Here is a 112039-nt window from a genome sequence, read left to right as displayed (position 1 = left end):
GGGCCTTGAGCGTGAAGGGCCGGGACTGCCCGGAGGTGTCGAAGAACCCGGCGAAGGCGGGCCGGTCGAGCAGCGCGACGCGATCGCCCAGCACCCCGCCGACGTCACCGGGCTGCCCCATCTGGCGCTCCCGGGCGTCGAGCTCCCGCAGCAGCGAGTCCTGCCCGGCCTCCTGGAGTCCCTGCCGCAGCGCGGCGAACGGCCCCGGCGCCCCGTCCAGCAGCTGCCGCAGCTCCGGTACGGAGGGGAAACGCCCGTGCACGGCCCGGAACGGCCCGAGCAGCTGGGCGAGGACGGTGGTGGACCGGCGGCTGTCGCTGCCGGGGTGCGGGTCGGCGAGGTCCCCGACGAGTGCCTCGGCCAGCACGGCGGCGGCCTCGTCCGGGTCGCTGGTGCCGCCGTACAGATCGAGGTCGTACTCGGAGTCCTGGTTCCCGATCCGTACGACCACGTCGTACGCGTCGGCCGGCCCGAGCCCCGCACCGGCCGCCCCGACGACGACCACGGCGGCCCGCCCGGCGAGCGCGTGCAGGCACAGCGACTCGGCGAGGGGCCGCACGACGGTCCCGGTCTTGCCGGATCCGGCGGGGCCGACGGCGACGAGCGAGGTGCCGAGCAGGTCCGGCCCGAGGGCGAGCCCCGTGCCGCGGTAGGTGTAGGGGTTGCGGGCGTCGTCGACGGTGGTGCCGAGCCGGACCTGCCCGGTGACGAGGTCGTGCCGCGCGAGCCGGGCGGGCAGGTCGCGCTCGCCGGAGGGGTGCAGACACGCGGCGGCGCCGTCCTTGAGCACGGCGCCGGTGAAGCCGGCCAGGCTGTGCCGCCCGGTGCGCACGCCCTGCCAGGCGCGCAGGATCCGGGCGTGGTCGACGTCGCGCATGAGTCCGGCCCGCGCATCGGCGGCGAGCCGCTCGGCGGCGTCGACGGCACCGGCGGCGCGCAGCTCGTTCCACTGCGCCGGGTCGTCCTCGGGGGTGGTGCGGGTCTCCTGGGCCTGCGGCCGGCGGAAGCGGGGGGTGACGAAGCGGCGCCACACCTCGCCCCAGCGGCCGAGCCGCGCAGCCCCGACCATGATCACCAGGGCGACGAGCAGCTCGTACCCCTGGTAGACGACGAAGGTCCCGGTCTCCCCGAGGTCGCTGTCGCCGCCGCGCCAGGCGTCGGGGACGATCAGGTCGAACGGCACCCACCACCAGGTGCCGATGTAGCCGTTCTGCAGCAGCGACCAGATCAGCCATCCCACCAGGAAGGCGATCAGCGCCCCGCTGAGCAGCTGCCGGGTGGGGATCTCCTCGGGCTCCTCCGCGGGCCGCGGCCGGTGCCCGAACCGCCACACGCCCGGGGCGGCCTCGGGGCGCGGCGCCCGCAGCCAGCCGAGGAACGCCGACCCGTCCGGCGGGGGCGGCATCCCCGGTGCCCGGGGTGGCAGGGCAGGCATCGCCGGCACCTCCGGCGGCCCCGCCGGGCGCGGCACGGGGCTCGCATGCGTACCCCGCGCCTCCTGCGTCCCGTCGCTGTCCATCGCCCTTGCCCCCTGACCAGCCGCTCCGTCCACCATCAGCGAGCCAATCTAACGCCCTGCCCTGGGGGAGTTCACCGCTTACACGGCCGGGTTGTGGGCACCGGTCCACGAGACTGCCATGTCCACCCCGGACAAGGCGCCGCGCCGACAACGCCCACATGGAGCATGCCCACCCCTCCTCCCCCGCCCTAGCCTGCGAGAAAAGAACCCGAGCGTCCGCAAAGACCATCCGCACCACCCCAGGAGCCCCGCATGACCGCACTTCCGCAGGAGCGCCGCGTCGTCACCGCCATTCCCGGCCCGAAGTCGCAGGAGCTGCAGGCCCGCCGTACCGCCGCGGTCGCGCAGGGCGTGGGGTCCGTGCTGCCCGTGTTCACGGCGCGTGCCGGTGGCGGGATCATCGAGGACGTCGACGGCAACCGGCTGATCGACTTCGGGTCGGGCATCGCCGTGACGTCCGTGGGCGCCTCCGCCGAGGCCGTCGTACGGCGGGCGTCGGCGCAGCTCGCCGACTTCACCCACACCTGTTTCATGGTCACGCCCTACGAGGGGTACGTCGAGGTCGCCGAGGCCCTCGCCGAGCTCACCCCGGGTGACCACGCCAAGAAGAGCGCCCTGTTCAACTCCGGCGCCGAGGCCGTCGAGAACGCGGTCAAGATCGCCCGCGCCTACACCAAGCGCCAGGCCGTCGTGGTGTTCGACCACGGCTACCACGGCCGCACCAACCTGACGATGGCGCTGACGTCGAAGAACATGCCGTACAAGCACGGCTTCGGCCCGTTCGCGCCCGAGGTCTACCGGGTGCCGGTGGCGTACGGCTACCGCTGGCCGACCGGCCCCGAGAACGCGGGCCCGGAGGCCGCCGCGCAGGCCATCGACCAGATCAGCAAGCAGGTCGGCGCCGACAACGTCGCCGCGATCATCATCGAGCCGGTGCTCGGTGAGGGCGGCTTCATCGAGCCGGCCAAGGGCTTCCTGCCGGCGATCAGCAAGTTCGCCCAGGACAACGGCATCGTCTTCGTCGCCGACGAGATCCAGTCCGGCTTCTGCCGCACGGGCCAGTGGTTCGCCTGTGAGGACGAGGGCATCGTCCCGGACCTCATCACCACGGCGAAGGGCATCGCCGGCGGTCTGCCGCTCGCGGCCGTCACCGGTCGCGCCGAGATCATGGACGCCGCGCACGCCGGCGGCCTGGGCGGCACCTACGGCGGCAACCCGGTCGCCTGCGCCGGCGCGCTCGGCTCGATCGAGACGATGAAGGAGCTCGACCTCAACGCCAAGGCGAAGAACATCGAGGCGATCATGAAGGCCCGCCTCGGCGCCATGGCCGAGAAGTTCGAGATCATCGGCGACGTCCGCGGCCGGGGCGCCATGATCGCCATCGAGCTGGTCAAGGACCGCGCCACCAAGGAGCCGAACCCGGAGGCGACCGCCGCGCTCGCCAAGGCGTGCCACGCCGAGGGCCTGCTGGTCCTGACCTGTGGCACCTACGGCAACGTGCTCCGCTTCCTGCCCCCGCTGGTCATCGGGGACGACCTGCTGAACGAGGGCCTCGACATCATCGAGCAGGCGTTCTCCCGCATCTGAGCCCCCGGCAGGCGGGTCCGAGCCGTCGTCCGGGCAGGTCCGCCGCCCCGGTTCCGCTGCCGGGGCGGCCGGCGGCAGAGCGTGTGAAGAAGGTGTGCGAGGTGCATGGCAGGGGGGCCAACGGTCTGTCCTGCGCCCCGCCCCTGCCGTAGGTTCTACCCGGATGAGAGATACACCCCGCCCGCAGGGGACTGTGGGTGACATCAGGCCGGGGCCTCCCCAGCTTCGACCTGGTCGTGCCCTCGCGCACACAACCGGAGCCTGACGCTCTGGATCTCCTCACCGATCGGACGGTCGCCGCCCCAAACCCCCCGGGGCGCGCGACGTTCCGATCCTGACGGCCGCCCCGGAACTCCCCCCCTGTTCCGGGGCGGCCGTCTTCCCCTTGAGCGACACCCCGCGTCCGATCCACGTGATCCCCCCGAGGAGCCGCGAGCGGGTGTTCGCGCTCGTGCCAAGCTGTGCCCCATGCCGATCTCCGCGACCCGGGGCCGTGCCGTTCTCCGGGGCTCCGTCGCACTCCTGCTCGCCCTTCCGGCCCTCCTGTTCGTTCTGATCACCTGGCAGGTCGCCGCCGACGGTCCGCTGGTGGGGCTCGACGAACGCCTCAGCCGCGTCCTGGTGAACCCGGACCGCTGCTCCGAACTCCTCGCCGACCTGGGCAACGTGCAGGTCGCGGTCCCGGTCCTCGCCCTCGCACTCGGGTACGTCGCCGTCCGCCGCCGGCGCGCCGGCACGGACCGCTGGTGGCTGCCCGTCGCCGCGGCCGTCCTGCTCATGGTGCTGGTCCCGGCGCTGGTCGTCCCCCTGAAGGCGGTCATCGCCCGCCCGGGCACCCCGGCCGAACCGCCCGGCACCGGCTACTACCCCTCGGGCCACACCGCCACCGCCGCCGTCGCCTACGGCTCCGCGGCCCTGCTCCTGCTCCCCGTGCTCCGCACGCCCCTGGCCCGCCGCACCGCGATCACCCTCTGCGCCGCCCTGATCCTCGGCGCGAGCTACGGCCTGATCCGCCGCGGCTACCACTGGCCGCTGGACGTGGCGGGCAGCTGGTGCCTGTGCGCGGTGCTGCTCACATCGCTGTGGCTGCTCCTGCGGCGGACGACGGCCGCAGAACGGCCCCGAAGCTAGACGCCCGCCAGTTCCCGCAGTGCACTCATCGCCGGGTTTCGGGACAGTGCCCGATGGTGCAGTTCGAGGTACTCCACGCCGTCGGTGACGAACGAGCGAACCTCACAAGCGCCTGCGCCGGGCCGAACCTGACCCTCAGCCGGCCGCATCATCGCCGTCCCGGGCCGCCTCCCTCGACCCCGTCTCCCGTCGCCAGCCCCGCAGCCGCCTCGTGCATCGCCAGTTCCAGCAGGGCCGGGTCCGCGAGCAGGCCCGAGCCGTCCGGGGGGACCAGCCAGCGGACGCCTCCGGGTGAGGAGCGGCCCGGGTAGGGGACGACGATCCAGGTTCCCGCGCCCGCCGTGCGGATACCCGTGCCGAGCCAGCGGGCCGCGGTGCCCGGCGGCACGAAGAACCCCATGCGGGCGTCGCCGAAGTCGACGAGCACGGGGCCCGGCCGGTCGAGGACACGGGTGAGCACGTCGAGCGTGGCGTAGCCGAGTTCGCCGGGCAGGATGAGCACGTCCCAGGCACGGCCGGCCGGCAGCAGCGCGACGCCGAGCGGATTGCGCTCCCACTCCCAGCGGCAGGCCTCGGGATCGGGTGCGACGGATGCGAGCCACTCGACCGCCGTCTTCGCACCGGTCATCGTCAAAGACCCCCTTCTCTCTCGCGGACCTCACGGGGCGCGCGGCGCGTCCGTGAGGACATCACGAGGGAGAAGGGGGTGTCCCCCCGCCATTACGCGGGTTCCGGCACCTCGTTGGAGTGAACCGGATCACACCCGGTCGGTCAGCTGTCGAATCCCAGCCCCAACCGGTCCATCGTGCGCAGCCACAGGTTGCGGCGGCCGCCCTGGGCGTCCGCGCGGGCCAGGGACCACTTGGTGAGGGCGATGCCCGTCCAGGCGAAGGGCTCCGGCGGGAAGGGCAGGGGTTTCTTGCGGACCATCTCCAGCTCCGTGCGTTCCGTGCGCTCGCCGGACAGCAGGTCCAGCATCACGTCGGCGCCGAACCGGGTGGCCCCGACCCCGAGCCCGGTGTACCCGGCCGCGTACGCCACCTTGCCCTGGTGGGCGGTGCCGAAGAACGCCGAGAAGCGGGAGCAGGTGTCGATCGCGCCGCCCCAGGCGTGGCTGAAGCGGACGCCCTCCAGCTGCGGGAAGCAGGTGAAGAAGTGACCGGCGAGCTTGGCGTAGGTCTCGGGCCGGTCGTCGTACTCGGCGCGGACGCGGCCGCCGTAGGGGTAGATCGCGTCGTAGCCGCCCCAGAGGATCCGGTTGTCGGCGGACAGCCGGAAGTAGTGGAACTGGTTGGCGCTGTCGCCGAGGCCCTGGCGGTTCTTCCAGCCGATCGAGTCGAGCTGCTCGGCGGTGAGCGGCTCGGTCATGAGGGCGTAGTCGTAGACCGGGACGGTGTACGAGCGCACGCGCCGGACCAGGTTCGGGAAGATGTTGGTGCCGAGGGCGACCTGGCGGGCGCGGATCCGGCCGTAGGGGGTGCGGACGGCCATGCCCGCGCCGAAGGGCTTCAGGGTCAGGGCGGGGGTGTTCTCGTAGACGCGCACGCCCAGGTCCCGGCAGGCCCGCTTCAGGCCCCAGGCGAGCTTGGCGGGGTGCAGCATGGCGACGCCCCTGCGGTCCCACAGGCCCGCCTGGAAGGTGGGTGAGTCCACCTGCTCCCGTACGGCGTCGGCGTCCAGGAACTCGACGCCGTCGGCCAGGCCCCGGCGGGTGATCTCCTCGTGCCACTCGCGCAGTTCGCGCGCCTGGTACGGCTCGGTGGCGACGTCGATCTCGCCGGTGCGCTCGAAGTCGCAGTCGAGGGAGTGCCGGGCGACAGCGGCCTCGATGGCGTCGAGGTTGCGGTCGCCCAGCTGCTGCAGGGTGTGGATCTCGTCGGGCCAGCGGGCGAGGCCGTTGGGCAGGCCGTGGGTGAGGGAGGCGGCGCAGAATCCGCCGTTGCGGCCGGAGGCGGCCCAGCCCACCTCGCGGCCCTCCACCAGAACCACGTCCCGCTGCGGGTCGCGCTCCTTGGCGATCAGCGCCGTCCACAGTCCGCTGTAACCGCCGCCGACAACCAGCAGGTCGCAGGTCTCGGAGGTGGTGAGGGCGGGTTCGGGACGGGGCCGGCCGGGGTCGTCCAACCAATACGGGACCGGCTGGACGTCGGAAAGCGAACGGGTCCACTGATTCATGGCGCTCGGGGCCATGATTTCAACTCCCTACGGGGTTATGCCTTCTGCCTGTTGCGGCGGTTTCCGGCAACCATGGAAACCAGGACGAACAGTACGGCGACGACGAACATGGTCGTGCCGATGACATTGATCTGAACGGGCGTTCCGCGCTGCGCCGAACCCCAGACGAACATGGGGAAGGTGACGGTCGAGCCGGCGTTGAAATTGGTGATGATGAAATCGTCGAAGGACAGCGCGAAGGCGAGAAGCGCGCCCGCCGCGATTCCCGGTGCGGCGATCGGCAGGGTCACCCGGACGAAGGTCTGGAACGGGCCCGCATACAGATCCCGGGCCGCCTCCTCCAATTTCGGGTCCATCGACATCACGCGCGCCTTGACGGCCGTGACGACGAAACTCAGGCAGAACATGATGTGGGCGATGAGGATCGTCCAGAAGCCCAGCTGGGCGCCCATGTTGAGGAACAGGGTGAGCAGCGAGGCGGCCATGACGACCTCGGGCATCGCCATCGGCAGGAAGATCAGCGAGTTCACGGCGCCGCGGGCGCGGAACCGGTAGCGGACCAGGGCGAAGGCGATCAGGGTGCCGAGCAGGGTGGCGCCGAGGGTCGCCCAGACCGCGATCTGGAGGCTGAGGGACAGTGACCCGCATAGCCCGGAGACGCCGCACGGGTCCTTCCAGGCGTCCAGGGAGAACTGCTGCCATTCGTAGTTGAAGCGCCCCTTCGGTTTGTTGAAGGAGAACACCGTGACGACGACGTTCGGCAGGAGCAGATAGCCGAGGGTCAGCAGTCCCGCCAGGACGACGAGATTTCTCTTGAGCCAGTTGACGAAGGGCATTTAGACCAGATCCTCCGTCCCGGACCTGCGGATGTAGAGGGTGACCATGAGCAGAATGGCCGCCATGAGGATGAAGGAGAGCGCCGCGGCCGTCGGATAGTCGAGGACTCTCAGGAACTGTGTCTGGATGACGTTGCCGACCATGCGGGTGTCGGTGGAGCCGAGCAGATCGGCGTTCACGTAGTCACCGGCCGCCGGAATGAAGGTCAGCAGCGTGCCGGAGACGACACCCGGCATCGACAGCGGGAAGGTGACCTTGCGGAACGTCGTCCAGGGCCTGGCGTACAGGTCGCCCGCGGCCTCGTGGAGACGTCCGTCGATGCGCTCCAGCGAGGTGTAGAGCGGCAGGATCATGAACGGCAGGAAGTTGTAGGTCAGACCGCAGACCACGGCGAGCGGGGTGGCGAGGACGCGGTCGCCGGCGGTCATGCCGAGCCAGTTGGTGACGTCGAGGACGTGCAGCGTGTTGAGCGCGCCGACGACCGGTCCGCCGTCCGCGAGGATCGTCTTCCAGGCGAGGGTGCGGATCAGGAAGCTGGTGAAGAACGGCGCGATCACCAGGATCATGATCAGGTTCTTCCAGCGGCCCGCCCGGAAGGCGATCAGATACGCCAGCGGGTAGCCGAGCAGCAGGCACAGGATCGTCGCCGTGCCCGCGTAGAGCACCGAGCGGACGAACTGCGGCCAGTACGCGGACAGCGCGTCCCAGTAGGTGGCGAAGTGCCAGGTGACCTTGTAGCCCTGCTCCAGTGAGCCCGTCTGCACGGACGTGGAGGCCTGGTAGATCATCGGCAGCGCGAAGAAGACGACCAGCCACAGGATGCCGGGCAGCAGCAGCCAGTACGGCGTGAAACGGCCCCGGCGCCTGGGGGGCTTGGATGCGGGCGCTTGCGGTGCGAGGGGCGGTGGCGCCTCGGTGAGTGTCGACATCAGGCCGCCTCTTCCACTCCCGCGTCGGCGTCCTGGGCGGCGTCCAGGCCGAAGGTGTGGGCCGGGTTCCAGTGCAGGACGACCTCGGCGCCGGGGACCAGGCGGGGGTCGCGGTCGATGTTCTGGGCGTAGACCTCGAAGTCCGAGCAGACCGGGCTGTCGACGACGTACTGCGTGGAGACGCCGATGAAGCTGGAGTCGGCGATCCGGCCCGTGATGCGGTTGCGGCCGTCGGGGATCTCGCCCGCGTCGTCGGCGTGGGTGAGGGAGATCTTCTCCGGGCGCACTCCGACCAGCACCTTGCCACCGGTGGTCGCGGGGGCCGAACATCGCGCCCCGGGCAGGACGAGTTTGCCGCCGCCCGCCTTCAGCACGATCTCCTCGCCGTTCTTCGAGTCGACCTCGGCCTCGATGAAGTTGGAGGTGCCGAGGAAGTTCGCGACGAAGGTGGTGCGCGGGTTCTCGTAGAGCTCGGTCGGGGCGCCCAGTTGCTCGACGCGGCCCGCGTTCATCACGGCGACCGTGTCGGCCATGGTCATGGCCTCCTCCTGGTCGTGGGTGACGTGGATGAAGGTGATGCCGACCTCGGTCTGGATGCGCTTGAGCTCCAGCTGCATCTGACGGCGCAGCTTGAGGTCGAGGGCGCCGAGCGGCTCGTCGAGCAGGAGCACCTTGGGGTGGTTGATCAGGGCGCGGGCGACGGCGACGCGCTGCTGCTGGCCGCCGGAGAGCTGGTGCGGCTTCTTGCGGGCCTGCTCGCCGAGCTGGACGAGCTCCAGCATCTCGTCGACCTGCTTCTTCACCGATTTCAGGCCGCGCCGGCGCAGGCCGAAGGCGACGTTCTCGAAGATGTCGAGGTGCGGGAAGAGGGCGTAGGACTGGAAGACGGTGTTCACCGGCCGCTTGTACGGCGGCAGGGCGGTCACGTCCTGGTCGCCGAGGAAGACGGTGCCGGCGGAGGGTTCCTCCAGGCCGGCGATCATGCGCAGGGTGGTGGTCTTGCCGCAGCCGGAGGCGCCGAGCAGGGCGAAGAAGGAGCCCTGCGGCACGGTCAGGTCGAGCGGGTGGACGGCGGTGAAGGAGCCGTAGGTCTTGGCTATGCCCGTGAGGCGGACGTCGCCGCCGGGGCCGGTCTGGTTCGTCATGGTGGTCACGCCCCCGTCAGCTTCGCGAACTTCGCTTCGAACTCGGTCTCTTCCTTCGAGCTCAGCGAGCGGAAGGCGTGCGACTTGGCGGCCATGGCCTTGTCGGGAATGATCAGCGGGTTGTTCGCCGCGTCCTCGTCGATCTTCGCGAGTTCGGTCTTCACGCCGTCGACGGGACACACGTAGTTGATGTACGCGGCGAGTTCGGCGGCGGCCTTCGGCTCGTAGTAGAAGTCGATGAGCCGCTCGGCGTTGGTCTTGTGCCGGGCCTTGTTGGGGATCAGCAGGTTGTCGGTCGACGTCACGTAGCCGCTGTCCGGGATGAGGAAGTCGATGTCGGGGCTGTCCGCCTTGAGCTGGACGACGTCACCGGCCCAGGCGACACAGGCCGCGAAGTCGCCGCTGGTCAGGTCCGAGGTGTAGTCGTTGCCGGTGAAGCGGCGGATCTGGCCCTTGTCGACGGCCTTCTGCAGGCGCGCGATGGCCGCGTCGTAGTCGTCGGCGGTGAAGTCCGCCGGGTCCTTGCCCATGTCGAGCAGCGTCATGCCGACGCTGTCGCGCATCTCCGAGAGGAAGCCCACCCGGCCCTTGAGCTTGGGGTTGTCGAGCAGATCGGAGACCGACTTCACCTCGACGCCGTCGAGGGCCTTCTTGTTGTACGCGATGACGGTCGAGATGCCCTGCCAGACGTACGAGTAGGCGCGGCCCGGGTCCCAGTCGGGGCTGCGGAACTGGGCCGACAGGTTGGCGTAGGCGTGCGGCAGGTTGCTCGGGTCGAGCTTCTGCGCCCAGCCGAGGCGGATGAGGCGGGCGGCCAGCCAGTCGGTGAGGACGATCAGGTCGCGGCCGGTGTCCTGGCCCGCGGCGAGCTGCGGCTTGATCTTGCCGAAGAACTCGTTGTTGTCGTTGATGTCCTCGCTGTACCTGACCTTGATGCCGGTCCGCTGTGCGAACCGGTCCAGGGTCGGGTGGTGCTTGCCGCTGTCGTCGACGTCCATGTACTCGGTCCAGTTGGAGAAGTTCACCGTCTTCTCCTTGGCCGAGTGGTCCTCTGCCGAGACGCCGCCCTGCGTCTGGCCGGCGGCGGGGATGCCGCAGGCGCTCAGCGTGCCGAGTCCGCCGGCCGCGAGCGCACCGCCCGCCGAGGCGCGCAGCAGGGACCGCCGGGTGAGGGAGGCCCTGCCGTTCTTGAAACTGCGCCTCATGGCGGCCCGTTGGACCGCGGACAGGCGGTCGGGCTCGTACTGCTCCATGCGCGTGGTGCCCTTTCGGAGGGTGGACGGCCGTTGGTCAGGCGGCCTGCATACGGCTATCGGTCCCCGAAAACGGTGCGGTGCCAGTCCTTGGCCGCCACCGCGGTGTTGTCGAACATGACGTGCTTGATCTGGGTGTACTCCTCGAACGAGTACGCGGACATGTCCTTGCCGTAGCCGGAGGACTTGTAGCCGCCGTGCGGCATCTCGCTGATGATCGGGATGTGGTCGTTGATCCAGACGCAGCCGGCCTTGATCTCGCGCGTGGCGCGGTTGGCCCGGTACACGTCGCGGCTCCAGGCGGAGGCTGCCAGGCCGTAGGGGGTGTCGTTGGCGAGCGCGAGGCCCTCGTCGTCGGTGTCGAACGGCAGCACGACCAGGACCGGACCGAAGATCTCCGACTGGACGACCTCGCTGTCCTGGGCCGCGTCGGCGATCAGGGTGGGCCGGTAGTAGGCGCCCTTGGCGAGCTCTCCCTCGGGTGCCTCGCCGCCGGTGACCACGCGCGCGTAGGCCCGCGCCCGGTCGACGAATCCGGCGACCCGGTCCCGCTGCACGTGCGAGATGAGCGGGCCGAGGTCGGTGCCCGCGGCGAAGGGGTCGCCGAGCCGGACGCTCTCCATGAGCGCCGCGGTCCGCTCCACGAAGGCCTCGTACAGCGGCCGCTGCACGTACGCGCGCGTGGCGGCGGTGCAGTCCTGCCCGGTGTTGATGAGGGACCCGGCGACCGCGCCGTGGGCGGCGGCCTCCAGGTCGGCGTCGTCGAAGACCACGAAGGGCGCCTTGCCGCCGAGCTCCAGGTGGAGGCGCTTGACGGTGGCGGTGGCGACCTCGGCGACGCGCTTGCCGACGGCGGTGGAGCCGGTGAAGGAGGTCATGGCCACGTCGGGGTGGCCGACGAGGTGCTCCCCGGCCTCCTTGCCGGTGCCGGTGACGATGTTGATCACGCCGTCGGGGATCCCGGCGTCGGTGGCCGCCTGGGCGAAGAGCAGCGAGGTCAGCGGGGTGAGCTCGGCGGGCTTCAGGACGACGGTGTTGCCCGCGGCGATCGCCGGGAGGATCTTCCAGGCGGCCATCTGGAGGGGATAGTTCCAGGGCGCGATCGAGCCGACGACGCCGATGGGCTCACGCCGGACGTAGGAGGTGTGGTCACCGGAGTACTCACCGGCCGACTGGCCCTGCAGGTGCCGTGCGGCACCGGCGAAGAAGGCGGCGTTGTCGATGGTCCCGGGGACGTCGAACTCGCGGGTCAGCTTCAGCGGCTTGCCGCACTGGAGCGACTCGGCCCGGGCGAAGTCCTCGGCCCGGTCGGCGAGGACCGCGGCGAACCGGTGCAGGGCGTCGGACCGCTCGCCGGGGGTGGCTCCCGCCCAGCCGGGGAAGGCCGCGCGGGCGGCGGCGACGGCCCGGTCGACGTCGGCCGTGCCCGCCAGTTCGTAGGTGAGGACCTCCTCGCCCGACGCCGGGTCGACGACCGCGTGCGTGCGGCCGGAGGTGCCCCTGGTCAGGTGCCCCGCGATGAACTGCGCGCCCTGCGCGAAGCGCTCCTCGGCCGGGAATCGGTCCGGGGTGGCAGTGCCCGGGATGTGCATGTCGCTCTCCTCCGTGTCCCCTGGCGGGGCCGGCGTGGCTCAGGCTCGATTTGAGTGCCGATCCTGACAGAGGTATGGGACTCCAACAAGTGATTCCGTTGTTGATTTTTGGTTACGCGACGGAATCTGTCGACCAGGTGTCGAGTTCGCCGCGAAAAGGCAGGACGCTGTGTCAGTGGTGCGTGCCAGACTCGCGTGCATGGAGGAGATCACGGGGGCGATCGGCTCGCAGGAGGCCCTGATCAGGGCGGTCCGGGCGGGAGCGAGGATCAGGTATCTGCATTTCTGGGGGCACCGGCCGCGGCCGGACGGCCGGATCGGGGCGAGCTGTCTGAGCCAGTGGTGGCCGGCGCCGTTCACGGTCGACGGCGTCACCTACGCGACGGCCGAGCACTGGATGATGGCGGGCAAGGCGCGGCTCTTCGATGACGCGCAGGCCGAGCGGGCCGTGCTGGCCGCGAGGCATCCCGCCGAGGCGAAGAAGGCGGGGCGGCTGGTCCGCGGCTTCGACGAGGCGGTGTGGGCGCGGGAGCGGTTCCGGATCGTGGTGGAGGGCAGTGTCCACAAGTTCGCCGCGCATCCCGAGCTCCAGGCGTATCTGCTGGGCACCGGCGAGCTGGTGCTGGTGGAGGCGAGCCCCGTGGACCGGGTGTGGGGCATCGGGCTGGCCGCGGGCGACGAGGCGGCGGGCGATCCGCAGCGGTGGCGGGGACCCAATCTGCTCGGGTTCGCGCTGATGGAGGCGCGGGAGCGGCTGCGGACGGCGGGAGCATGACGAAGGGGCCGGTCCCTCAGGGCCGGCCCCGTCGCGTCGCTTCGTTCAGGAGGCCGCGCCCAGTCCGCCCATGATGCCGGCGAACAACAGGAAGCCCAGCAGAGGGAGGATCACGGTGGCGATGATGCCGCAGACCAGTCCCGCGGTCGCCGCGCCCTTGTTCGTGGCCTCACCGCGGGTGGCCCTGCCGCGGCCGATGGCGCCGAAGATGATCGCGAGAATGCCGAGGATCACGCCGAAGAACCACATGATGAACGTCACGCTGCACACCACGCCGATGATGCCCAGCACCAGTCCCGTGGTGCCCATGCCGTTGCTCGGCTGCGCGGGCATCCCGTAGCCGGGTGCCTGCGGGTAGCCCACGGGCGGCGCCGCCGGGTAGCCGGGGCCGCCCTGGGGGTAGCCGTAGCCGGGGGCGGCGGGGGGCTGCTGCGGATAGCCGTAGCCGGGTGTGCCCGGAGGCTGCTGCGGGGGCTGGCCCGGCGGGCCGAAGCCACCGGGAGGCGGGTTGCTGTAGGACATGGACGTTCTCCCCTCCGTTGTCAGACCAGGGCATCGTAGTGGCCAAGTCGGCCTCACACAGCCTGTGTTTCAGCGGAGGGACGGGGCGGTGGCCACCGGGCCGAGGGTGCCGTACGGATCGTCGTCGGAGCTGTCGCTGTTGATCGCGGCGGTGATGCCGACGGCGATCAGGACGATCACCACGATGCCGAGGATGATCCCGATGATGCCCATGATCAGACCGGCCTGGGCCTGGCCGTGGTTGGTGGCCACTCCGGCCTCGGCCCGCTTGCGGCCCTTGATGCCGAAGACGACGGCGAGGATGCCGGTGACCAGGGAGACCACGCCGTAGAGGCAGAACAGGGTGCAGGAGATGATGCCGAGCACCATCGCGGCGACACCCATGCCGTTCTGCGGGGCCGCGGGCATGCCGGGCCAGCCGTAACCGGTCTGCGGGTAGCCGGGGTAGCCGTAGCCGCCGGTCGCTCCCGGGCCGGTGGGGGCCACGGGCGGGGGCGGGACGGCACCGGGGCCGGGTCCGGACGGGTCGTACTGCGGCGTCCCCGTCGGCGGCGTGAAGCCCGGCATGGAGGTGACCGTGGCCTGGTCGTGGACGGACGGCGGCTGCGGCGTCTGGTTCTTGTCGAGCGAGGGCTTGCTCTCCGGCGGCGCCCACGGGTCGTGGCTGCCTCCGTCGGGCTGCGTCGCGTCCGTCATCCTGCGGTCCCCCCTGGGTCGATCGTCCCGTCATGCTACGGGGCCGGTCGGTGCGTGCCACAGTGCGGGGTGCGCGGGTACCGGCCGCGACCGCGGGGTGGAGCCGCGCATCGCGGGGTGGAGCCGCGCACCACGCGGTGAAGCCGCCCAGCACGCGGTGAAGCCGCGCACCACGCGGTGAAGCCGCCCAGCACGCGGTGAAGCCGCGCATCGCGGGGCCCGCGTCCTCGGGGGGTACCGAACCGCGCGGCATACGATGAAGGCGCGTCAATCGATCAGCCGATCACCCGCGCCCCGCCCGCCGCATGCCGGCGGTGGCGCCGTTCCGGGGAGGAACCCTTGACCGAGCATCTTGTCGACCCCCACGCCCCACGCGACCTGAAGGCCTTCATCGCCGAGCTGCCCAAGGCCGAACTGCACGTCCACCACGTGGGCTCCGCCTCTCCCCGGATCGTCTCCGAACTGGCCGCGCGGCACCCGGACTCGAAGGTGCCGACCGATCCCGAAGCCCTGGCCGACTACTTCACCTTCACCGACTTCGCGCACTTCATCGACGTGTACCTGTCGGTCGTGGACCTCATCCGCACCCCGGAGGACGTCCGGCTGCTGACGTACGAGGTCGCCCGCGACCTGGCCCGGCAGCAGGTGCGCTACGCCGAGCTGACCATCACCCCCTTCTCGTCCACCCGGCGCGGCATCGACGAGCAGGCCTTCATGGACGCGATCGAGGACGCCCGCAAGGCCGCCGAGTCCGAGTTCGGGACCGTGCTGCGCTGGTGCTTCGACATCCCCGGCGAGGCGGGCCTGGCGGCCGCCGAGGAGACGACCCGGCTCGCCACCGACGACCGGCTGCGCCCGGAGGGCCTGGTCTCCTTCGGCCTCGGCGGGCCCGAGATCGGCGTCGAGCGGCCGCAGTTCAAGCCGTACTTCGACCGGGCGATCGCCGCCGGGCTGCACTCCGTACCGCACGCCGGCGAGACGACCGGACCGCAGACGGTGTGGGACGCGCTGACCCACCTGCGGGCCGAGCGCATCGGGCACGGCACCAGTTCCGCGCAGGATCCCCAGCTGCTCGCGCACCTCGCCGAGCACCGGATCCCGCTGGAGGTGTGCCCGACCTCGAACATCGCCACGCGGGCGGTGCGCACCCTCGACGAGCACCCGATCAAGGAGTTCGTACGGGCCGGGGTCCTGGTGACCGTCAACTCCGACGACCCGCCGATGTTCGGCACCGACCTCGACAACGAGTACGCGGTCGCCGCCCGGCTCCTGGACCTCGACGAGCGGGGGCTGGCCGACCTGGCGAAGAACGCCGTCGAGGCCTCCTTCCTCGACTCGGCGGGCAAGGCGCGCATCGCCGGCGAGATCGACGCGTACACCGCGCGGTGGCTCGCCCGGTGACGCCCTCCCCGATCGCCGTCGCCCACCGCGGCGACCCCTACCGCGTCCGCGAGAACACCGTCGCCTCGCTGCGTTCCGCCCTGCGCCGGGGCGCGGACGCGGTGGAGATCGACGTACGGCTCACCCGGGACGGCGTGCCGGTGCTGTTGCACGACGGGACGCTGAAGCGGCTGTGGGAGCACGAACGGCCTGTGTCGGCCCTGTCCTGCGAGGAGGTGCGCGGGCTGACCGGCGGCGGGGTGCCGACCCTGGCCGAGGCACTGGAGGCGACCGCGGGCCACCGGGTGATGATCGACCTGCCCGGATCGCCCGACGTGCGGGCGGTGCGCCGGATCACGGACGTCGTGGCGGACGCCGGGGCGGCCGAGCGCGTCTACTACTGCGCGGGCGCCGACGCCATGCTCGCCGTGCGCGCGGCGGACCCGGCCGCCGAGATCGCCCTGACGTGGACGACGCTGGCCCCGCCCCGGCCGGTGCTGCTGGAGGCGATCCGCCCGCGCTGGCTCAACTACCGCTTCTCCCTGGTGGACCGGCCCCTCGCCGACCGCGTGCACCGCGAAGGCCACCTGCTGTCCGTCTGGACTCCCGACACCCGGCGCTCCATGCGGCGGCTGCTGGAGGCGGGCGTGGACTCGATCACGACGAACCGCGTCGACGTGCTGTGCGCTGCCCGCGCGAGCGCTGCGGCACCGTCGCCGGACCGGCCGGGGTCGCGCGCGTGAGGTGAGGTGGCCCCGGGGAGCCGCCCGTGCCCGTGCCGCGGACCGGCGTGCGGGTCACCCGGCCCTCAGACGCCCGGCACGGGCACGGCCACCGGCGCGGTCAGCTCCTCCAGCCGCTTGATCCGCCGCCGTACGACGTACAGCGGGATCACCCCGAACACCCCGAAGGCCATGTCGATCACCGACCACCAGAAGGGGATGCCGCGGATCAGTCCGCAGATCAGGGCGAGCGGGACGATGCCCGCGCAGGCGATCATCCCGAACTCGACGACCCAGATGTTGCGGACCGGGTCACGGTAGGGCCCGTAGAAGGCGACCGCGATCACCAGGTGCGCGAAGGCCAGCCAGTCCGTGCCGTAGAGGAGGAAGGGGTATGCGGCGTCGGCCTCGTCGAGACCGGCCCGGACCCGCGCGATCCAGTCCGTCAGCCCCGGCAGGTGGTCGCCGACGGACAGCGCCCGCAACAGGTCCTCGGTCCAGCGCAGTTCGTGGACCAGGGGGAAGGCGGTGGCGCCGCTGAGCACCAGACACACCACGAAGAAGACCAGCCACGCACGGATGCCCTTCAGCAGGGCGGCTCTGTCGCTCATGAGCGCACTCTACGCCTGCAATTGAACACGTTCAAAAACGGGGTTCACCCGGCACTGGACCTCCCCGGCACGCGAACGGCCCCGGACGGAGAGGAACCGTCCGGGGCCGCTCAGCGGTACGGGAAGGGGCTATGCGTCCAGCGACGTCATCACGTGCTTGATCCGCGTGTAGTCCTCGAAGCCGTAGCCCGAGAGGTCCTTGCCGTAGCCGGACTTCTTGAAGCCGCCGTGCGGCATCTCGGCGACCAGCGGGATGTGCGTGTTGATCCACACGCAGCCGAAGTCGAGCTTCTTGGACATCCGCATGGCGCGGCCGTGGTCCTTGGTCCACACCGAGGAGGCCAGCGCGTACTCGACGCCGTTGGCCCACTCCACGGCCTGCTCCTCGTCGGAGAAGGACTGCACGGTGATGACCGGGCCGAAGACCTCCTTCTGGATGATCTCGTCGGTCTGCTTCAGGCCCGAGACGACGGTCGGCGCGTAGAAGTAGCCCTTGTCGCCGACCCGCTTGCCGCCGGCCTCCACGCGCGCGTGCGCGGGCAGCCGGTCGATGAAGCCCTCGACCTGCTTGAGCTGGTTGGGGTTGTTGAGCGGGCCGAACAGCACGTCCTCGTCGTCCGGCTGGCCGGTCTTCGTCTCGGACGCGGCCTTCGCCAGCGCGGAGACGAACTCGTCGTGGATGGACTCGTGGACGAGCACGCGCGTGGCGGCGGTGCAGTCCTGGCCGGCGTTGAAGTAGCCCGCGACCGAGATGTCCTCGACGGCCTTGGCGATGTCGGTGTCCTCGAAGACGAGGACCGGGGCCTTTCCGCCCAGTTCCAGGTGGACGCGCTTGACGTCCTTGGAGGCGGACTCGGCGACCTGGATGCCGGCCCGGACGGAACCGGTGATGGACGCCATCGCCGGCGTCTCGTGCTCGACCATCATGCGGCCGGTCTCGCGGTCGCCGCAGATGACGTTGAAGACACCCTTGGGGACGATCGAGCCGATGATCTCGGCGATGAGGACCGTCGAGGCGGGGGTGGTGTCGGACGGCTTCAGCACGACGGTGTTGCCCGCCGCGATCGCCGGGGCGAACTTCCACACGGCCATCATCATCGGGTAGTTCCACGGCGCGACCTGCGCGCAGACGCCGACCGGCTCCCGGCGCACGATGGAGGTCAGGCCCTCCATGTACTCACCGGCCGAGCGGCCCTCCAGCATCCGCGCCGCACCCGCGAAGAAGCGGATCTGGTCGACCATCGGCGGGATCTCCTCGGAGCGGGTCAGGCCGATGGGCTTGCCCGTGTTCTCCACCTCGGCCGCGATCAGCTCCTCGGCGCGCTCCTCGAAGGCGTCCGCGATCTTCAGCAGGGCCTTCTGGCGCTCGGCGGGCGTGGTGTCGCGCCAGCCGGGGAAGGCCTCGGCGGCCGCCGCCATCGCGGCGTCCACGTCCGCCTGCCCGGACAGCGGAGCGGTCGCGTAGGCCTCGCCCGTCGCGGGATTGACCACCTCAGTGGTCCGTCCGTCGGCGGCGTCCCGGAACTCACCGCCGATGTAGTTGCGCAGACGACGCAGCTCGGTGCTCACTGCCGGCCCTCCAGTTTCGGATGTCCATTACTTGAGACACCACCCTAGTCGGCGCACCCACGTTTTCAACACCCCCGCTCCCTTCGATCGTGCGGAATCCGCAGGCTCGGGGCATCCAAACAACGAATTTCATCGATCGAGGCTTGCGGAAGTGTCGAGACCTCGTGCACAGTGACCCCGTGGCCAGTCGAAGCGCAGACCAGAAGGGCTCGCGAGAGCACCGCGAGCCCTCCCGCGAGTCCAGGAACGGCAGCTCGCCGCAGCTGGACGCCGTGTCCCTCGCCATCATCGAGCAGCTCCAGGAGGACGGCCGCCGACCGTACGCCGCCATCGGCAAGGCCGTCGGCCTGTCGGAGGCGGCCGTGCGCCAGCGCGTCCAGAAGCTGCTCGACCAGGGCGTGATGCAGATCGTCGCCGTCACGGACCCGCTCACCGTGGGCTTCCGCAGGCAGGCGATGGTCGGGGTCAACGTCGAGGGCGACGTGGAGTCGGTCGCGGACGCGCTGTCGGCCATGTCCGAGTGCGAGTACGTGGTGATGACCGCGGGCTCGTTCGACCTGATGGTGGAGATCGTCTGCGAGGACGACGACCACCTTCTGGACGTCATCAACAAACGCATACGGGCCGTGCCCGGAGTGCGCTCCACCGAGAGCTTCGTCTACCTCAAGCTCAAGAAGCAGACCTACATGTGGGGAACCCGATAATCGTGAGGACCCGATAGCCGTGAGCAAGGACCTCTCCCAGTCCGCGTACGACCACCTGTGGATGCACTTCACGCGCATGTCGTCGTACGAGAAGGCCCCCGTCCCCACCATCGTCCGGGGCGAGGGCACGTACATCTACGACGACCAGGGCAAGCGCTACCTGGACGGCCTGGCCGGTCTCTTCGTGGTGCAGGCCGGGCACGGCCGGGTGGAGCTCGCCGAGACCGCCTTCAAGCAGGCGCAGGAGCTCGCGTTCTTCCCGGTGTGGTCCTACGCCCACCCCAAGGCCGTCGAGCTGGCCGAGCGCCTCGCCCACCACGCCCCGGGCGACCTGAACAAGGTCTTCTTCACCACCGGCGGCGGCGAGGCCGTCGAGACCGCCTGGAAGCTCGCCAAGCAGTACTTCAAGCTGGTCGGCAAGCCCACCAAGCACAAGGTCATCTCCCGCGCGGTCGCCTACCACGGCACCCCGCAGGGCGCCCTGTCCATCACCGGTCTGCCGGCCCTGAAGGCTCCCTTCGAGCCGCTGGTGCCGGGCGCGCACAAGGTGCCCAACACCAACATCTACCGCGCCCCGATCTTCGGCGACGACCCGGAGGCCTTCGGCCGCTGGGCCGCCGACCAGATCGAGCAGCAGATCCTCTTCGAGGGCCCGGACACCGTCGCCGCGGTCTTCCTGGAGCCCGTGCAGAACGCCGGCGGCTGCTTCCCGCCCCCGCCCGGCTACTTCCAGCGCGTGCGCGAGATCTGCGACCAGTACGACGTGCTGCTCGTCTCGGACGAGGTCATCTGCGCCTTCGGCCGTCTGGGCACGTACTTCGCCTGCGACAAGTTCGACTACGTGCCGGACATGATCACCTGCGCCAAGGGCATGACCTCGGGCTACTCCCCGATCGGCGCCTGCATCATCTCCGACCGCCTGGCCGAGCCGTTCTACAAGGGCGACAACACCTTCCTGCACGGCTACACCTTCGGCGGCCACCCGGTCTCGGCGGCCGTGGGCCTGGCCAACCTCGACCTGTTCGAGCGCGAGAACCTCAACCAGCACGTCCTGGACAACGAGGGCAAGTTCCGCGCCACCCTGGAGAAGCTCCACGACCTGCCGATCGTCGGCGACGTCCGCGGCAACGGCTTCTTCTACGGCATCGAACTCGTCAAGGACAAGGCCACCAAGGAGTCCTTCAACGAGGCCGAGACCGAGCGCGTCCTGTACGGCTTCCTCTCCAAGAAGCTCTACGAGAACGGCCTGTACTGCCGGGCCGACGACCGCGGTGACCCGGTCGTCCAGCTCGCGCCGCCGCTGATCTCCGACCAGTCGACGTTCGACGAGATCGAGCAGATCCTGCGCGCCACCCTCACGGAGGCGTGGACGAAGCTCTGACGCCCGTCGCTCAGATCGTCTGCCTGGATGATCAACACCGGCCCCGGTGCCGCCCGTTCGAGTGAGAAACGGCGGCCCGGGGCCGCGTGCTGTCCAGTGCCGTGCCGCCTTCTGCCTAGCGTGCCCAGTGACCGATCGGCCCTGCCTTCGTTCCCCCGCACGGGGGATGGCACGGGAACTACGGATCTGAACCGAGGTGTACGCGCATGGAGGCCCCGCCGGACAACGACGTGCTCTGGGCACGCGCCCTGCACTTCCAGCACGACGACGGCTCACCCGCGCTCTGCGGCGTCTCGCTGGGCGTCCGCGAGGGCGAGATCCTCGCCCTGAGCGGCCCACGCGGCAGCGGCAAGACGACCCTGCTGCGGTGCCTGTCCGGTCTGGTGCCCGTACGGCGCGGCGAGGTCTGGTTCAACAGTGTGCCCGTGCACACCATGGGGCCTCTCACCCGCGAGCGGCTGCGCCGCGACCGGTTCGGCTGGATCGACCCGGTCCCCTCCCTGGTCCCGGAGCTGAACGCCTGGGAGAACACCGCCCTGCCGCTGATGCTGCGCGGTACCAGCCGGCGCCGTGCCAAGACCGCGGCCCTGGAGTGGCTGGAGCGTCTCGACATCGGGGACAGCGCCCGCAAACGGCCCCACCAGCTGGTCCAGGCCGAGCGCCAGCGGGTCTGCATCGCCCGCGCGCTGGCCCCCGCGCCCTCGGTGCTGTTCGCCGACGAGCCCACGGCGCCCCTGCACCGCGCCGACCGCGCCCATGTGCTGCGCACCCTCACCACCGCCGCCCGCTCCCACCGCATCACCGTCGTCCTGGCCACCCACGACGCGGAGACCGCGGCCCTCGCCGACCGCACGGTGTCCCTGCTCGACGGGCGACGCGTGCAGACGGTGCACCTGCCGCCGGTCGCCGAGACCAGCCAGCAGGAAGGCCGGGCCGCGTGCTCGCTCTCCGTCTGACCCGCGGCGCCCACCCGACCGTCCAGCTGCGCCGCCTCCTGGTCGCGGCCGCCTCGGCGGGCACGGGCTTCCTGCTGCTCTGCGCCCTCGGCTACGCGCTGGGCCACCCCGGCTCCCCCGGATCCGCCGCACTGCGACTGGCCTGGTGCGCGGCCCCGCTGGCCGCCACGGTGTACTTCGCGGTCGCCGTCGCCCGTACCGACCCCGGCACCAAGCCCCGCGCGGCGCTCTCGGCCATCGGTCTCGGCCCGGTGCGCATGATGGCCGTGTCGGCGACCACGACGGCCCTGTCCTGCACGCTCGGTTCGATGCTGGCCCTGCTCGCCTTCCTGCACCTGCGGGGCGACCTGACCGGCATGCCCTTCGACGGCGCCGCCGCCGAGTCCCTCGCCGCGGGGCGATCCCTGCCGCTGCCGGGCGCGCTGACCCTGCTGGCGCTCGTGCCCGTCGGCGCGTCGGTGGCCGTGGCCCTGGCCCTGCGGCCGCGTGAGACGGCGCCGGGCGGGGCCCGGTCGGCCCGGACGTACGGCCGGTTCGGCGCGTACCGGCGCACCAGCACCCGCGAGACGTTCGGGGCGTACGGCAGGTTCGGCCGGCAGATCGTGCGGCCCACGGGCGGCTCCGCCGCCGAGCCCGCCGCGAAGAGCGGCCCCCCTGCGGCCCGGACGAGCGAGTCGGCCCCGGCCGCGGTCGCGGCCCCCGGTGGGACGGTGAGCGCGGTCGCGGACCCCGCCCGGCCACGGACGGCGCAGCCGGACGCCACGGACCCGGCCGCAGCGCAGGCCGCTGCCGCGAGTGCCGGCCCCGCGCACGCGGCCGCACGGGAAGCGGGCGCCCCGGCCGGCGGTCCGGCCCAGTGGCTCAGCCCGCGCGCGGCGGACCCGGACGCGGCCGGCGCCATCAGCCCGGCCGGCGCCCTGGCGCAGCACCCGGACCCGCACGGCGCCCCCGCCGAGGGCCCCGAGGGTTCCGCCGCTCCCGACGCGGTCCTGCCGGACACCATCGCCGCCCCCTCCGGTCTGCCCTGGGGCATCACCGTGCTGGCCGCGGGACTGGCCGTGGAGAGCTACACGAGCCGTACCGCCCCCACGCCCCCCGATCTCTCCTTCTCCGGGGCCTCCCCCGGTGTGATGGCGGGCTGGACGCTGGCCGTCGTCGGCCTGGCCCTGGCCGGTCCGGGCCTGACCCACCTGTGCGGACGGCTGCTCCAGTCGGCCCGCCCCGGCGCCCTGCGGCTCCTGGCCGGCCGCATCCTGATGGCGGAGTCCGTGCGCATCGGGCGTCCCCTCGGCGTCGTCTGCGCGGTGCTGTCCGCCGCGTGGGCGATGGCGCTGCTGCACGCCCCGGACGGGCTCGCGCTCGGGCCGCTCACCACCCTCGGCGTGGTCCTCGTGACCGGCTGCACCACGGCGACGCTCCTCACGGCCGCCGTCGAGGCCCGGCAGGCCCGCGCCGGCACCACCGCGGCGCTGCTGCGCCTCGGCGCCCCCGCCTCCGTGCTGCGCGGCGCCGCCGCCCTGCGCGCGGGCGCGCTGCTCGCCCTGTTCGGCCCGCTGACCCTGACGGTCGCGGAACTGGCGGCGCTGCCCCTGGCGCGCTGAGCCCCGGGTCCGCCGGAAACCCGTACGAGAAAAATCTCCGTACGGCGATGAGTTCCGGACCGGCCCCCGGTCCATCCCCGCGTAACGACACGGACTGGATGGGAGCGACCTCACATGTACCAGCAGATGATCTTCGTGAACCTGCACACCAACGACCTCGGCGCCTCGAAGCAGTTCTTCACGCGGCTGGGCTTCGCGATCAACGAGCAGTTCAGCGACGACTCCACCGCCTCGGTCGTGATCAGCGACACCATCGTGGTCATGGTGCACACCAGCGAGAAGTACCTCCAGTTCACCAAGAAGGAGATCGCTGACTCGACGAAGACCAGCGAGGTGCTGCTCGCGCTGAGCGCCGAGAGCCGGGAGAAGGTCGACGAGCTGGTCGACAAGGCGGTCGCGGCGGGCGGTTCCGTCTCGGGCGAGACCCAGGACCACGGTTTCATGTACGGCCGCGCCTTCGACGACCCGGACGGCCACACCTTCGAGGTCGTGTGGATGGACCCCGCGGCCGTCCAGGGCTGAGGTGCGCTGTGCCAGCATGGGCGGGTGCAGACGATGCCCGCCCATGCGGCCCACCATGACGACCGTGAGATAGAGACCCTCGAGGAGTTCGACGCGACCGTCTCGGCGCGCGGCACCCTCGCCGGGTACCGCGTCCAGGCCGTCGACCTGACGGACCGTACGCGCGAGCTGCTCACCACGGACACCGCGGGCGCGGTCTTCCTCGGCTGCGCGATGCGCGAGGACGCGGACGCGAAGGTCCGGGCCGAAGGCGCCCTGGTCTTCCCGCCGGTCCCGGGTCTGCCGTTCGACCCCTACCGCGGTCTGGTCTACTCCCCGGACGAACTCTTCGCGTCGCTGGCCGACGGCTACGAGGCCACGCCCGACGCCCTCGCCTACGCCTGGTTCCAGCGCACCAAGGCGGACCGCGACATCTACGCGTCCATGCTGCGCGCGGTCCACGACGACTCCGTCTCGGACGCGCTCGACGAACTGCTGTCCGGGGCCCGGGTGGTGGGCGTCATGGGCGGCCACGCGATGGCCCGGGGCACCGAGGAGTACGCCGGTGCCGCACGGCTCGGCAGGGAACTGACCCGCGCCGGTTTCACGGTCGCCACCGGCGGCGGCCCGGGTGCCATGGAGGCGGCGAACCTCGGCGCCCACGCCGCCCCCTTCGACGACGAGATGCTCACCGAGTCCCTCGAACTGCTCGGCAAGGCACCGCACTTCACACCGTCGATCACCCAGTGGGCGTCGGCCGCCTTCGAGATACGCGCCCGTTGGCCCCAGGGCGGCCGCTCGGTGGGCATCCCGACCTGGTTCTACGGCCACGAGCCGCCCAACGCCTTCGCGTCCCACATCGCCAAGTACTTCGCCAACGCCACCCGCGAGGACGGCCTGCTGGCCCGGTCCACCGCGGGTGTGGTGTTCCTGCCGGGCGCCGCCGGGACCCTGCAGGAGATCTTCGACAACGCGACGCCCAACTACTACGAGTCGCGCGGCGAACCGACGCCGATGGTGCTGGTGAACCGTACGCACTGGACGGAGCGGCTGCCCGCGTGGCCGCTGCTCCGGTCGCTGGCCGCGGGGCGCTCGATGGAGCAGCGGATCGCGCTCGTGGAGCGGATCGAGGAGGCGCCCGAGGCGTTGAAACGTCTCGGCGGTTAATAAGAAGGCAAAGCAACTGCTTGCAGCCTGCATATGCGTTGACACTACTTATGCAGCGCTTATAGACCTGTGAGCCTCACGGTAGTGCTGATGTCCGGTCAGCACGGCCGCAGCCCCCCGCTTCAGCAATCCTGCAAAGGACAAACGTGACAGTTCTGTCCGTATCCCGCCGCGCGCGTACCGTGCGCATCCTCGGTGTCGTCGCCGCCTCGGCCGCGCTCGCGCTCGGCACCGCCGGCAACGCACTCGCCTGCGACATCAGCGAGTTCTCCGCCGAGGCGAAGTGTGACGGCGACAAGGGCGTCATCACCGTCACCGACGTCGACCCCGCCGGCATCCCGGCGACGGTCACCGTGTACCTGGAGAACAACGGCGCCGACGTGAAGAAGGTCGGCGAGCAGGTGGTCAAGGGCTCGCGCGAGGGCACCACCATCACCTTCGCCGACGACTGGAAGCCGAACGCCGAGTACCGCATCCACGTCAAGGCCGCCAAGTACGTCGACGAGGACATCAAGCCGAACCTCGTCACCCCGGCCACGGCCTGCAAGAAGGAGGAGGAGCCCCCGGCTTCGACTCCCCCGGCGACCCCGACCCCGTCGGCGTCCCCGTCGAAGCCGGCCGAGGAGAGCGAGAGCCCCGCTCCGGAGCCGTCGGAGAGCCAGAGCTCCTCGCCCGCGGGCAACGCGCCCGCCCCGGCCGGTGACTCCAACCTCGCCGAGACCGGTGCCGACTCCAACACCGGCCTCATCGCCGGGATCGCGGCGGCCCTGGTCGTCGTCGGCGGCGGTGCGGTGTTCTTCGGCATGCGCCGCCGCGGAGCGAACAGCGACAGCTGACGTCCGCACACCTCGTGACGTGGCCCGTCCCCCCACCGGGGGGCGGGTCACGTCCCGTGTGCACCGCAGGCCGCGGACGATCAGCCGAGCACCACGACGTCCGCCGCGTCGAACTCCACGCCGACCTCGTCCCCGACCTCGGGTGCCGCCCGCAGCGCACACGCCGCCTCCAGCCGCGGGGCGTCCTGCGACTGCAGACGGACGGCGACGTGGGTGCCCTTGAAGGTGCGTGCGGTCACCGTGCAGCGCAGGCCCGACTCGGCGGGCACCAGCCGCACCCCGGCAGGCCGCACCAGCAGCGTGCGGGTGCCCTGCGAAGCGCCCTCCGGCACCGGCACCTTGCCCCAGGGCGTGTCCGCCGCCTCCGCTCCGACGGTCGCCTCGACCACGTTCTCGAAGCCCAGGAAACGCGCGACGAAGGCGTCGGCGGGCCGCTGCCACACCTCGAGAGGCGTGCCGGACTGGGCGATCCGCCCGTCCCGCATCACCACGACCCGGTCGGCCAGCGCGAAGGCCTCCCCCTGGTCGTGCGTCACGGCGAGCACGGTCGTACCCAACCGGCCGAACAGTTCCTTCAGTTCGACGACCAGCCGCTCCCTCAGTGACCGGTCGAGCTGGCCCAGCGGCTCGTCCAGCATCAGCAGCCGCGGGCTCGGCGCGAGGGCCCGGGCCAGCGCCACCCGCTGCTGCTCCCCGCCGGACAGTGAGGCGACGGCCCGGCGGCCCGCATCCGGCAGCCCCACGAGGTCCAGCAACTCCTGGACTCGTTCGGGCCGTTGCGGTCTCGGCTCGCCGCGCATCCGCAGCCCGAACGCCACGTTGCCCGCCACGTCCCGCTGCGGGAACAGCTGATGATCCTGGAACATCAGCCCGACGCCCCGCCGGTGCGCGGGCACGCCCGCCTGGTCACGCCCGTCGAGCACCACCCGGCCGGCGTCGAGCGGCTGCAACCCGGCCACCGCCCGCAGCAGCGTCGACTTGCCGCTGCCGCTCGGCCCGAGCACACACACGATCTCGTGCTCGGCGACCTCCAGATCGACGGCGTCCAGCACGGCACGCCCGCCGAAACGGACCGTCGCACCCTCCAGGCTCAGCAGCATCTAGAACTCCCCGGTCTGGTCCGTCCGCAGCCTCTCCAGCACCAGCAGGGCCACCGCGCACACCACCATCAGCATCGTCGAAAGGGCCATCGCCTGCCCGTAGTTCAGGTCACCGGGCCGGCCCAGCAGCCGGGCCACCGCCACCGGCAGCGTCGGCCGGTCGGGCCGCGCGATGAACACCGTCGCGCCGAACTCCCCGAGGGACACCGCGAAGGCGAACCCGGCCGCGATCAGCAGCGCCCGCCGCACCATCGGCAGGTCCACCTCCCGCCACACCCGCCAGGGCGAGGCCCCGAGCACCGAGGCCGCCTCCCGCAGCCGCACGTCCACCGCCCGCAGTACGGGCAGCATGGTCCGCACCACGAACGGCACCCCGACCAGCGCCTGCGCGAGCGGCACCAGGATCCAGGAGGACCTCAGATCCAGCGGCGGCTCGTCGAGGGAGATCAGGAAGCCGAAACCGACGGTCACCGCGGACACCCCGAGCGGCAGCATCAGCAGCGCGTCGAAGCCGCGCACGAACCGCCCGGCGTCCCGCCGGGTGAGCGCGACCGCGGCGAGCCCGCCGATCACCACGGCGATGAGCGTGGCGGCGACGGCGTACGACAGGGAGTTGCCGATCGCCTCGATCGGCGGGACCAGGAACACTCCCCCGTCCTGCCGGGTCAGGGCCCGGTAGTAGCCGAAGGCCGGGGCGTCCAGCGACCGCTGCACCAGCACGGCCAGGGGCAGCACCAGCAGCAGGGCGACGGTGACGAGCACCCCGCCGAGCAGCGCCCACTGCCCCGCGCCGCGCGGCCGGCGCACGGTCATGGACGCGTCCACCAGCCGCAGCGCGGTCTCCCGCCGCCGTACGGTCCAGGCGTGCACGACGAGGATCGCGCCCACCGCGACGAACTGGACGAGGGTCAGCACGGCCGCCGTCGACAGGTCGAAGATCTCCGACGTCTGCCGGTAGATCTCCACCTCCAGGGTGGAGAAGGTGGGCCCGCCGAGGATCTGCACGACACCGAACGAGGTGAAGGTGAACAGGAAGACCATCAGCGCGGCGGCGGCCACGGCCGGGGCGAGCGCGGGCAGGGTGACCCGACGCCAGGCCCGCAGCGGGGACGCCCCGAGCATCCGGGCGGCCTCCTCCTGCCGCGGGTCGAGCTGCGCCCAGAGCCCGCCGACGGTCCGGACGACGACCGCGTAGTTGAAGAAGACGTGCGCGAGCAGGATCGCCCACACGGTGGTGTCCAGCCGTACGCCCCACAGCTCGTCGAGCAGCCCGCCCCGCCCGACGAGCGCCAGGAACGCCGTGCCGACGACGACCGTCGGCAGCACGAACGGGACGGTCACGACCGCACGCAGGACCTGTTTGCCGGGGAAGTCGAAGCGCGCGAAGACGTACGCGCCGGGCAGCGCGACGAGCAGGGTCAACACCGTGGAGACCAGCGCCTGCCAGGTGGTGAACCACAGCACGTGCCGGACGTCGGACTGGGCGAGCACCTCCCCGATCCGCCCGAGGTGCCAGACCCCGTCGGCTTTCAGACCGCGCGCGACGATCGCGGCGACGGGGTAGGCGAAGAAGACGGCGAAGAACGCGACGGGCACGGCCAGCAGACCGAGCCGCGCCGCGCTCCCGCGCCGGGTGCGGGCTACTTCAGTACGAGTGACGTCCACGACTTGACCCACTGGTCGCGATGGTCGGCGATCTTCGCCGGGTCCATGGTCTCCGGGTCCTTCGCCTGCGGCCCGTACTTCACGAACTCCGGCGGCACCTGGGCGCCCTCGGTCACCGGGTAGACGAACATGTTGAGCGGCATGTCCTCCTGGAACGTCCTGCTGACCAGGAAGTCGAGGAAGGCCTTGCCGCCCTCGCTGTTCCTGGCGCCGGCCAGCAGCCCCGCGTACTCGACCTGCCGGAAGCAGGTGCCCTCGGCGACACCGGTCGGGGCGGTGCTCGGCTTCGGGTCGGCGTAGACGACCTCGGCGGGCGGCGAGGAGGCGTACGACACGACGAGCGGCCGGTCGCCCTTGGCCTTCCTGCCACTGGCCGAGCCGGAGAACTCCTGGTTGTAGGCCTGCTCCCAGCCGTCGACGACCTTCACGCCGTTGGCCTTGAGCTTCTTCCAGTAGCCCGCCCAGCTGTCGTCTCCGTACGCGGCGGCCGTGCCGAGCAGGAAGCCGAGCCCGGGCGAGGAGGCGGAGGCGTTCTCGGTGACGAGCAGGTTCTTGTACTGCGGCTTCACCAGATCGTCGAAGGTGCGCGGCGGCTGCAGCTTGTGGTCGGCGAAGTACTTCTTGTCGTAGTTGACGCAGATGTCGCCGGTGTCGACGGGCGTGACGCGGTGCTTGTCCTGGTCGACGCGGTACTCGGGCTCGACCCGCTCGGATCCCTTCGCCTCGTACGACTGGAACAGGCCGTTGTCGAGGGCGCGGGACAGCAGGGTGTTGTCGACGCCGAAGAGGACATCGCCCTGCGGGTTGTCCTTGGTCAGGATGGCCTTGTTCACGGCCTGGCCGGCGTCACCGTCCTTCAGGACGTTCACCTTGTAGCCGGACTGCTTCTCGAAGGCGGCGATGACGTCCTCGGACGCGGCCCACGAGTCGTGGCTGACGAGGGTCACGGTCTTGGGGTCGCCGGACCCCTGACCGCCGTCGGACGACCCGCAGGCGGCGAGCGTGCCGACCAGGCCGAGCCCGACGACCGCCGCCGTCATCCGCTTCTTGTTGTTGCTCACTGGATTCCTCCTGGAGGACCAGGAGAAGACGCGGCCCTGCCCGGGACTCCGGGTCCCGGGCAGGGCGCAACAGCTCGAGTGGTGACCGATCTCCCTACCCAGAATGACCTGGGCCAGGTTCGGAGGGTCTGCGGCCGTGTGCCGCACTCTCAGCGCTGTGGCGCTCCCCTGTCGGAATATGCAGGTGTGATGGTGAAGGTGCCTCTGTGAAGCTGTACTGACGACGGTCAGACTACCGTTCGGTGGCGGCGAGCTGACCACACGCCCCGTCGATCTCCTGACCTCGGGTGTCCCGGATCGTCACCGGCACACCATGGGCGGCGATGGCCTCCACGAACGCCTTCTCGTCCTCGGGCCGCGAGGCGGTCCACTTCGAGCCGGGCGTCGGGTTGAGCGGGATGAGGTTGACGTGCACGGGCTTGCCCTTGAGCAGCCGCCCGAGCCGGTCACCGCGCCAAGCCTGGTCGTTGATGTCCCGGATCAGCGCGTACTCGATGGACAGCCGGCGCCCGGACTTGGCGCTGTACTCGAACCCGGCGTCGAGCACCTCGCGCACCTTCCACCGGGTGTTCACCGGCACGAGGGTGTCGCGCAGCTCGTCGTCGGGGGCGTGCAGGGAGATCGCGAGCCGGCACTTGAAGCCCTCGTCGGCGAACCGGTGGATGGCCGGGACGAGTCCGACAGTGGAGACGGTGATGCCCCGCTGGGACAGGCCGAGGCCGTCGGGCTCGGGGTCGGTGAGGCGCCGGATGGACCCGATGACCCGGTTGTAGTTCGCGAGGGGCTCGCCCATGCCCATGAAGACGATGTTGCTGAGCCGGGCCGGTCCGCCGGGGACCTCCCCGTCCCGCAGGGCCCGCATGCCGTCGACGATCTGGTGCACGATCTCGGCGGTGGACAGATTGCGGTCCAGTCCCGCCTGCCCCGTCGCACAGAACGGGCAGTTCATGCCGCAGCCGGCCTGCGAGCTGATGCACATGGTCACCCGGTCCGGGTAGCGCATCAGCACGGACTCGACGAGCGTCCCGTCGAACAGCCGCCACAGGGTCTTGCGCGTCGTGCCCTGGTCGGTCGACAGATGCCGTACGACGGTCATCAGCTCGGGCAGCAGCGCTTCCTGCAGCTTGCTGCGGGCACCGGCGGGGATGTCCGTCCACTGCTCCGGATCGTGCGCGTACCGCGCGAAGTAGTGCTGCGAGAGCTGCTTGGCACGAAACGGCTTCTCCCCGACGGCCGCGACGGCCTCCTTGCGCTCGGCAGGAGTGAGATCGGCAAGATGCCGCGGCGGCTTCTTGGCTCCGCGGGGGGCGACGAAAGTGAGTTCTCCGGGCTTAGGCATGGCCGTACCAGTGTCGCAGATCGATTCACGTGGCCTGCGGCCGAAGGGTCGCAGGGGGGTCGTTGACCGTCGTCATCTGTCGTCGTTGGCCACCCTCGGACGGCCCACAGACGGCCCGGCTCGGGGGTCACCCTGCGGCTATCGATAGCAGCAGGGGCCGCTAACGATAGCGGCAGTGATAGCGGCCAGAACCGCTAGTGACCAGCCTGTTAGCGAATAGCGGCCCGTCTGGGCAGGTCCTAGAATCGCGCCGTACAGCGACTCTGAGAGGGGCCCGGCCGGACCGCGTCGGGCCGCGTCGGGCCGCGTCGGGCCGATGCGGGTACGGGCGAGTGGGAGCTCCCTCACGCTCTGGTGGTGGGGTGTGCCCTCATGGCTGAGCGGCTGGTCGACGACATCTTCACCGCGCTCGACGAGCAGACGGTCGTCGTCCCGGGCACCGGCACCCTCGATGTGATCGTCCCGTCGCTGGCGAAGTCGCTGGCCGCCGTCCATGAACTCCCACCTGGCCTCCTACGCGGGCCTCGAAGCAGTCCGGCACGTCGATCCACGGCGAACACGCCCCCAAAGGCGGAAACCGGCAACTGAAACGGGCGATGTTCCTCTCCGCGTTCGCAGCCGTGCACGATCCCGCATCCCGCACCTACTACGACCGCTGCCGAGCCTTCGGCAAAACCCACACCCAGGCCCTCCTCCGCCTCGCCCGCCACCGCATCAGCGTCCTGTTCGCCATGCTCCGCGACGGAACCTTCTACGAGCCAAAGCGCCCTCGCTTGACGAAGAACTATTAGGGATAGACCGTAATCGACTACTCCACTTGCGGAAACCTCACAGCAGCAAGTGACGTAGTCGAGAATCACCAGACGAGAAAATATACGACTCCCCACGGGTTGCGATCAGCACGCCCGAAGGAGCATTTTTCCAATGGTCGGCAACTGGGGGGTGTATGACCGACTACCGCATCGTCGTCCATACGGCTGACATCGATGGGGCCGGAACAGATGCCAACGTGTACCTCACCCTGTTCGGGAGTGCTGGCAGCAGCGGCGAAGTCCAGATCGACTCACCCGCAGACGATTTCGAGCGAGGAAGCGTGTGCATCCGCTCATTTACCTTCCCGGAACTTGGATCGCTGGAGTCACTCCACGTTCGACACGACAACAGCGGCAGTCTTCCGGGATGGTTCCTGGACCGCATCGAAGTGACCAACGAGTCGGATGGTTCGGAGTGGTCATTCGAGTGCAACAGGTGGCTTTCCGAGACAGATGACGACGGCCGAATTGATCGGCGACTGAAGGCAACTCAAATAGATAGGTGGGGGAGAATGCCTGTCATTGTAGACAAGTACATCACCGTCGCAGAATGGAACACCGACGTCGACACCAACGTGAACCTCAAGAATGGCGACTGGGTCGACATCAGCGCAAGCGGCAGCATCTGGGCTGGCGTGTGGTTCACGGGCGAAAACGGCCCCAACGGCTGGACCGGATGGAGCGCCAGCAACGACAGTCCCCTTCCCGGTGCGGCGCCATTCAGTCTGCTCGGAAAGACGGCCGAGGACGGCTACTTCTTCATCGGCTCCTCCCTGCGGCGCCCCTATCGCAATGAGAGCCTTGGCCCGGGTGAAACGCGCCTGGCTCTACGCATCAACGACAACAAGCCCGGAAACGGGTCTGGCGCCTTCTCGGTGAGGATCCAGATCTGGCGCTGACGGGAACCTGCGTCAGCAAAGAAGCCTCACCATCACTCTGCTGAACGCCGTGACTGTGCCGCGGCCCAGTCCACCTGAGTTAGACCGATCTCGCGTGCCGACACGGCCCAGGGACGGCCCAGGGACGGCCCAGCAACAAGGGACAGGCCCTTCACCGTCGACAAACGTGCAGGTGGGGGGCCCGTCCAGGTCTTGCGCCTACGAGTTCTCCGGGCTTCGGCATAACCCTCCCTGTCGCAGATCAACTGCGGGTTCCCGGGCGGGAGTGGGGTGGGGGCGATCACCTGTGGGTGCCTGCTGTCAGTGCGGGCCGGCCCCGGACGGCTCAGAGGCGGCCCCGCTCCCATCACCTGATGGTTCCCCGCCACCCGTCCAGCCGGACCCTGACCTGGTGGTTGCGGTCGTTGTGCCGGGAGACCTCACCGCTGACCGGCTCTCCGAGCGCCGGTAGTGCCATGCCCGACGGCATGCGCGTGATCTCTGCCCAGCACTACGGCGTCCGGCGCACGGCCCACCCGTGCAAACCCCGAAAGGCCGGTGCCCGACAACTTCTCCGCTGACCTTGCTCCCCACCGGCGGAGCCCCAACAGCCACCACCCAGCCCGCCCGCTCACGCGGCCGTCTTGAGCTGGCAGGATGGGGCGGTCCATCACAGGAAGCGGGGGCGGGCATGGTCGTGCTCATACTGTCGGTTGTCGTACTGCTCCTCATCGGCGGCTGTGTGTGCGTGTACTGGTCAGCCCGGGGCGACGCCCCGCGCTGGGCGCGGGGGGTGGCCAAGGTGACGTTGCTCGGCAGTGAGATCGCCCGCAGTGCGAGCCGGAGTTCCCGCTCGCGGCAGAGCGACGGGGACGACGACTAGCGGTCCCTGCGCAGCCCAGGGCCGCCGGGCCCGGCCGCGCGGAACCGGGTGTTCCCCCGGAGGGAAGGGGCACGCGCGAGCCATGACCTCCTTCTTCGTGGCGCACGCGGCCCATGCGGCCCACTCGGCCCCTGTCCAGCTCGCAGAGAGATGGCAAGGCCCCCCGTGGTTCAAGTGGGCCTTCCTCGGGGTGTGGGCCCTCTGCGGTGTGTTCGTCCTGTTCAAGCTGCGCCAGAACGGCTGGAAGTTCCCCCGGCGGCGTTGAGCCGAGCCACCCGGGGGTCCGGACCCGCTACTCGGCCGTGTGCTCCAGGTGGTCCTTGAGGAGCTGCTCGTTGCGTGGGAGCTCCTTGCGGACCTGGGGGCGCACGACCAGCGGGACCAGGACCTTGCCCATGCCGTGGCCCTCGAAGTCGATGTCGATCGTGACGTGCGAGCGGCGGCCCTCGTCGTAGGGCTCGACCTCGCCGTGGACCTGTGCCCGGACCGGGCCGTCGACGCCGCGCATGCCCCAGCTGTGCGGCGGGTCGTACTCGGTGACCTCCATGGTCATCGGCATGACACGGCGGCCGACGTGCCGGGTCACCCGGACCTTGCTGCCGATGCCGACGGGCCCCTCGTCCAGGCGCTCCGCGGACACCGCGCTCAACTGCCACTCCGGCATGTGGCCGGCGTCCATGACGTACTGGTAGACCTCCTCGGGACGGCGATCCACGTCGATGCTCTCTCGAATGATGGCCATGATGGCCTCCTTTGGGAGGTACACCTGAATCGTCCCACTGCAGGCCCTCGAGCGTCTCCCCGAGACAGCGGTGAGCCCCTGCCCGGCCGGGCAGGGGCTCACCGACAAGCCGGTCGGCGCGGGCTCAGCCGGATCCCACGAACAGCACGAGCAGCAGCCACACCACCGGAGCCGTGGGCAGCAGCGAGTCGAGCCGGTCCATGATGCCGCCGTGGCCGGGCAGCAGCGTGCCCATGTCCTTGATGCCGAGGTCCCGCTTGATCATGGACTCGCCGAGGTCGCCCAGCGTGGCGGTGACGGCGACCGCGAGGCCCAGCACCAGGCCCTGCCACCAGGCGCCGTCGTCGATGAGGAACTGCATGCACAGCGCCCCCGCGACCATGGCGAAGGACACCGCGCCGAGCAGGCCCTCGCGGGTCTTGCCGGGGCTGATGCGCGGGGCGAGCTTGTGCCGGCCGAACCGCCAGCCGACGGCGTACGCGCCGGTGTCGCTGACGACCGTCAGCAGCAGGAAGGTGAGCACCCGCTGCGGCCCGTCGTCCGCGGTCAGCATCATCGCGACGAAGGTCGCCAGGAACGGCACGTAGAACGCCGCGAAGACGCCGGCCGTGACGTCCCTGAGGTAGCCCTCGGGCGGTTCGGTCATGCGCCAGACGAGCACCGCCAGTGCCGTGAGCGCCATCGCGACCCACGCGCCCTCGGCACCCCGGACGTACCCGGTGACGACCATCGCGGCACCACCGAGCGCGAGCGGTACGAGCGGCGCCCGGATGCCCTTGCGTTCCTCAAGGCGCTTGGTCAGCTCCCACAGGCCCACCACCACGGCCACCGCGACGACACCGACGAACACGGCCTTGACGACGAACAGCGACGCGACGATCACCACACCGAGCCCGACACCGACCCCTATCGCGGCACTCAGGTCGCGACCCGCGCTCTTCTTCGGCGGCTTGGGGGCCGGCTGCGAGGCGTCGGGCATGGGCTCCGGATTCGTGTCGTTTCGGACCGGGGTGCCGCTCATCCGAGCAACCCCCCGGTCGTCATCCTGGTTTCCGCCGAATTCGGTCACGTCGGGCACGATGGGCATGGGGCGAGTCTGAGGCGCTTCATACGCATCGTATGCGGGACCCGCCGGAGCGGCCCCCTGGACGTGCCCCTGGCCGGTGCCCTGGATGTGCCCGTGACCATGCCCTTGGTCGGTGGGCCCCCAGTACCCGGCCTGTGGCGGCGCCCCCCAGGAAGAGTCGTTCATCAGACCTCGAGCAGCTCCGCTTCCTTGTGCTTCAGGAGCTCGTCCACCTGCGCGACGTACTTCGCGGTGGTGTCGTCGAGCTCCTTCTCCGCACGGCGGCCCTCGTCCTCGCCGACCTCGCCGTCCTTGATCAGCTTGTCGATGGCTTCCTTGGCCTTGCGGCGCACGGAGCGGATCGAGATCTTCGCGTCCTCGCCCTTGCCCTTGGCGACCTTGATGTACTCGCGGCGGCGCTCCTCGGTCAGCTCGGGGAACACCACCCGGATGATGTTGCCGTCGTTGCTCGGGTTGACGCCCAGGTCGGAGTCACGGATCGCCTGCTCGATGTTCCGCAGCGCGGTCTTGTCGAACGGGGTCACCACGGCCATGCGCGGCTCGGGCACGGAGAACGAGGCCAGCTGGTTGATCGGCGTCGGCGCGCCGTAGTACTCGGCCACGATCTTGTTGAACATCGCCGGGTGCGCACGGCCGGTGCGGATCGCGGCGAAGTCCTCCTTGGCGACCACGACGGCCTTCTCCATCTTCTCCTCGGCCTCGAGGAGGGTCTCTTCGATCACCACTTGCTCCTGCGTGTGAGTAGGCCCGGCTGCGGTTCCATGAGGGGCGGCGGCCGGCTGCGTCGCGTCTTCTTCCTGCACGGTTCCCGACCGGCGGGACATTGTCCATCCCCCGGCCCGGCTCCGTCCCGTCCGTCCCCCGGACGGGGTCGTTCTCGGGTCTCAGTCCCGGCTGCCGGGGTCCCCCACCAGCGTGCCGATCTTCTCACCCTTGACGGCGCGCCCGATGTTGCCCTCCGCCAGCAGCTCGAAGACCACGATCGGGAGCTTGTTGTCGCGGCACAGGGTCACGGCCGTGGCGTCGGCGACCTTCAGGTCGCGCGTGATCACCTCGCCGTAGCCGAGGTGGTCGAACTTCACCGCGTCGGGGTTGGTCTTGGGGTCGGAGTCGTAGACCCCGTCCACGCCGTTCTTGCCCATCAGCAGCGCCTCGGCGTCGATCTCCAGGGCGCGCTGCGCGGCGGTGGTGTCGGTGGAGAAGTACGGCATGCCCATACCGGCACCGAAGATGACCACGCGGCCCTTCTCCAGGTGCCGTACGGCGCGCAGCGGGATGTACGGCTCGGCGACCTGGCCCATGGTGATCGCGGTCTGCACGCGGCAGTCCACGCCCACCTTCTCCAGGAAGTCCTGGAGGGCGAGGCAGTTCATGACCGTGCCGAGCATGCCCATGTAGTCGGAGCGGGCCCGGTCCATGCCGCGCTGCTGGAGTTCGGCACCGCGGAAGAAGTTGCCGCCGCCGATGACGACCGCGATCTGGGCGCCGTCGCGCACGACGGCCGCGATCTCGCGGGCGATCTTGTGCACCACGTCGGGGTCGACGCCCAGGCCGCCGCCACCGGAGAAGGCCTCTCCGGACAGCTTCAGCAGAAACCGGCCGCTCACTTTGCCGTCGTCGCTCTTCTGGGCCTTGGTGGTCATGGGGGATCCCGCCTCTTTCACGTGTTGCACATACCAAGAAGGCCATTGCCGGTGGGGCGTGTTTCGCATCCCATACGGCAATGGCCTCCTCGTCAGATCTGCTGTCGTCCGCCACTGATGTGACGGCGTACGCGGACGACTGCTGTCGACCCTATCGGGGTCGGGCGTCGAGCGCGGTACGGACTCAGATGCCGACCTTGATGCGCGTGAAGCGCTTCAGGGTGACACCGGCCTCGTCCAGGATCTTCTGGACGGACTTCTTGTTGTCGAGCGCGTACGGCTGGCCGAGCAGCGTGGCGTCCTTGAAGAAGCCGTTGAGGCGACCCTCGACGATCTTCGGCAGGGCGGCCTCGGGCTTGCCCTCGGCGCGGGTGGTCTCCTCGGCGACGCGGCGCTCGGACTCGACGACCTCGGCCGGCACGTCCTCCTTGGAGAGGTACTTCGGCGCGAAGGCGGCGATGTGCTGGGCGACACCCTTGGCGATCTCCGCGTTCGGCTTGTCCAGCTCGACGAGGACACCGATCTGCGGGGGCAGGTCGGGCATCGTGCGGTGCATGTACGCCGTCACGTAGCCGTCGGCGAACTGCGCGAAGCGGTCCAGGACGATCTTCTCGCCCAGGTTGGCGTTGGCCTCGTCGACGAACGCCTGGACGGTCTTGCCGGGCTCGATCTCGGAGGCGAGCAGGGCCTCGAGGTCGGCCGGGGAGGTCTTGGCGACGTGCTCGGCGATCTGGTTGGCGACGGCCTGGAACTTCTCGCCCTTGGCGACGAAGTCCGTCTCGCACTTCAGCTCGACGATGACGCCGGAGGAGTTGTCGTCGGCGATGATCGAGACCACGGCGCCGTTCTCGGCGGAGCGGCCCTCGCGCTTGGCGACGCCCTTCTGGCCCTTGATGCGGAGCGCCTCGACGGCCTTCTCGACGTTGCCCTCGGCCTCGTCCAGCGCCTTCTTGCAGTCCATCATGCCGGCGCCCGTGAGCTCACGGAGCTTCTTGACGTCGGCGGCGGTGTAGTTCGCCATGAGTCTGTGAATCTCTCTCGAAGTCTGGAAGATCGAAGATCTGCGGATGCGCTCCATGGAGCAGGAGCGCGCTGTCCTTCCGCTGACCTACGGGTGAACGGCGGGAGCGGACTTCACCGCGCCGAGGGCGCAGGTGCAAGCAGTACCGCTCCCGCCGTCACCACGGGACTGACGGGTCAGGCCTGCTCGGCCTCGGCCGGCTTGTCGCCCTCGGCCGGCTTCTCGGCCTCGGCGGCGGGGGCCTCGGCGGCGGGAGCCTCGGCCGGAGCGGCCTCGGTGGCCGGAGCCTCGGCAGCGGGGGCGGCCTCGTCGGCCTTCTTCTCGCCCTCGAGCAGGTCGCGCTCCCACTCGGCCAGCGGCTCGCCCGCGGCCTTCTCGCCCTTGCCCTCGGTGGCGACACCGCTGCGGGCGATGAGGCCCTCGGCGACGGCGTCGGCGATGACGCGGGTGAGCAGGGTGACGGAGCGGATCGCGTCGTCGTTGCCCGGGATCTTGTAGTCGACCTCGTCGGGGTCGCAGTTGGTGTCGAGGATCGCGACGACCGGGATGTTCAGCTTCCGGGCCTCACCAACGGCGATGTGCTCCTTCTTGGTGTCCACGATCCAGACGGCGCTGGGCACCTTCTGCATCTCGCGGATACCGCCGAGGGTCTTCTCCAGCTTGGCCTTCTCGCGCGAGAGCACGAGAAGCTCCTTCTTGGTGAGACCGGACGCGGCGACGTCCTCGAAGTCGATCTGCTCGAGCTCCTTGAGGCGCTGCAGACGCTTGTAGACGGTCGAGAAGTTGGTGAGCATGCCGCCCAGCCAGCGCTGGTTGACGTAGGGCATGCCGACGCGGGTGGCCTGCTCGGCGATGGCCTCCTGCGCCTGCTTCTTCGTGCCGACGAACATGACCGTGCCGCCGTGGGCGACGGTCTCCTTGACGAACTCGTAGGCGCGGTCGATGTACGACAGCGACTGGAGCAGGTCGATGATGTAGATGCCGTTGCGCTCCGTGAAGATGAAGCGCTTCATCTTCGGGTTCCAACGACGGGTCTGGTGACCGAAGTGGACGCCGCTCTCCAGCAGCTCCCGCATCGTGACGACGGCCATGGCCGTATCTCCTTGAATTTCTCGGTTGTGCCGCGGATGCCGGACGGCTTCCGCGCCTGACGCCCACTGCGCGCCGTTCCACGAGGGACCGAGGGGCGCTGACACGGGCCCGTTACCGGGGTTCGTGTCGGGGCGTGCGAAGTCGACCCGACGGCTCGGGTCGCCACCAGAAGTGTACGGGACCCGCGGGGTGCCGGGTGACGCCGTTGTCCACAACCGGCGGATGATCCACAACCGGGGACTGCGCGGGGTCACACTCCGGGACGCTTTCCCCATGCGAGTGAACCGATGTGTCCGCGTCTGCACGCGTCTGATCCTGCTGCTGCTCCTGACCGCGTGGGTCCTCCTGGCGCCACCCCCGCGGCTGCTCGCCGCGGGCGCCCCGCTCGCCGACGACGCCGTGCCCGCGCTCGGCCGCGCGTGGCCCGTCGGCCTGCGCCCCCCGGTCCTGCGCGGCTGGGAGCCCCCGGCGACGGTCTACGGCCGCGGCCACCGGGGCGTGGACCTGGCCGCGGCTCCCGGAGCGCCGGTGCGGGCGGTGGCGGCCGGCACGGTCTCGTTCGCGGGACGAGTGGCCGGAAAGGGCGTGGTCACGGTGGAACTCACCGGCACCGGCGACCCGCCCCTGCGCACGACCTACGAACCGGTGACGGCGTCGGTGAAGAAGGGCGACGAGGTGGCACCGGGCGAGGTGATCGGCACGGTGGACGCCACCGGCTCGCACTGCACGGCTCCGTGCGTGCACTGGGGTCTGCGCCGCGGGGAGACCTACCTGAACCCGCTGTCGCTCCTGCCCCCGTGGCTGCTCGGCCGAGGCCCGTCCAGGCTGCTGCCGGTGTACTGACCGGACTGCGGGGCCCACCTCCGGCCCACGCCGCCGCCGGGCTGCGGACTACGCATGCGGGGCACGGGCGCCGGGCCGCAGACCACCCGTGCGGGGCAGGTGCGCCGGACCGCAGACCGCCCGTGCAGGGCCCCGCGCCGCAGACCACCCATGCGGGACATCCGCCCCGGGCCACAGACCGCCCACGCAGGACACCCGCACCGGACCACCGACCACCCACGCAGGACAGCCGCCCCAGACCGCAGATCACCCACGCAGGACACCCGCGCCCGTCCGTGCCCTCAGCCCCGCACACCCCGCAGCGCCATCCGCACGGCCGCGTCCGCGATGACCGCCGGTTCCTCCGCCGCCCCCAGCTCGATCCTCCGCACGGCCGCGTCCACGACGCCCTGCAGCAGCATCGCCGCCAGCCGGGGCTGCTCGTGCCCCAGCTCGCCCAGCGCATCGACGATCATCGCGACCAGCCCGCCGTGCGCCGCCCGGATCTTCTCCCGGGCCCCCGCGTCGAGTTCGCTCGCGGAGATCGCGACCACGGCCCGGTGCCGCCGGTCCCCGACCAGCTCCAGCTGCTGCCGCACATACGCCTCGACCCTGGCCTCGGCCGTCTCCGCCCGCTCCATCGCCGCCGACACGTCCGCCGCCCAGACCGGGAAGTCGACCTCGCACAACTCCTCGACCACGGCCGCCCGTGACCGGAAGTACTCGTAGACGGACGAACGCGCGAGGCCCGTGCGCTCGGCGAGGGCCGGGAAGGTCAGCGCCTCCGTACCGCCCTCGGACAACAAGGAACGAGCCGCGTCCAGCAGGGCGGCTCGCTGCATCGACCGGTGCTCGGCCACGGAGGCCGCTCGAATCCTTGGCACGTCAACACTGTACGGACGCGTCCCGCCGGACGGGAGTGGTTGCCACCGATCCGGACCGCCGATCCGGGTGCGTCCGGCCAGGTCAGCGGCCGAAGCCGGCCAGTTTCGCTCTGAGCTGCAGCACGGACTTGGTGTGGATCTGGCTGACCCGGCTCTCGGTCACCCCCAGCACGTTCCCGATCTCGGCCAGGGTGAGGCCCTCGTAGTAGTACAGCGTGACCACGGTCTTCTCCCGGTCGGGCAGCGTGTTGATCGCCCGTGCCAGGAACCTCCGCAGCTCCCGGTCCTCGGCGACCTCGACCGGATTGTCGGCGGCGGTGTCCTCCAGCGTGTCCATGACGCTGAGGCCGTCACCGCCGTCCCCGCTCCCGTGCAGCAGCTCTTCCAGGGCCACCACGTTGGCCAGCGACAACTGGCTGAACACCCCGTGCAGTTCCTCGACGGCGATGCCCATCTCGGAGGCGACCTCCCCCTCCGTCGGGGTCCGCCGCAGCCGCGCCTCCAGCGTGGCGTACGCACGCTCCACGTTGCGCGCCTTCTGCCGCACCGAGCGGGGGATCCAGTCCAGCGCCCGCAGCTCGTCGATCATCGCGCCGCGGATCCGGGTGATCGCGTAGGTCTCGAACTTGATCTCCCGGTCGAGGTCGAACTTCTCGATCGCGTCGATCAGCCCGAACACCCCGGACGAGACGAAGTCCGCCTGCTCCACGTTGGACGGCAGGCCCACGCTGACCCGTCCCGCCACGTACTTCACGAGCGGCGAGTAGTGCAGGATCAGTTGCTCCCGCAGCCGCTCGTCCCCCGTCGCCTTGTACGACCGCCACAGCTCGTCGAGCGTGGAGGGAGCGGGCGGTCGCACGCTGCCACCGTCACGGGCGGCTGGGGGGATCGCCGCCCGGTCGGACCCGGAGGTGTGCTGGGGCATTCGTCGCCTTGTGCCGTTCTGCTGCGGAGTGGTGCTGCCAGGGTGAGCTGTCTGTCTGATGTCGAGTTGCCTGTCCTTGTCGGGATCCTCGTGAGCGTAGCGTGACTGCGGTGTCGCGGTGCGCGAAGGACGGAGGCCGGGGCGGACGCAGATACGTTCCTCAGGACGTCCCGCCAGGGCGGACCGGTCGCTCACAGTGATCACCGGAGGCCTCAACTGGGCGCATTTCCAAGGGGTGTCGGGGTTCCCCCGGACGGCCGAACACACACCGTCAACACGGCCCGCGGGCATCGCGGACCGACATCACCGCCTGGCGTGTCAACTTCCAGCCGTCGCCGTGTCGTTCGACGTAACCGAGTGCTCGGAGTTCGTACAGTCTCGCGATCGCGTCGTCCTGTGCGGTCTGCGCGGCACGCGCGATCTCGTCCGGCCCGGCGGTGCCGCGTCCCGGCAGGGCGTCGAGGACCTGGCGGGCGGCCGGTTCCAGCAGGTCCCGGGGCAGGACGGGGCCTCTCCGGTCGGGGGCCAGCTCTCCGATGTCACCGACCAGTTCCACCACGTCCGCCACGTCCGTGACCAGGACGGCCTCCCCGCGCAGCAGATCGTGCACTCCGGCGGAGAGGGCGCTGGTGGCCGGGCCCGGCACGCCCATGGTGTGCCGACGGAGGCGCTGTGCGGCCCGCGCGGTGGCCAGGGAGCCGCTGCGGTGGGCCGCTTCCACGACCACAGTGCCGCGGGTGAGGGCGGCGATCACTCTGTTCCGCAGGATGAACCGGCTCGGTGTGGGGTGCTCGCCGGGCGGCAACTCCCCGATCACCAGGCCTTGTTCGGCGATCCTGCCGATCAGCTGGGTGTGGCCGCGGGGGTAGGGCCGGTCGACACCGCAGGCGAGGACGGCGACGGTGGCGCCGCCGGCTCCGAGGGCCCCGCGGTGGGCGGCGCCGTCGACTCCGTAGGCGCCGCCCGAGACCACGACCCAGCCCTGCTCGGCCAGGCCGGCGGCGAGGGTCGCGGCCATGTGGGCTCCGTACTCGGTGCAGGCCCGGGCGCCGACCACGGCGACCGACCTCAGCGCCCACATCCGCAGGCCGGGCCGCCCGCGCACCCACAGCCCCAGGGGCCGGGCGTCCCCGAGGTCGTCGAGCTGCGCCGGCCACTCCGCGTCCCCCGGTGCCACGAACCGCACACCGGCGTCCCGGGCTGCCGCCAGGTCCTGCCGGGGCCGGGCGGCTTCGGCCCTGGCCACCAGACCGGCCCACCGCTTCCCGCTCACCCCCGGCGGAGCGGCCCCGCCTTCCCGCAACCGCCGCACCACTCCCCCGACCCCGAACTCCCGCACCCACCGCCCACCGACCTCGTCCCCGGGCTCGATGACGCGGGTGAGCAGGATGCGGGCGAGCAGCGTCTCGTCGGGTTCGTCGAGGAGGCTCATGCCAGCGCCCCGATGGCCATCGGTACGCCGCGCGGGACACCGGTGCGCAGTTGCAGTGCGAGGGCGACGTCCGTGGCATCGGGCCGGTCGTGGCCGAGCAGGTCGGCGACAGTCCAGGCCACTCGCAGGACTCGGTCCAGGCCGCGGGCGGTGAGGACGCCCCGCTCCAGGTTGCGCTCGGCCTCGTCCATCGCACCGGGCAGGGCGTACCAGCGGCTGCGCAGCTCCCGGCCGGGCACTTCGCTGTTCGTGCACCACGGGGTTCCGTCCAGGCGCTCCGCGGCCCTTTCCCGGGCTGCTCGCACCCGGTCGGCGACCGTCGCGGTCGACTCGCCTCGGGCGCCGGAGGCGGTCAGCTCGGAGCGGGTGACCCGGTCCACCTCGACACGCAGATCGACCCGATCGAGCAGCGGGCCGGACAGCCTGGCCTGATAGCGGCGGATGGCCGAGGGTGGGCATTCGCACAGATCGTCCCGCAACGAGAACCGGCCACACGGGCAGGGGTTGGCTGCGAGCACCATGAGGAACTTCGCCGGAAAGCGCACGACCCCCGCACTGCGCGCGATCACCACATGCCCCGCCTCCAGTGGCTGGCGCAGCGCGTCCAGGGCCCGGCTGTTGAATTCCGGCGTCTCATCTAGGAAGAGCACTCCACGATGGGACAGCGAGACGGCCCCGGGCCGTGCGATGCCCGGGCCACCGCCGACGAGTGCCTGCATCGTGGCCGAGTGGTGGGGCGCGCAATAAGGCGCCACGTCGATCAGCGGCTTACCCGGGGGCAGCAAGCCCGCGACCGAATGGACCGCGGTGACCTCCAGGGACTCCTGGCGGCCGAGCCGGGGCAGGATGGCCGGAAGCCGCTCGGCGAGCATGGTCTTGCCGGCGCCGGGCGGCCCTTCGAGAAAGAGGTGGTGCCCACCCGCTGCGGCCACCTCCACGGCCGTACGCGCCGAGGTCTGCCCGACGACGTCCGCCAGGTCGTGACCGTGGTCGTGCTGGGTCGCCCCGGCGCTGTGCATGCCCGTGGCCGCGCCCGTGCCCGGCACCCGGAGACCGGCGAGGAGCGGGTCCGGGCGGCCCAGTTCGTCCTGTTCCTCGTCGGGCACGGGTTCGTCGGCCAGGACGGCGATCAGCTGCCGCAGGCTGCGCACGCCCAGCACCGAGACCCCGGGAACGAGGGACGCCTCGGCGGCGGCACACTCCGGCACCACCACCTGCTCATATCCCGCATCCGCCGCCGCCAGCACCGCAGGCAACACCCCCCGCACCGGCCGCACGCGTCCGTCCAGCCCCAGTTCGCCGATCATCACGATGTCGGCCAGCACCCTCGGGTCGATGCGTTCGGCCGCGCCGAGGACCGCCGCCGCGACGGCCAGGTCGAAGCCGCTGCCCGACTTCGGCACCGAGGCCGGGCTCAGGCCGACCGTGAGCTTCTTCTGGGGCCAGGCCGCGCCGGAGTTGACGACCGCGGCGCGCACCCGGTCCCGGCTCTCCGTGAGGCTCTTGTCGGGGAGCCCCACCAGCGTGAACGCGGCGACGCCCGGTTCGAGGTCGGCCTGGACCTCGACGACCACGCCTTCGACGCCCACCAGCGCCACCGAACACGTACGGGCGAATGCCATTCAGGCCACCCCCCGCACATGCTCGACCACAGCGGCTCCGCGCGCGGGCAGCAGGACGCCGATCAGGTCGATGCGGACGCCGCCGGGCGGGGCGCCCCCGTGGGTCTGGATCCACCGCTCGGCCAGGCCCCGCAGCCGCTCCGCCTTCCGCGGGGTCACGGCTGCCATCGGATGCTGGAAGGGGCCTTCCCGGCGGGTCTTCACCTCGCAGACCACCAGGACGTCCCCGTCCCTGGCCACGATGTCGATCTCGCCGGTCCGGCCGGAGCGCCAGTTGCGCTGCAGGACCGTCAGGCCGGCCTCCACCAGCCGCCGTGCGGCCAGACTCTCCCCGTACGTGCCCATGGCACTGCGTGCCCGATGTGCGGTCATGTCGGCACCACCTCCGGCGCCAACGATCACGCAGCCGCGACCATGAAGTGGATCTTGGTGGACGGCTCAGCGGCTGTGGACAACTCCGTCACCCACACGAGGAACCTCAGCCGCTCGGCAGCTCCAGGTCGCTCTTGTTCAGCTCCTCGATGTTCACGTCCTTGAACGTGAGGACCCGCACCTGCTTCACGAACCGCGCCGGCCGGTACATGTCCCAGACCCAGGCGTCGGCCATGGACACCTCGAAGAACACCTCACCCTGGACCGAGTGCACCTGCATCTCGTAGTCATTGGTGAGGTAGAAACGCCGCTCGGTCTCGATCACGTATTTGAACAGACCGACGACATCGCGGTACTCCCGGTAGAGCTTCAGCTCCATCTCGGTCTCGTACTTCTCGAGGTCCTCGGCGCTCATGGCATGTTCCCCTTCAGCCGTGCGATCCCCCCATTGTGCGCCAGTCCCGTGAGCCCCTAGACGATTTCCGGGTCAAGGATCACGGGCCTGGCCGGGGGACCTTCGTCGAGCAGCGTGCGCAGCAGCCCGGCGAGTCTGGTCGGATACACCGTCTCATGTGCCCGGCTCAGTTCCGGACACGTCCACCAGCGCGCTCCGGCGACACTGCGCCGTTCCAGTTCGGTCAGTGCGGTGGCGGCCACCGCCGTGCGGTCGGTACGGGCCAGGAAGTACCACTCGTCCTGGTCCCAGCGGCGGCCCGCGAACGGGAAGGAGCACCGGCGCCGCCAGAGCACCGGGCCGAGCTCGACCTCGGTGATGCCCGTCTCCTCGGCGAGTTCCCGCAGGGCGGCCTGTTCACGGGTCTCCTCGCCCTCCACGCCGCCCCCGGGGGTGAACCACCAGTCGTCGGCCGGGTCGTCCGGCTCGTGCCCGTGCAGCAGCAGGATGCGGTCCCGGGGGTCCAGCAGCACGACCCGGGCGACCCTGCGCAAGCCCCCCGTGTAGGTGTCCTGGCCCGCTCCCACGGCCTCAGCGGGCACCTGCGGGCTCCGCGTTCCCCCGTCGGGCCCGGGAGGCCCCCGCACGCTTGGCGACGGGCCCGTAGGCGCCTCCGCCCAGCACGAGCACGGCGCCGGCGATCACGAGGACGACGATCGTCCGCAGCGGTCCGGGGGAGGAGAGGGTGTTGAGCGGCTCGAAGCCGGTGGGGCGCTCCAGCATGCCCTTCATGGGCCACACGACGGAGTCGACGCGGGCGTCCACGGCGGAGCGCGCCACCGTGCCGCTGGCGGCGTCGGTGAGGTGGGCCGTGGAGTCCACCGAGTTGCCCCGCTCGTCGCCGAGCAGGAAGAGACGGCCCTTGGGGACGGTCACGGTCGGGAAATTGCTCATCTCGGCCGGTGTTCCCTTGGGCAGGTACGTTTCGTCGATCTCCTTGCCGTTGACCTTGAGCTTGCCGTCCTGGCAGCAGGAGACCGTGTCACCGCCGACGGCGACCACGCGCTTGACCATCGGGGCGTTGGCCCAGGTCGCGTCCTTGAAGACGACGACGTCACCGCGGCGCACCTCGTCGCCGTCGACCCGCTGCGCCAGGATCCGGTCGCCCGCGTCGATCGTCGGTGTCATCGAGCTGGTGGGCACGGTGTACGGCCGGTAGACCACCGCTCCCCAGGCGAAACCGCCGAGAAACAGCACGAGGCCCAGTGCGACGGCCAGCCCGGACAGTCGCTGTCCGGTCCGGCTGCCCACCGGGCCCGTGCCCCGGCCACCGCTGCGCGGGGCCGTGTGCGTCATGCTCTCGCCACCCATGGGTCCGCACCCTACCCGGGGGTACCGGCCGGGGTCAGCCCATGGCCGGGATCACGGCTTCCGGCGACGCCAGAGCACCACCGGCACCACCCCGAGGAGCGCGAGCCCCTGCGGCGCGACCGTCAGACCGGCTGCGGCCGGCTGGGCGTTCAGCCCGGGCTGGTCGAAGGTGTCCGGGACCGGCAGGGTCGCCCAGCGGTTGACCGGCCACGCGACGACGACGGCGCGTCCGACGACGTCCTTCACCGGGACCATGCCGTGATGCTTGTCGGCCTGCTGGTAGCGGGAGTCCCGCGAGTTCTGCCGGTGGTCGCCCATGACCCAGACGTAGCCCTCGGGCACCTTCACCTTGAACTGGCCGCCCTGGTCGTCGACGCTGCACGGCGTGTTGCCGGCGTAGACGTGGTCCTGCTCGTTCAGCGCCTTGCCGTTGACCGTGAGCGGGCCGGTGTTCTTGCACTCGATCGTGTCGCCGCCGACGCCGATGACGCGCTTGATGAGGTCCTTCTCCTCCGCGGACGGCATGAGGCCGATCCAGCTGAGGAAGGTCTGCAGCGCGTTCGGGTCCGTGGTCGGCTCGCCCGCCAGCCAGTTGTCCGGGTCGTGGAAGACGATGACCTCGCCGCGCTCGGGCTCGGAGCCGAACCAGGGCGTCAGTTTGTCGACCAGGACGCGGTCACCCTGCTGCAGGGTGTTCTGCATCGAGTCGGAGGGGATCGAGAACGCCTGCACCAGGAAGGTCTTGATCAGCAGCGCCAGCACCAGCGCGATACCGATCAGGATGGGCAGCTCCTTCCAGAAGGAGCGCGGCTTCTTCGGTGTCCTCGCCGTACCGCCCGGTCCCCGGCCCTCGGCCGTCGTCTGCTCGCCCGTCACCCTGCCGTCCTCGGCTGTCCCGGAGTCACTCCCGGAGGTCACGGCGCTGTCCGCGGCCGGGACGGCGGATTCCGCGGGGCGTCCGCGGTGCTCCTCGCCGTCGTGTCCGGACCGTGCGCCAACCGCCACATCCCCCACGCCAACTCCTCACTCTGTGCCGCTGCCTGCCCCATACGCGGCGCAGGCCCACCACTCCCATAACGAGCGGGAGTTCCGCAGGAGTCGGGAGCTGGATCGTTCCGTTCGAATCGTAGGAGGCAACCCTATGCGACAGTTCGGGAGCCGCGGTCGACCCGGTGGCCGAGTCGGACACGGAGGCGTAGGTATTCGGCTCCTCCAGCATGTTCCAGTGGCCGAAGGGCCAGGCGATGACCATGGCGCGGCCCACCACCTCGTCCTCGGAGACCGTGCCCCCGTAGTCGGTGTCCTGGTGGGCGCGGGAGTCCGCGGAGTTGTTGCGGTGGTCGCCCATCACCCACAGCCGCCCCTGGGGGACCGTGATGTCGAAGGGCGTGTCGGAGGGGGCGGCACCGGGGTAGAGGTAGTCCTCCTGCAGCGGGACGTCGTTGACGGTCACCCGCCCCTGTGGGTCGCAGCACTTGACGTGGTCGCCGCCGACGCCGACGACCCGCTTGATCAGGTCCTTCTCGTTCTCGGACGGCAGCAGGCCGATGAAGGTGAGCCCTTCCTTGACCTGCTTGACGACGACGGGGTCGGACTTCTGCGTGGTGGGCTGCTCGTCCTGGAGCCAGCCGCCGGGGTCCTTGAAGACGACGACGTCACCGCGCTGCGGCTTCGAGCCGAACCAGGGGGTGAGCTTGTCGACCAGGACGCGGTCGCCGATCTGGATCGTCTGTTCCATGGAGCCGGACGGGATGACGAACGCCTGGACGAGGAACGTCTTGAGCACGAGCGCTATCAGGACGGCCACGCCCACGAGGAGCGGTATCTCCTTGACGGCGCCGCGCCTGCGCCGCCGTTTGACCTTGCGCTGGAGCTTGCGGCGCTCGGCGCGCGTACGGCCGCCGCCGGACGGGCCGGCGGCGCGCCGGGCTCCGGTGGGCAGCAGATTCTCCGCGGGGCCCGCAGGGACGCCGCGCGGTTTGCCGCGGTTACCCATGGGCGCCCGCCTTGCCGGCGTCGGGCACGCGCGCGTAGGCGCCGGGCCGCGGGAGCCGGGTGGCGTGGGCGAAGGGCCAGACGATCCCGTCGGCGCGGCCGATCACGTCGCCGACGGGGATCATGCCGCCGCCCGGCGAGCCCAGGTGGTCGCGGGAGTCGCTGGAGTCGCTGCGGTGGTCTCCGAGGACGAACAGGGTTCCGTCGGGCACGACGACGTCGAAGGGCACCTCGGACGGACTGTCGCCGGGATGCAGGAAGCCCGATTCGTCGACCGGCCGGCCGTTCACCTGGATGCTCCCCTCCCTGTCGCAGCAGACCACGCGGTCTCCCCCCACACCGACAACGCGCTTGATGTAGTCCGCGTGCCCGAAGTACCCGGTTCCGTCGAACACGACGATGTCTCCCCGCTGCGGCACGGCACCGAAACGGTACGCCAACTTATTTACGAGAACCCGGTCCCCGATCCTCAATCCGGGTTCCATGGATCCGCTGGGGATCTGGAAGGGCCGCAGTACGAAGGTGCTGAGCGACAGCAGGAACAGCAGGCAGAGCAGCAGGGTGAGGGTGATCCGGCCGCCCGGGACCCAGGAGCCGGCCCGCGCCGCCAACGCGAAACGCGACCGGTCCTCCGGTCCCGCGGGATCCGAGGTCGTCTCGGAGCCGGTGGGCCGGGAGGAGCGGTCGCGTTGCGTCGGCTGTGCTTCGGTGTCCATCGGAGCCAGATGCTATCCGGCCCCGGGATGAACTCCTCAGAGCGCTCAGCTCTCGCGCTTCTCCTTGATCTTCGCGGCCTTGCCGCGCAGCTCGCGCAGGTAGTACAGCTTGGCGCGGCGGACGTCACCCTTGGTGACGAGCTCGATCTTCTCCACGATCGGGGTGTGCACCGGGAAGGTGCGCTCGACGCCGACGGAGAAGGAGACCTTGCGGACCGTGAAGGTCTCGCGCACGCCGGCACCCTGGCGGCGGATCACGACGCCCTTGAACTGCTGCACACGGGAGCGGTTGCCCTCGATGACGCGGACGTGCACGTTGACGGTGTCGCCCGGGCGGAAGGCGGGGACGTCGCTGCGCAGCGACGCGGAGTCGACGGTGTCGAGCAGGTGAGACATTTCGTCTGCTTTCCTCGCTGATGCCACAGGTCATCAACGGAAACTAGGTGTTTCGGGATCAGGTGTGTGCGGGTCGGGGCGGACGTCGTCTCCCCCTGTGGCAGGGGCGCACGCCGGACGGACGCACAACAGCTGGCTATTCTTCCACGCCGTCGGTCCTGCGCCAAAATCGGCCGTACGGCTCCCCCGCCGGGTCAGGTGCCCAGCCCAGGATGGAGAGCATCTCGCGGTCCTTCTTGTCGAAGGCCTTGGGGTCGCACCGCTCGATGAGGTCGGGCCGGTGGGCGGTGGTGCGCTTGAGGGCCTCGTCGCGGCGCCAACGGGCGATCCTGCCGTGGTGGCCGCTGAGGAGCACGTCGGGGATGTCCCGGCCGCGCCACTCGGGAGGCTTGGTGTAGACGGGCCCTTCGAGCAGGTTCGCCATGGCGCCGGGCGCGAAGGAGTCGTCCCGGTGGGACTCGGCGTTGCCCAGGACGCCGGGCAGCAGCCGGGCCACGGCCTCCGTGACGACGAGGACGGCCGCCTCGCCGCCGGCCAGGACGTAGTCGCCGATGGAGACCTCGTACACCGGCATCCGCGTGGCGTACTCGTCGACGACGCGGCGGTCGATGCCCTCGTAGCGGGCCGGGGTGAAGATCAGCCAGGGGCGCTCGGAGAGCTGGACGGCGAGTTCCTGGGTGAAGGGCCGGCCGCTGGGCGTGGGCACGATGAGGGCGGGCGCCCGGGAGCCCGTCTCGTAGCCGTCGGCCAGGACGGAGTCCAGTGCGTCCCCCCACGGCTCGGTCTTCATGACCATGCCGGGGCCGCCGCCGTAGGGGGTGTCGTCGACCGTGTTGTGACGGTCGTAGGTCCAGGAACGCAGGTCGTGGACGTGCACGTTCAGCTGCCCGCGCGCGCGGGCCTTGCCGACGAGGGAGACGTTCAGCGGTTCCAGGTACTCGGGGAAGATCGTGACGACGTCGAGGCGCATCACGACTCGTCCCGGCCGGAGGAGTCGTCCCGGCTGGAGGCGATCTCGGCGCGGTCGTCGATCAGACCCGGCGGCGGGGTGATGACGGCCTTCTGCTCCTCCAGGTCGATCTCGGTGACGATCTCCTCGACGAAGGGGATCATCACCTCGCTGCCGTCGGGCCGCTCCACGATGAACAGGTCCTGGGTGGGCAGGTGCGAGATCTCCGTGATGCGGCCGACCTCGGTGCCGTCCGCGGTGACCACGTCGAGGTCCATGAGCTGGTGGTCGTAGTACTCGTCCTCGCCCTCGGGCAGTTCCTCCGGGTCGATCTCGGCGATCAGGAGGGTGTTGCGCAGGGCCTCGGCGCCGGTGCGGTCGCTGACGCCCTCGAAGCGCAGCAGGAGACGGCCGCTGTGGACGCGGCCCGTCTCGATGGTGAGCGGTCCCGCGGAAGCGGGATCGGTGGTGAGTACGGCACCGGGGCCGAGCCTGAGCTCCGGCTCGTCGGTCCGCACCTCGACGGTGACCTCACCCTTGATGCCATGGGCACGGCCGATCCGTGCGACTACCAGCTGCACGTGTCCATTCTCCTGTCATACGACTGCGGGCCGGGGACGGCCCAGTGGCCCTCCCCGGCCCGAGCCGGTGCTGCGAAAGCGTCAGCGGACGTGGTCCACGTCGACGAGGTCGACGCGAACACCGCGACCGCCGATGGCGCCCACGACGGTACGCAGGGCGCGTGCGGTGCGGCCGTTGCGGCCGATCACCTTGCCGAGGTCGTCCGGGTGGACCCGGACCTCGAGCACGCGGCCGCGACGCAGGTTGCGCGAGGCGACCTGCACATCGTCGGGGTTGTCGACGATGCCCTTCACGAGGTGCTCGAGAGCCTCCTCGAGCATGCTCAGGCCTCGGTCGAAGCGGACTCGGCGGCCTCGTCCTTCTTCTCAGCCTTCTTCTTCTGGGTGATCGCCTCACCCTTGCCCTCGTCGTCGCCACCGATGGCCTCGAACGACGGACGCGCGGCCTTCTCGGGCTGCGTCAGCAGCGGAGCCGGGGCGGGCTCGCCCTTGTACTTCTGCCAGTCGCCGGTCTTCTTGAGGATGGCGAGCACGGGCTCGGTCGGCTGCGCGCCGACACCCAGCCAGTACGCGACGCGGTCCGCGTCGACCTCGATGACCGACGGGTTGTACGTCGGGTGGTACTTGCCGATCTCCTCGATCGCACGACCGTCACGACGGGTACGGGAGTCGGCGACGACGATGCGGTAGTGAGGCGAACGGATCTTGCCCAGACGCTTCAGCTTGATCTTGACTGCCACGGGAGTGGATTCTCCTGGATTTGACGTGGTTGGGCACGGCGAGAATGCCGCGTGGGGTTGCGGTACCCGAGTGCCCGATGGACGCGTCAGCCGGAGGAGAGAGGGGTCCTGTGCGACTGTCGAGTACAGCTAGCCATTGTGCCACACCCGGCGGGTCGCTCCGGGCCGGGGGCCCGATCCGGTGTGCGGGCACGCCGATGGCGCACCCGGCGTGAGAGGTGAGCACGCCGGGTGCGCCAGGGGCCCGAGCTCCGCTCCGGGACCGGCAGCCACGAGATGCCGGTGCCGGGCGTCAGCTCGCGACCGCTCCCACGATGTCCGGGATCCGGAACGGCTTGCCGCAGCCGCCGCAGACGATCGGGGCCTGGGCGAGTACGGACGGGACGACCCGGACGTTGCGGCCGCAGTCGCAGACCGCCTTGACGCGGACACCGCCGCCCGAGGAGCCGTGCCGGGCGGCCGGTCCCCGGAAGGTGCGGGAGGTGTCGGAGGAGGTCGCGGCGGTGTGGGCCTTCAGAGCGCGCTGGAGCCGCTCCATCGTCGGGCGGTAGCGCCGCTTCGCCTCGGGGGTGAGCGTGACCAGGGAGAAACCGCTGCTGGGATGCGGTTCCTCGGGGTGGTCCAGGCCCAGCTCCTCGGCGATCGCGAGGAATCGGCGGTTGTGGTAGCGGCCGGCACGGGAGGTGTCGCGGACCCCGCGTGACGCGGCGATGCCATGGACTGCCTCATGGAGCAGTCGCTCGAAGGAGAGTTCGTGACCGCACGCGGACGACGACTCCCCGATCAGGGACTCTGGCGCGGCAAGGTCGGGCAACTCGGGGTGGTACCGCTGAATATCGGCCCACGCCTGTGCCAGCTCTGCGGCGAGAACAGGTGGTGTCTGTGTCGTGCTCACGTAATGACAACGAGCCGGGGTGCCGCAGTGTTCCGATTCCGGGCCATCCCAAATAATTTGCACGTACCCGTCAGTTTCCTCTGATGCGTCCCGAGGAGGGCGGGTGCGCCGATCTGTGGAGAAGCCTCACAGCTCACCACAAGGTGGTGCGTACTCCCGCGTACGCCCCGGGGCGTAGAACACGTCCGCGCGCCGGGGCAACAGAGGTCTGTGCATCCGCAAGGGGCGTTTCGGTCGCCTTGTGCCTCACTCAGTAAGCGCGCGCGACGACCGCGACGTTACCGGGTGCGTCACCGTCGTCCGGCACCGACCCGTCCTCGGCGACCAGACACCGTACGGTCACGGCGTGGTCGGCCAGCTTGGCCTCGCCCTCCTCGCCCAGCGCGGCCCAGGGGATGCGCGCCCAGCCGCCGGTGGTGGCGGCCTCGACGGCCTCCCCGAAGGTCGACACCTCGGTCGTGCGCGCCTCCCGGCGCTCGCGGGACTGCCGCAGCAGCAGGGCCTGGTCCTCCTCGAGGATCCCGGGCAGCAGCGGCACCAGGGCGTCCAGGGACACCGGCTCCTTGCCACCCGGGATGCGGCGGACCAGCATCGCCGTGCCGTTCTCCAGGTCGCGCGGGCCGATCTCGATCCGGACCGGCACGCCCTTGAGCTCCCAGTCGACCGCGCGGCGGCCGAAGGGGGTGTCGGTGCGGTCGTCGACGTGGACGCGGACCCCGGCCGCCTTCAGCCGGTCGCCGAGCTCGCGGACCTTGGCCAGAACCGCCTCGTCACCCTTGATCGCGAGCACGACGGCCTGGATGTGCGCCAGCCGCGGCGGGACGCGCAGGCCGGCGTCGTCGCCGTGCATCATGACCAGGGCGCCGATCATGCGGGTGGTGGAGCCCCAGGAGGTCTGCCACACCAGCTCCTGGCGGCCGTCCTTCGAGAGGTAGCCGGTGTTGAAGGCCTTCGCGAAGTTCTGGCCGAGCTCGTGGCTCGTGGCCATCTGCAGGGCCTTGCCGTCACCCATCATGCCTTCGAGGGTGAGGGTGTTGATCGCGCCGGCGAACCGCTCCCTGACGGTCTTGCGGCCGGGGACGACGTCCATCGCGAGGACGTTCAGCATGAAGTCCTCGTAGACCTGCCGGTGGATGTGCGCGGCGAAGTCGCGCGCCTCCTCGTACGTGGCGTGCGCGGTGTGGCCCTCCTGCCAGAGGAACTCGGAGGTCCGCAGGAAGAGCCGGGGCCGCAGTTCCCAGCGGACGACATTCGCCCACTGGTTGATGAGCAGCGGCAGATCGCGATAGCTCTGCACCCACTTCGAGAAGTACTCGTTGATGATCATCTCGGAGGTGGGGCGGACGACGGCCGGCTCCTCGAGCTCCTTGCCGCCGCCGTGGGTGACGACGGCCAGCTCGGGCGCGAAGCCCTCGACGTGGTCGGCCTCCCGGGCGAGGTACGACTCGGGGATGAGCAGCGGGAAGTAGGCGTTCTGGGTGCCCGTCTCCTTGATGCGGGCGTCCATCTCCGCCTGCATCCGCTCCCACAGCCCGTAGCCGTACGGCCGGATGACCATGGTGCCGCGCACCGGACCGTTGTCGGCGAGCTCCGCCTTGGTGATCAAGTCCTGGTACCAGCGGGGGAAATCGTCCGCCCGGGGGGTGAGAACAGGTGCCTTCGCCATGGCGAGATGGTACGGGCCCAGATTGCCGGAATGTGAAATCTCGCCATAGGCACATGACAACTCATAAGCCCTGCCGCATTCCACTGGACGACGGGTCGAGGGGGGAGTTACCTGGCATACGGGGGTAGTGCGAGCGCACTGTCACGGGGGCCATGGAATCGGGCAAGAGGCAACTCTCGGCGGATTGGGGCGCTTACTTATGACACCTACGCTCGTGCGGCAGCACCTGCCTCACGCGGGGGCCGCACCCCGCGTGGACCTGCGTGCACGCGCGCGTGACTGGTCCGAGATCCAGGAGCGGATGCTCGTACCGCTCTACGAGGCCGTCTACGAGCGACTGGAAGTGGGTCCCGCGACGCGGCTGCTCGGCCTCGGCTGCGGTTCCGGGCTCTCCCTGCTGATGGCCGCCGCCCGGGGAGCGGCGGTCACCGGTGTCGACGCATCCCCGGAGAGAATGGCCCTGGCGCGGGAGCGGCTGCTCCCGGAGGCGTCGGGGACGCGGGCGCGTCCGCAGGCCCGGCTGGTCGACGGCTCGCCCCGGGACGCCGCGGAGCCGGGCGCTCCCGGCTACACCCTGGTGACCGCCTTCGAGCCGATCGGGTGCCTCGCGGGCGACTCGGAGGGGCTCAGCGGACTGCTCGCGGAGGCGACACCGCTCGCCCGGCGCGGTGCGGCCGTGGTGCTGGCGGGCTGGGGTCCGCCGGAGCGCTGCGCCACGGCGTCGGTGATGCGGGTGGCCACGAAGCTGGCGGAGCCGCTGCGCCACTCGGGCGCGTGGCGTCCCGCCTGCCGCGACGACCTGGAGGACGTCGCCCAGCGGGCCGGGCTGAGGCCGGACGGTTCGGGGCGGGTGGCGTGCCCCTTCGGGTACGCCGACGTGGACAGCGCGGTACGCGGCCTGAAATCGACGGGGCTGTTCGACGCGGCGATGACGGCGACGGACCAGGTGCAGGTCGACAAGGAGCTGACCGAGGCCCTGCACCCTCACCAGCGCCAGGACGGCACGGTGTGGATGCCGAACGTGTTCCGCTACCTGATCGCCCGGACGCCCTGACGCGCGGCGCCCGGCCGGAATGCCGAGAGGGCGCCCCTCCGGGTGGAGGGGCGCCCTCGGCGTCGTGACGGGACGGGCCGTCAGCCCATGAACTTCTTGAACTCGTCGGGCAGTTCGAAGTCCTTGCCGCCCTGCTGCGGCAGTCCGAAGGCGCTGCCGCCCTCGGCTGCGGCGGCGCGGCGGGCGGCCTCCTCCTGCTCCTGCTGCTTGCGCTTCATCGGGTTGCCGGAGCGCTGCTTGCCCTTGGCCTGCTTCTGCTTCTTCTTGGTCCGGCCGGGACCACCGCCCATGCCGGGCATCCCGGGCATCCCCGGCATGCCGCCGCCCTGGGCCATGCGGGACATCATCTTGCGGGCCTCGAAGAACCGCTCGACCAGGTTCTTGACCGCGCTGACCTCGACGCCGGAGCCCTTGGCGATACGGGCGCGGCGCGAGCCGTTGATGATCGTCGGCTCCTGGCGCTCGGCCGGGGTCATCGACTTGATGATGGCGGCCGTGCGGTCGACGTCCCGCTCGTCCAGGTTGTTGATCTGGTCCTTCATCTGGCCCATGCCCGGCAGCATGCCGAGCAGCTTGGAGATGGAGCCCATCTTGCGGACCTGCTCCATCTGGGCCAGGAAGTCGTCCAGGGTGAAGTCCTGGCCCTTCTTGGACGCCAGCTTGGAGGCCATCTTCTCGGCCTCTTCCTGGCTGAACGTCTTCTCCGCCTGCTCGATCAGGGTGAGGAGGTCACCCATGTCGAGGATGCGGGAGGCCATCCGGTCAGGGTGGAACGCGTCGAAGTCGTCGAGCTTCTCGCCGTTGGAGGCGAACATGATCGGCTTGCCGGTGATCTGCCGGATCGACAGGGCGGCACCACCGCGGGCGTCACCGTCGAGCTTGGAGAGCACCACGCCGTCGAAGCCGACGCCGTCGCGGAAGGCCTCGGCGGTGTTGACCGCGTCCTGGCCGATCATCGCGTCGACGACGAACAGGATCTCGTCCGGGGAGACGGCGTCGCGGATGTCCGCGGCCTGCTGCATCATCTCCTGGTCGATGCCGAGACGGCCGGCGGTGTCCACGATCACGATGTCGTGGACCTTGGACTTGGCGTGCTCGATGGAGTCCTTGGCGACCTTGACCGGGTCACCGACGCCGTTGCCCGGCTCCGGCGCGTAGACGCTGACGCCGGCGCGCTCGGCGACGACGCTCAGCTGGTTGACCGCGTTCGGGCGCTGGAGGTCGGCGGCGACCAGCAGCGGCGAGTGGCCCTGCTCCTTCAGCCAGCGGCCGAGCTTGCCCGCGAGGGTGGTCTTACCGGCACCCTGCAGACCCGCCAGCATGATCACGGTGGGCGGCTGCTTGGCGAAGCGCAGGCGCCGGGTCTCGCCGCCGAGGATGGTGACGAGCTCGTCGTTGACGATCTTGAGGACCTGCTGGGCGGGGTTCAGCGCCTTGCTGACCTCGGCGCCGAGGGCGCGCTCCTTGACGTTCTTGATGAACGCCCGGACGACCGGAAGCGCCACGTCCGCCTCGAGCAGCGCGATCCGGATCTCGCGCGCCGTGGCGTCGATGTCCGCCTCGGAGAGCCGTCCCTTGCCGCGCAGGTTCTTGAAGGTCGCTGAGAGGCGATCGGAAAGAGTATCGAACACGGCGCTCGCGGTCCTCGGGGTCGGTGGCTACAGGGAATCGCCCTCCAGGGTATCCCGGCGGGACAAGTCGCCGGGTCGGCCTCACCCCCGCAGTGTCTCCTCCAGCTTCCGCGCCACCGCCGCCGCCTCGTCCCCGGGCAGCGGCGCGCCTTCCGGGCCGGTCACGTAGAAGGCGTCGACGGCGTTGGCGCCGAGGGTCGAGACATGTGCGCTGCGCACCCGCACGCTCGCGTCCTCCAGGGCCCGGCCGATGCGGAACAGCAGGCCGGGGGCGTCCTGGGAGCGGACCTCGATGACCGTGGCCAGCCGGGAGGCGGCGGGGTGGACCGACACCCGGGCCGCGGGGGCGACGACGCCCCGGCGGCGCGGATAGGCCGCGTCCCGTTCGGCGAGGCGGCCGGCGATGTCCAGGGAGCCGTCCAGGGCCCGGACCAGGTCCGAGCGCAGCCGGGCGGCCTGCGGCAGGGAGCCGTACTCGGCGGCGACCCGCCAGTCCAGCAGCAGGACGGAGCCGTCGACGCCGTCCGGGAGGTGCAGGGAGCGCAGCTCGGCGGTGCGGACGGTCAGCCGGTGCACGGCGAGGACGCCGGCCACCGCGGGCAGCACCCCGGGCTGGTCGGGTACGGCGATGAGCAGCTCCACCCCGAGCGGCTCGGGGGCGCCGGACGGCTCCTGCCCGGCGGGCGGCTCGGTCTGGGCCCGCAGCGAGAGCACCGGGCTGCCCGTCGCGGCGGCCTCCAGGGCGAGCCGCTCCTGCTCGGCGGTCGGCGCGGCCTCCTCGGGGTCGGCCGGGGCGTCCCCGGCGAGCACCGCCGAGACCCGTTTGACCAGGTCGGCGACGAGCGAGCCGCGCCAGGACGACCAGGCGGCCGGGCCGGTCGCGAGGGCGTCGGCCTCGGTGAGCGCGTGCAGCAGCTCCAGGGTGCCCTCGGATCCGACGGCCTCGGCGACGGACCGCACGGTGGCCGGGTCCTCCAGGTCGCGGCGGGTGGCGGTGTCGATGAGCAGCAGGTGGTGCCGTACGAGGGTGGCGACGACGGCCACGTCGTGGCGGTCGAAGCCGATGCGGGTGGCCACGTCCTGGGCGATGATCTCGCCCGCCACGGAGTGGTCGCCCGGCCAGCCCTTGCCGATGTCGTGCAGCAGCGCGGCGACCAGCAGCAGGTCGGGGCGGCTGACCCGGCGGGTGAACTCGGAGGCGCGCACCGCGGTCTCGATGAGGTGCCGGTCGACGGTCCACAGGTGCACGGCGTTGCGCTGCGGGCGGCAGCGGACCCGCTCCCAGTCGGGCAGTAGCCGCGTGATCAGCCCCTCCGCCTCCAGCGCCTCCCAGACGTCGATGGTGGGGCGGCCGGAGCCGAGCAGGGTGACCAGCTGTTCGCGGGCCTCGGCGGGCCAGGGGGTGGGCAGCGGGCGCACGGTGGCCGCCAGGCGCCGTACGGCGTGCAGCGAGAGGGGGAGCCCGGCCTGCGCGGCGGCGGCCGCGGCGCGCAGCGGCAGCACGGGGTCGCGCTCGGGGCGCGCGGCGCGGGCGAGGACGACCTCGCCGTCCTGCTCCACCACGCCCTCGGCCAGCGGGGACCGCTCGGCGGTCGGCTTCCCGCCGCCGAGCGCCCTCCCGTCGCCCGCCACCGCCCTTCTGAGGAAGTCGCTTCGCTCCCCCACCAGTCTGCGCAGCCGGGGCCGTACGGCGCGCGACCGCAGCACGCGCCCCACCTCGCGCCAGGTGACGTCGCTGGCGTACGAGACGAGCCGGGCCGCCTCGTACACCTGGCGCAGCAGGGTGTCCGCGTCGAGCAGGCCGAGTTCGGCGGCCACCTGGTCCTGCTCCTGCAGGGCGAGCCGGTCGGTGGCGCGGCCGGTGGCCAGGTGCAGGGCGTCCCGGACGTCGAGGAGCCGGCGCCGGGCGTCGGCGAGGCCCTCGCGCGGTGCGTCGGCGAGCCAGGAGGCGGCGACGGCCCGCAGCGCGGTGGCGTCCCGCAGCCCGCCTCGGGCCTCCTTCAGGTCGGGTTCCAGCAGGTACTGCAGCTCGCCCTGCCGTTCGGCGCGTTCGGCGCACAGTTCCTGGAGCTCGGGCAGGCGTTTGGGCGCCTGGTTGCGCCAGTCGGCCAGGACGGCGGTGCGCAGGGAGGCGGTGAGGCCGAGGTCGCCGGCGATGTGCCGGGCGTCCAGCAGCCCGAGCTGCACCTTGAGGTCCTCACCGGCGGTCTTGCGGGCCTCGGCGGGGGTGCGGACGGAGTGGTCCAGGTCCAGGCCCAGGTCCCAGACGGGGTACCAGAGCCGGTCGGCGAGGGCGGCGACGGCCTTGGGGTCGCCGCCGTCGTGCAGCAGGAGCAGGTCGAGGTCGCTGCGCGGGGACAGCTCACCGCGTCCGTAGCCGCCGACCGCCACCAGGGAAGCACCGCGCAGACCCTCCGCGCCCGCGGTGAACAGACCGGTGAGCCACTCGTCCGTGAGGTCGGCCAGGGCCGCACGGCGCGGCGGCCCGGACCGCGCCTCCTCGGTGAGGAGGCGCAGCCGGGCCGCCGCGTAGCCGCTGGGTCCCGAGTCCTCTGCTTCCTTCTGCACGTGCGTACCCGTCACCCGGCGACTCCTGTCTTTTCGTGTCAGAGCGCGTCCGGACCGCGCTCGCCGGTCCGGACCCGTACGGCGGTGTCGACCGGGATGGACCAGACCTTGCCGTCACCGATCTTGCCCGTGCGGGCTGCCTTGACCACGACTTCGATCAGCTGCTCGGCGTCGTCGTCCTCGACCAGGACCTCGATACGGATCTTGGGGACCAGGTCGACGGTGTACTCGGCGCCCCGGTAGACCTCGGTGTGGCCCCGCTGACGACCGTAGCCGCTGGCCTCGGTGACCGTCAGGCCGTGTACGCCGAAGGCCTGCAGGGCCTCCTTGATCTCGTCGAGCCGGTGCGGCTTCACGACGGCGGTGATGAGCTTCATGCGTCCACCTTCTTGCTCGCGGTTGCGGCGACCGGGGCCGTGACGGCCGTCTTGGCGGCACCGCCACCGGCGCCGCTGAAGTCGTATGCGGTCTCGGCGTGCTCGGCCTGGTCGATGCCGGTGATCTCGTCGTCCTCGGGGACCCGCATGCCCATGGTCCTGTCGAGGATGAAGGCGAGGACCGCCGAGACGACCAGGGAGTAGCCGAGCACCGCGAAGACACCGGCGCACTGCTTCCAGAACTGGGTCATGCCGCCGCCGTAGAAGAGGCCCTCGACGGTGGACTGGCCCTTGCCGCTGGCGAAGAGGCCGATCAGCAGGGAGCCCGCGACACCGCCGACCAGGTGGACGCCGACGACGTCGAGGGAGTCGTCGTAGCCGAACTTGTACTTGAGGCCGACGGCCATGGCGCACAGCACACCGGCGATGGCGCCGACCGCGATCGCGCCGAGCGGGGTGACCGCGCCGCCGGCCGGGGTGATGGCGACCAGGCCCGCGACGGCGCCGGAGGCGGCACCGAGCGTGGTGAACGCGCCGTGGCGGATCTTCTCGTAGATGAGCCAGGCCAGCATGGCGGCGGCGGTGGCGATCTGCGTGTTGACGAACATCAGCGCGCCGACGCCGTCGTCGTTGCCGAGCCAGGAGCCGGCGTTGAAGCCGAACCAGCCGAACCACAGCAGACCGGCGCCGAGCATGACCAGCGGCAGGCTGTGCGGGCGCATCGGGTCCTTCTTGAAGCCGACGCGCTTGCCGATGACGAGGATCACGCCGAGGGCCGCCGCACCCGCGTTGATGTGGACCGCCGTACCACCGGCGAAGTCGATGACGCCCAGCTCGAAGGCCCAGCCGCCGGTGCCCCAGACCCAGTGCGCGACCGGGAAGTAGACGACCGTGACCCACAGGGCGATGAACAGCGCCCACGCGCTGAACTTCACCCGGTCCGCGAGGGCACCGCTGATCAGGGCGGGCGTGATGATCGCGAACATCAGCTGGAAGACCAGGAACACGAACACCGGGATGGTGTAGCCGGGCCAGAGTTCCGTGAGGCCGATGTTGCCGAGGCCGACCCAGTCGGAGTTCCAGCCGATGAGGCTGCCGGAGTCGGTGCCGAACGCCATGGAGAATCCGTACAGCACCCACAGGATGGTGACGATCCCGAGGCTGATGAAGCTCATCATCAGCATGTTCAGGGTGCTCTTGACGCGGACCATGCCTCCGTAGAAGAAGGCCAGGCCCGGTGTCATGAGCATCACCAGGGCGGAACAGATGAGCATGAACCCTGTGTTCGCGGCAGAGAGCTTGGGTGCTTCTGCGGCAAGGGTGATGGCTGGTGCCATCGGCGTCTCCTCGTCGTGTGTACGGCCCCGTGCGGGCGAAGCCTCGAGCGGAATGAGGGGTGGGCCGGTTATGCGCCACGAGATTGGCGCAGCGCGGTTTCGGTCGAAGCCCCTCGTTGTTTCGCGACCGTGACGAAGGCGCGTTCCGTGTTACGCGTCGATGAACTGCCCGATGGCGGGCGAGGCGATCGTTATCGTGGCGCAACCTTCGGCTTTCAGGCAGCCGTGGGCGCAGGGAACCGGCCGCGGTCGGCCTTCCGATGACCTGGCATGGGGGAGCCGAGTCGGGCAGTTCGGGAGGGCCGGCCGCGGCCGGGGATCAGGGGGCCGTCCGGCTTCTCAGACGGCCTCGGCGGTCTCGGGCAGCTCGGACGCGAGCCGCTCGGTGAGGTCGACGACCTCGCCGAGGTCGCCGAAGTCACGCGCCGCGGTGTCGACCGTCTTGCGGATCCGGGTGTTCACCCGCTCGGAGCGGACCTTCTTGGCGACCTGCATGGCCTCGGTGGCGAATCCCGCGCTCCGCTCGGGCTCGCGCTGGAGGAGGTGGACCGTGGCCATGCCGATGAGGTTCAGCGCGTAGGAGCGCTGGTGCTCGGCGTCCTTGGCGAAGAGCTCCACGGCCCGGCTCATCAGGGGCTCGGCCAGCGAGGCGTAGGTGGGGCTGCGGCCGGCGACGTAGGCCAGGTCGCGGAACGAGTGGGAGTTCTCCCCGTGGAGCTCGGCCTCGGAGAAGAAGCGGATCCAGTCGGGGTCCGGCTCGTCCCACTCGTCGGCCTCGGCGAAGGTGTCCTCGGCCATCCGCACCGCCCGCTTGCACTTGCCGGGCTGCCCCATGTTCGCGTAGGCGCGGGCCTCCATCGCATACAGCATCGACTGGGTGCGGGGGCTGGCGCAGTCCCGGCTGCCGTACTGCGCGAGGTGGATCAGCTCCAGTGCGTCGTCGGGCCGGCCCAGGTGGATCATCTGGCGGCTCATGCTGGACAGCACGTACGACCCCAGGGGCCGGTCCCCGGCCTCCTTGGCGGCGTGCAGGGCGAGGACGAAGTACTTCTGCGCGGTCGGCTGGAGCCCGATGTCGTACGACATCCAGCCGGCCAGCTCGGCCAGTTCGGCGGCGACCTTGAACAGGCGCCGGGTCGTGGACTCCGGCTGGGGCTCCTGGAGGAGGTCGGTCACCTCGTGCAGCTGCCCGACGACCGCCTTGCGGCGCAAACCCCCGCCGCACTGGGCGTCCCACTGCCGGAACATCACCGTCGTGGACTCCAGAAGGTCCAGCTCCGGCTTGGAGAGCCGGCCGCGGGCGCGCCCCGAGCCGCCCGCGGGCCCGGGCTCGGAGCGCGGGGCCGGCGGCGAGGGGACGAGCCAGCGCTGCATGGGCTCGATGAGGGCCGGGCCCGCGGACAGGGCCAGCGAGCTCCCGAGGAAGCCGCGCCGCGCCAGCATCAGGTCGCTGCGCGAGAACTCGCTGAGCAGGGCCACGGTCTGCGGGCCCGTCCACGGCAGGTCGACACCGGTCGCGGAGGGCGACTGGCGCGCGGTGCGCAGCCCCAGGTCCTCGACGGAGACCACGAGGCCGAAGCGCTCCGAGAACAGCTCGGACAGGATCCGTGGGATGGGCTCGCGGGGGTTCTCGCCGTCGAGCCAGCGGCGCACCCGCGAGGTGTCCGTGGAGATGTGGTTGGCGCCCAACTGCCGTGCTCTGCGGTTGACCTGGCGGGCGAGCTCGCCCTTGGACCAGCCGCTGCGCGCGAACCAGGAGGTGAGCAGCTCGTTCGGGCGCTTGTCGGGGTGCGTCGCGCTCGCAGCGTTCGTTCCGCTTCCGCCGTTGCCGCTCACTGGAACGCCCCCATCCCTGAGACCACTTGTCGCCGAGTGCGCCAAGCCCTATCAGCATGCCGGTTCGTACGGCCGTCCGTCCGGCCCTTGTCACCCTTCGAACGGAATGACGACTTGCCTCCGGCATACCCACGAGCGCATGTGCCCCCAGGACTCGTGCACACAAAGTAATCCTACGATCACCCGTCCAGCCACGGCTCACACGGAAACGCCACCATTCGCCACCCCTTCGAATGAACTCACGTACGGCCAGGCGCGATTCACTTGACACAGCACGACCGAGAGCAGGTGTAGCGATGCACTCGGGGGCGCGCGTCGCCGGGTACACCACCCCGGGCACACCCGGGCGCCGAGTGGACCGGCCGCCACCGGGAAGGCAGAAACAGAGAGTCACGTATCGCGCCCGCTGCGTAACCACCGGTGCGCCGGACCCGTTGGAGGGGGCATGGGCTTCACGATCGGCATCAACCGTGGCATGCGCGACATCCGGTCCGGCTCACGCCGCCGCCGCACGTCGGACGGCACCGCCGTCGCCGAGTACACCGGGCTGTGGGGCTGGGACGTGGTGCCGGGCGCCCGGGCCTCGGCGGGTGCCTGCTCCTGCGGCCGCGCCGACTGCCCCGCGCCGGGTGCGCACCCGCTCCACTTCGCGCCGGTGCTCCGGGCCGGAGCGACCCTGGACGCCGTGACCGAGACCTGGGGCGAGTTCCCCGGGGCCTCGGTGATGCTGCCGGTCGGCGGGGCGTTCGACGTCATCGAGGTGGCCGAGCCCGCCGGCTGCCGCGCCCTGGCCCGGCTGGAGCGCATGGGCCTGCCCGTCGGCCCGGTCGCCGCGCCCCCGGACGGCCGCGCGCACTTCTTCGTCGCCCCCGGGGCCGCCGCCGATCTGCCCGGGCTGCTCTACCGCATGGGCTGGGACGACCCGGACGCGCTCGACCTGCGTGGCCTCGGCCCGGGCACGCACATCACGGCGCCGCCCTCCGACCGCGGCGGCCTCGGCCCGGTGCGCTGGCTGCGCTCCCCCGCCCTGGACTCCGCGTCCCGCCCGCCGGAGGCCCGCCTGGTGCTGGGCACCCTGGCGTACGTGGCCCACCGGTCACGGGCCTAGCCACGGCACGGTCCCGGCGGCGACACGCACACGCGCACGGCCGACGGCACACGGCCGAGGCACGGCGCGGGGACACACACGGCGAAGCGCCCGGCCCCGACCGGATCCCGGGGGGCGGGCGCTTCGCCGTGCGCAGACGCAGGGTTGTAGGTGAATCCTCGGTGGGTGCCGAGCTCACTCCCCGATAAGGGCGTCAACGAACGCCTCCGGCTCGAACGGCGCCAGGTCGTCCGCGCCCTCGCCGAGCCCGACGAGCTTGACCGGGACGCCCAGCTCGCGCTGGACCGCGACGACGATGCCGCCCTTGGCCGTGCCGTCGAGCTTGGTGAGCACGATGCCGGTGATGTCGACGACCTCGGAGAAGACCCGGGCCTGGACCAGGCCGTTCTGGCCGGTGGTGGCGTCCAGGACGAGCAGCACCTCGTCGACCGGGGCCTGCTTCTCGACGACCCGCTTGACCTTGCCGAGCTCGTCCATGAGGCCGGTCTTGGTGTGCAGACGGCCGGCGGTGTCGATGAGCACGACGTTCGCACCCATCTCCTTGCCCTCCTTGACCGCGTCGAAGGCCACGGACGCCGGGTCGCCGCCCTCCGGCCCGCGCACGGTGTGGGCGCCGACGCGCTCGCCCCAGGTCTGGAGCTGGTCGGCGGCGGCGGCACGGAAGGTGTCGGCGGCGCCGAGCACGACGCTCTGGCCGTCGGCGACCAGGACACGGGCGAGCTTGCCGGTGGTGGTGGTCTTGCCGGTGCCGTTGACGCCGACGACCATCACGATGCCGGGCTTGCGGTCCTCCGGCTCGGTCTTGACCGCGCGGTCCATGTCGCGGCCGACCAGCGTGACCAGCTCCTCGCGGAGCAGGGTGCGCAGCTCCTCCGGGGTGCGGGTGCCGAGCACCTTCACCCGCTCGCGCAGCCGCTCGACCAGCTCCTGGGTGGGCTGCACGCCGACGTCGGCGGTGAGCAGCGTGTCCTCGATCTCCTCCCAGGTGTCCTCGTCGAGGTGCTCGCGCGACAGCAGCGTGAGCAGCCCCTTGCCGAGGGCGTTCTGCGAGCGGGAGAGCCGGGTCCGCAGCCGGATCAGGCGGCCGGCGGTGGGTTCCGGGATCTCGATCCCGGGGGCTTCGGCGGGCGGCTCCTCGACCACGACCGGAGCCGAGCCGTCCGGGAGATCCACCTCCTCTATGGTTCGCCGCGGTTCCTCCCGCGGCGTCTCGGCCTCGTCGCCGACGTGCGGCTCGGCCGGTGGGGCGGTGATGTCGGGCGCCGCGGGCGGGGGCGGAGGCAGCTGCTTCTTGCGCCGGCTGCCGACGATGAGCCCGCCGAGCGCGCCGATCACGACCACGGCGATGACTACAGCAAGGATGACGATGTCCATAACGGGTCCAGTATCAGTCATGGGCCCCCGGGGCACCCCGCTCGCGCCGCCCCTCGGGGCCGGGTGCCGCCGGATCTCCACACCCCTGGATGTCTGACGCCTCGTCAGCTAACGTCCCCCGGACACCCGCCCGGCGGAGGGAGACGCCCCCATGCCCGTCACGGTCGCACGCTTCAACCTCGTCGCTCCTGGGGCCGGCCCCGCCGAGCTCGGCGCCCGCTACCGGGCGGCCCTGGAGATGGCCGCCTACGCCGACGACCGGGGTGTCACCACGGTGCAGACGGAGGAGCACCACGGGGCGGACAACAACTGGCTGCCGTCGCCGTTCGCCTTCGCGGGGGCCGTCTTCGGCGCCACCCGGCGTGTCGCGGTCACCGTCTCGGCGGTCATCGGCCCGCTGCACGACCCGCTGCGGCTGGCCGAGGACATCGCCGTGCTGGACCTGCTCAGCGGCGGCCGGCTGGTGACCGTCGCCGGGCTCGGGTACCGGCCCGAGGAGTACGAGCACTTCGGGGTGGACTTCGCCCGGCGCGGCGCGCTCCAGGACGAGCTGCTGGAGACCCTGCTGGCGGCCTGGACGGGTGAGCCCTTCGCCTACCGCGGCCGCACGGTCCGCGTCACACCGCGTCCCTTCACCGAACCCCACCCGCTGCTCCTGGTCGGCGGCTCGTCCCGGGCAGCGGCCCGCCGCGCCGCCCGGCTCGGTCTGCCGTTCTTCCCGAGCGCGCACCTGCCGGAGCTGGAGGCGTACTACAAGGAGCGGCTCGCCGAGTACGGCACCGAGGGCTGGGTGATGATGCCCGCCGCCGAGACGCCCCTGCTGCACGTGGCGGAGGATCCGGACCGGGCCTGGGCGCGGTACGGGCGGCACTTCCTGCACGAGGCCCGGACGTACGCCGGGTGGCAGCCGGGCGGGATGCGCTCGGCAGTGAAGTCGGCCGCGACGACGGTCGGGGAGCTGCGGGCGGAGGGCGTGTACCGGATCCTGACCCCGCAGGCGTGCGTGGCACTGGGGCTGGACTCCTACGTGCTGCATCCGCTGGCGGGCGGGATGCCGGTGGAGGAGGGGTGGCGGAGCATGCAGCTGTTCTGCGAGCAGGTGCTGCCGGGCCTGGAGCGCTGACGCCGGCGTCCGGGGCAGGGCAGACCGCCGCCCCGGCTCGGGCAGTGGCCGAACCGGGGCGGCGGCGGGTTACGGGGAGAGGGGCAGCGGGGACTTGGCCCCTTCTCCCCGAGTCGCGGGGCGGGTCTAGCCCATCTCCTCCAGGGCCTTGCCCTTCGTCTCCTTGACGAACCTCAGGACGAACGGGATCGAGAGCGCGGCGAACGCGGTGTAGATCACGTAGGTCGCGGAGAGGTTCCAGTCGGCCAGGGACGGGAAGCTCGCGGTGATGGCCCAGTTGGCGATCCACTGCGCGGCGGCGGCCACGCCCAGGGCGGCGGCACGGATCCGGTTGGGGAACATCTCGCCGAGCATGACCCAGACGACCACGCCCCAGGACAGGGCGAAGAAGAGGACGAAGACGTGTGCGGCGATCAGGGCGATCCAGCCCTGCGTGGCCGGCAGCTTGCCGTCGACGAGGTGGTAGGAGAACGCCCAGGCCTCCAGTGCCAGGCCGACGACCATGCCGACCGAGCCGATGATCGCGAGCGGCCGGCGGCCGATGCGGTCGACGAAGATCATCGCGATGACGGTGCCGACGATGTTGATGATCGACGTGGTGAAGGAGTAGAAGAACGAGTCGGCGGGGTCGACGCCGACGGACTGCCACAGCGTGGCGGAGTAGTAGAACGCGACGTTGATGCCGACGAACTGCTGGAAGACCGACAGGCCGATGCCGACCCAGACGATCGGCTTGAAGAAGAAGCTGCCGCCGAGCAGGTCCTTGAAGCTCGACTTGTCCTCGCTCTTCATGGCGCCCTCGATCTCGGCGACACGGGCGTCGAGGTCGACGTCCTTGCCCTCGACCTCGGCGAGGATCTCCCGGGCGCGCTCGTGCTTGCCGACGGAGATGAGGAAGCGCGGGGACTCGGGGATGGCGAAGGAGAGCAGGCCGTAGAGGACGGCCGGGACGACCATGACGCCGAGCATGACCTGCCAGGCCTCCAGGCCCATCAGCTTGCCGCGCTGGTCGCCGTCGGCGGCGTTCAGCAGGCCCCAGTTGACCAGCTGCGACACGGCGATGCCGATGACGATCGCGGCCTGCTGGAAGGAGCCGAGCCGGCCGCGGTAGGCGGGCGGCGCGACCTCGGCGATGTAGGCCGGGCCGATCACGGACGCCATACCGATGGCGAAGCCGCCGACGACCCGCCAGAAGGCCAGGTCCCACAGGGCGAAGGGCAGCGCGGAGCCGACGGCGCTGACGGTGAAGAGGGCCGCGGCGATCTGCATGCACCGGATGCGGCCGATGCGGTCGGCTATGCGCCCGGCGGTCGCCGCGCCGACGGCGCAGCCGATCAGGGCGATGGCGATGACCTGGGCGAGGGCCGCGGAGCCGACGTCGTAGCGGTCGCGGATGGCCTCGACGGCGCCGTTGATCACGGAGCTGTCGTAGCCGAAGAGGAAACCGCCCATCGCGGCCGCTGCCGCGATGAAGATGACGTGCCCGAGATGATCGGGGTGAGCCGTCCTGGCTCCTGACTTGGGTGCCTGCGCTGTGCTGGTCACGTGAACTCCTCGGGCCACCGGCAACGCTGCCGGAGGGGATCAGCCCTTCGCGGTGCCACCTGAAGGTACCTGAAGGTAAAAGGAACGTTGCCGAGACTATGCCTTCAAGTTTCTAAGTCAATAGGTGAGTGACTGTGAACCTGAGGCAGGAGTGTGGGGGCAATGTGTTCAAGTGTTGAAGCCAGAGAGAAGCGCAGGTAAGGCGGGTGTAACGCGCACGCATCTAGCGCAGGCGCTGGCTGATGACCTTCGACACACCGTCGCCCTGCATGGAGACGCCGTAGAGCGCGTCGGCGACCTCCATCGTGCGCTTCTGGTGCGTGATCACGATCAGCTGGGAGGCTTCCTGGAGCTCCTGCATGATCCGGATGAGCCGCTGGAGGTTGGTGTCGTCGAGGGCCGCCTCGACCTCGTCCATGACGTAGAACGGGCTCGGCCGCGCCTTGAAGATCGACACCAGCATCGCCACCGCCGTCAGCGACCGCTCCCCGCCCGAAAGCAGCGAGAGCCGCTTGACCTTCTTTCCCGGCGGACGCGCCTCGACGTCCACGCCCGTGGTGAGCATGTTGTCGGGGTCGGTCAGGACCAGCCGGCCCTCACCGCCGGGGAACAGCCGGCTGAAGACGCCCTCGAACTCCCGGGCCGTGTCGCGGTACGCCTCGGTGAAGACCTGCTCGACGCGCTCGTCGACCTCCTTCACCACCTGGAGGAGATCCGCCCGCGTCTTCTTCAGGTCCTCCAGCTGCTCGCTGAGGAACTGGTGGCGTTCCTCCAGCGCCGCGAACTCCTCCAGGGCGAGCGGGTTCACCTTGCCGAGCTGCTGGTAGGCACGCTCGGCCGACTTCAGGCGCTTCTCCTGTTCGGACCGGAGATACGGCTTCGGCCGGTTGCGCGGGTGCTCCGGGTCCTCCGGCAGCTCCTCGCCCTCGGCGGGGGGCGAGGGCGGCACGAGCTGGTGCGGTCCGTACTCCGCCACCAGTCCGGCCGGTTCGACACCCAGCTCCTCCAGTGCCTTGGTCTCCAGCTGCTCGATGCGCAGCCGTTTCTCGGCGCCGAGTACCTCGCCGCGGTGAACCGAATCCGTCAACTTGTCGAGCTCGGCCTTGAGATCGCGCCCCTCGGTGCGGGCACGGGCGAGTTCCTGCTCGCGGCGGGCCTTGGCGGCCTCGGCGGCGGTGCGCTCCCGGTCGGCACGGGCCAGGGAGACCTCGACGTGCGCGAGGAGCTGCCGCGCCCCCGCGCCGACGGCCTCGGCGACTGCCGCCTCGTGGCGCAGCCGGGCCCGGCGCTGCTCGGCACGCGCGCGTGCCTCGCGTTCCGCGCGGGCGGCCCGGTCCAGCGAGTCGGCCCGTCCGGCCAGCCCCTTGACGCGTTCCTCGTGCGTACGGGCCTGGAGCCGGGCCGCCATCTCGGTCTGGCGCGCGTTGGCACCGTCGGCGGCGAGCCGGTCCCGCACGGAGGTGTCGGGCTCCTCGTCGATCGGCATCTCCTCGGCGACGGCGAGCCGCTCGGCGAGTTCCTCGACCTCTTCGAGTGCCCTGTCGAGGGCGTCCTGCGCCCGGGCCGCCGCGGCGGTGGACCGCTCGGCCTCCCCCGCCGCGCCCCGCGCCTGACCGGCGAGGCGGCCGAGCTGCTGGGCGACGGCCGACTTCTCCCGGTCGGCGGCCCGGCGCCGCTCCCCCAGTTCCTCGACCAGGGCGGCGGCTTCCTTGCGCCGCTCGACGGCCGCGTGCTGGACCTCGCTCAGCTCCTCGCAGCGGACGGCCAGCTCTTCCAGCTCGGCGGCGGCCTCGTCGACGGAGGCCTGCACTTCGAGGAGGCTGGGGGCGCCGGCGGAGCCGCCGTGGGCGACGTGGGTGCCGAGGAGGTCGCCCTCGGCGGTGACCGCGGTGAGGTGGGGGTTGCCGTATACGAGGTCTTCGGCGTCTTCGAGGGTACTGACGACGACGACGCCGTGGAGCAGCCGGCGGACGGCCGGCATGAGGTCGGAGGGGCCGCGCACCAGGTCCGCGGCGTAGGTGTGGCGGGCGTCCGCGGGGCCGTCGTGGCCGGCCGCGCCGTTCCCCGCGCCGCTGAGGGCCTCCTCTCCCGCCAGGATCAGGGTGGCCCTGCCCCCGTCCTGTTTGCGGAGGAGCCGGATCGCGTCGGCCGCGGATGCCGGGGTCGTCACGGCGAGCGCGTCCGCCGCCGCTCCGAAGGCCGCGGCGACAGCGACCTCGTGGCCCGGGGTCACCGTCAGGAGTTCCGCCGCCGGGCCGAGCAGGCCGGAGAGGCGGTCCTTCGCCGCGAGCAGTATGCCGGTGCCGTCCTTGCGGCGCAGGCCCAGGGCGAGGGCCTCGTGACGGGCCTGGGTGGCGGCGCGCCGCCGTTCCGCCGCCGTGGCGGCCTCGCGGGCCGCCGTGAGGGCGGCCTCGGCGTCGGAGAGCTGCTGCTTCGCGGACTCGTGCTGCCGGGCGAGATCGGCGTCGCCGGCGTCGAGGCCCTCGACCTCGGCCTTGAGGGCCTCGTACTCCTCCTGGGCGGCGACGGCACGTTCCTGCGCCTCGTCGCGGGCGGCGGCCAGGCGTTCGATCTCGGCCTGGGCGGAGGCGGCGCGGGAGCGGGCGGCGTTGACCTGGCCACTGAGACGGGCCAGTCCCTCACGCCGGTCGGCGATGGCACGAGCGGCGTCCTTCAGGCGCCGTTCCTCCTCGGTGAGCGCCCGCTCCAGCTCGGCGCGGTGGGCGACCGTGTCCTCCAGAGCGCGTTCGGCCGCATCCAGGGCCGCCTCCAGCTCGGCCTCCTGCTCACGGATGCGGGCGGCCTCGCGCTCCATGTCCTCGGGGTCGCGGCCGCGTCGCTCCTCGGGGGGCGCGGAGGTGGCGCTCTTCACCCGGGCGTCGGCGAGGGAGATCGTGCCGCGCACCCGTTCGGCGAGCTGGGAGAGCTCGTACCAGGTCTGCTGGGCGCGCTGGAGGCGTGGTGCGAGCTGCCGGACCTCGTCCTCCAGGAGGGCCTCGCGCTGGAGCGCCCTGCGCAGGTCCTGCTCGGCGGACTCCTTGCGCTCCTTCAGCGCGGCCTCGTCGGCGACCTCGGCCTTGAGCGCCTCCTGGAGCCGCACGAGGTCGTCGGCCAGCAGGCGCAGGCGGGCGTCGCGCAGGTCGGCCTGGATGACGGCGGCCCGGCGGGCGACGGCGGCCTGGCGGCCGAGCGGCTTGAGCTGGCGCCTGAGTTCGTCGGTGAGGTCCTGCACGCGGGCGAGGTTGGCCTGCATCGCGTCCAGCTTGCGCAGCGCCTTCTCCTTGCGCTTGCGGTGCTTGAGGACGCCTGCGGCCTCCTCGATGAACGCGCGCCGGCCCATGGGGTCGGCGTGCAGCACGGAGTCGAGCTGGCCCTGCCCGACGATCACGTGCATCTCGCGGCCGATGCCGGAGTCGGAGAGGAGCTCCTGGATGTCGAGGAGACGGCATGTGTCGCCGTTGATCTGGTACTCGCTGCCGCCGTTGCGGAACATGATCCGCGTGATGGTGACCTCGGCGTACTCGATGGGCAGGGCACCGTCGGAGTTGTCGATGGTCAGGGACACCTCGGCCCGGCCCAGCGGGGGGCGGCCGGTGGTGCCGGCGAAGATGACGTCCTCCATCTTGCCGCCGCGCAGCGACTTGGCGCCCTGCTCGCCCATGACCCAGCTGAGCGCGTCGACGACGTTGGACTTGCCCGAGCCGTTCGGTCCGACGACGCACGTGATCCCCGGCTCGAACCGGAGGGTGGTCGCCGAGGCGAACGACTTGAACCCACGGAGGGTCAGGGCCTTGAGGTGCACGCCGCCGGACTCTACCGCCCGGGTCGGTCTCACTCCATGAACCCACGGTTTCACCGCTGAACGCGCAGGGCACATCAGACGTTAAAGACGGTGAAAGGATGCGGGGGCAAGAAAGAAGGGACGCCGGCGGGGCGTCCCTTGCACTTCTGACAACCAGGCGATGGTGACGGGTCGCCCCGACCACTGCTGTGCCGATGTGGAGCGGTGCAGTGATCAGGTGAGCGCAGGCTCCGCCTGGTGTGCGTCAACGCTCTCCATGATCCTGTCGTGAGAAGCGGCAGCCGTCAGCGCTTCGTTCTCCGCCTGGATCCGTCCGAGCTCGGATTCCAGGTCCTGGACGCGCTGCTGGAGCCGTCGCATCTCGGCGAGGAGTCGCGGGTCGGAGCCGCCGACGTAACCGAGAAGCGCCTTTGCCATGATGGATGGTCCTCCACAATGCGTGACCGACCGCTGCGGTGTGGGTCGTGAGGGATTCGCACCCGCGGTCTTGGCAGGGCCTGGAGTTGTACTGCCGTTCAGCCATGCCAAACAGCTAAGGTGCGCGGGGCTTTCAGCGTCTCACCAAAAAGTTTGACGGTCAACACGATCACGCCCCGTATCAAGGGGCGGCCCGGGCGCGCGCGGCCTGGAACGGCCGTACGGCGGCTTCTGCGGGGCCCTCGGGGCGTGGCGATCATCCTTGCGTGCGGAGCGCGCCGAGGCAAGCGGTTCCGGCAATCACCAGCGAGTTTCTCCTCGGGGCGGCCTCCCGCGCCCCGTGCGCGGGTGGCCCTGGGGGCCGCCCGGCGGGCCTGATCAGCGGATGGCGAAGCCCTCGTAACCGCCGCGGGGTGTGTCCCAGATCTCGGTGACGCCTTCCACGCGGCCGGGCGTGTCGTCGCCGTGCAGCCACTCCAGAAGGCCTTCGCAGCCCTCGCGCGCCCCCTCGGCGACCACTTGGACCCGCCCATCGCCCAAATTGAGAGCAAAACCACTCAGGCCGCCGATCTCCAACGCCTTGGCCCGCGTGAACCAGCGGAAACCCACACCTTGGACGCGTCCCCGCACCCAGGCGACCAGTCGCACATCTTCGCTCATGACTGCAACCTAACCGCCCAATCTCCCTCCGGGCACTTCCTCCCCTTGCGCCATGCGGTACCGTCCCCCCTCAACGAATCTCATATGAAACTCACACGATCGAGTGAGTTTGGTGTTGATCTCGAGGACGAGTCGACCGCCAGGACGAGGAAGGCCAGGACATGGGACGCCACCGACGCTCCGACGCCGGCCGCGCCGCCACGGGCCGCGCCACGGGAATCACCCACCCCGACGGCTTCGCGGAGCGCCACGGCCCGCTGTACACCGCGGACGACGCCCCGACGATGGGCATCGCGCCCTATCTGAACCCGGAGGCGTACGCCGAGACCCGCGCCAGGAGCGAGGCCTACCTGTTCGGCGCGGAGGCCTCCCCGGCCGGTGACCGCTTCACGGACACGACCGTGTTCCCGAGCGACGGTTTCGGTTCGGACGGCTTCGGCTCCGACGGCTTCGGCTCCGACGGCTTCACCCCCGACGGCGGCGCCCGCCGCGCGGGCGCGCACCGACGCCGCAAGAAGACCGCCCGGCCGATGCGGACCGGCCTGCTCGGTGTCTCCGCCGCCGTCGCCCTCGGCACGGTCGCGGTCGCCACGGGCGCCGTGCCCGGCCTCGACAACTACAAGCTCGGCGGGGGCGGCGGGGCCGACAACGTCCAGGCCGGAGACACGCCCACGAACACCCCGATCGAGCAGGGCGGCACGTCCGGCAGCGCCGACAGCCGGGACGAGACGTCCACCAGCCGCGGCACCGAGCGTTCCGGTACGCCGTCGCCGTCGGCCTCGAAGACCTCGGCCGCGCCGACGAAGACGCCGCAGAAGCCCGAGAAGACGCAGGAGAAGAAGACCCCGGAGAAGAAGAAGCCGGCGGCCACTCCGAGCGAGAAGCCGCAGAGCACGCCCTCCCGGACGGCCACGAAGGCGCCCGGGAAGCCCGACGCCTCCGCCGCCCTGTCCGGGGAGTCCGCCGCCGCGGCCCAGGTCCTGAGCCTCGTGAACGAGGAGCGGGCCAAGGTGGGCTGCAGCCCGGTCGCCGCCAACAGCGCGCTGACCGGCCTGGCGCAGAGCTACAGCGAGGACATGGCCGCGCGGGGCTTCTTCGACCACACCGACCCGGACGGCCGCACGCCGTGGGACCGGGCCGAGAAGGCCGGGATATCCAACCTCGGCGGCGAGAACATCGCCCGCGGCCAGGCCGATGCCGCCGCCGTGATGGACGCCTGGATGAACAGCCCCGGCCACCGCGCGAACATCCTGAACTGCGACTTCAAAACCCTGGGCGTCGGCGTCGAGCTCGGCTCGGGCGGCCCCTGGTGGACCCAGAACTTCGGCTACTGAGATAACCGCAGGTCAGAGACCTAGGAGACCCCAGGGGCCGCCGTGTCCGTGTCCCGCTCGACGGCATGGGGTTCACGCCGAGCACGCCGGGCACGCCCAGCACTCAGATCTTGGCGCGTTCGTCGAGGTTCCGAAGCAGCTCAGGTGAATCGGCTACGGCGGCTCGGGCGTCCGCCATGGCTCTCTTGAGACGTGCTCTCCGGAGGAGTCGCGAGCGTCGTGGATGCCAGAGCGCGTGATGGACAACCTCGCTCGCCGCGTTCAGGCCTCTGACGTATCGGGTCGCCAGGCCCCCGCCGTACTCAGGATCGGGGTACTCCTCGAAGCTGCGCCGGCTTTCCAAGTAGAAGGCCACACGAGTCCTCGCGTACCACTCGGACACGTCGCGTGGCACCCCGGCGATCATGGCGGCGGACTCGAAAGCGTGAACCGCCCTGCGGAGCCGACGCCACTCTTCGGGGTCGCCTTGGGACCAAACCGCTTCTTCCAGAGTCGTCATCGCGCTGCGAGCAGCGGCACGAGCCTGACGACGCTCCGGGGCAGCGCTGACGTACTGGGTGACAACTGCCCCCGCGCTGCCGGCGCCGAGGAGCTGAAGCACCCCCACGAGATCCACCACTCGGGGACCGTATCAGCGGCCGGACACCCCTCTGCCGTGTTTTCGGAACGGGGCCGTCCCTGGGCCGTCGAAGAGTGCTCGACGACGACCGACGCTGGCGACCACCGACGGCAAAGTCGCAGGTCGCAGCGTTGGTCGATGACACAACACCAGGTCAGAAGCCCGGCCCATCACTTCTTCGACGACTGAGTCCCGTCCGCGCTCAGGCGGCGGCCAGGCCCCTGCGGAACACCCTCGCCGTCTCCGCCACCCGGCGGCCCAGTGCCTCGGCCGTGGCGATGTCGGCCTTGTGGACCGCCTCGGGGCCCTCGTCGGCGTTGGTCTGAGCGGCCGCGCCCGCGAAGACGCCGAGACGGTTGAGGTCCTGCTCGGATCCGGTGCTGCTGTTCCAGCCCGGGAGCAGACCCAGGTTCACCCAGTGCATGCCGAGCTGGGCGGCGAGGATCTGGAAGTACTGCAGGGTGTGCAGCTTGTCGCCGCTCTTGGACGCGGAGTTGGTGAAGCCCGCGGCCAGCTTGTCCTTCCAGGCCTGGGTCGCCCAGCGCTTCGACGTGGCCTCCGCGAAGACGTGGAAGGCGCCGGACGCGGTGCCCATGTAGGTCGGCGAGCCGAACACGATGGCGTCCGAGCGGTCGAGGACCGCCCACTGCTCCTCGGTGATCTCGTCGACGCGGATCAGGTGCACCTCGGCACCGGCTTCGACGGCACCGTCCCGGACGGCCTCGGCGATGACGGCGGTGTGGCCGTAGCCCGAGTGGTAGGCGAGGGAAACGACAGGGGTGGTCACGTGAGTACTCCTGAAATAGGCAGGTCTCTGACGGTGACCAAAGGAAAGCACTAACTTCTGGTTAGTGCAACCTGTCGGTTAGCGCTGTGCTGGCGTACCCTGTTCGCATGACCACCACCCAGGAGCTCTCGGAGGGCCTCGGCGACCTTCCGTTCAACGTGTTCGCCAAGGCCTGCCCCTCGCGCGGCACGCTGGAGCACGTCACGGGCCGCTGGGGCGGCCTCGCGCTCGGCGCCCTGTACGAGGGTTCGCTGCGCTTCAACGAACTGCGCCGACGGGTCGATGGCGTGAGCGAGAAGATGCTGTCCCAGACGCTGCACGCCCTGGAGCGCGACGGCCTGGTGCACCGAGAGGCCCAGCCGACCAACCCGCCCCGCGTGGACTACGAACTGACGCCGCTGGGGCGCGAGGTGGCCGAGCGGCTGCTCGCCCTGATCCACTTCGTGGAGGGCAGCATGGAAGAGGTCCTGGCCGCGCGCGAGCGGTACGACTCCGCTAGGGCGTGATCCGCGGCGGCCGCTGGCACGTCGGGCAGTAGTAGCTCGACCGGTTCATCCAGGGCCGTCGGCGCAGGGGCGTGCCGCAGCGCCGGCAGGGCAGGCCCTCACGCCCGTACGCGTCGAGCGACCGGTCGAAGTAGCCCGACTCGCCGTTGACGTTGACGTAGAGGCTGTCGAAGCTGGTGCCGCCCACCGCCAGGGCCGCGTTCATCACGTCCCGTACGTGGCCCAGGAGCATCAGGGTACGGGGGCGGGTGAAGGTCGCGGTCGGGCGCTCGTAGTGGATGCGGGCCCGCCAGAGGGCCTCGTCGGCGTAGATGTTGCCGACGCCGCTGATCAGTGACTGGTCGAGCAGGGCCCGCTTGATGGTGGACCGCTTGCGGCGCAGCGCCTGGTGGAAGGCCTCGTCGTCGAAGAGTTCGTCGAGCGGGTCCCGGGCGATGTGCGCGATGACGTCGGGCAGGCCGTCGGGGGTGGTCTCGTGCAGCGAGAGACCGCCGAAGGTGCGCTGGTCGACGAAGCGCAGTTCGGTCTCCAGGGCGTCGGTGAAGCGGACGCGGATGCGCAGGTGCTTCTCGTCCGGGGCGGTGTGCGGCTGGACCAGGAGCTGGCCGCTCATGCCCAGGTGGGCGAGGATCGACTGGTCGGTGTCCTCCAGGGGCAGCCACAGGTACTTGCCGCGGCGGCTGGGGACGCCGATGCGGTGGCCCTTGAGGCGGTGCGCGAAGTCGTCCGCACCGGCGAGGTGGCGGCGCACCGCGCGCGGGTGCAGCACCTCGGTCTCGGCGACGGTCCGGTGGGCGACCCACCGCTCGAGACCGCGCCGTACGACCTCGACCTCGGGCAACTCGGGCATGGCTCCCCCGTCACGGACCTGTGGATGACGCGAGCGCCCGCCCCGGGCAGGGGCGGGCGCTCGGGTGCGCGGTGTGCCGCCCGCGGTACGGGCGGCGGCGGTCAGCCGCCGACGCTGCCGTCGGTGACCGTCTGGGCGGCCTGAGCGGCTGCCGTCTGCGTCGCCTCGGCGTCCTTCGCCGCCTTGGCGCGCTCGTCCGCCGCGGCCCGGATGGACCGCCATGCGGACTCGGCGGCCTGCTGCTCCGCCTCCTTCTTGCTGCGGCCGGTGCCGGTGCCGTACGAGACGCCTCCGACGCGGGCGGCAGCAGTGAAGGTCTTCTCGTGGTCGGGGCCGGTCTCCGTGACCAGGTACTCGGGAACGCCGAGCCCCTCGGTCGCGGTGAGCTCCTGGAGACTGGTCTTCCAGTCCAGGCCGGCTCCGAGGTTCGAGGACTTCTCGATCAGGGGGTCGAACAGGCGGTGCACCAGCTCCGCCGCCGAGTCCAGCCCCTGGTCCAGGTAGACCGCGCCGATCACCGCTTCGAGGGTGTCGGCGAGGATGGACGCCTTGTCCCGGCCGCCCGTGCCCTCTTCACCCCGGCCGAGCCGGATGAAGGAGCCCAGGTCGAGCCCACGGCCCACCTCGGCGAGCGCACGCGAGTTGACCACCGCGGCCCGCAGCTTGGCCAGTTGGCCTTCTGGGAGGTCCGGGTGGGTGCGGTACAGCGTGTCCGTGACCACGAGGCCGAGGACGGAGTCCCCGAGGAACTCCAGACGCTCGTTGGTCGGCAGACCGCCGTTCTCGTATGCGTACGACCGGTGGGTCAGTGCGCGCACCAGAAGGGCGGACTCGAGCTTGTAGCCGAGCCGCCCTTCCAGAAGCGTGTGGGACGAGGCCTGGCTGTCCGCCGGAGCATTCCCGCTCGCACGGGAAGACTTGTTCTTAGGCGTGGACACAGTGCCTCTCACCAGCCGCTCAGACCTCGAGGACCTGGCGCTTGTTGTAGGTGCCGCACGACGGGCACGCGATGTGCTGCTGCTTGGGCTCGTGGCAGCGCTCGCACGCAACCAGGGTGGGGACCGCAGCCTTCCACTGCGACCGGCGGTGGCGCGTGTTGCTGCGCGACATCTTCCGCTTCGGAACAGCCACGGCTACTTCTCCTGCTTCTCGTCGACGCCCGCTTCCGCGTCAGCGCCGCTCATCTCGTCCTTCTCGCCGTCCTTCATGGTGCCGGCGAGTCCCTGCAATGCCGCCCAACGGATGTCGACGGCGTCATGGTGGTGGTCCGGGTCGTCCGCCAGCCGCGCGCCGCACTCGGCACACAGCCCGGGGCAGTCTTCCCGGCACACCGGCTGCATCGGCAGTGCGAGCACCACCGCATCACGCAGCACGGGCTCGAGGTCGAACAAGCCGTCCTCGAGGAAGAGCCTGTCCTCGTCGTCCTCGGCGTCGTCGCCCGGTTCCGCGATCACGCGGCCCCGGTCGTCGGCGTCAGGGTACGAGAACATCTCCTGGAACTCCGCTTCGAGCTCCTGCTCGAGCGGCTCCAGACACCTTACGCACTCCCCCTCGGCCGCGGCACGGGCGGTGCCTGTGACGAGCACCCCTTCCATGACCGACTCCAGACGGAGTTCGAGCTCCACCGGGGCGCCTTCCGGCACTCCGATGACTCCCTTGATACCGAAGTCCTTGGGAGCCTCGACCGTGCGGGTCAGGCGCTGCAGCGCACCAGGCCGCCGGCCCAGCTCGTGTGTGTCGAACACGAGGGGGTTGCGGTGGTCGAGGCGGGCGTTCAGGGCCATTCCAACTTTCGGTCTGCTGAGCTTGGGGGGACGCTGCCTTTCGTCGTTCCCGGGCAGCGTGGATCGCGGACGTACGCGCGACCGAAGAGCCAGGATACTGGACCTTTCGCTCTCGGCCCAATCCGGGGTTCAGCCCTGCCCGCGACCCTGCTCGTAGGCCCGCAACTGCTCGGCGCTGATCATGCCGGTGTCGAAGAGGCTCGTCTCGTCGAGGGCGTACCCCTGCTGGGCGTGATGGCCCTGCTGTTGCGGCTGCTGCTGGGCCTGGTTCGGGTCGTAGGCCGCCTGCTGGGGGTCGTAGCCCTGGTAGGCGTAGGGATCGGCGTGCTGGTAGCCGTAGGGGTCCTGCTGGGCCGCGTAGGCCTGCTGCGGGTAGCCGCCGTACGGATCCGGCTGCTGGACCGGGTCGCTTCCCGCCGGGGCGTAGCCGGCGGCCGGGGCGTACGCCGGCTGTGCGTAGTCCTGCTGCTGGGCGGGCTGCCCGGCCGGGGTCTCCTGCTCGGCGAGGGCGGCCAGGTCGGCGAGGTAGTCGGCGTCGCTGGAGTGCTGGACGGTGCTCGCGTCGTCGGCGAGGGCGCCGAGGTCGTCGGTGGCGATCCGGCCGTGCAGCTTCTGCCGGCCGCGGCCGACGGCCTCCAGGGTCTTGGCGAGCACCGCCTCGAAGGCGCCGAGCTTGATGTCGACGTACTCGTCGGCGCTGCGGCGCTGGGTCTGCGGGTCGTGGCTGCGCTCGGGGGCGTCCTCGTCCTCGTAGCCCTGCTCGTCGACGCCGGGGCCGGTGCCCAGGAGCTTCTCGCGGCCGCGGCCGACGGAGCCCAGGGTCTTGGTGAGGACGACCTCGAAGTTGGCGAGCTTGGAGTCGACGTACTCGTCGGCCTCGGCGCGGATCTCCTCGGCCTCCTGGCGGGCCTCGGCGAGGATCCGGTCGGCCTCGGCCTGGGAGCGGCGGGCGACCTCGGTGCCGGAGATCAGAGAGCCGCGCTCGGCGTGCGCGCTCTCGATGATCTGCTGGGCCTCCTGGCGGGCCTGCTCGACCATCTGCTCGCGCCCGCCGATCAGCTCCTGGGCCTGGGCGAGGGAGTCGGGCAGCGCCGCGCGCACCTCTTCCAGCATCGCGAGCAGTTCGGCGCGGTTGACCACGCACGAGGCCGACATGGGCATGGACCGGGCGCCGGAGACCGCGGAGACGATCTCGTCGAGCTTCTTCTGCACGTCCACCGTGTGCTCGCCACTCTCTACAGATGCGTTGGAGACGGACGGGACGACTGTACGGCCATGACATCACCCCGGAACACCGGGTGACGGGCAGTCAGCCCCCGGGGGAGCCTCCGGGGCCGGTTCAGGGCCGGTTCAGTCCCGCTTCAGGCGCTCGGTGAGGACCTGGAGGACCTCGGCGGGCACCAGGTGGGAGACGTCTCCGCCCCAGGTCGCGACCTCCTTGACCAGGGAGGACGACAGGAAGCTGTAGGTGGGGTTGGTGGGGATGAAGAGGGTCTCCACGCCCGAGAGGCCGTTGTTCATCTGGGCCATCTGCAGTTCGTAGTCGAAGTCGCTGACCGCGCGCAGGCCCTTGACGATGGCGGGGATGTCGCGCTGCTTGCAGAAGTCGACGAGCAGGCCGTGGAAGGCCTCCACGCGGACGTTGCCGTACTCGGCGGTGACCTGGCGGATCAGGTCGATCCGCTCCTCGATCTCGAACAGGCCCTTCTTGGCCTGGTTGATCATCACCGCGACGTAGACCTCGTCGTACAGCCTGGAGGCGCGGGAGATGATGTCGAGGTGTCCGTTGGTGATCGGGTCGAACGACCCGGGACAGACGGCGCGGCGCACTTGTGATCCCTCGCTCTCCGGTCCGGTCATCGTGCGTCTTCGCACGTAGAGGCGGCGCGACCGTACCAAAACGTTCCCTCGCCGTAGCGACGGGCCCGGAGGGGTTCGAAACCCTCGGGCCACCGGAATTCACCGCCTCTGGTGCTGCGCTCCACGGTGACGAGGGCTTCCCCGGCGAGCCAGCCCTCTGTGCGGAGTGTGAGGAGGATCTCCCGAAGATCGTCGTCCGTGACGGCGTACGGGGGGTCGAGGAAGACCAGGTCGTAGGGGTCCCCGGGGGGTGGGGTGCGGATGATCTGTTCCGCTTTGCCCGCTCTGACCTCGGCGCCGGGGAGGCCGAGGTTCCTGACGTTCTCGCGGACCGTCCTGACGGCCTTGGCGTCGGCCTCGACGAGGAGGGTGTGTCCGGCGCCCCGGGAGAGGGCCTCCAGGCCCACGGCTCCCGATCCGGCGTAGAGGTCGAGGACGCGTTCGCCGTCCAGGGGGCCGCCGAGGAGGGACTGCCAGGTGGAGAAGAGGCCCTCTCGGGCGCGGTCCGATGTGGGGCGGGTTCCTGTTCCTGGCGGGACGGCCAGGCGGCGTCCGCCGGCCGTGCCGGCGATCACGCGGGTCATCTCGGGTCCTTGCTCGTGGGTCGCATCAAGGTTCAGTGTGGCTGGTCGCGCAGTTCCCCGCGCCCCTGGGTGGGCGTCACTCACCCCTTTTCCAGGTACTGCTCCCTCTCCTCGTCCAGAAGGGCATCCAGAGCCGTCCGTAGTGCCGGGAGACGGGTCAGCTCCGGGTCGGCGGCCACGACAGCCGTCGCCTCCTGCCTCGCCTCCGCGATGATCTCCTCGTCCTCGATGACGGCGAGGACCTTCAGGGAGGTCCGGGCCCCGGACTGGGCCTGGCCGAGGACGTCTCCCTCGCGGCGCTGTTCCAGGTCGATGCGGGAGAGCTCGAAGCCGTCGAGGGTGGAGGCGACGGCGTTGAGGCGCTGGCGGGCCGCGCTCGCCTCGGGCATCTCCGTGACCAGCAGGCACAGGCCGGGGGCCGAGCCGCGGCCGACGCGGCCGCGCAGCTGGTGGAGCTGGGAGACGCCGAAGCGGTCGGCGTCCATGATCACCATGGCGGTGGCGTTCGGGACGTTGACGCCGACCTCGATGACCGTCGTGGCGACCAGGACGTCGGTGTCTCCGGCGGCGAAGCGGCGCATGACGGCGTCCTTGTCGTCAGGGTGCATGCGGCCGTGCAGCACTTCCACGCGCAGGCCCTGGAGAGGCCCCTTGACCAGGTGGTCGGCCACGTCGAGGACGGCGAGCGGCGGGCGCTTCTCCGCCTCGTCCTCGGGGGACTTCTTCCTGGACTTCTTCGGGTCGTCCTCCTCGTCGCCGATGCGGGGGCAGACGACGTAGGCCTGGTGGCCGTTCTCCACTTCCTCGCGGACCCTTTCCCAGGCGCGGGACAGGAAGTGGGGTTTGTCGGCGGCCGGGACCACATGGCTGGCGATCGGGGAGCGCCCGGCCGGCAGCTGGTCCAGGACGGAGGTCTCCAGGTCGCCGAAGACCGTCATGGCGACCGTGCGCGGGATGGGTGTGGCGGTCATGACCAGCAGATGCGGAGGCTGCTTGCCCTTGCCGCGCAGGGCGTCACGCTGCTCGACGCCGAAGCGGTGCTGTTCGTCGACCACGACCAGGCCCAGGTCGTGGAACTGCACCTTGTCCTCGATCAGCGCGTGCGTGCCGATGACGATGCCGGCCTCGCCGGTGGTGAGGTCGAGCAGGGCGTGCCGCCGGGTGGCCGCTCCCATGGAACCGGTGAGCAGCACGACCTTGGTGGCCTGCTCGGCACCGCCCAGCATCCCGCCCTCGGCCAGCTCGCCCATCATCTCGACGACGGACCGGTGGTGCTGCTGGGCGAGGACTTCGGTCGGCGCGAGCAGGGCGGCCTGGCCGCCGGCGTCGACCACGGCGAGCATGGCGCGCAGCGCGACCATCGTCTTGCCCGAACCCACCTCCCCCTGCAGCAGCCGGTGCATCGGATGGCTGGTGGCCAGGTCGTCGAAGATCTCCGCGGAGACGCGCTGCTGGCCGTCGGTGAGGGTGAAGGGGAGACGGGCGTCGAAGGCGGTGAGGAGGCCGTCCGGGGCGGGCTTGCGGGGGACGGCGGGGAGTTGGGCGTCCGCGTGGCGGCGGCGGGCCAGGGCGACCTGGAGGACGAAGGCCTCGTCCCACTTGAGGCGGGAGCGGGCGTCCTCGATGTCCGCCTTGGTGTGCGGGCGGTGGATCTTGAGGAGGGCTTCGGGGAGCGGGACCAGGCCCCGGCCCTCGCGCAGGGTGTCCGGGAGCGGGTCGACGGCCTCCTGGGCGGTGGGCAGGACCGTCTGGATCGCCTTGCCGATCTTCCAGGACTCCAGCTTGGCGGTGGCGGGGTAGATCGGGATCAGGGCGCCCGCCCAGGTCTCGACGGACTCCTCCGGGTCGCCCCGGAGCAACTCATAGGCAGGATGTGCGAGTTGAAGGCGGCGGTTGAAGACGGAGACCTTGCCGGCGAACATCGCGCGGGTGCCCGGCAGGAGTTCCTTGTGGGGCTTGTGGACGCCCGCGCCGAAGAAGACCAGTTGGAGCCGGCCGCTGCCGTCCGTGATCGTGACCTCCAGGCGCTGGCCCTTGCCGCGCGGGGCCTTGGCGGAGGCGAAGGTGTGCAGCCGGGCGTCGGCGACCTGAGCGACCACGGTGACGTGCTCGTCCATGGGGAGGTCGGCGAGGTGGGTGAGCTGGCCGCGCTCCTCGTATCTGCGCGGGTAGTGGTGCAGGAGGTCACCGACGGTGAGCAGGCCGAGGTGCTCGGCCATCACCTTCGCGGTGGCGGGGCCGAGCACCGACTTCAGCGGCTGGCGCAGGGGTTCTTGCAGTGCGGGCACGAGATCCATTGCACACCACGCCACTGACATCGGCGCGCGGCCGCGGCCGGATCGCCGTAAAGATCCCGGAAACCCCTGGTCAGGCGGCTGGTTCGGGCCTTAGGATGACGCGCTCCCGGCCCTCTTCCGCGGTCACCGCCCCACCGGGACCGCCCGACCCCGCGCCGTCGCGAGTCCCCCACCGGCGCCGTGATGATGGACTCCCAGACCTCACAGCCGTCCCAGGCACCCCATTCGCCCCCGTCACCTCATACGTTCCAGGTCGACCTGCGTGGTCTGGTGGACCTGCTCTCCCACCACCTCTACTCCAGTCCGAAGGTGTATCTGCGGGAGCTGCTGCAGAACGCCGTCGACGCCATCACGGCCAGACGCGCGACGGAACCCGACGCTCCGGCCCGGATCCGGCTGTACGCCGAGGGCGGCGCGCTGCGGGTCGAGGACACCGGCGTGGGCCTCACCGAGGCGGACGTGCACGACCTGCTGGCCACCATCGGGCGCAGCTCCAAGCGGGCCGAGGGGCTCCAGGAGGTCCGGTCGGACTTCCTCGGGCAGTTCGGCATCGGACTGCTGGCCTGTTTCGTCGTCGCCGGGCGGATCCGGGTCGTCAGCCGCAGCGCCCGTACGCCCGGGGCGCCGCCGGTGGAGTGGACGGCGTCCGACGACGGTTCGTACACCGTGCGGACGCTGCCGGACGCCGAGCGGCCCGAACCGGGCACCACCGTGCACCTGGTGGCCCGGGCGGGTTCCGCGGAGTGGCTCGCGCCCGCGCGGGTCGTGGCGCTGGCCCGGGACTTCGGGTCGCTGCTGCCGTACGACGTCCGGGTCGGCGACGAGGCGGTCACCGACCTCCCGGCGCCCTGGGACCGTCCGTATCCGGGCCCGGCCGCGCGCCGGGTCGCCCTGGCCCGGCACTGCCACGACCTGTTCGGCTTCACCCCGCTGGACACGATCGACCTGTCCGTGCCGCTGGCAGGCGTGCGCGGGGTGGCGTACGTGCTGCCGTCGGCGGTGAGCCCGGCCCGGCGCGCGGGGCACCGGGTGCACCTCAAGGGCATGCTGCTGACCGAGCGGGCCGAACAGCTGCTGCCCGACTGGGCGTTCTTCGTGCGCTGTGTGCTCGACACGGACAGTCTGCGGCCCACGGCGTCCCGCGAGGCGCTGTACGAGGACGAGACGCTGGCCGGTGTGCGCGAGGCGCTGGGCGAGCGGATCCGGGCCTGGCTGACCGGGCTGGCGGCCGGCGATCCGGAGCGGCTGGCCGCGTTCCTGGCGGTGCACCACCTGGGCGTGAAGTCGCTGGCCCGGCACGACCGGGAGATGCTGCGCACGATGCTGCCGTGGCTGCCGTTCGAGACGACCGACGGGCGGTTGTCCCTGGAGGAGTTCGCGCAGCGGCACCCGGTGGTGCACTTCACGCGGACCGTCGAGGAGTACCGGCAGGTCGCGCCGATCGCGTCCGCCCAGGGCATCGGCGTGGTCAACGGGGGCTACACGTACGACAGCGAGCTGGTGGAGGCCTTGCCGTCGGTGCGGCCGGGCACCGTGGTCGCCGAGCTGGACGCGGAGACGGTCACCGCGCACCTGGACGCCGTGGATCCGGCCGAGGAACTGGCCCTGTCCGGCTTCCTGGCGGCGGCCCGCGCCCGGCTCGACCCGCTCGGCTGCGACGTCGTCCTGCGGGCCTTCCACCCGCTCTCCGTGCCCGCGCTGCACCTCGACGACCGGGACGCCCGGCACGAGCAGGCCCGGGCGGACGCCGAGGAGCGGGCCGACGACCTGTGGGCGGGCATCCTCGGCTCCCTGCGGGGCGGCGCACCCCGCGCGCGGCTGGTGCTCAACCATCTCAACCCCCTCGTGCGGCGGATCAGCGCGCTGCCCGATGCGGAACTGATCGGCACGGCCGCGGAGTCGCTGTACGGGCAGGCGCTGCTGATGGCGCAGCGGCCGCTGCGGCCGGCCGACTCGGCGCTGCTCAACCGCGCGTTCATCGGCCTCCTGGAGTGGGCCACACACAGCGAGGACGGTCGGGCATGACGGAGATCGAGGACTTCGACACCCTGCGCGCGGCGATGGCGGAGAACTCCGGGCAGCCGGAGGGGCCGGCCCGCAACGCGCGTGCGGAGGAGCTGCTGGCGGCGGCCGAGAAGCTGAACATCCCGCTGGCCGTGATCGAGGCGCTGGGGCACCAGCTGAAGGTCTACAACTACAGCTCCGAGAAGGGGAAGATGTTCGTCCCCTTCGCGCGTCTGCTGCGCATGTGGGACGAACGGCCCGAGGACTTCGACGCGTACGAGACGCACTCCCTGCACTGGGTCTTCAAATGGGTCTCGGCCGGCATGCTCGACCAGCCGCACATCCCGCTCGCGTCGATCGAGAAGTGGCTCGGCGAGATGGAGCACCGCTACCGGCTCGCCGGGCACTCCGAGCGGGCCGTGCGCAGCGCCGAGCACAGTGTGGCCGCGCACGTGGGGGACGTGGCGCGGGCCGAGCGGGCGTACGCGGCGTGGCTGGCCGCCGACCGGGACGCCATGGCCGACTGCCACGCCTGCGAGCTGCACGGCCAGGGCTGGTGGCAGGCGGAGAGGGGGCGGGACGCGGAGGCGCTCCGGCTGTGGGAGCCGGTGCTGGAGGGCGAGTACGCCTGCGCCCACGAGCCGCACACGGTCCTGGCGTCCTCCCTGGTGCCACTGCTGCGGCTGGGCCGCCTCGACGAGGCCCGGGCCAACCACCTGCGGGGCTTCCGGCTCGTACGGGCCATGGAGAGCATGCGCGGCGCGTACGCGGACCACGTGGAGTTCTGCGCGCTGACCGGCAACGAGGCGCGGGGCCTGGAACTGCTGGCGGAACGCCCGGCGTACTTCACGGACGACGGGCATCCGCGGAGCAAGCTGGACTTCATGAGCGTGGTGGCGCTGCTCATGGACCGGCTGACCGCGCTCGGGCTGGGTGAGCGGCAGGTGCCGGGGCCGCCCGGCCGGGAGTGGAGCGCGCGAGACCTCGCCGCGCACGCGCGTGCGGGGGCCCTCGCCCTGGCGGCGCGCTTCGACGCGCGCAACGGCACCGGGCACGTGAGCGAGCGGGCACGCGCGCGCATGGCGGGCCGGCCGCTGGTGGAGCGGCTGCCGCTGGGCGTGCGCTCGGTACGGCCGGTTCCCCCGCCCGCTCCCCCGCAGGTCCCGGTCCACGTCACCGGGCAGGCGGACCCGGCCGCGCTGCTGGCCGAGGCGCGGCGGCTGTCGGACACCCTGCGGCCGAACGCCGTGGAGGCGTGGGCGGCCGCCGCCGAGGCCGCGAAGGGCACCGAGCCGGCCCCGCGCGACCGGGCCGAGATGGCGGACCACGAGGCGATGTCCCTCGGTCCGGAGGGCGCCGCGCTCTTCGAGCGGGCCGCGGAGCTGTACGCGGAGGCGGGCGACCCGGGCGAGGCCCTCGCGGCACGCGCGCGGGGGGCGTACGTCCGCGCGCTCGGGGGTGACGTGGACGGTGCCGTCGCGGCGGTGGCGGGCCTGTACGACGAGGTCCTCGCGCTGTACGCCGCGGAGGGCACGGGGATGCGGCAGACGGCGTCGGTCGTGATGAGCCGGGCGCGGATCCTGACGCGGCGGGCGCACGAGACCGCCGGCGACGCGGCGGCACTCGCCGAGGCCGGGGCCGCCGCCCGTGAGGTCCTGGCGCTCGTGGACGGCCGGACCGGGGAGGACGTACGGCTGGCCGCGCGGGCCGCCGAGGCGCAGGCGATACTCGGGGAGCTGGCCGGTCTGGCCGGGGACCTGGAGACGGCCGCGGAGCTGCTGGCGCGGGGCGCGGCGGCGTTCGTGGCGGCGGGGCTGCCGTGGTTCGCGGTGGAGTACGAGGCCCGTCTGGCGTCCCTGGCCCACCACCTCGGAGACGCGGCGGAGACCGAGCGGGCACTGCGAGCGGCCCTGGAGCACGGCGGAGCGCAGCTGGAGGCGCCCGGGCGGGCTCAGCTCCACCTCCAGCTCGCCGAGGTCGTCGGCGGCCGGGGCGACGCCGAGGAGGCCGCCGCGCACGCCCTGGAGGCCGCCCACTGGGCCGACGAGGCGGGCGAGTCGGCGACGCTGGGTGCCTGGGCGCGACAGCAGCTCGGCGGGTTCCTGCTGCGGCAGGGACGGTGGGCCGAGGCCGCGGAGGTGCTGGAGTCGGCGCTGCCCGACCTGACCGCCGAGACGCACGGCGACGGGGCGGTCGTGCAGACGCTGTGGTGGCTCGGCGACTGCCTGAGCGAGCTCGGTGAGCACCGGGCGGCGGCCGAACGGCGTCTGCAGGCCGCCGAGATCGCCCGGCACTGGCCCGAGCAGCACGACCACGCCACCCTCGCCCATCTCGCCGGGGAGTCCCTCGGGCAGGCCGGACTGCCCGCCGAGGCGGACCGTGCCTACGCCCGCGCGGGCGAGCTGTGGCGCGCCCTCGGCGACACCCACGGCCTGGTCCGCTCCCTGCGCGCCCGTGCCTGGCTGGCGTTGGACACCGCGGGCGGGACGGACGCGGCACGCACCCTGATGGCGGAAGCGCTCCGCACGTGCGAAACGGGACGGGACGCAGCGCCCGACGAGGAGACCCGGCGGCGGCTCGTCGCCGAACTCGGCCATACGCACGGACAGTTCGGCGACCTGCTCGCCCGCTCCGCGGTCGAGGACGCCGAAGGCACCGCGGACCGGGACCTGTTCGAGGAGGCGCTGGGCCACGCGGTGTGCTCGGCCGAGGTGTTCGCCTCCCTCGGCGACGGCGCCCTGCACAGCCGCACCGGCGCGGAACTGGCCGCGGGCCGGCTGGAGGCCGACCTGGACCGCCGCGCCGAGGCGGTGGCACGCGCGCGTGCGGTGCTGGCGGCGTACGAGGAGTACGACGACGGGGCGGTGGCGGGCGACGGGGACGGCGAAGCCGGGACGGCGCGACTCCGCCGGGCGGAGGCGGAGCAGCTGCTGCGCCTGTTGACGGAGCGACCGGACTGACGAGGCCCTGGGCCTACTCCACGCCGATGAGGAGCAGGGCCCCTTGCCGTCCGCCCCGGTACAGCACCGTGTCGACGGCGAGGTAGCCCTCGCGGACCCGGCCCTCCAGGTGCTCGGCGACGGTGTCGGGGACGTCGTCGCCGAGGACCAGGGTGACCATCTCTCCGCCGGCCGAGAGCATGCGGTCCAGGACGGCCTCGGCGACGACCGTGACGTCCGAGCCGATCACGACCACGTCCCCGTCGATCAGGCCCAGGACGTCGCCGGCCTGGCAGATGCCCGCCATCGTCCAGGACTGCCGTTCGGCGACGGTGACCTCGGCGTAGCGGGTGGCCCCGGCGGCCGAGGTCATGGACACGACGTCCTCGTCGAAGCGGCGGTCCGGCTCGTGCACGGCCAGCGCCGCGATGCCCTGGACCGCCGAGCGGGTCGGGATCAGGGCGACCCGGACGCCCTCCGCGCGGACCTGCTCGGCGGCCGCCGCAGCCGTGTGCCGCAGGTCGGCGTCGTTGGGCAGCAGCACGACCTCGCGCGCGTGGGCCCGCCGTACGGCCTGGACGAGCTCGCCGCTCGCGGGCGGCTCCCCGGGGCGGGCGAGCACGGTCGTCGCACCGGCCTCCGCGTACAGCCCGGCCAGCCCCTCACCGGGCACGACGGCCACGATCGCCCGCTCGGCTCGCTCCCGTGGCGGCCGCTCGGCGCCGGTGGTGTGCACGTCACCGGCTCCGAAGTGCGTGATGCGGATGCGGTGGGGGCGCCCGGCCTCGATGCCGGCCTCGACAGCGGCGCCCGCGTCGTCGACATGGACGTGCACGTTCCACAGCCCGTCGCCGCCGACGACGACGAGGGAGTCCCCGAGGGCGTCGAGCCGCTCCCGCAGCCGCTCCACGGCCGTGTCCTCGGCGTCCAGGAGGTAGATCACCTCGAAGGCGGGCCCCTCCGCTCCGGGCACCGCGACGGCGCCGTCGGCACCCTCGCCCGGGCCACTGCCCGTGCCTTCGCCGGTGCCGGCGAGATCGCACTCGCCGGTGCCGCCGTCGACGGGCGCGGAGCCCACGGAGGAAGCAGGGCCCGGGGAGGAAGCAGGGCCCCCGAAAGCGGTTGCCGAAGTCCCCACCACCCCTCGCGCCCTCTCCCCCGTGAACGTCTCCACCAGCGCCCCGAGCACCGCGACCAGCCCCCGTCCCCCGGCGTCGACCACCCCGGCGCGCTCCAGGACGGGCAGCTGGCCCGGGGTCGCGGCGAGGGCCGTGCGGGCTCCGCCGTAGGCCGCCCGGGCCACGGTCCCGCAGTCGCCCTCCGCGGCGTCCGCGGCTTCGGCGGCGGCCGAGGCGACCGTGAGGACCGTGCCCTCGACGGGGTGGGCGACGGCCCGGCGGGCGGAGTCGGCGGCCTGCCGCAGGGCGAGCCGCAGACCGCGGCCGTCGGCGGGGGCGTCCTCGTCGGCCAGCACCTGGGCCATGCCGCGCAGCAGCTGGGCGAGGATCGTCCCGGAGTTCCCGCGGGCGCCGATGAGCGCGCCGTGCGCCATCGCCCGGGCGGCGTCGGCGAGCGTCGGGCCCTCGGAGCCCGTGGCACCGGACCCGGCGGCGTCCAGGCCCGTCGCGCTCACCGGTCCCGCCGCGTGCCCCGCGAACACCGCCTCGACCGCCGCGGCCGCCGACTCCAGGGTCAGATACAGGTTGGTGCCCGTGTCGCCGTCCGCCACCGGGTAGACGTTGATGGCGTCGATCTCCTCACGCGCCCGCCCCAGTGTCTCCAGCGCGAGACCGCACCAGGTGCGCACCGCGAGAGCATCGAAGAATGTCTGCGGCACCTGCGCCACCGCGCCTCCTAGAGCTGCTGGACGTGGCACGCAGCGTAGACCCCGGGGCGGTGTCCACCGGAAGCGGGAGGGGACCGGGCCCCTGAGCTGCCGTGGTAGTTTCGCTCTACGGGTGCAGCCGTTGTATGCTGCTCCGGTTGCCCGATCCGATCGGGCCTTCCCCCTGGCAACGCCACTCAGATTTCGACCGGCTCGTTCAGAGCCCGAGAGTCTCGATCCCGGCCTGCCGGGATCAACCGTAAGTGCATCTGAAGTCTTTGGAGTGACCCGTGGCTGCCAACTGCGACGTCTGCGGCAAGGGGCCGGGCTTCGGCAACAACATCTCGCACTCGCACCGCCGTACGCCCCGTCGCTGGAACCCGAACATCCAGCGTGTGCGTACCGTGGTGGGCGGGACGCCGAAGCGCGTGAACGCTTGCACCTCGTGCATCAAGGCCGGCAAGGTCTCGCGCTGACGCTCAGCTAGCGCGCAACCACTGCTGGTTCGCTGCAGAGCCGGTCCACCTCTGGTGGGCCGGCTCTTTGCCGTGCCTGATCGGCGTCGGCCCCGCGCCGGGGCCGGTCGTCAGGGTTCGGGGGTGGCCCGCGAGCGCCAGCCGTGATCCACCGGCCCGATGCCCCCGCCGAGCGCGAACCCGGCGGCGACGGCGCCCGTCACGTACTCCTTGGCCGCCGCCACCGCCTCGGGCACGGACTGTCCCTTGGCGAGCTGGGAGGCGATCGCGGAGGCGAGGGTGCAGCCGGTGCCGTGGGTGTGACGGTTGTCATGCCGCGGCGCCCGCAGCCAGTGCTCCTCGGAGCCGTCCGTGAGCAGGTCGACGGCGTCCCCGGGCAGGTGCCCGCCCTTGATCAGCACCCAAGCCGGTCCGTAGGCCAGGACGGCCGCCGCGGCCTGCCGCATCTCCCCCTCCGAGACGACCCGGACGCCCGCGATCTGGGCGACCTCGTCGAGATTCGGAGTGGCGATCGTCGCCACCGGCAGCAGCTTCGTACGGACGGAGTCCAGCGCGGAGGCGGCGAGCAGGGCGTCGCCGTGCTTGGAGACACCGACCGGGTCGACGACCGCCGGGGCGTCCGTCCCGGCGATCAACTCGGCGACCGCCTCCACGAGTTCCGCGGAAGCCAGCATCCCCGTCTTGACCGCCCGGACGCCGATGTCGTCGACGACACTGCGGTACTGCGCCCGCACGGCCTCCACGGGCAGTTCCCAAGCGCCCTGCACGCCGAGGGAGTTCTGCGCGGTCACCGCCGTGACGACGCTCATGCCGTGCACGCCGAGCGCGAGCATCGTCTTGAGGTCGGCCTGGATGCCCGCGCCGCCGCCGGAGTCGGAGCCCGCCACCGTCAGGACGGTGGGGATCATGACTCCACGTCCCCGAAGTGGTCCCAGCCGCCCTTGCTGGTCCACGGCGCCCCGTCGACCGTCACCTGGGGCAGCGCCGAGGGGTTGAGGACCTCGCCGATGACCTTCCAGCGGGCGGGCAGCTTCACGTCCGGCGGGAAGGTGGCCACGATCGCGTGGTCCTCTCCCCCGGTCAGCACCCACTGCATGGGGTCGACCCCGACGGCCTGCCCGATGTCGTTCATCTGGGAGGGGATGTCGATCGCCCCGGAGCGGATGTCGATCCGCACCTTGCTGGCCTCGGCGATGTGCCCGAGGTCCGCGATCAGCCCGTCGCTGACGTCGCACATCGCGGTCGCGCCGAGCCCCGCGGCGGCCGGACCGGCGTGATAGGGCGGCTCCGGGCGCCGGTGGGCCTCCACGAACGCCCGCGGGGAGCGGAACCCCCGGGACAGCACCGCGTACCCGGCCGCCGACCAGCCGAGCCAGCCGGTCACCGCGACACGGTCGCCGGGCTGGGCGCCCGCCCGCGTCACCGGCTCCTGGTTGCGCAGATCGCCGAGGGCGGTGATCGACACCATGATCGAGTCGCCGCGTACGACGTCTCCGCCGACCACGGCGGCTCCGGCCACCTGGCATTCGTCGCGCAGGCCGTCCATCAGCTCGCTCGGCCAGGTCACCGGCAGCTCGGCCGGGACGACCAGGCCGAGCAGCAGCGCGGTCGGCACGGCACCCATGGCGGCGATGTCGGCGAGGTTCTGCGCGGCCGCCTTGCGGCCCACGTCGTACGCCGTCGACCAGTCGCGCCGGAAGTGCCGGCCCTCCACGAGGATGTCCGTGCTCGCCACGACCCTGCGGTCGGGAGCGGCCACCACGGCGGCGTCGTCGCCGGGGCCGACCCGTACCGCCGGAGTGGTGGTCAGACGGGAGGTGAGCTCCCTGATGAGCCCGAACTCACCGAGCTCACCAACAGTGCCCTTCATTGCCCTTTCTCCCCTTCTGTCCCTGTCCGTTCCCGGTCGCGAGGCATCTCGGTCCTCGCTACGGTCGAAGTGACCGTCAAGTTCTGCCGGCCTCGCACCCCGGCGCGCACAACCCGGTCCCCGCGGGTCTCCCCGCGGCGAGCGGCGACGCGATACCGTGGCGTTCCTTTTCCCCACATGATCCTCGTGGCCGCCCTGGAGGTTCCGTGGTACAGGCGTACATCCTGATCCAGACCGAGGTCGGGAAGGCCTCGGTCGTCGCCGAGACGATCAGCAAGATCCCTGGGGTCATCCAGGCCGAGGACGTGACGGGACCCTACGACGTCATCGTGCGGGCCCAGGCCGACACCGTCGACGACCTCGGCCGCATGGTGGTCGCCAAGGTCCAGCAGGTGGACGGCATCACCCGCACCCTGACCTGCCCGGTCGTCCATCTGTAGCCCCCGTCTACCCTGAGCCGGTGAACTCTTTCCGTCACCGGCACCCTTGTGTCTCCCGCGTGTTCCGCGTGTTCCGCCTGCCCGCTGTCGCGCTGTTGATCACTGTTGCGGGCTGCTCCTCAGCAGACGACAGCGCGTCGGCGGCGGTTCCCAGTCCGGACGCGAAGGTCGCGGGACTGTGCCGGAACCTGGACAAGGTACTGCCCGCGACGGTGGACGGTGAGCGCCGTGAGGATCCCGAACCCGCGTCGGCGCTGACGGCGGGCTGGGGCAGCCCGGCGATCATACTGCGCTGCGGTGTGCCGCAGCCGCCGAAGATGGTCGACCCGAAGGTGGCCGAGGGACGGGATCCGGATGCCGTCGCCGGGGGCGTGAACGGGGTCGACTGGCTGATGGAGGAGCAGGACGGCGGGGGGCACCGGTTCACCACCGCCAACCGGGAGGCGTACGTCGAGGTCCGGGCGCCCGAGGGCGTGGACAGTTCCGGTGTGCTGATCGATCTGGCCGCGGCAGTGAAGAAGGCGATCCCCAAGGGGATCGCCTCCTGAGCACCGCGCCTCAGAGCGGGTTCACCGCAGGCCCGTGGACCTGCGCAGCGCCGCCTGCACCAGCCGGTCGATGAGCTCCGGGTAGCTCACCCCGCTCGCCTGCCACATCTGCGGGTACATCGAGATGGGCGTGAAGCCGGGCATCGTGTTGATCTCGTTGATCACGAACTCGCCGTCCTCGGTGAGGAAGAAGTCCGCGCGGACCAGACCCTCGCAGGACGCCGCGTCGAACGCGTCGACCGCCAGGCGCTGGACCTCGGCCGTCTCCTCGGGCGTGAGGGGCGCCGGGACGAGACCCGGGGTGGAGTCGATGTACTTGGCCTCGAAGTCGTAGTACGCCTGCGCCTCGGGCGGCGGGATCTCCGCGGGCAGGGAGGCCCGGGGGCCGTCCTCGAACTCCAGGACGCCGCACTCGATCTCGCGGCCGCGCAGGGCGGCCTCCACGAGGATCTTCGGGTCGTGGCGCTGGGCCTCGGCGATGGCCTCGTCGAGGCCGGAGAGGTCGTCGACCTTGGTGATGCCGATCGACGAACCGGCCCGCGAGGGCTTCACGAACAGCGGCCAGCCGTGCTCGCCCGCGAAGTCGACGATCTTCTTGCGGGCGGCGGCCTGATCCTGCTCCCACTCACGGGGACGCACCACCACGTACGGGCCGACCTTCAGCCCGAACGAGGTGAACACCCGCTTCATGTACTCCTTGTCCTGGCCCACGGCCGAGGCGAGCACACCCGAACCCACGTACGGGACGCCGGACAGCTCCAGGAGGCCCTGGAGGGTGCCGTCCTCGCCGTACGGGCCGTGCAGCACCGGGAAGACCACGTCGACCTCGCCGAGCGCCTTGGGGACCGATCCCGGCTCGCTGTAGAGGACTTCGCGGTCGGCGGGGTCGACGGGGAGGATCACTCCGCCCTCGGCGGACTCGGCCAGCGCGTCGACGCTCGGCGGGCGCCGGTCGACGATCGCCATCCGCTCCGGTTCGTCCGCCGTGAGCGCCCAGCGCCCGTCCTGGGTGATGCCGATCGGCAGGACGTCGTACTTCGTCCGGTCGATGGCCTTGAGGACGGCGCCGGCGGTGACCACGGAGATCCCGTGTTCGGAGCTGCGTCCGCCGAACACGACGGCCACACGCGGCTTGCGAGGCGGCTGCTCGGGGCTCTGGGGGAGGTTCTCGGTGCTCATATCGCGTTGAGAGTACCCGTTGGTAGGGCCGGTAGTAAGCGCCGCCGGCCTCGCGTCGCTCAGCGTCGTTCGGGCTTCGCGCTGCGCGACATCAGCTCCTTGAGGGCCACCACGGGGGGCTTGCCCTCGTGCACGATGCCGACGACCGTCTCGGTGATGGGCATGTCGACGCCGTGCCGGCGGGCCAGGTCGAGCACCGACTCGCAGGACTTGACGCCCTCGGCGGTCTGCTTGGTGACCGCGATGGTCTCCTGGAGGGTCATGCCCTTGCCGAGGTTGGTGCCGAAGGTGTGGTTGCGCGACAGCGGCGAGGAGCAGGTGGCCACCAGGTCGCCGAGGCCGGCGAGTCCGGAGAAGGTCAGCGGATCGGCGCCGAGGGCCATGCCGAGCCGGGTGGTCTCGGCGAGGCCGCGGGTGATGAGGGAGCCCTTGGCGTTGTCGCCGAGTCCCATGCCGTCCGCGATGCCGACGGCGAGCCCGATGACGTTCTTCACGGCTCCGCCCAGTTCGCAACCCACCACGTCCGTATTGGTGTACGGGCGGAAGTACGGCGTGTGGCAGGCGGCCTGGAGCCGCTGGGCGACGGCCTCGTCGGTGCAGGCCACCACGGCGGCGGCCGGCATCCGCGCGGCGATCTCCCGCGCCAGGTTGGGCCCGGTGACCACGGCGATCCGGTCCGGGCCGACCTTGGCGACGTCGTCGATGACCTCGCTCATCCGCATCGCGGAGCCGAGTTCGACGCCCTTCATCAGGGACACCAGGACCGTGTCGGGGGCCAGCAGCGGGCTCCACTCGGCGAGGTTGCCGCGCAGGGTCTGCGAGGGGACCGACAGCACCGTGAAGTCGGCGTCCGCGGCGGCCTCGGCGGGATCGGTGGTGGCCCGGACGTTCTCCGGGAGCTCGACGCCCGGGAAGTAGTCGGGATTGGCCCGCGTGGAGTTGATCGCCTCGACGACCTCCGGGCGGCGCGCCCACAGGGTGACCTCGCACCCCGCATCGGCGAGCACCATGCCGAAGGCCGTACCCCACGAACCGGCGCTCAGGACCGCCGCCTTGACCGGCTTGCTCACTTGCCCAGCCCCTCTTCCTGCACGGTCTGTCCGGACTTCTGGTGCGCCTGCGTCTGCGCCTGGGTGCGGCGCCGCTGCTCGATCCGCTCCCGGCGCGGGTCGTACGGCGTCTCGGGCGCCTTCTCGCCGCGGATCTGCTCCAGCTGGGCGGTGACGGCGGCCATGATGACCTCCGTGGCCTCCTTCAGCAGCTCCGCGGTCATCTCACGGTCGTAGAACCGCGCGAGGTCCACGGGCGGCCCGGCGAGCACGCGATGCGTCTTGCGCGGCAGCAGGCTGGGCTTCTTCGCGTACGGCGGCAGCAACTCGTTGCAGCCCCACTGGGCCACGGGGATCACCGGGCACTTGGTCTGCAGGGCGACGCGCGCGGCCCCGGTCTTGGCGGTCATGGGCCAGCCGTCCGGGTCGCGGGTGAGGGTGCCCTCCGGGTAGAAGGCGACGCATTCCCCGCGGTCCACGGCGTCGATCGCGGCGCGGAAGGCGCTCAGCGCGTCCGTGCTCTCGCGGTAGACGGGGATCTGCCCGGTGCCCCGCATCGCGGCCCCGACGAATCCCTTCTTGAAAAGTCCGCTCTTCGCGAGGAATCGCGGGACGCGCCCGGTGTTGTACTGAAAGTGCGCGTAAGCGAAGGGGTCGATGTGCGAATTGTGGTTCACCGCGGTGATAAATCCACCCTCTGCCGGAATGTGCTCCATTCCACGCCAGTCCCGCTTGAGCAGAACCACCAGCGGCGGTTTGCAGATCACCGCGGCGAAGCGGTACCAGAAGCCGATTCTGCGGCGGGGCACGCGGACACCTTCCTCTAGGGCGTGAAGCCGGGGCCACGGGGGGCCGCACAAGTGTCGCCCCAGGCCGCCGGTCTGTCGAGAACACCGTACGCCCCGGCACGCCGCCCGCCCGAGGCCCCGGGTGACAATGACCGCGACAAGAGGAGGACGGAACACCCGTGCAGTGGACCCTGGTCGTACCCCTGAAGCCCCTGGCCGAGGCCAAGAGCAGGCTTGCGGACACCGCGGACGACGGGCTGCGGCCGGACCTGGCGCTGGCCTTCGCGCAGGACACGGTGGCGGCCGCGCTGGCCTGTCCGGGCGTGGGCGATGTGGCAGTCGTCACGGACGACGCCCGGGCGGGCCGTGAGCTGGCCGCACTGGGTGCGGCGATCGTCCCCGACGAGCCGGGCGGCGGTCTCAACGCCGCCCTCGCACACGCGACGCGCTCCGTACGGTCCGTCCGCCCGGCCCGTGCGGTGGCCGCGTTGAACGCCGATCTGCCGGCTCTGCGTCCCGAGGAATTGTCCCGGGTACTCGATGCCGCCGCGGAATTCCCGCGTGCTTTTCTCCCGGACGCGGCCGCAATCGGCACGACTCTGCTCGCCGCCGCCCCGGGCCGGGAATTGCGCCCGGCCTTCGGCCCGGACTCCCGGGCCCGGCACCGCGCGTCGGGCGCCGTGGAACTGTCCCTCTCCGCGGTCGATTCCGTCCGCCAGGACGTGGACACCGGCGACGACCTGCGCAGCGCGCTGGCCCTGGGGGTGGGACCTCATACGGCCGCGGCCGCCGCGCGGTTGCTGATTCCCGGGCAGTAGGCTGCGGCCATGCAGGCGACCGCGTACACGTACGACCCCGAGAGCCGCAGCGGGCAGGTGCTCCTGGACGACGGCACCCCGGTGCCCTTCGACGCGGCCGCGTTCGACGCCGGGGGGCTGAGACTGCTGCGCCCGGGCCAGCGGGTGCGCATCGAGGTGGAGGGGGCGCGGGACGCGCCGCGGATCACTCTGGTGACTCTGCAGACCCTCTGATCACACGCTGAACACGCCGCGGGCCGGACTCCGTACGGAGTCCGGCCCGGCGCGTGAGTACCCCAGTGCCCTTACTTCTTGCGGGCGGTGGTCTTCTTGGCGGTGGTCTTGCGCGCCGTCGACTTCTTGGCGGGGGCCTTCTTGGCCGTGGCCTTCTTCGCCGGGGCCTTCTTCGCGGTGGTCTTCTTCGCGGCGGTGGTCTTGGACGTCGCCGTGGTCTTCTTGGCGGGCGCCTTCTTCGCGGTGGTCTTCTTCGCGGCCGCGGTCTTCGTCGTGGCCTTCTTCGCCGTCGTCTTCTTGGCGGCGGTCTTCTTCGCGGCGGCCGACTTGGTGGTCGCCTTCTTCGCGGCGGCCTTCTTGACCGTCGCGCCGGCACCGCCGGTCAGGCTGCCCTTCGGCGCCTTCTTCACGGAGACCTCGCCGCCGCGCGGGAGCTTCTTCGAGCCGCTGACCAGGTCTTTGAAGCCCTGACCGGCGCGGAAGCGCGGAACGGAGGTCTTCTTGACCCGAACCCTCTCGCCCGTCTGGGGGTTACGGGCGTACCGAGCCGGACGGTCGACCTTCTCGAACGAACCGAAGCCGGTGACCGAGACCCGCTCACCCGAGACGACCGCGCGGACGATGGCGTCCAGGACATGGTCGACAGCGTCGGCGGCCTGCTGGCGGCCGCCCATCTTGTCGGCAATCGCTTCTACGAGCTGCGCCTTGTTCACGTCTTCCCCTTCGGAGACATCGCCAGAACGAAAGTGTTCAAGCTTTTTCGCACGTTAGGCAGATATATACCGCAAATCAAACACGAAACGGGCTTATCACCCTTGTGCCGCAACGAACTCGACGGTGTCGAAGGGTTCAGCGTTCCTCGCCGGGGAGACGTCCCTCGTCGAGGTCCGCATTGAACCGCTCCAGCCGCCTTGCCGCGTCGGCGAGATCGTGCTTGGCCGCGGCCGTAATGACCAGCAGCTTCCGGGTCAGCGCCATCCGTACGCCCTCCGGGACTTGCAGTGCGCGCACCCTTGTGTGCGCTTCCTTGAGTTGGTCCGCGACTGCCGCATAGAGCTCGAGTTGGCCGTCGTGTTCCATGCACAGATTGTGCCATCTGGGGCGAGTTGTCGCCTGCGCAGGGGACAACTGCCGCCTCGGACGGCCTTCCCGGCACACGTGGAAGTCACGGCTGTACTCCTCGCGTACCCCAGCAACCACCTGCTTAACGTGGGAAGTTGGCAGCGGAACAGCGGGTGGGCAGGGCCGTTCGGGTGCAGAGACGGCTGTACCCCCGATCGGGCTGATCGGGGGTACAGAGGGGGTGTTGTCGTGGCCGAAAGTCGCCTTGTTCAGAGGCGGTGGGCCGTGCCCGGGGTCAGACCGGGAGGGTCCGCGGCTTGAACGTGGGGCGCTTGGCCTCGTAGGCGGCGATGTCGGCCTCGTTCCGGAGAGTGATCGAGATGTCGTCGAGGCCGTTCAGCAGCCGCCAGCGGGAGTTCTCGTCGAGCTCGAAGGGGGCGGTGATGCCTTCGGCGCGCACCTCGCGGCTCTCCAGGTCGACGGTGATCTCGGCCTGCGGGTCCTTCTCGGTGAGCTCCCACAGCGCGTCGACGGTCTGCTGCTCCAGCACCACCGTGAGCAGGCCGTTCTTGAGCGAGTTGCCGCGGAAGATGTCGGCGAAGCGCGAGGAGATCACGGCCTTGAAGCCGTAGTTCTGCAGGGCCCACACGGCGTGCTCGCGGGAGGAGCCGGTGCCGAAGTCGGGGCCGGCAACCAGGACGGTCGCCCCCTGCCGTTCGCTCTGGTTGAGGATGAACGCCGGGTCCTTGCGCCAGGCCTCGAACAGCCCGTCCTCGAACCCGTCGCGCGTGACCTTCTTGAGCCAGTGGGCGGGGATGATCTGGTCGGTGTCGACGTTGCTGCGGCGCAGCGGGACGGCCCGGCCGGTGTGAGTGGTGAAGGCTTCCATGACTGTTCAGACTCCAGCGGGCGTGACGGCGTCGGCGGACAGGTCGGCCGGGGAGGCCAGGTGGCCCAGGACGGCGGTGGCGGCGGCGACCTGGGGCGAGACCAGGTGGGTGCGGCCGCCCTTGCCCTGCCGGCCTTCGAAGTTGCGGTTGGAGGTGGACGCCGAGCGCTCACCGGGGGCGAGCTGGTCCGGGTTCATGCCCAGGCACATCGAGCAGCCCGCGTGCCGCCATTCGGCGCCGGCCTCCTTGAACACCACGTCCAGGCCCTCGGAGACGGCCTGCAGGCCCACCCGCGCCGAGCCCGGCACGACCAGCATCCGTACCCCGTCGGCGACTTTGCGGCCCTTGAGCAGCTCGGCCGCCGCGCGCAGGTCCTCGATACGGCCGTTGGTGCACGAGCCTACGAAGACGGTGTCCACCTTGATGGAACGCAGCGGCTGCCCGGCCTCCAACCCCATGTACTCCAGGGCCTTTTCGGCGGCGAAGCGCTCCGATGCGTCTTCGTACGAAGCGGGGTCGGGGACGGACGCCGAAAGCGGTGCGCCCTGCCCCGGGTTGGTCCCCCAGGTGACGAACGGCGACAGCTCGGAGGCCTCGATGACCACCTCCGCGTCGAACTGCGCGTCCTCGTCGGTCTTCAGCGTCTTCCAGTAGGCGACGGCGGCGTCCCAGTCGTCGCCCTCGGGGGCGTGCGGGCGGCCCTGGAGGTAGGCGAAGGTGGTCTCGTCCGGGGCGATCATGCCCGCCCGGGCACCGGCCTCGATGGACATGTTGCAGATGGTCATCCGCGCTTCCATCGACAGCTTCTCGATGGCCTCGCCGCGGTACTCCAGGACGTAGCCCTGGCCGCCGCCGGTGCCGATCTTCGCGATGATCGCCAGGATCAGGTCCTTGGCGGTGACGCCCTCGGGCAGTTCGCCGTTGACCGTGATCGCCATGGTCTTGGGGCGGGTCATCGGCAGCGTCTGGGTGGCCAGCACGTGCTCGACCTGGGAGGTGCCGATGCCGAACGCCAGCGCGCCGAAGGCGCCGTGGGTGGAGGTGTGGGAGTCACCGCACACGACGGTGGTGCCGGGCTGGGTCAGACCCAGCTGCGGGCCCACCACGTGCACCACGCCCTGCTCGACGTCGCCCAGCGGGTGCAGACGCACTCCGAACTCGGCGGCGTTCTTGCGCAGCGTCTCCAGCTGCACCCGCGACACCGGGTCCGCGATCGGCTTGTCGATGTCCAGGGTGGGGGTGTTGTGGTCCTCGGTCGCGATGGTGAGGTCCAGGCGGCGCACGGTACGGCCGCTCTTGCGCAGACCGTCGAAGGCCTGCGGGCTGGTCACCTCGTGCAGCAGGTGCAGATCGATGAAGAGAAGGTCGGGCTCGCCCTCCGCGCGCCGGACGACGTGGTCGTCCCAGACTTTCTCCGCGAGTGTCCTACCCATCGCTGTTCCCTCCGGCCGGCGACGATCCGCCGACCCAACTAGAGATCTTGAGGAGGCGGTGCCCGTACCCCGGATTCCGGGCACACACCGCCAGGCCCTTACGTCACGGGCCGTTGTGACTTCGTGATTCCAGGGTGGCGCGTTCCATGGAAAATTGAACTTGCGTTTCACAGAGTGAGACGGGAGTATCGTTGCATGGACAACAGTAGCGGCGTCGGCGTTCTGGACAAGGCGGCCCTCGTCCTGAGCGCTCTGGAGTCCGGTCCGGCCACCCTCGCGGGTCTGGTCGGTGCCACCGGACTGGCACGACCCACGGCCCACCGTCTGGCCGTGGCGCTGGAACACCACCGCATGGTGGCGCGCGACATGCAGGGCCGTTTCATTCTCGGCCCTCGCCTGGCCGAGCTCGCCGCGGCCGCGGGTGAGGACCGTCTCCTCGCCACCGCCGGCCCGGTGCTCACGCATCTACGGGACATCACGGGCGAGAGCGCGCAGCTCTATCGCCGCCAGGGCGACATGCGCATCTGCGTCGCCGCGGCGGAGCGTCTGTCCGGCCTTCGGGACACGGTGCCGGTCGGTTCGACGCTCACGATGAAGGCCGGCTCCTCGGCGCAGATCCTGCTGGCCTGGGAGGAGCCGGAGCGGCTGCACCGGGGGTTGCAGGGGGCGCGCTTCACGGCGACGGCCCTGTCGGGTGTGCGGCGGCGTGGCTGGGCACAGTCGATCGGTGAGCGGGAGCCGGGGGTCGCGTCGGTGTCGGCGCCGGTGCGGGGGCCGTCGAACCGGGTGGTCGCCGCCGTGTCGGTGTCCGGGCCGATCGAGCGGCTGACGCGGCACCCGGGGCGGATGCATGCGCAGGCTGTGATCGACGCCGCCGGGCGCCTCTCCGAGGCGTTGCGGCGCACCGGCTGAGCCGACGGAGCGTTTCGGGAGGGGCCGGCCTCAACGCCGCGGCGGGCCTTTTTCCGACTCAGCGCCGGGGCAGGCGCGGTTTCGCGGTCGAGTGCGGGCCGCCAGAGGTTGATCGCGCGGGCCGTCAGGGCTTGATCGCGCGGTTCCCCGCGCCCTCAAGAAGGCACGTACGCGAAAGGCCCCTCACCGAAGTGAGGGGCCTTTCGCCATGTGTACCCCCGACCGGATTCGAACCGGCGCTACCGCCTTGAGAGGGCGGCGTGCTAGGCCGCTACACAACGGGGGCCTGGACACTGCGTTTCCGCAGGTCCGAGCTGGTCTACCTGGACTCGAACCAAGACTAACTGAACCAGAATCAGTCGTGCTGCCAATTACACCATAGACCAATGTGGTTTAGACCAGTCAGTACCCCCGACCGGATTCGAACCGGCGCTACCGCCTTGAGAGGGCGGCGTGCTAGGCCGCTACACAACGGGGGCCCTAGCAGTCCCGAGACGATCGTCGAACTGCTGATCTTCGGAACCAGTACCCCCGACCGGATTCGAACCGGCGCTACTGCCTTGAGAGGGCAGCGTGCTAGGCCGCTACACAACGGGGGCGATGCAGATGAGCTCTGCGAGCTGGCCTACCTGGACTCGAACCAAGACTAACTGAACCAGAATCAGTCGTGCTGCCAATTACACCATAGGCCACTGGAACGCAATCCCCCGAGGGGTTCGTGTTCTAGCTTTGCGCCTGGGGTTCCGGCCTTCCGGCCCGCTCCCCGCGGCGCAGGAAGAACATTACCCGAAGGTGGACGGGGCTCCAAAACGAGTATCGGAGCCCAGCAGGGACGGCAGTTCGGCGAGGGAGGCGATGCGGTGCGGCCCGACGGGCGGTTCGATCGTGGCGTACAGGCCGCCGCGGTCGATCCACACCGACAGCAGTCCCGCGTCGGCCGCGCCCCGCCCGTCGATCTCCGGGTGGTCACCGACGTAGGCGACCTGGTGCGGCGGGAGCCCGAGGAACGCGCAGGCCGCGAGGAACGCACCGGGCTCGGGCTTGGAGACGCCGAGCTCGGCCGCGCACAGGATGGTCTCGAAGCGGTCGTGGACGCCGAGGGCGCGCAGCTTGCGGTCCTGGACGTGGAGGCTGGAGTTGGAGAGCACGGCGTGCCGGTGGCTGGCGGACAGGGCGTCGAGGACGGGCAGGACGTCCGGGAACAGGGCCCAGACCGCCTCGTAGTGGGTGACGTACCGCTGGAACCAGGCGTCGGCCTCGGTGTCGGTGAGGTCCTGGTCCAGGAACGCCCGGACGCGGTCGCGTCGCTGGCCCTCGAAGGTGGCCTCGCCGGCCGAGAAGCGCGCCCACTGCAGTTCGGTGGTCCTCCGCCAGTGGTCGACGGCCTGTTCGACGCTGTCGTAGCGGTCGAGCAGGCCCTCGGCCGTGAGGTGGGCGCGCATGCCGAGCCGGTCGGCGGTGGTGTAGTCGAAGAGGGTGTCGTCGACGTCCCAGACCACGGCGCGGATGCTCATGCCCCGACCGTACCCACCGCGGCTCGCTCTCAGCCCAGGTTCATGGTGCCGGAGAGGGTGAGGTCGGGGCCCTGGTCGTCGCGGGGGTGGGCGGTGAGTTTCCAGGTGAACGCGCCGCCCGAGGTGCCGCCGCCGCTGTCGGTGGTGCCGTCCCAGGCCGGGCGTACGGCGGCTCCGGTGGAGGCGCCGGTCAGGGTGCGGACGGTCTTGCCGAAGGCGTCGGTGAGGGTCAGGGTCCAGGTGGAGGGCTTGTTCAGCTGCCAGACCGGTGCCCAGGGGAAGGCCTTGCCGATCACGGACGGCGAGTAGACCTGGGCCTCCATCTGCGCGAGGGGCGAGGTGGGGACGCCGCTGGGGACGATCGAGACCTCGCCGTACGTGCCGTTGAGGTAGGCGATGGGGCCGCCGAAGCGGTCGACGGCCCAGCGGCCGTTGCTGCCGCCGGTGTTCTGGTCCGTGGCGGGCAGCTTCACCAGGGTGCGGGTGGTGGCCGTGCCGGTGTGGAAGTCGGTGAGCAGCAGTTCGTGGGTGGTGCGGTTCTCGCGGAGCAGGAAGCCGTCGGCGAGCCGGGCCGGCCCGAGGTCGGCGGGGACCGTGATCTTGCGGTGGGTGGCACGGTCGTAGACGCCGGCCGAGGTGCCGCAGGACCAGTACAGCCAGGTGTTGACGGCCTGGATGTCGGTGGGGGTGCACGGGGCGCCGGTGGCGATGGTGGTGGTCGTGCCGGTCTTGAGGTTGCGGCCGGCGACCTGGCCCTGGGCGCTGCCCGGGGCCCACAGGGTCTGCCCCCACACGGCGGCGGCGGTGCGGTCGCGGGTGAGGGCGGTCTCGCCGGCGGTCGCGGCGCGCGGGAAGTCGACGACCCGCTGCTTGCCGGAGGCGCCGTTGTAGAGCAGGTACCGGCCGGTGCCGCTGCCGACGCGGCCCCCGGAGTCGCCGTCCGTGGACGCGCTGAGGACGGTGGTGGTGTCGAGGCCGACGGTGCTGACGGACTCCTGGCCCGTCTCACTGGTCCACAGGTGGCTGACGCGGCCGTCGCCGAGGGCCTCCAGCTGGGGGCAGGCGGCGTCACCGGTGAGACAGGTGGGCGCGTTCAGAGCGGGGCTGCGGCGCGTCTGCGGGCCGCTGGGACGCCCTGCGGCGTCCAGCTGGAAGCTGCTGTAGCGCAGCGAGGCACCGGGCGTCGCTCCGTAGAGGAACAGCTCGCCGCCGGCGACGGTCAGTCCCTCGACGCCGGTCGCCGCGGCGGGGACCCGGGCCACCTCAGCGGTGGTGAGGCCGCCGCTGCCGTCGGGGGTGATCCGGTGGATGTTCCAGTCGAGGCTGGAGGGGCCCGCGGTGGCGAGGGCGCCCCCGTCGAGGGTGGGGCCGATGCCGCCGAACGACGAGGGGAGCACGGTGGTCGTCGCGCCGGTGACCAGGGAGCGGGCGGTCAGCGCGGCCTCGGTGCCGCCCAGCACGAAGGCCGGGTTGCCGATCAGGAGCTGGTCGCCGACGACGGCCTCGAGCTGGGCGTCGGTACTGGTCAGGGCGGTGGGCTCGGTGCCGGGTCCGGCGTCCACCCGGATCGCCTTCCAGTCGGCGACGAGCCAGCGGTCGTTGAAGGCGAGCTGCGGGGTCGCGGTGTCGCCGGTGACGTACGTGCGGAACGTACCGTCGGACAGGTCGACCAGGCCCACGGACGTCTTGCCGTCCAGCGCGTAGACGATCGCGAGGCGGGTGACCGAGCCGCCGGTGCGGTAGAGGACGGGGCGGGCGCCCGCGGGGAAGCCGGTGACCGGGGTGTCCACGGTGAGGGTGCCGTCGACGGTGCGCAGCAGGTGCAGGGCGCCGGTGCCGTCCACGGTCAGCACGCTCCAGCCGACGGCGGCGCGGTAGGCCTGGCCGGTGGGGATCGTGACGGTGGCGGTGACGCCCGTGGAACGGTGCTTCTGGGCGACGGTCCGGCCGTCCCGGGTGTTCACGACGTCGGTGCCGGTGGCCAGGTCGTCCGGGCCGGCGTGGGCGGGCGGGACCGTGCCGGGGTAGTCGACCGTGGTGACCGAGGTGGTGCCCGGGCGGTACTGGAAGCCGACGCGCCGGCCCAGGGGTAGTCGACGGTCACGCGCTTCTCGGTGACGAGGCGCACCGTGCCGGCCGGTTCGTCGACCGCGGGCGCCGCCTGCGCGGGTGCGGTCAGCACCGTGCAGGCCAGGGCCATGGCCCCACCGACGGCCGCGCGGACGAGTCTTCGTGAACGGATCATGCTCTCTCCCCCAGGACCAGGGCGCACACGCGCACCGTGCGCACAGAGGGCATCCAACGTCCCCTCCTGAGACGGGAGTTGGCCGGATGGGTGAACTCCGGGTGACGGCTGGGAGGACACGGCGAGGGCGGCGCCCGAAGCGGACGCCGCCCTCGCGGTGTGAGATGTCGCGCGTTACGCGGTCAGCTTCGCCAGCGCCGCGTCGATCCGGGCCAGGGTGGTCTCCTTGCCCAGGACCTGAAGGGACTCGAACAGCGGCAGACCGACCGTACGGCCGGTGACGGCGACGCGGACGGGGGCCTGGGCCTTGCCGAGCTTCAGGCCGTGCGCCTCGCCGGCGGCCAGGACGGCCTCCTTCAGCGACTCGGCGGAGGTCCAGTCGGCGGCCTCGAGCTTCTCGCGGGCCGTGCGCAGCAGGGCGTCCGAGCCCTCCTTCATCGCCTTGGCCCAGGAGGCCTCGTCCTCCACCGGCTCCGGCAGGAACAGGAAGTCGACGTTGTCGGTGATCTCGGAGAGGACCTTGAGGCGGGTCTGCGCGTGCGGCGCGATGGCTTGCCACTTGGCCTCGTCGAAGGCCTCCGGGGCCCAGGGGGCGAACGGCGCCTGGAGCCAGGGGCGGCAGCGCTCGGTGAAGTCCTTCACGTCCAGCATGCGGATGTGGTCGGCGTTGATGGCCTCGCACTTCTTCAGGTCGAAGCGGGCCGGGTTGGGCTGCACGTCGGAGATCTCGAACGCCGCGACCATCTCGGCGATGGAGAAGACGTCCTGGTCGGCCGAGAGGGACCAGCCGAGCAGCGAGAGGTAGTTGAGCAGCCCCTCGGGGAGGAAGCCGCGCTCCCGGTAGAGGTTGAGGGAGGACTGCGGGTCGCGCTTGGAGAGCTTCTTGTTGCCCTCGCCCATCACGTACGGCAGGTGGCCGAAGGACGGGATCTCCTTGGCGATGCCGAGCTCGATCAGCGCCTTGTAGAGGGCGATCTGGCGGGGGGTGGAGGAGAGCAGGTCCTCGCCGCGCAGGACGTGGGTGATCTCCATCAGGGCGTCGTCGACCGGGTTGACCAGCGTGTACAGCGGGGCGCCGTTGGCACGCACGATGCCGTAGTCCGGGACGTTCTCCGGGGTGAAGGTCAGCTCGCCGCGGACCAGGTCGGTGAAGGTGATCGTCTCGTCGGGCATCCGGAAGCGGACGATCGGCTCGCGGCCCTGGGCCTGGTACTCCTCGACCTGGGCGGCGGTCAGCTCACGGCAGTGGCCGTCGTAGCCGGAGGGCTTGCCGGCGGCGCGGGCGGCCTCGCGGCGGGCGTCCAGCTCCTCCTGGGAGCAGTAGCAGCGGTAGGCGTGGCCGGCGTCGAGCAGCTTCTGCGCGACGTCCTGGTAGAGGTCCATGCGCTGCGACTGGCGGTACGGCGCGTGCGGGCCGCCGACCTCGGGGCCCTCGTCCCAGTCGAAGCCCAGCCAGCGCATCGAGTCGAGCAGCTGGGTGTAGGACTCTTCGGAGTCGCGGGCGGCGTCGGTGTCCTCGATACGGAAGACCAGGGTGCCCTGGTGGTGCTTGGCGAACGCCCAGTTGAACAGGGCGGTGCGGACCAGGCCCACGTGGGGGTTGCCGGTGGGTGAGGGACAGAAACGGACGCGTACTTCAGTGCCGGATGCGCTAGCCACGCTTGACAACCTTGTTGGTGAGAGTGCCGATGCCTTCGATGGTGACGGCGACCTCGTCGCCGACGTTCAGGGGGCCGACCCCAGCCGGGGTGCCCGTGAGGATCACGTCGCCGGGGAGCAGCGTCATGGCCTCGGAGATGTTGACGATCAGGTCCTCGACGGAGTGGATCATCTCGCTGGTACGGCCGAGCTGGCGCTGCCGGCCGTTGACCGTGAGCTGGATGGTGAGGTCGCTCGCGTCCAGGTCCGTCTCCACCCAGGGGCCGAGCGGGCAGGAGCTGTCGAAGCCCTTGGCGCGGGCCCACTGCTTCTCGCGCTTCTGCACGTCGCGGGCGGTGATGTCGTTGGCGCAGGTGTAGCCGAAGATCACGTCCTTGACGCGCTCGCGCGGGACCTCGCGGCACATCCGGCCGATGACCACGGCCAGCTCGGCCTCGTGGTGGACCTCCTCGGAGAACGAGGGGTACTGGATCTCGTCGCCGGGGCCGATCACCGAGGTGGACGGCTTGAAGAAGGCGAAGGGGGCCTCGGGCACCTCGTTGCCCAGCTCGCGCGCGTGCTCCGCGTAGTTGCGGCCGAAGGCCACGACCTTGTTGGGGAGCACCGGCGGCAGCAGCCTGACCTTGCCGACCGGCACCTTCGTGCCGGAGAGCTCGAAGTCCGCGAACGGGATGCCCTTGATGATGTTCAGGACGAGTTCGTCCTGCTTGTCGCCCTCGATGGCGCCGAAGGCGACGTTCCCGTCGATGGAGAACCTGGCGATGCGCACGGGTTGCTTGGCCCCTTGACTGAAGCGGCTGGAGTCTGACGGTCCAGGCTAACGCGGGGAGGTGACCTCGCCCCGCGCATTACGCGGCGGCGCCCCCGGCACGCACGAAGGGGCGCCCCACCATGGGGGCGCCCCTCGCAGATCCGGTTTCCGGCGCCCTGAGCATCCGGCGGCCGGCGCGCGTACTAGCGGGTGTCACTCCGCGGCCGCGGCGGCCGCGACGGGGATCTCCATGAGGACGGTGCGCTTGGGGTTTGCGGTCTGGGCCGGCAGGTCGACGGGGTGCTCCGGCTGCTCCGGCGTCTGCAGTTCGTCGGCGTCGTTCAGGTGTGCCAGCGTCGTGCGTCGCGGGTTGGCGATCTTGTGGAACATCGTCGTCGTCTTCACTGTTTACTTGACCCTGTCCTGTGACGGGCGCCGGGAGGGTGCGTGTGAACCCCCGTACGGGCGCGGGTTGTCGATGGTGCCATCGCTGTAAAGCGTCAGGCTAAACATCCGATTCCCCGGCCCTGATGCGCAGAGGGCATGATCGGCGTGTGAGTTTCCTCACGAGTCAGAGGACGAATCGGTCAATCCGGACTCGCATCCCACCCCTACGAAACGGACATTGGCCCCCTGAAGCCATCATTCCGCTCCTGATCATGGCGACTGGGACACCCGGCACGGCTCGACGACTCGCGGGCATACGCCCGAAATAGGCGAACTCGCTTTCTACGACCGGTGATCCGGCACTCACGTGGTGTCACCTACATCACGGCTCGGCCTACGGGCCTTGTTGCTGATCCTGTGCTGTGCTGGAATCTCACGGACCGCCGCAGGGTCGAGCCGGCGCACAGGGGGCGCACAGTCGCGCCGAGTGGCGGTGAGAAGGGGGAGCCAGCGCCGGTCACTCACGACCACCACGGGGGCGTAATTCAGGGCGTCCCCAGAACGCCGACACCGTGCTCCGTCGTTTCAGGCGACGGGGTGCCTGGTCCAGAGGTTGCGACGCTAGTGCAGGGACGTTTCAAGAGGGATGGCAGCGCTTCGGCGGAGCCGGAGCCGCACGGCGGGACTGGCCCCGTGAAAGGCGGCCCCGCGCCCCAGCACGCCCAGAACCAGGGCCCTGCGGGCGACGGCGGTGAGCGCTCAGGGCGCCCCGGTGCATCGGCCCCCTCGGGGCCCGGAAGCCCCTCGTCGGCGCTGAAGCCGCCGACGGGTCCGACCGGCCCCGGGCCGCGAATAGCCCTGCGCAACTGGCGCATCTCCACGCGACTGGTGTCGCTGCTCGCCCTCCCGGTGGTCGCGGCCACCTCGCTGGGCGCGCTGCGTATCGACCAGTCCATGGACGACATCCAGCAGCTCGACAACATGAAGCTGCTGACCGACATGACCAAGCAGGCCACCGAGCTGTCGGCCGCGCTCCAGGAGGAGCGTGACCAGTCGGCCGGCCCGCTGGCGCACGGCGGCAAGGCGAGCGACTTCACGGTCAAGGGACTTCGCGAGAAGACCGACCGGGCGAGGAAGAACTTCCTCGACAGTTCCGAGGAGATCGACGGCGCCAGCAAGGACGGCAACCTCAGGGGCGTGCGCGAGTACCTCGTGCAGCTCGCCGGCGAGCTGGGCGACCTGGAGCAGATCCGCAAGAGCGCCTACGCCTCCGAGGACAACTCCACGCAGACGATCGAGGCGTACCACCGTCTGATCGAGAACCTGATCGACCTCTCCCAGGACATGGCCGAGGCGACCAGCAACCCGGACATGATCCAGCGCACGCGTGCGCTCGCGGCGTTCTCCTCCGCCAAGGAGTACTCCTCGATCCAGCGCGCGGCCCTCGCGGCGGCACTGCCCGCGAGCAACACCACGACCGGCAAGCTCTCGCCGAACGACCGGCTCTACGCCGAGTCCGCCCTGGAGAGCCAGAAGTCCGAGATCCGCAGCTTCAAGAGCATCTACGGCGAGGACGCCGCGGCCGAGCTGCTGCAGCCCATCGAGGACGGCGGCAACTCCACGATCAAGGCGACCGACACCTACGCCGGCCGCGCCCTGGTCTCCGCGAGCGGTCTCGCCCAGCAGGACAAGCGGTCCTACCGCGACTGGCTGGACGACAGCTCCACCAAGATCCAGCAGATGAAGAACATCGAGCACACGCTGCTCGAGGAGATGGAACAGAAGGCCCGTGAGCTGCGCAGCGCCACCGAGCGCGACGCGATCATCTCCGGTGCCCTGATCCTCATCGTGCTCGGTGTGTCGCTGGTCGGCGCCTTCGTCGTGGCGCGGTCCATGATCCGCTCGCTGCGCCGCCTGGAGGACACCGCGACGAAGGTCGCCTCCGACCGTCTGCCCGAGCTGGTCAAGCAGCTGTCCGAGTCCGACCCGCAGGACGTCGACACCTCCGTCGAGTCGGTCGGTGTGCACTCCCGGGACGAGATCGGCCGGGTGGCCGCGGCCTTCGACGACGTGCACCGCGAGGCGGTCCGCCTCGCCGCCGAGCAGGCCCTGCTGCGGGGCAACGTCAACGCGATGTTCACCAACCTCTCGCGCCGCTCCCAGGGCCTGATCCAGCGCCAGCTGTCGCTGATCTCCGAGCTGGAGTCCCGCGAGGCCGACCCGGATCAGCTGTCCTCGCTGTTCAAGCTCGACCACCTCGCCACCCGCATGCGCCGTAACGGTGAGAACCTCCTCGTCCTCGCGGGTGAGGAGCCCGGCCGCCGCTGGACCCGTCCGGTGCCGCTGGTCGACGTGCTCCGCGCCGCCGCGTCCGAGGTGGAGCAGTACGAGCGCATCGAGCTGGCCTCCGTGCCGACCACCGAAGTGGCCGGCCGCGTGGTCAACGACCTCGTGCACCTGCTCGCCGAGCTGCTGGAGAACGCGACCTCCTTCTCCTCGCCGCAGACCAAGGTCAAGGTCACCGGTCACGCCCTGCCCGACGGCCGGGTGCTGATCGAGATCCACGACACCGGTATCGGCCTGTCGCCGGAGGACCTGGCGGCGATCAACGAACGGCTCGCCTCTCCCCCGACGGTGGACGTCTCCGTCTCCCGCCGCATGGGTCTGTTCGTGGTCGGCCGGCTGTCCCAGCGGCACGGCATCCGCATCCAGCTTCGCCCGTCCGACTCCGGTGGTACGACCGCGCTGGTCATGCTGCCCGTCGACGTCGCCCAGGGCGGCCGCAAGCCCCAGCCCAAGCAGCCCGGCCAGCCGCCGTCCGGCGGCGGTCCGGCCGCCGCCCAGGCGGCCGCCGGTGCGGCCGCGGCGCGGCGTGCCGCCGGGGCCGGCCAGGGGGCCGGTGCCCTCGGGGC

General features: G+C 71.2%; 106 protein-coding genes, 5 tRNA genes, 1 pseudogene and 1 riboswitch (1 of these 113 cut by a window edge). Of the genes and pseudogenes, 31 read left to right on the top strand and 81 right to left on the bottom strand.

The genetic code is table 11. The features are described from left to right. On the bottom strand, positions 1 to 1519 hold the 5' portion of the coding sequence (locus ACFV20_RS20440) for an ATP-binding protein (protein WP_385658429.1). It extends 614 nt beyond the left edge of the window; 1519 of the gene's 2133 nt are visible here — the first part of the coding sequence; its start codon is at positions 1517 to 1519; the stop codon falls past the left edge of the window. Between the two features lie 252 nt (positions 1520 to 1771). Here ACFV20_RS20440 and gabT point away from each other — a divergent pair, with 252 nt between their 5' ends. Together gabT and ACFV20_RS20430 are read left to right on the top strand one after the other, a co-directional pair. After that, positions 1772 to 3106 (top strand): 4-aminobutyrate--2-oxoglutarate transaminase, encoded by a 1335-nt coding sequence (gene gabT / locus ACFV20_RS20435; RefSeq protein ID WP_385658428.1) that lies wholly within the window; start codon positions 1772 to 1774, stop codon positions 3104 to 3106. A gap of 468 nt (positions 3107 to 3574) precedes the next feature. Beyond that, positions 3575 to 4237, top strand: coding sequence for a phosphatase PAP2 family protein (locus ACFV20_RS20430; protein ID WP_385658426.1), 663 nt, complete (start codon positions 3575 to 3577; stop codon positions 4235 to 4237). 148 nt (positions 4238 to 4385) lie between these two features. On the opposite strand, the gene ACFV20_RS20425 is transcribed toward ACFV20_RS20430, so the two are convergent. The 7 genes from ACFV20_RS20425 to ACFV20_RS20395 all read right to left on the bottom strand — a co-directional run bounded on the left by ACFV20_RS20425 (position 4386) and on the right by ACFV20_RS20395 (position 12168). Next, positions 4386 to 4865 (bottom strand): hypothetical protein, encoded by a 480-nt coding sequence (locus ACFV20_RS20425; protein ID WP_385658424.1) that lies wholly within the window; start codon positions 4863 to 4865, stop codon positions 4386 to 4388. A gap of 143 nt (positions 4866 to 5008) precedes the next feature. Next, on the bottom strand, positions 5009 to 6427 hold the full coding sequence (locus tag ACFV20_RS20420; protein ID WP_385658423.1) for an NAD(P)/FAD-dependent oxidoreductase: 1419 nt from the start codon (positions 6425 to 6427) through the stop codon (positions 5009 to 5011). A gap of 20 nt (positions 6428 to 6447) precedes the next feature. Next, positions 6448 to 7248, bottom strand: a complete 801-nt coding sequence (locus tag ACFV20_RS20415; protein WP_031105730.1) for an ABC transporter permease — start codon at positions 7246 to 7248, stop codon at positions 6448 to 6450. After that, entirely contained in the window at positions 7249 to 8178 is a 930-nt protein-coding gene (locus ACFV20_RS20410; protein WP_385658421.1) for an ABC transporter permease, read from the bottom strand. After that, positions 8178 to 9323 (bottom strand): ABC transporter ATP-binding protein, encoded by a 1146-nt coding sequence (locus tag ACFV20_RS20405; protein WP_385658506.1) that lies wholly within the window; start codon positions 9321 to 9323, stop codon positions 8178 to 8180. Before ACFV20_RS20405 ends, ACFV20_RS20410 begins: the two co-directional genes overlap by 1 nt. A gap of 5 nt (positions 9324 to 9328) precedes the next feature. Next, positions 9329 to 10576 carry a spermidine/putrescine ABC transporter substrate-binding protein gene (locus tag ACFV20_RS20400; RefSeq protein WP_385658420.1) on the bottom strand — a complete coding sequence of 416 codons (1248 nt, stop codon included), beginning with the start codon at positions 10574 to 10576 and terminating at the stop codon, positions 9329 to 9331. 56 nt (positions 10577 to 10632) lie between these two features. Further along, positions 10633 to 12168, bottom strand: coding sequence for a gamma-aminobutyraldehyde dehydrogenase (locus ACFV20_RS20395; RefSeq protein ID WP_385658418.1), 1536 nt, complete (start codon positions 12166 to 12168; stop codon positions 10633 to 10635). A gap of 199 nt (positions 12169 to 12367) precedes the next feature. On the opposite strand from ACFV20_RS20395, the gene ACFV20_RS20390 reads away from it, so the two are divergent. Then, positions 12368 to 12943 carry an NADAR family protein gene (locus ACFV20_RS20390; protein ID WP_385658416.1) on the top strand — a complete coding sequence of 192 codons (576 nt, stop codon included), beginning with the start codon at positions 12368 to 12370 and terminating at the stop codon, positions 12941 to 12943. Between the two features lie 45 nt (positions 12944 to 12988). Here ACFV20_RS20390 and ACFV20_RS20385 read toward each other — a convergent pair whose 3' ends face one another. Together ACFV20_RS20385 and ACFV20_RS20380 are read right to left on the bottom strand one after the other, a co-directional pair. Then, on the bottom strand, positions 12989 to 13465 hold the full coding sequence (locus ACFV20_RS20385; RefSeq protein WP_385658415.1) for a DUF4190 domain-containing protein: 477 nt from the start codon (positions 13463 to 13465) through the stop codon (positions 12989 to 12991). Positions 13466 to 13534: 69 nt separating this feature from the next. After that, a complete protein-coding gene (locus ACFV20_RS20380) occupies positions 13535 to 14161 on the bottom strand; it encodes a DUF4190 domain-containing protein (RefSeq protein WP_385658413.1) in 627 nt (208 codons plus the stop codon). A gap of 282 nt (positions 14162 to 14443) precedes the next feature. On the opposite strand from ACFV20_RS20380, the gene ACFV20_RS20375 reads away from it, so the two are divergent. Together ACFV20_RS20375 and ACFV20_RS20370 are read left to right on the top strand one after the other, a co-directional pair. After that, positions 14444 to 15562 carry an adenosine deaminase gene (locus tag ACFV20_RS20375; RefSeq protein ID WP_385658504.1) on the top strand — a complete coding sequence of 373 codons (1119 nt, stop codon included), beginning with the start codon at positions 14444 to 14446 and terminating at the stop codon, positions 15560 to 15562. Further along, positions 15559 to 16284 (top strand): glycerophosphodiester phosphodiesterase, encoded by a 726-nt coding sequence (locus tag ACFV20_RS20370; protein WP_385658412.1) that lies wholly within the window; start codon positions 15559 to 15561, stop codon positions 16282 to 16284. The genes ACFV20_RS20375 and ACFV20_RS20370 overlap by 4 nt, the downstream gene beginning before the upstream one ends. Positions 16285 to 16349: 65 nt before the next feature. On the opposite strand, the gene ACFV20_RS20365 is transcribed toward ACFV20_RS20370, so the two are convergent. Further along, the gene (locus ACFV20_RS20365) at positions 16350 to 16874 is read right to left on the bottom strand and encodes a hypothetical protein (RefSeq protein WP_385658410.1); all 525 of its coding nucleotides are present in this window, start codon (positions 16872 to 16874) and stop codon (positions 16350 to 16352) included. Between the two features lie 129 nt (positions 16875 to 17003). After that, positions 17004 to 18443 carry a gamma-aminobutyraldehyde dehydrogenase gene (locus ACFV20_RS20360; RefSeq protein ID WP_385658409.1) on the bottom strand — a complete coding sequence of 480 codons (1440 nt, stop codon included), beginning with the start codon at positions 18441 to 18443 and terminating at the stop codon, positions 17004 to 17006. 164 nt (positions 18444 to 18607) lie between these two features. Here ACFV20_RS20360 and ACFV20_RS20355 point away from each other — a divergent pair, with 164 nt between their 5' ends. The 7 genes from ACFV20_RS20355 (at position 18608) to ACFV20_RS20325 (ending at position 25589) form a co-directional block, all read left to right on the top strand. After that, positions 18608 to 19147, top strand: a complete 540-nt coding sequence (locus tag ACFV20_RS20355; RefSeq protein ID WP_385658407.1) for an Lrp/AsnC family transcriptional regulator — start codon at positions 18608 to 18610, stop codon at positions 19145 to 19147. Between the two features lie 19 nt (positions 19148 to 19166). Then, complete coding sequence (locus ACFV20_RS20350; RefSeq protein WP_385658406.1) at positions 19167 to 20528, top strand: aspartate aminotransferase family protein; 1362 nt, start codon at positions 19167 to 19169, stop codon at positions 20526 to 20528. A gap of 206 nt (positions 20529 to 20734) precedes the next feature. Further along, complete coding sequence (locus ACFV20_RS20345; RefSeq protein WP_385658404.1) at positions 20735 to 21484, top strand: ABC transporter ATP-binding protein; 750 nt, start codon at positions 20735 to 20737, stop codon at positions 21482 to 21484. Beyond that, the gene (locus tag ACFV20_RS20340) at positions 21466 to 23085 is read left to right on the top strand and encodes a hypothetical protein (protein ID WP_385658403.1); all 1620 of its coding nucleotides are present in this window, start codon (positions 21466 to 21468) and stop codon (positions 23083 to 23085) included. Before ACFV20_RS20345 ends, ACFV20_RS20340 begins: the two co-directional genes overlap by 19 nt. Before the next feature lie 114 nt (positions 23086 to 23199). Beyond that, positions 23200 to 23607 carry a VOC family protein gene (locus ACFV20_RS20335; protein ID WP_385658402.1) on the top strand — a complete coding sequence of 136 codons (408 nt, stop codon included), beginning with the start codon at positions 23200 to 23202 and terminating at the stop codon, positions 23605 to 23607. A 24-nt stretch (positions 23608 to 23631) separates the two neighbouring features. Next, positions 23632 to 24753, top strand: a complete 1122-nt coding sequence (locus ACFV20_RS20330; protein ID WP_385658401.1) for an LOG family protein — start codon at positions 23632 to 23634, stop codon at positions 24751 to 24753. A gap of 155 nt (positions 24754 to 24908) precedes the next feature. After that, a complete protein-coding gene (locus ACFV20_RS20325) occupies positions 24909 to 25589 on the top strand; it encodes an LAETG motif-containing sortase-dependent surface protein (protein WP_385658503.1) in 681 nt (226 codons plus the stop codon). A gap of 80 nt (positions 25590 to 25669) precedes the next feature. Here ACFV20_RS20325 and ACFV20_RS20320 read toward each other — a convergent pair whose 3' ends face one another. The 4 genes from ACFV20_RS20320 to rlmN form a co-directional block, all read right to left on the bottom strand. Continuing rightward, on the bottom strand, positions 25670 to 26689 hold the full coding sequence (locus ACFV20_RS20320; RefSeq protein WP_385658399.1) for an ABC transporter ATP-binding protein: 1020 nt from the start codon (positions 26687 to 26689) through the stop codon (positions 25670 to 25672). Then, a complete protein-coding gene (locus tag ACFV20_RS20315) occupies positions 26690 to 28291 on the bottom strand; it encodes an ABC transporter permease (protein ID WP_385658502.1) in 1602 nt (533 codons plus the stop codon). It lies immediately after the preceding gene. Between the two features lie 38 nt (positions 28292 to 28329). Continuing rightward, complete coding sequence (locus ACFV20_RS20310; RefSeq protein ID WP_385658501.1) at positions 28330 to 29394, bottom strand: thiamine ABC transporter substrate binding subunit; 1065 nt, start codon at positions 29392 to 29394, stop codon at positions 28330 to 28332. A 94-nt stretch (positions 29395 to 29488) separates the two neighbouring features. Next, a riboswitch (TPP riboswitch) is annotated at positions 29489 to 29595 on the bottom strand. 52 nt (positions 29596 to 29647) lie between these two features. Continuing rightward, on the bottom strand, positions 29648 to 30754 hold the full coding sequence (rlmN, locus tag ACFV20_RS20305; RefSeq protein ID WP_385658397.1) for a 23S rRNA (adenine(2503)-C(2))-methyltransferase RlmN: 1107 nt from the start codon (positions 30752 to 30754) through the stop codon (positions 29648 to 29650). Between the two features lie 372 nt (positions 30755 to 31126). On the opposite strand from rlmN, the pseudogene ACFV20_RS20300 reads away from it, so the two are divergent. The 4 genes and pseudogenes from ACFV20_RS20300 to ACFV20_RS20285 all read left to right on the top strand — a co-directional run. After that, positions 31127 to 31545: pseudogene (locus ACFV20_RS20300) on the top strand (transposase); the annotation flags it as partial. A 155-nt stretch (positions 31546 to 31700) separates the two neighbouring features. Continuing rightward, a complete protein-coding gene (locus tag ACFV20_RS20295; RefSeq protein WP_385658395.1) occupies positions 31701 to 32465 on the top strand; it encodes a PLAT/LH2 domain-containing protein in 765 nt (254 codons plus the stop codon). Positions 32466 to 33135: 670 nt separating this feature from the next. After that, the gene (locus ACFV20_RS20290) at positions 33136 to 33327 is read left to right on the top strand and encodes a hypothetical protein (RefSeq protein WP_385658394.1); all 192 of its coding nucleotides are present in this window, start codon (positions 33136 to 33138) and stop codon (positions 33325 to 33327) included. A gap of 82 nt (positions 33328 to 33409) precedes the next feature. Continuing rightward, the gene (locus ACFV20_RS20285; RefSeq protein WP_385658392.1) at positions 33410 to 33592 is read left to right on the top strand and encodes a hypothetical protein; all 183 of its coding nucleotides are present in this window, start codon (positions 33410 to 33412) and stop codon (positions 33590 to 33592) included. Positions 33593 to 33619: 27 nt separating this feature from the next. Here the strand turns inward: ACFV20_RS20285 and ACFV20_RS20280 are convergent, their stop codons facing one another. The 6 genes from ACFV20_RS20280 to rpsB form a co-directional block, all read right to left on the bottom strand. Beyond that, positions 33620 to 34069, bottom strand: a complete 450-nt coding sequence (locus ACFV20_RS20280) for an SRPBCC family protein (protein ID WP_385658390.1) — start codon at positions 34067 to 34069, stop codon at positions 33620 to 33622. Between the two features lie 124 nt (positions 34070 to 34193). Continuing rightward, positions 34194 to 35321, bottom strand: coding sequence for a phosphatidate cytidylyltransferase (locus tag ACFV20_RS20275; protein ID WP_385658388.1), 1128 nt, complete (start codon positions 35319 to 35321; stop codon positions 34194 to 34196). Then, the gene (gene frr, locus ACFV20_RS20270; protein WP_053668722.1) at positions 35321 to 35878 is read right to left on the bottom strand and encodes a ribosome recycling factor; all 558 of its coding nucleotides are present in this window, start codon (positions 35876 to 35878) and stop codon (positions 35321 to 35323) included. The genes ACFV20_RS20275 and frr overlap by 1 nt, the downstream gene beginning before the upstream one ends. Before the next feature lie 162 nt (positions 35879 to 36040). Then, positions 36041 to 36799, bottom strand: a complete 759-nt coding sequence (gene pyrH, locus ACFV20_RS20265) for a UMP kinase (protein WP_234847494.1) — start codon at positions 36797 to 36799, stop codon at positions 36041 to 36043. A gap of 184 nt (positions 36800 to 36983) precedes the next feature. Next, entirely contained in the window at positions 36984 to 37820 is an 837-nt protein-coding gene (tsf, locus tag ACFV20_RS20260) for a translation elongation factor Ts (RefSeq protein ID WP_385658387.1), read from the bottom strand. 176 nt (positions 37821 to 37996) lie between these two features. Then, positions 37997 to 38911: a 30S ribosomal protein S2 gene (gene rpsB / locus ACFV20_RS20255; RefSeq protein WP_385658386.1), complete on the bottom strand. Its 915-nt coding sequence runs from the start codon at positions 38909 to 38911 to the stop codon at positions 37997 to 37999. 274 nt (positions 38912 to 39185) lie between these two features. On the opposite strand from rpsB, the gene ACFV20_RS20250 reads away from it, so the two are divergent. Continuing rightward, entirely contained in the window at positions 39186 to 39755 is a 570-nt protein-coding gene (locus tag ACFV20_RS20250) for a murein hydrolase activator EnvC family protein (RefSeq protein ID WP_385658384.1), read from the top strand. Positions 39756 to 40036: 281 nt separating this feature from the next. Here ACFV20_RS20250 and ACFV20_RS20245 read toward each other — a convergent pair whose 3' ends face one another. The 18 genes from ACFV20_RS20245 to proS form a co-directional block, all read right to left on the bottom strand. Beyond that, on the bottom strand, positions 40037 to 40594 hold the full coding sequence (locus ACFV20_RS20245) for a TetR/AcrR family transcriptional regulator (protein WP_385658499.1): 558 nt from the start codon (positions 40592 to 40594) through the stop codon (positions 40037 to 40039). 106 nt (positions 40595 to 40700) lie between these two features. Further along, positions 40701 to 41543 (bottom strand): RNA polymerase sigma factor WhiG, encoded by an 843-nt coding sequence (whiG, locus tag ACFV20_RS20240; RefSeq protein ID WP_385658382.1) that lies wholly within the window; start codon positions 41541 to 41543, stop codon positions 40701 to 40703. A 271-nt stretch (positions 41544 to 41814) separates the two neighbouring features. After that, entirely contained in the window at positions 41815 to 42975 is a 1161-nt protein-coding gene (dprA, locus tag ACFV20_RS20235; protein WP_385658380.1) for a DNA-processing protein DprA, read from the bottom strand. After that, positions 42972 to 44597: a YifB family Mg chelatase-like AAA ATPase gene (locus tag ACFV20_RS20230; RefSeq protein ID WP_385658378.1), complete on the bottom strand. Its 1626-nt coding sequence runs from the start codon at positions 44595 to 44597 to the stop codon at positions 42972 to 42974. The genes dprA and ACFV20_RS20230 overlap by 4 nt, the downstream gene beginning before the upstream one ends. Beyond that, complete coding sequence (locus ACFV20_RS20225; protein WP_385658376.1) at positions 44598 to 44999, bottom strand: YraN family protein; 402 nt, start codon at positions 44997 to 44999, stop codon at positions 44598 to 44600. A gap of 76 nt (positions 45000 to 45075) precedes the next feature. Continuing rightward, positions 45076 to 45384 carry a DUF2469 domain-containing protein gene (locus tag ACFV20_RS20220; protein ID WP_003993268.1) on the bottom strand — a complete coding sequence of 103 codons (309 nt, stop codon included), beginning with the start codon at positions 45382 to 45384 and terminating at the stop codon, positions 45076 to 45078. Positions 45385 to 45440: 56 nt separating this feature from the next. Beyond that, positions 45441 to 45965, bottom strand: a complete 525-nt coding sequence (locus ACFV20_RS20215) for an NUDIX hydrolase (RefSeq protein ID WP_385658374.1) — start codon at positions 45963 to 45965, stop codon at positions 45441 to 45443. After that, positions 45955 to 46734 (bottom strand): signal peptidase I, encoded by a 780-nt coding sequence (gene lepB / locus ACFV20_RS20210; RefSeq protein ID WP_385658372.1) that lies wholly within the window; start codon positions 46732 to 46734, stop codon positions 45955 to 45957. The genes ACFV20_RS20215 and lepB (ACFV20_RS20210) overlap by 11 nt, the downstream gene beginning before the upstream one ends. Positions 46735 to 46785: 51 nt before the next feature. Continuing rightward, positions 46786 to 47748 carry a signal peptidase I gene (gene lepB / locus ACFV20_RS20205; RefSeq protein WP_385658371.1) on the bottom strand — a complete coding sequence of 321 codons (963 nt, stop codon included), beginning with the start codon at positions 47746 to 47748 and terminating at the stop codon, positions 46786 to 46788. Continuing rightward, entirely contained in the window at positions 47636 to 48730 is a 1095-nt protein-coding gene (gene lepB, locus ACFV20_RS20200; RefSeq protein ID WP_385658369.1) for a signal peptidase I, read from the bottom strand. The genes lepB (ACFV20_RS20205) and lepB (ACFV20_RS20200) overlap by 113 nt, the downstream gene beginning before the upstream one ends. After that, positions 48723 to 49445, bottom strand: coding sequence for a signal peptidase I (gene lepB, locus ACFV20_RS20195; RefSeq protein ID WP_385658367.1), 723 nt, complete (start codon positions 49443 to 49445; stop codon positions 48723 to 48725). The genes lepB (ACFV20_RS20200) and lepB (ACFV20_RS20195) overlap by 8 nt, the downstream gene beginning before the upstream one ends. 45 nt (positions 49446 to 49490) lie before the next feature. Further along, entirely contained in the window at positions 49491 to 49841 is a 351-nt protein-coding gene (gene rplS, locus ACFV20_RS20190) for a 50S ribosomal protein L19 (protein WP_053668736.1), read from the bottom strand. A 136-nt stretch (positions 49842 to 49977) separates the two neighbouring features. Further along, positions 49978 to 50811 (bottom strand): tRNA (guanosine(37)-N1)-methyltransferase TrmD, encoded by an 834-nt coding sequence (trmD, locus tag ACFV20_RS20185; protein ID WP_385658364.1) that lies wholly within the window; start codon positions 50809 to 50811, stop codon positions 49978 to 49980. Then, positions 50811 to 51371 carry a ribosome maturation factor RimM gene (gene rimM / locus ACFV20_RS20180; protein WP_385658363.1) on the bottom strand — a complete coding sequence of 187 codons (561 nt, stop codon included), beginning with the start codon at positions 51369 to 51371 and terminating at the stop codon, positions 50811 to 50813. Before rimM ends, trmD begins: the two co-directional genes overlap by 1 nt. Before the next feature lie 81 nt (positions 51372 to 51452). Then, positions 51453 to 51692 (bottom strand): RNA-binding protein, encoded by a 240-nt coding sequence (locus ACFV20_RS20175; RefSeq protein WP_003973401.1) that lies wholly within the window; start codon positions 51690 to 51692, stop codon positions 51453 to 51455. 2 nt (positions 51693 to 51694) lie between these two features. Next, positions 51695 to 52111: a 30S ribosomal protein S16 gene (rpsP, locus tag ACFV20_RS20170; RefSeq protein ID WP_385658361.1), complete on the bottom strand. Its 417-nt coding sequence runs from the start codon at positions 52109 to 52111 to the stop codon at positions 51695 to 51697. Between the two features lie 292 nt (positions 52112 to 52403). Next, positions 52404 to 53006, bottom strand: a complete 603-nt coding sequence (locus tag ACFV20_RS20165; protein WP_104781425.1) for a hypothetical protein — start codon at positions 53004 to 53006, stop codon at positions 52404 to 52406. Positions 53007 to 53256: 250 nt separating this feature from the next. Continuing rightward, positions 53257 to 54672, bottom strand: a complete 1416-nt coding sequence (gene proS / locus ACFV20_RS20160) for a proline--tRNA ligase (RefSeq protein WP_385658359.1) — start codon at positions 54670 to 54672, stop codon at positions 53257 to 53259. A 199-nt stretch (positions 54673 to 54871) separates the two neighbouring features. On the opposite strand from proS, the gene ACFV20_RS20155 reads away from it, so the two are divergent. After that, on the top strand, positions 54872 to 55726 hold the full coding sequence (locus ACFV20_RS20155; RefSeq protein ID WP_385658357.1) for a methyltransferase domain-containing protein: 855 nt from the start codon (positions 54872 to 54874) through the stop codon (positions 55724 to 55726). Between the two features lie 80 nt (positions 55727 to 55806). Here the strand turns inward: ACFV20_RS20155 and ffh are convergent, their stop codons facing one another. The 5 genes from ffh to ACFV20_RS20130 all read right to left on the bottom strand — a co-directional run bounded on the left by ffh (position 55807) and on the right by ACFV20_RS20130 (position 63475). Next, positions 55807 to 57357: a signal recognition particle protein gene (ffh, locus tag ACFV20_RS20150; protein ID WP_385658355.1), complete on the bottom strand. Its 1551-nt coding sequence runs from the start codon at positions 57355 to 57357 to the stop codon at positions 55807 to 55809. An 81-nt stretch (positions 57358 to 57438) separates the two neighbouring features. Beyond that, positions 57439 to 59940 (bottom strand): [protein-PII] uridylyltransferase, encoded by a 2502-nt coding sequence (locus ACFV20_RS20145; protein WP_385658354.1) that lies wholly within the window; start codon positions 59938 to 59940, stop codon positions 57439 to 57441. A gap of 23 nt (positions 59941 to 59963) precedes the next feature. Further along, positions 59964 to 60302 (bottom strand): P-II family nitrogen regulator, encoded by a 339-nt coding sequence (locus ACFV20_RS20140; RefSeq protein ID WP_102907163.1) that lies wholly within the window; start codon positions 60300 to 60302, stop codon positions 59964 to 59966. Continuing rightward, on the bottom strand, positions 60299 to 61639 hold the full coding sequence (locus tag ACFV20_RS20135; RefSeq protein WP_385658353.1) for an ammonium transporter: 1341 nt from the start codon (positions 61637 to 61639) through the stop codon (positions 60299 to 60301). Before ACFV20_RS20135 ends, ACFV20_RS20140 begins: the two co-directional genes overlap by 4 nt. Positions 61640 to 61978: 339 nt before the next feature. Then, the gene (locus ACFV20_RS20130) at positions 61979 to 63475 is read right to left on the bottom strand and encodes a hypothetical protein (protein WP_385658352.1); all 1497 of its coding nucleotides are present in this window, start codon (positions 63473 to 63475) and stop codon (positions 61979 to 61981) included. A gap of 445 nt (positions 63476 to 63920) precedes the next feature. Here ACFV20_RS20130 and ACFV20_RS20125 point away from each other — a divergent pair, with 445 nt between their 5' ends. Then, a complete protein-coding gene (locus ACFV20_RS20125) occupies positions 63921 to 64583 on the top strand; it encodes a bifunctional DNA primase/polymerase (RefSeq protein WP_385658351.1) in 663 nt (220 codons plus the stop codon). Positions 64584 to 64757: 174 nt separating this feature from the next. Here ACFV20_RS20125 and ftsY read toward each other — a convergent pair whose 3' ends face one another. Next, complete coding sequence (gene ftsY, locus ACFV20_RS20120) at positions 64758 to 65957, bottom strand: signal recognition particle-docking protein FtsY (protein ID WP_385658498.1); 1200 nt, start codon at positions 65955 to 65957, stop codon at positions 64758 to 64760. 151 nt (positions 65958 to 66108) lie between these two features. Here ftsY and ACFV20_RS20115 point away from each other — a divergent pair, with 151 nt between their 5' ends. Beyond that, a complete protein-coding gene (locus ACFV20_RS20115; RefSeq protein ID WP_385658350.1) occupies positions 66109 to 67080 on the top strand; it encodes an LLM class flavin-dependent oxidoreductase in 972 nt (323 codons plus the stop codon). A gap of 126 nt (positions 67081 to 67206) precedes the next feature. On the opposite strand, the gene ACFV20_RS20110 is transcribed toward ACFV20_RS20115, so the two are convergent. From ACFV20_RS20110 to ACFV20_RS20095, 4 genes are all read right to left on the bottom strand, one after another. Continuing rightward, the gene (locus ACFV20_RS20110; protein WP_385658349.1) at positions 67207 to 68625 is read right to left on the bottom strand and encodes a sugar porter family MFS transporter; all 1419 of its coding nucleotides are present in this window, start codon (positions 68623 to 68625) and stop codon (positions 67207 to 67209) included. 223 nt (positions 68626 to 68848) lie between these two features. Beyond that, positions 68849 to 72427, bottom strand: a complete 3579-nt coding sequence (gene smc / locus ACFV20_RS20105; RefSeq protein WP_385658347.1) for a chromosome segregation protein SMC — start codon at positions 72425 to 72427, stop codon at positions 68849 to 68851. A 213-nt stretch (positions 72428 to 72640) separates the two neighbouring features. Beyond that, positions 72641 to 72844 (bottom strand): hypothetical protein, encoded by a 204-nt coding sequence (locus ACFV20_RS20100; RefSeq protein WP_030852030.1) that lies wholly within the window; start codon positions 72842 to 72844, stop codon positions 72641 to 72643. A 378-nt stretch (positions 72845 to 73222) separates the two neighbouring features. Next, positions 73223 to 73504 carry an acylphosphatase gene (locus tag ACFV20_RS20095; protein WP_385658346.1) on the bottom strand — a complete coding sequence of 94 codons (282 nt, stop codon included), beginning with the start codon at positions 73502 to 73504 and terminating at the stop codon, positions 73223 to 73225. 161 nt (positions 73505 to 73665) lie between these two features. Between ACFV20_RS20095 and ACFV20_RS20090 the strand changes: the two genes are divergently transcribed. Continuing rightward, complete coding sequence (locus tag ACFV20_RS20090) at positions 73666 to 74838, top strand: CAP domain-containing protein (protein WP_385658344.1); 1173 nt, start codon at positions 73666 to 73668, stop codon at positions 74836 to 74838. A gap of 103 nt (positions 74839 to 74941) precedes the next feature. Here ACFV20_RS20090 and ACFV20_RS20085 read toward each other — a convergent pair whose 3' ends face one another. Next, entirely contained in the window at positions 74942 to 75457 is a 516-nt protein-coding gene (locus ACFV20_RS20085; protein WP_385658343.1) for a hypothetical protein, read from the bottom strand. 202 nt (positions 75458 to 75659) lie between these two features. After that, complete coding sequence (locus ACFV20_RS20080; protein ID WP_385658342.1) at positions 75660 to 76244, bottom strand: flavodoxin family protein; 585 nt, start codon at positions 76242 to 76244, stop codon at positions 75660 to 75662. Between the two features lie 107 nt (positions 76245 to 76351). Here ACFV20_RS20080 and ACFV20_RS20075 point away from each other — a divergent pair, with 107 nt between their 5' ends. Next, a complete protein-coding gene (locus tag ACFV20_RS20075) occupies positions 76352 to 76750 on the top strand; it encodes a winged helix-turn-helix transcriptional regulator (RefSeq protein ID WP_385658341.1) in 399 nt (132 codons plus the stop codon). Here the strand turns inward: ACFV20_RS20075 and mutM are convergent. The 8 genes from mutM to recG form a co-directional block, all read right to left on the bottom strand. After that, positions 76740 to 77600 carry a bifunctional DNA-formamidopyrimidine glycosylase/DNA-(apurinic or apyrimidinic site) lyase gene (gene mutM / locus ACFV20_RS20070; protein ID WP_385658339.1) on the bottom strand — a complete coding sequence of 287 codons (861 nt, stop codon included), beginning with the start codon at positions 77598 to 77600 and terminating at the stop codon, positions 76740 to 76742. The two genes, ACFV20_RS20075 and mutM, sit on opposite strands and share 11 nt — an antisense overlap. Before the next feature lie 101 nt (positions 77601 to 77701). Beyond that, entirely contained in the window at positions 77702 to 78550 is an 849-nt protein-coding gene (gene rnc, locus ACFV20_RS20065; RefSeq protein ID WP_385658337.1) for a ribonuclease III, read from the bottom strand. Positions 78551 to 78557: 7 nt separating this feature from the next. Then, a complete protein-coding gene (gene rpmF, locus ACFV20_RS20060) occupies positions 78558 to 78731 on the bottom strand; it encodes a 50S ribosomal protein L32 (RefSeq protein WP_003951102.1) in 174 nt (57 codons plus the stop codon). Between the two features lie 2 nt (positions 78732 to 78733). Then, positions 78734 to 79384 carry a YceD family protein gene (locus ACFV20_RS20055; protein WP_385658336.1) on the bottom strand — a complete coding sequence of 217 codons (651 nt, stop codon included), beginning with the start codon at positions 79382 to 79384 and terminating at the stop codon, positions 78734 to 78736. Positions 79385 to 79513: 129 nt separating this feature from the next. Beyond that, positions 79514 to 80602, bottom strand: a complete 1089-nt coding sequence (locus ACFV20_RS20050) for a cell division initiation protein (RefSeq protein WP_385658335.1) — start codon at positions 80600 to 80602, stop codon at positions 79514 to 79516. A 132-nt stretch (positions 80603 to 80734) separates the two neighbouring features. Further along, complete coding sequence (gene coaD, locus ACFV20_RS20045) at positions 80735 to 81214, bottom strand: pantetheine-phosphate adenylyltransferase (protein WP_366711448.1); 480 nt, start codon at positions 81212 to 81214, stop codon at positions 80735 to 80737. 26 nt (positions 81215 to 81240) lie between these two features. Beyond that, on the bottom strand, positions 81241 to 81828 hold the full coding sequence (gene rsmD, locus ACFV20_RS20040; protein WP_385658334.1) for a 16S rRNA (guanine(966)-N(2))-methyltransferase RsmD: 588 nt from the start codon (positions 81826 to 81828) through the stop codon (positions 81241 to 81243). An 80-nt stretch (positions 81829 to 81908) separates the two neighbouring features. Next, positions 81909 to 84125 carry an ATP-dependent DNA helicase RecG gene (gene recG, locus ACFV20_RS20035; RefSeq protein WP_385658333.1) on the bottom strand — a complete coding sequence of 739 codons (2217 nt, stop codon included), beginning with the start codon at positions 84123 to 84125 and terminating at the stop codon, positions 81909 to 81911. Positions 84126 to 84311: 186 nt separating this feature from the next. Between recG and ACFV20_RS20030 the strand changes: the two genes are divergently transcribed. Both ACFV20_RS20030 and ACFV20_RS20025 read left to right on the top strand, forming a co-directional pair. After that, positions 84312 to 86150 (top strand): HSP90 family protein, encoded by a 1839-nt coding sequence (locus tag ACFV20_RS20030; protein ID WP_385658497.1) that lies wholly within the window; start codon positions 84312 to 84314, stop codon positions 86148 to 86150. Then, complete coding sequence (locus ACFV20_RS20025; RefSeq protein WP_385658331.1) at positions 86147 to 89089, top strand: tetratricopeptide repeat protein; 2943 nt, start codon at positions 86147 to 86149, stop codon at positions 89087 to 89089. Before ACFV20_RS20030 ends, ACFV20_RS20025 begins: the two co-directional genes overlap by 4 nt. 13 nt (positions 89090 to 89102) lie before the next feature. On the opposite strand, the gene ACFV20_RS20020 is transcribed toward ACFV20_RS20025, so the two are convergent. Continuing rightward, complete coding sequence (locus ACFV20_RS20020) at positions 89103 to 90914, bottom strand: DAK2 domain-containing protein (protein ID WP_385658329.1); 1812 nt, start codon at positions 90912 to 90914, stop codon at positions 89103 to 89105. Positions 90915 to 91183: 269 nt separating this feature from the next. Here ACFV20_RS20020 and rpmB point away from each other — a divergent pair, with 269 nt between their 5' ends. Further along, entirely contained in the window at positions 91184 to 91369 is a 186-nt protein-coding gene (gene rpmB / locus ACFV20_RS20015) for a 50S ribosomal protein L28 (protein ID WP_004924906.1), read from the top strand. Positions 91370 to 91479: 110 nt separating this feature from the next. Here rpmB and thiD read toward each other — a convergent pair whose 3' ends face one another. Both thiD and ACFV20_RS20005 read right to left on the bottom strand, forming a co-directional pair. Further along, entirely contained in the window at positions 91480 to 92277 is a 798-nt protein-coding gene (gene thiD / locus ACFV20_RS20010; RefSeq protein WP_385658327.1) for a bifunctional hydroxymethylpyrimidine kinase/phosphomethylpyrimidine kinase, read from the bottom strand. Next, a complete protein-coding gene (locus ACFV20_RS20005) occupies positions 92274 to 93239 on the bottom strand; it encodes a thiamine-phosphate kinase (protein ID WP_366711291.1) in 966 nt (321 codons plus the stop codon). Before ACFV20_RS20005 ends, thiD begins: the two co-directional genes overlap by 4 nt. Before the next feature lie 206 nt (positions 93240 to 93445). Here ACFV20_RS20005 and ACFV20_RS20000 point away from each other — a divergent pair, with 206 nt between their 5' ends. Then, complete coding sequence (locus ACFV20_RS20000; RefSeq protein WP_030851968.1) at positions 93446 to 93679, top strand: Lrp/AsnC family transcriptional regulator; 234 nt, start codon at positions 93446 to 93448, stop codon at positions 93677 to 93679. 20 nt (positions 93680 to 93699) lie between these two features. Continuing rightward, the gene (locus ACFV20_RS19995) at positions 93700 to 94227 is read left to right on the top strand and encodes a DUF3515 domain-containing protein (RefSeq protein ID WP_385658325.1); all 528 of its coding nucleotides are present in this window, start codon (positions 93700 to 93702) and stop codon (positions 94225 to 94227) included. Between the two features lie 21 nt (positions 94228 to 94248). Here the strand turns inward: ACFV20_RS19995 and ACFV20_RS19990 are convergent, their stop codons facing one another. The 3 genes from ACFV20_RS19990 to ACFV20_RS19980 are packed head-to-tail and all read right to left on the bottom strand — an operon-like array spanning position 94249 to position 97264. Then, positions 94249 to 95406, bottom strand: a complete 1158-nt coding sequence (locus ACFV20_RS19990; RefSeq protein WP_385658324.1) for a D-alanine--D-alanine ligase family protein — start codon at positions 95404 to 95406, stop codon at positions 94249 to 94251. A gap of 59 nt (positions 95407 to 95465) precedes the next feature. Then, the gene (locus ACFV20_RS19985; protein WP_385658323.1) at positions 95466 to 96476 is read right to left on the bottom strand and encodes an NAD(P)H-dependent glycerol-3-phosphate dehydrogenase; all 1011 of its coding nucleotides are present in this window, start codon (positions 96474 to 96476) and stop codon (positions 95466 to 95468) included. Continuing rightward, positions 96473 to 97264: a lysophospholipid acyltransferase family protein gene (locus tag ACFV20_RS19980; protein ID WP_385658321.1), complete on the bottom strand. Its 792-nt coding sequence runs from the start codon at positions 97262 to 97264 to the stop codon at positions 96473 to 96475. The genes ACFV20_RS19985 and ACFV20_RS19980 overlap by 4 nt, the downstream gene beginning before the upstream one ends. Positions 97265 to 97422: 158 nt before the next feature. Between ACFV20_RS19980 and cofC the strand changes: the two genes are divergently transcribed. Further along, entirely contained in the window at positions 97423 to 98061 is a 639-nt protein-coding gene (gene cofC, locus ACFV20_RS19975; protein ID WP_385658320.1) for a 2-phospho-L-lactate guanylyltransferase, read from the top strand. Between the two features lie 9 nt (positions 98062 to 98070). Beyond that, complete coding sequence (locus tag ACFV20_RS19970; RefSeq protein ID WP_385658318.1) at positions 98071 to 98274, top strand: hypothetical protein; 204 nt, start codon at positions 98071 to 98073, stop codon at positions 98272 to 98274. A 71-nt stretch (positions 98275 to 98345) separates the two neighbouring features. Here the strand turns inward: ACFV20_RS19970 and ACFV20_RS19965 are convergent, their stop codons facing one another. From ACFV20_RS19965 to leuC, 4 genes are all read right to left on the bottom strand, one after another. Next, positions 98346 to 98987 (bottom strand): HU family DNA-binding protein, encoded by a 642-nt coding sequence (locus ACFV20_RS19965; RefSeq protein ID WP_359154955.1) that lies wholly within the window; start codon positions 98985 to 98987, stop codon positions 98346 to 98348. 136 nt (positions 98988 to 99123) lie between these two features. After that, positions 99124 to 99354 (bottom strand): hypothetical protein, encoded by a 231-nt coding sequence (locus ACFV20_RS19960; protein ID WP_385658317.1) that lies wholly within the window; start codon positions 99352 to 99354, stop codon positions 99124 to 99126. A 277-nt stretch (positions 99355 to 99631) separates the two neighbouring features. Next, a complete protein-coding gene (gene leuD, locus ACFV20_RS19955; protein ID WP_385658315.1) occupies positions 99632 to 100225 on the bottom strand; it encodes a 3-isopropylmalate dehydratase small subunit in 594 nt (197 codons plus the stop codon). Positions 100226 to 100231: 6 nt separating this feature from the next. Continuing rightward, the gene (leuC, locus tag ACFV20_RS19950; RefSeq protein ID WP_385658313.1) at positions 100232 to 101659 is read right to left on the bottom strand and encodes a 3-isopropylmalate dehydratase large subunit; all 1428 of its coding nucleotides are present in this window, start codon (positions 101657 to 101659) and stop codon (positions 100232 to 100234) included. A gap of 195 nt (positions 101660 to 101854) precedes the next feature. Between leuC and ndgR the strand changes: the two genes are divergently transcribed. Next, positions 101855 to 102571: an IclR family transcriptional regulator NdgR gene (ndgR, locus tag ACFV20_RS19945; protein ID WP_184988622.1), complete on the top strand. Its 717-nt coding sequence runs from the start codon at positions 101855 to 101857 to the stop codon at positions 102569 to 102571. 213 nt (positions 102572 to 102784) lie between these two features. Here the strand turns inward: ndgR and ACFV20_RS19940 are convergent. From ACFV20_RS19940 to ACFV20_RS19890, 11 genes are all read right to left on the bottom strand, one after another. Further along, positions 102785 to 102857 (bottom strand) — tRNA-Glu (locus ACFV20_RS19940). Positions 102858 to 102885: 28 nt separating this feature from the next. After that, positions 102886 to 102957, bottom strand: a tRNA-Gln gene (locus tag ACFV20_RS19935). A 20-nt stretch (positions 102958 to 102977) separates the two neighbouring features. Next, positions 102978 to 103050 (bottom strand) — tRNA-Glu (locus tag ACFV20_RS19930). Positions 103051 to 103097: 47 nt separating this feature from the next. After that, a tRNA-Glu gene (locus ACFV20_RS19925) sits at positions 103098 to 103170 on the bottom strand. Positions 103171 to 103191: 21 nt separating this feature from the next. After that, positions 103192 to 103263: transfer RNA gene (locus ACFV20_RS19920), tRNA-Gln, on the bottom strand. 90 nt (positions 103264 to 103353) lie between these two features. Then, positions 103354 to 104085, bottom strand: a complete 732-nt coding sequence (locus ACFV20_RS19915; protein WP_385658311.1) for an HAD family hydrolase — start codon at positions 104083 to 104085, stop codon at positions 103354 to 103356. Between the two features lie 29 nt (positions 104086 to 104114). After that, positions 104115 to 106049 carry a FlgD immunoglobulin-like domain containing protein gene (locus ACFV20_RS19910; RefSeq protein WP_385658310.1) on the bottom strand — a complete coding sequence of 645 codons (1935 nt, stop codon included), beginning with the start codon at positions 106047 to 106049 and terminating at the stop codon, positions 104115 to 104117. Continuing rightward, entirely contained in the window at positions 106046 to 106330 is a 285-nt protein-coding gene (locus ACFV20_RS19905; protein ID WP_385658308.1) for a hypothetical protein, read from the bottom strand. The genes ACFV20_RS19910 and ACFV20_RS19905 overlap by 4 nt, the downstream gene beginning before the upstream one ends. Before the next feature lie 174 nt (positions 106331 to 106504). After that, positions 106505 to 107989: a glutamate--tRNA ligase gene (gene gltX / locus ACFV20_RS19900; RefSeq protein WP_385658306.1), complete on the bottom strand. Its 1485-nt coding sequence runs from the start codon at positions 107987 to 107989 to the stop codon at positions 106505 to 106507. Then, entirely contained in the window at positions 107982 to 108758 is a 777-nt protein-coding gene (locus tag ACFV20_RS19895; protein ID WP_385658305.1) for a fumarylacetoacetate hydrolase family protein, read from the bottom strand. The genes gltX and ACFV20_RS19895 overlap by 8 nt, the downstream gene beginning before the upstream one ends. Before the next feature lie 195 nt (positions 108759 to 108953). After that, a complete protein-coding gene (locus tag ACFV20_RS19890; RefSeq protein WP_053668778.1) occupies positions 108954 to 109145 on the bottom strand; it encodes a hypothetical protein in 192 nt (63 codons plus the stop codon). A 606-nt stretch (positions 109146 to 109751) separates the two neighbouring features. Here ACFV20_RS19890 and ACFV20_RS19885 point away from each other — a divergent pair. Next, on the top strand, positions 109752 to 112039 hold a 2288-nt coding region (locus ACFV20_RS19885; protein WP_385658302.1), incomplete at its 3' end, for a nitrate- and nitrite sensing domain-containing protein.

The sequence above is a fragment of the Streptomyces sp. NPDC059696 genome (assembly GCF_042733745.1).
Taxonomy (GTDB): domain Bacteria; phylum Actinomycetota; class Actinomycetes; order Streptomycetales; family Streptomycetaceae; genus Streptomyces.
This window is presented reverse-complemented; position numbering and strand designations above follow the sequence as displayed.

Excerpts from the sequence above, each read along its gene's own strand:
- ACFV20_RS19915 (WP_385658311.1), bottom strand. The coding sequence starts at position 104,085 with ATGAGCATCCGCGCCGTGGTCTGGGACGTCGACGACACCCTCTTCGAC.
- lepB (WP_385658367.1), bottom strand. The coding sequence starts at position 49,445 with ATGGACACCGAAGCACAGCCGACGCAACGCGACCGCTCCTCCCGGCCC.
- ACFV20_RS19905 (WP_385658308.1), bottom strand. The coding sequence starts at position 106,330 with ATGATCCGTTCACGAAGACTCGTCCGCGCGGCCGTCGGTGGGGCCATG.
- ACFV20_RS20320 (WP_385658399.1), bottom strand. The coding sequence starts at position 26,689 with ATGCTGCTGAGCCTGGAGGGTGCGACGGTCCGTTTCGGCGGGCGTGCC.
- ACFV20_RS20420 (WP_385658423.1), bottom strand. The coding sequence starts at position 6,427 with ATGGCCCCGAGCGCCATGAATCAGTGGACCCGTTCGCTTTCCGACGTC.
- ACFV20_RS20155 (WP_385658357.1), top strand. The coding sequence starts at position 54,872 with ATGACACCTACGCTCGTGCGGCAGCACCTGCCTCACGCGGGGGCCGCA.
- ACFV20_RS20175 (WP_003973401.1), bottom strand. The coding sequence starts at position 51,692 with ATGCTCGAGGAGGCTCTCGAGCACCTCGTGAAGGGCATCGTCGACAAC.
- ACFV20_RS19990 (WP_385658324.1), bottom strand. The coding sequence starts at position 95,406 with ATGAGCACCGAGAACCTCCCCCAGAGCCCCGAGCAGCCGCCTCGCAAG.
- rlmN (WP_385658397.1), bottom strand. The coding sequence starts at position 30,754 with ATGCCTAAGCCCGGAGAACTCACTTTCGTCGCCCCCCGCGGAGCCAAG.
- leuD (WP_385658315.1), bottom strand. The coding sequence starts at position 100,225 with ATGGAAGCCTTCACCACTCACACCGGCCGGGCCGTCCCGCTGCGCCGC.
- ACFV20_RS20415 (WP_031105730.1), bottom strand. The coding sequence starts at position 7,248 with ATGCCCTTCGTCAACTGGCTCAAGAGAAATCTCGTCGTCCTGGCGGGA.
- ACFV20_RS20400 (WP_385658420.1), bottom strand. The coding sequence starts at position 10,576 with ATGGAGCAGTACGAGCCCGACCGCCTGTCCGCGGTCCAACGGGCCGCC.
- ACFV20_RS20365 (WP_385658410.1), bottom strand. The coding sequence starts at position 16,874 with ATGAGCGACAGAGCCGCCCTGCTGAAGGGCATCCGTGCGTGGCTGGTC.
- lepB (WP_385658369.1), bottom strand. The coding sequence starts at position 48,730 with ATGGGTAACCGCGGCAAACCGCGCGGCGTCCCTGCGGGCCCCGCGGAG.
- ACFV20_RS20005 (WP_366711291.1), bottom strand. The coding sequence starts at position 93,239 with ATGAAGGGCACTGTTGGTGAGCTCGGTGAGTTCGGGCTCATCAGGGAG.
- pyrH (WP_234847494.1), bottom strand. The coding sequence starts at position 36,799 with ATGACCACCAAGGCCCAGAAGAGCGACGACGGCAAAGTGAGCGGCCGG.
- ACFV20_RS20090 (WP_385658344.1), top strand. The coding sequence starts at position 73,666 with ATGGGACGCCACCGACGCTCCGACGCCGGCCGCGCCGCCACGGGCCGC.
- ACFV20_RS20115 (WP_385658350.1), top strand. The coding sequence starts at position 66,109 with ATGCCCGTCACGGTCGCACGCTTCAACCTCGTCGCTCCTGGGGCCGGC.
- rsmD (WP_385658334.1), bottom strand. The coding sequence starts at position 81,828 with ATGACCCGCGTGATCGCCGGCACGGCCGGCGGACGCCGCCTGGCCGTC.
- ACFV20_RS20390 (WP_385658416.1), top strand. The coding sequence starts at position 12,368 with ATGGAGGAGATCACGGGGGCGATCGGCTCGCAGGAGGCCCTGATCAGG.
- ACFV20_RS20310 (WP_385658501.1), bottom strand. The coding sequence starts at position 29,394 with ATGACGGCGGCGGTCGTCGGGCTCGGCCTGGTCGGCACGCTCGCCGCC.
- ndgR (WP_184988622.1), top strand. The coding sequence starts at position 101,855 with ATGGACAACAGTAGCGGCGTCGGCGTTCTGGACAAGGCGGCCCTCGTC.
- ACFV20_RS20095 (WP_385658346.1), bottom strand. The coding sequence starts at position 73,504 with ATGAGCGAAGATGTGCGACTGGTCGCCTGGGTGCGGGGACGCGTCCAA.
- rpsB (WP_385658386.1), bottom strand. The coding sequence starts at position 38,911 with ATGGCCGTCGTCACGATGCGGGAGCTGCTGGAGAGCGGCGTCCACTTC.
- whiG (WP_385658382.1), bottom strand. The coding sequence starts at position 41,543 with ATGCCCCAGCACACCTCCGGGTCCGACCGGGCGGCGATCCCCCCAGCC.
- ACFV20_RS19970 (WP_385658318.1), top strand. The coding sequence starts at position 98,071 with ATGCAGGCGACCGCGTACACGTACGACCCCGAGAGCCGCAGCGGGCAG.
- leuC (WP_385658313.1), bottom strand. The coding sequence starts at position 101,659 with ATGGGTAGGACACTCGCGGAGAAAGTCTGGGACGACCACGTCGTCCGG.
- ACFV20_RS20345 (WP_385658404.1), top strand. The coding sequence starts at position 20,735 with ATGGAGGCCCCGCCGGACAACGACGTGCTCTGGGCACGCGCCCTGCAC.
- thiD (WP_385658327.1), bottom strand. The coding sequence starts at position 92,277 with ATGATCCCCACCGTCCTGACGGTGGCGGGCTCCGACTCCGGCGGCGGC.
- ACFV20_RS20030 (WP_385658497.1), top strand. The coding sequence starts at position 84,312 with ATGGACTCCCAGACCTCACAGCCGTCCCAGGCACCCCATTCGCCCCCG.
- ACFV20_RS20385 (WP_385658415.1), bottom strand. The coding sequence starts at position 13,465 with ATGTCCTACAGCAACCCGCCTCCCGGTGGCTTCGGCCCGCCGGGCCAG.
- proS (WP_385658359.1), bottom strand. The coding sequence starts at position 54,672 with ATGGCGAAGGCACCTGTTCTCACCCCCCGGGCGGACGATTTCCCCCGC.
- ACFV20_RS20285 (WP_385658392.1), top strand. The coding sequence starts at position 33,410 with ATGACCTCCTTCTTCGTGGCGCACGCGGCCCATGCGGCCCACTCGGCC.
- ACFV20_RS20125 (WP_385658351.1), top strand. The coding sequence starts at position 63,921 with ATGGGCTTCACGATCGGCATCAACCGTGGCATGCGCGACATCCGGTCC.
- ACFV20_RS20275 (WP_385658388.1), bottom strand. The coding sequence starts at position 35,321 with ATGAACGACTCTTCCTGGGGGGCGCCGCCACAGGCCGGGTACTGGGGG.
- ACFV20_RS20055 (WP_385658336.1), bottom strand. The coding sequence starts at position 79,384 with ATGGCCCTGAACGCCCGCCTCGACCACCGCAACCCCCTCGTGTTCGAC.
- ACFV20_RS20230 (WP_385658378.1), bottom strand. The coding sequence starts at position 44,597 with ATGGCATTCGCCCGTACGTGTTCGGTGGCGCTGGTGGGCGTCGAAGGC.
- ACFV20_RS20425 (WP_385658424.1), bottom strand. The coding sequence starts at position 4,865 with ATGACCGGTGCGAAGACGGCGGTCGAGTGGCTCGCATCCGTCGCACCC.
- gabT (WP_385658428.1), top strand. The coding sequence starts at position 1,772 with ATGACCGCACTTCCGCAGGAGCGCCGCGTCGTCACCGCCATTCCCGGC.
- ACFV20_RS20025 (WP_385658331.1), top strand. The coding sequence starts at position 86,147 with ATGACGGAGATCGAGGACTTCGACACCCTGCGCGCGGCGATGGCGGAG.
- ACFV20_RS20290 (WP_385658394.1), top strand. The coding sequence starts at position 33,136 with ATGGTCGTGCTCATACTGTCGGTTGTCGTACTGCTCCTCATCGGCGGC.
- ACFV20_RS20395 (WP_385658418.1), bottom strand. The coding sequence starts at position 12,168 with ATGCACATCCCGGGCACTGCCACCCCGGACCGATTCCCGGCCGAGGAG.
- ftsY (WP_385658498.1), bottom strand. The coding sequence starts at position 65,957 with ATGGACATCGTCATCCTTGCTGTAGTCATCGCCGTGGTCGTGATCGGC.
- ACFV20_RS20280 (WP_385658390.1), bottom strand. The coding sequence starts at position 34,069 with ATGGCCATCATTCGAGAGAGCATCGACGTGGATCGCCGTCCCGAGGAG.
- mutM (WP_385658339.1), bottom strand. The coding sequence starts at position 77,600 with ATGCCCGAGTTGCCCGAGGTCGAGGTCGTACGGCGCGGTCTCGAGCGG.
- rplS (WP_053668736.1), bottom strand. The coding sequence starts at position 49,841 with ATGTCTCACCTGCTCGACACCGTCGACTCCGCGTCGCTGCGCAGCGAC.
- ACFV20_RS20335 (WP_385658402.1), top strand. The coding sequence starts at position 23,200 with ATGTACCAGCAGATGATCTTCGTGAACCTGCACACCAACGACCTCGGC.
- ACFV20_RS20135 (WP_385658353.1), bottom strand. The coding sequence starts at position 61,639 with ATGGCACCAGCCATCACCCTTGCCGCAGAAGCACCCAAGCTCTCTGCC.
- lepB (WP_385658372.1), bottom strand. The coding sequence starts at position 46,734 with ATGGGTGGCGAGAGCATGACGCACACGGCCCCGCGCAGCGGTGGCCGG.
- ACFV20_RS20100 (WP_030852030.1), bottom strand. The coding sequence starts at position 72,844 with ATGGCAAAGGCGCTTCTCGGTTACGTCGGCGGCTCCGACCCGCGACTC.
- ACFV20_RS20410 (WP_385658421.1), bottom strand. The coding sequence starts at position 8,178 with ATGTCGACACTCACCGAGGCGCCACCGCCCCTCGCACCGCAAGCGCCC.
- ACFV20_RS19960 (WP_385658317.1), bottom strand. The coding sequence starts at position 99,354 with ATGGAACACGACGGCCAACTCGAGCTCTATGCGGCAGTCGCGGACCAA.
- tsf (WP_385658387.1), bottom strand. The coding sequence starts at position 37,820 with ATGGCGAACTACACCGCCGCCGACGTCAAGAAGCTCCGTGAGCTCACG.
- dprA (WP_385658380.1), bottom strand. The coding sequence starts at position 42,975 with ATGAGCCTCCTCGACGAACCCGACGAGACGCTGCTCGCCCGCATCCTG.
- ACFV20_RS20405 (WP_385658506.1), bottom strand. The coding sequence starts at position 9,323 with ATGACGAACCAGACCGGCCCCGGCGGCGACGTCCGCCTCACGGGCATA.
- ACFV20_RS20075 (WP_385658341.1), top strand. The coding sequence starts at position 76,352 with ATGACCACCACCCAGGAGCTCTCGGAGGGCCTCGGCGACCTTCCGTTC.
- ACFV20_RS20250 (WP_385658384.1), top strand. The coding sequence starts at position 39,186 with ATGCGAGTGAACCGATGTGTCCGCGTCTGCACGCGTCTGATCCTGCTG.
- recG (WP_385658333.1), bottom strand. The coding sequence starts at position 84,125 with ATGGATCTCGTGCCCGCACTGCAAGAACCCCTGCGCCAGCCGCTGAAG.
- ACFV20_RS20140 (WP_102907163.1), bottom strand. The coding sequence starts at position 60,302 with ATGAAGCTCATCACCGCCGTCGTGAAGCCGCACCGGCTCGACGAGATC.
- ACFV20_RS20220 (WP_003993268.1), bottom strand. The coding sequence starts at position 45,384 with ATGAGCGCCGAGGACCTCGAGAAGTACGAGACCGAGATGGAGCTGAAG.
- trmD (WP_385658364.1), bottom strand. The coding sequence starts at position 50,811 with ATGCGCCTCGACGTCGTCACGATCTTCCCCGAGTACCTGGAACCGCTG.
- ACFV20_RS20295 (WP_385658395.1), top strand. The coding sequence starts at position 31,701 with ATGACCGACTACCGCATCGTCGTCCATACGGCTGACATCGATGGGGCC.
- ACFV20_RS20380 (WP_385658413.1), bottom strand. The coding sequence starts at position 14,161 with ATGACGGACGCGACGCAGCCCGACGGAGGCAGCCACGACCCGTGGGCG.
- ACFV20_RS20430 (WP_385658426.1), top strand. The coding sequence starts at position 3,575 with ATGCCGATCTCCGCGACCCGGGGCCGTGCCGTTCTCCGGGGCTCCGTC.